The 101,601-nt window shown below is 49.5% G+C and carries 102 protein-coding genes, 2 tRNA genes, 1 rRNA gene, 1 pseudogene and 2 riboswitches (1 of these 108 cut by a window edge); of the genes and pseudogenes, 35 read left to right on the forward strand and 71 right to left on the reverse strand.

Annotated features, from left to right (window positions below; all coding sequences use genetic code 11):
* The 6 genes from KB235_RS14455 to KB235_RS14480 all read right to left on the reverse strand — a co-directional run.
* A protein-coding gene (locus KB235_RS14455; RefSeq protein ID WP_276514409.1) for an NCS2 family permease crosses the window boundary here: on the reverse strand, window positions 1-753 show its 5' portion. The gene continues 606 nt to the left of window position 1, outside the view; the window shows 753 of its 1,359 coding nt (coding positions 1-753); it begins with the start codon at window positions 751-753; its stop codon lies beyond the left edge, outside the window.
* An 86-nt stretch (window positions 754-839) separates the two neighbouring features.
* Window positions 840-941: riboswitch (purine riboswitch) on the reverse strand.
* A 106-nt stretch (window positions 942-1,047) separates the two neighbouring features.
* A complete protein-coding gene (gene guaA / locus KB235_RS14460; RefSeq protein WP_211780989.1) occupies window positions 1,048-2,586 on the reverse strand; it encodes a glutamine-hydrolyzing GMP synthase in 1,539 nt (512 codons plus the stop codon).
* 100 nt (window positions 2,587-2,686) lie between these two features.
* Window positions 2,687-2,786: riboswitch (purine riboswitch) on the reverse strand.
* A gap of 41 nt (window positions 2,787-2,827) precedes the next feature.
* Window positions 2,828-4,921 carry a transglutaminase domain-containing protein gene (locus KB235_RS14465; RefSeq protein ID WP_211779979.1) on the reverse strand — a complete coding sequence of 698 codons (2,094 nt, stop codon included), beginning with the start codon at window positions 4,919-4,921 and terminating at the stop codon, window positions 2,828-2,830.
* Window positions 4,918-5,985, reverse strand: coding sequence for a DUF58 domain-containing protein (locus KB235_RS14470; RefSeq protein ID WP_034807095.1), 1,068 nt, complete (start codon window positions 5,983-5,985; stop codon window positions 4,918-4,920). The genes KB235_RS14465 and KB235_RS14470 overlap by 4 nt, the downstream gene beginning before the upstream one ends.
* Window positions 5,982-6,935, reverse strand: coding sequence for an AAA family ATPase (locus tag KB235_RS14475; RefSeq protein ID WP_211779980.1), 954 nt, complete (start codon window positions 6,933-6,935; stop codon window positions 5,982-5,984). The genes KB235_RS14470 and KB235_RS14475 overlap by 4 nt, the downstream gene beginning before the upstream one ends.
* Before the next feature lie 172 nt (window positions 6,936-7,107).
* Window positions 7,108-7,713 carry a flavin reductase family protein gene (locus tag KB235_RS14480; RefSeq protein WP_034814633.1) on the reverse strand — a complete coding sequence of 202 codons (606 nt, stop codon included), beginning with the start codon at window positions 7,711-7,713 and terminating at the stop codon, window positions 7,108-7,110.
* Window positions 7,714-8,041: 328 nt separating this feature from the next.
* Here KB235_RS14480 and KB235_RS14485 point away from each other — a divergent pair, with 328 nt between their 5' ends.
* Window positions 8,042-9,814, forward strand: coding sequence for an ATP-binding protein (locus KB235_RS14485; protein ID WP_246514255.1), 1,773 nt, complete (start codon window positions 8,042-8,044; stop codon window positions 9,812-9,814).
* Window positions 9,815-10,014: 200 nt separating this feature from the next.
* The gene (locus tag KB235_RS14490; RefSeq protein WP_034807099.1) at window positions 10,015-10,335 is read left to right on the forward strand and encodes a hypothetical protein; all 321 of its coding nucleotides are present in this window, start codon (window positions 10,015-10,017) and stop codon (window positions 10,333-10,335) included.
* Between the two features lie 59 nt (window positions 10,336-10,394).
* On the opposite strand, the gene KB235_RS14495 is transcribed toward KB235_RS14490, so the two are convergent.
* Entirely contained in the window at window positions 10,395-11,657 is a 1,263-nt protein-coding gene (locus KB235_RS14495; protein WP_211779981.1) for a tetratricopeptide repeat protein, read from the reverse strand.
* Between the two features lie 270 nt (window positions 11,658-11,927).
* Here KB235_RS14495 and KB235_RS14500 point away from each other — a divergent pair, with 270 nt between their 5' ends.
* From KB235_RS14500 to KB235_RS14510, 3 genes are all read left to right on the forward strand, one after another.
* Window positions 11,928-12,605 carry a hypothetical protein gene (locus KB235_RS14500; protein ID WP_211779982.1) on the forward strand — a complete coding sequence of 226 codons (678 nt, stop codon included), beginning with the start codon at window positions 11,928-11,930 and terminating at the stop codon, window positions 12,603-12,605.
* A gap of 60 nt (window positions 12,606-12,665) precedes the next feature.
* The gene (locus KB235_RS14505) at window positions 12,666-12,917 is read left to right on the forward strand and encodes a hypothetical protein (RefSeq protein ID WP_211779983.1); all 252 of its coding nucleotides are present in this window, start codon (window positions 12,666-12,668) and stop codon (window positions 12,915-12,917) included.
* Between the two features lie 178 nt (window positions 12,918-13,095).
* The gene (locus KB235_RS14510) at window positions 13,096-14,418 is read left to right on the forward strand and encodes an N-acetylmuramoyl-L-alanine amidase family protein (protein ID WP_246514257.1); all 1,323 of its coding nucleotides are present in this window, start codon (window positions 13,096-13,098) and stop codon (window positions 14,416-14,418) included.
* Window positions 14,419-14,434: 16 nt separating this feature from the next.
* Here the strand turns inward: KB235_RS14510 and KB235_RS14515 are convergent, their stop codons facing one another.
* Complete coding sequence (locus KB235_RS14515) at window positions 14,435-14,953, reverse strand: GNAT family N-acetyltransferase (protein WP_211779985.1); 519 nt, start codon at window positions 14,951-14,953, stop codon at window positions 14,435-14,437.
* 202 nt (window positions 14,954-15,155) lie between these two features.
* Between KB235_RS14515 and KB235_RS14520 the strand changes: the two genes are divergently transcribed.
* Entirely contained in the window at window positions 15,156-17,507 is a 2,352-nt protein-coding gene (locus KB235_RS14520; protein WP_211779986.1) for a bifunctional diguanylate cyclase/phosphodiesterase, read from the forward strand.
* 77 nt (window positions 17,508-17,584) lie between these two features.
* On the opposite strand, the gene KB235_RS14525 is transcribed toward KB235_RS14520, so the two are convergent.
* Window positions 17,585-17,992, reverse strand: a complete 408-nt coding sequence (locus KB235_RS14525) for a mannitol dehydrogenase family protein (RefSeq protein WP_246514259.1) — start codon at window positions 17,990-17,992, stop codon at window positions 17,585-17,587.
* Window positions 17,993-18,432: 440 nt separating this feature from the next.
* Window positions 18,433-19,044: a mannitol dehydrogenase family protein gene (locus tag KB235_RS14530; RefSeq protein ID WP_246514260.1), complete on the reverse strand. Its 612-nt coding sequence runs from the start codon at window positions 19,042-19,044 to the stop codon at window positions 18,433-18,435.
* Between the two features lie 324 nt (window positions 19,045-19,368).
* Between KB235_RS14530 and KB235_RS14535 the strand changes: the two genes are divergently transcribed.
* Complete coding sequence (locus KB235_RS14535; protein ID WP_034807116.1) at window positions 19,369-19,704, forward strand: hypothetical protein; 336 nt, start codon at window positions 19,369-19,371, stop codon at window positions 19,702-19,704.
* Window positions 19,705-19,717: 13 nt separating this feature from the next.
* On the opposite strand, the gene KB235_RS14540 is transcribed toward KB235_RS14535, so the two are convergent.
* Genes KB235_RS14540 through KB235_RS14550 form a run of 3 tightly spaced genes read right to left on the reverse strand, consistent with a single transcriptional unit; the run spans window position 19,718 to window position 21,107 of the window.
* Complete coding sequence (locus KB235_RS14540; protein WP_211779987.1) at window positions 19,718-20,188, reverse strand: hypothetical protein; 471 nt, start codon at window positions 20,186-20,188, stop codon at window positions 19,718-19,720.
* Entirely contained in the window at window positions 20,181-20,675 is a 495-nt protein-coding gene (locus tag KB235_RS14545) for a hypothetical protein (protein ID WP_211779988.1), read from the reverse strand. Before KB235_RS14545 ends, KB235_RS14540 begins: the two co-directional genes overlap by 8 nt.
* The gene (locus KB235_RS14550) at window positions 20,676-21,107 is read right to left on the reverse strand and encodes a hypothetical protein (protein ID WP_211779989.1); all 432 of its coding nucleotides are present in this window, start codon (window positions 21,105-21,107) and stop codon (window positions 20,676-20,678) included.
* A gap of 212 nt (window positions 21,108-21,319) precedes the next feature.
* Here KB235_RS14550 and KB235_RS14555 point away from each other — a divergent pair, with 212 nt between their 5' ends.
* From KB235_RS14555 to KB235_RS14570, 3 genes are all read left to right on the forward strand, one after another.
* A complete protein-coding gene (locus tag KB235_RS14555) occupies window positions 21,320-22,030 on the forward strand; it encodes a GntR family transcriptional regulator (protein ID WP_211779990.1) in 711 nt (236 codons plus the stop codon).
* Between the two features lie 200 nt (window positions 22,031-22,230).
* On the forward strand, window positions 22,231-23,043 hold the full coding sequence (locus KB235_RS14565; RefSeq protein WP_276514434.1) for a PTS transporter subunit EIIC: 813 nt from the start codon (window positions 22,231-22,233) through the stop codon (window positions 23,041-23,043).
* Between the two features lie 338 nt (window positions 23,044-23,381).
* Window positions 23,382-23,564, forward strand: a complete 183-nt coding sequence (locus tag KB235_RS14570) for a hypothetical protein (protein WP_211779991.1) — start codon at window positions 23,382-23,384, stop codon at window positions 23,562-23,564.
* 48 nt (window positions 23,565-23,612) lie between these two features.
* Here the strand turns inward: KB235_RS14570 and KB235_RS14575 are convergent, their stop codons facing one another.
* The 5 genes from KB235_RS14575 to KB235_RS14595 form a co-directional block, all read right to left on the reverse strand.
* On the reverse strand, window positions 23,613-24,074 hold the full coding sequence (locus KB235_RS14575) for a WapI family immunity protein (protein WP_211779992.1): 462 nt from the start codon (window positions 24,072-24,074) through the stop codon (window positions 23,613-23,615).
* Window positions 24,074-24,577 carry a hypothetical protein gene (locus tag KB235_RS14580; RefSeq protein ID WP_211779993.1) on the reverse strand — a complete coding sequence of 168 codons (504 nt, stop codon included), beginning with the start codon at window positions 24,575-24,577 and terminating at the stop codon, window positions 24,074-24,076. Before KB235_RS14580 ends, KB235_RS14575 begins: the two co-directional genes overlap by 1 nt.
* Window positions 24,578-24,669: 92 nt before the next feature.
* A complete protein-coding gene (locus tag KB235_RS14585; RefSeq protein ID WP_246514425.1) occupies window positions 24,670-25,575 on the reverse strand; it encodes an ABC transporter substrate-binding protein in 906 nt (301 codons plus the stop codon).
* Between the two features lie 227 nt (window positions 25,576-25,802).
* Complete coding sequence (locus KB235_RS14590) at window positions 25,803-26,816, reverse strand: LacI family DNA-binding transcriptional regulator (RefSeq protein WP_211779994.1); 1,014 nt, start codon at window positions 26,814-26,816, stop codon at window positions 25,803-25,805.
* Window positions 26,817-26,962: 146 nt separating this feature from the next.
* A complete protein-coding gene (locus tag KB235_RS14595) occupies window positions 26,963-27,835 on the reverse strand; it encodes a TetR/AcrR family transcriptional regulator (RefSeq protein ID WP_131472853.1) in 873 nt (290 codons plus the stop codon).
* Window positions 27,836-27,989: 154 nt separating this feature from the next.
* Here KB235_RS14595 and KB235_RS14600 point away from each other — a divergent pair, with 154 nt between their 5' ends.
* Window positions 27,990-29,483, forward strand: coding sequence for an MDR family MFS transporter (locus tag KB235_RS14600; RefSeq protein ID WP_211779995.1), 1,494 nt, complete (start codon window positions 27,990-27,992; stop codon window positions 29,481-29,483).
* 43 nt (window positions 29,484-29,526) lie between these two features.
* Here KB235_RS14600 and KB235_RS14605 read toward each other — a convergent pair whose 3' ends face one another.
* Window positions 29,527-30,171 (reverse strand): plasmid pRiA4b ORF-3 family protein, encoded by a 645-nt coding sequence (locus KB235_RS14605; RefSeq protein WP_034807873.1) that lies wholly within the window; start codon window positions 30,169-30,171, stop codon window positions 29,527-29,529.
* A 185-nt stretch (window positions 30,172-30,356) separates the two neighbouring features.
* Between KB235_RS14605 and KB235_RS14610 the strand changes: the two genes are divergently transcribed.
* Complete coding sequence (locus KB235_RS14610) at window positions 30,357-30,974, forward strand: glucosaminidase domain-containing protein (RefSeq protein WP_211779996.1); 618 nt, start codon at window positions 30,357-30,359, stop codon at window positions 30,972-30,974.
* A gap of 149 nt (window positions 30,975-31,123) precedes the next feature.
* Here KB235_RS14610 and KB235_RS14615 read toward each other — a convergent pair whose 3' ends face one another.
* The gene (locus KB235_RS14615; protein ID WP_211779997.1) at window positions 31,124-32,215 is read right to left on the reverse strand and encodes a HAMP domain-containing sensor histidine kinase; all 1,092 of its coding nucleotides are present in this window, start codon (window positions 32,213-32,215) and stop codon (window positions 31,124-31,126) included.
* Window positions 32,155-32,882, reverse strand: a pseudogene (locus KB235_RS14620) (response regulator transcription factor). Before KB235_RS14620 ends, KB235_RS14615 begins: the two are co-directional and overlap by 61 nt.
* A 243-nt stretch (window positions 32,883-33,125) precedes the next feature.
* Between KB235_RS14620 and KB235_RS14625 the strand changes: the two are divergent.
* Window positions 33,126-33,590: a DedA family protein gene (locus tag KB235_RS14625; protein ID WP_211779998.1), complete on the forward strand. Its 465-nt coding sequence runs from the start codon at window positions 33,126-33,128 to the stop codon at window positions 33,588-33,590.
* Window position 33,591: 1 nt separating this feature from the next.
* On the opposite strand, the gene KB235_RS14630 is transcribed toward KB235_RS14625, so the two are convergent.
* Together KB235_RS14630 and KB235_RS14635 are read right to left on the reverse strand one after the other, a co-directional pair.
* Entirely contained in the window at window positions 33,592-34,605 is a 1,014-nt protein-coding gene (locus KB235_RS14630; protein WP_211779999.1) for an ABC transporter permease, read from the reverse strand.
* Window positions 34,598-35,326: an ABC transporter ATP-binding protein gene (locus KB235_RS14635; RefSeq protein ID WP_211780000.1), complete on the reverse strand. Its 729-nt coding sequence runs from the start codon at window positions 35,324-35,326 to the stop codon at window positions 34,598-34,600. The genes KB235_RS14630 and KB235_RS14635 overlap by 8 nt, the downstream gene beginning before the upstream one ends.
* Before the next feature lie 172 nt (window positions 35,327-35,498).
* Between KB235_RS14635 and KB235_RS14640 the strand changes: the two genes are divergently transcribed.
* The 4 genes from KB235_RS14640 (at window position 35,499) to KB235_RS14655 (ending at window position 39,328) form a co-directional block, all read left to right on the forward strand.
* Window positions 35,499-36,101: a TetR/AcrR family transcriptional regulator gene (locus tag KB235_RS14640; RefSeq protein ID WP_114166598.1), complete on the forward strand. Its 603-nt coding sequence runs from the start codon at window positions 35,499-35,501 to the stop codon at window positions 36,099-36,101.
* Between the two features lie 123 nt (window positions 36,102-36,224).
* Complete coding sequence (locus KB235_RS14645) at window positions 36,225-37,727, forward strand: phytoene desaturase family protein (RefSeq protein ID WP_211780001.1); 1,503 nt, start codon at window positions 36,225-36,227, stop codon at window positions 37,725-37,727.
* Between the two features lie 137 nt (window positions 37,728-37,864).
* A complete protein-coding gene (locus tag KB235_RS14650; protein ID WP_211780002.1) occupies window positions 37,865-38,590 on the forward strand; it encodes a hypothetical protein in 726 nt (241 codons plus the stop codon).
* Window positions 38,591-38,599: 9 nt separating this feature from the next.
* Window positions 38,600-39,328 carry an AAA family ATPase gene (locus KB235_RS14655; RefSeq protein ID WP_211780003.1) on the forward strand — a complete coding sequence of 243 codons (729 nt, stop codon included), beginning with the start codon at window positions 38,600-38,602 and terminating at the stop codon, window positions 39,326-39,328.
* Between the two features lie 245 nt (window positions 39,329-39,573).
* On the opposite strand, the gene KB235_RS14660 is transcribed toward KB235_RS14655, so the two are convergent.
* From KB235_RS14660 to KB235_RS14725, 14 genes are all read right to left on the reverse strand, one after another.
* On the reverse strand, window positions 39,574-40,059 hold the full coding sequence (locus KB235_RS14660; protein WP_211780004.1) for a hypothetical protein: 486 nt from the start codon (window positions 40,057-40,059) through the stop codon (window positions 39,574-39,576).
* Window positions 40,060-40,074: 15 nt separating this feature from the next.
* On the reverse strand, window positions 40,075-40,554 hold the full coding sequence (locus tag KB235_RS14665; RefSeq protein ID WP_211780005.1) for a hypothetical protein: 480 nt from the start codon (window positions 40,552-40,554) through the stop codon (window positions 40,075-40,077).
* A 57-nt stretch (window positions 40,555-40,611) separates the two neighbouring features.
* Window positions 40,612-41,406 carry an SMI1/KNR4 family protein gene (locus tag KB235_RS14670; RefSeq protein WP_211780006.1) on the reverse strand — a complete coding sequence of 265 codons (795 nt, stop codon included), beginning with the start codon at window positions 41,404-41,406 and terminating at the stop codon, window positions 40,612-40,614.
* Window positions 41,406-41,885, reverse strand: a complete 480-nt coding sequence (locus KB235_RS14675) for a hypothetical protein (RefSeq protein WP_211780007.1) — start codon at window positions 41,883-41,885, stop codon at window positions 41,406-41,408. The genes KB235_RS14670 and KB235_RS14675 overlap by 1 nt, the downstream gene beginning before the upstream one ends.
* Window positions 41,885-42,376 carry a hypothetical protein gene (locus KB235_RS14680; RefSeq protein ID WP_211780008.1) on the reverse strand — a complete coding sequence of 164 codons (492 nt, stop codon included), beginning with the start codon at window positions 42,374-42,376 and terminating at the stop codon, window positions 41,885-41,887. Before KB235_RS14680 ends, KB235_RS14675 begins: the two co-directional genes overlap by 1 nt.
* Before the next feature lie 278 nt (window positions 42,377-42,654).
* Entirely contained in the window at window positions 42,655-43,128 is a 474-nt protein-coding gene (locus KB235_RS14685) for a DMT family transporter (RefSeq protein WP_211780009.1), read from the reverse strand.
* A gap of 12 nt (window positions 43,129-43,140) precedes the next feature.
* Window positions 43,141-43,809 carry a Crp/Fnr family transcriptional regulator gene (locus KB235_RS14690; RefSeq protein ID WP_211780010.1) on the reverse strand — a complete coding sequence of 223 codons (669 nt, stop codon included), beginning with the start codon at window positions 43,807-43,809 and terminating at the stop codon, window positions 43,141-43,143.
* Window positions 43,810-43,815: 6 nt separating this feature from the next.
* Window positions 43,816-44,241 (reverse strand): DMT family transporter, encoded by a 426-nt coding sequence (locus KB235_RS14695; RefSeq protein WP_211780011.1) that lies wholly within the window; start codon window positions 44,239-44,241, stop codon window positions 43,816-43,818.
* A gap of 15 nt (window positions 44,242-44,256) precedes the next feature.
* Window positions 44,257-45,183, reverse strand: coding sequence for a DMT family transporter (locus KB235_RS14700; protein ID WP_246514264.1), 927 nt, complete (start codon window positions 45,181-45,183; stop codon window positions 44,257-44,259).
* A gap of 123 nt (window positions 45,184-45,306) precedes the next feature.
* The gene (locus KB235_RS14705; protein WP_211780012.1) at window positions 45,307-45,789 is read right to left on the reverse strand and encodes a hypothetical protein; all 483 of its coding nucleotides are present in this window, start codon (window positions 45,787-45,789) and stop codon (window positions 45,307-45,309) included.
* 2 nt (window positions 45,790-45,791) lie between these two features.
* Window positions 45,792-46,247, reverse strand: coding sequence for a hypothetical protein (locus KB235_RS14710; RefSeq protein ID WP_211780013.1), 456 nt, complete (start codon window positions 46,245-46,247; stop codon window positions 45,792-45,794).
* Window positions 46,248-46,264: 17 nt separating this feature from the next.
* Window positions 46,265-46,747, reverse strand: coding sequence for a hypothetical protein (locus KB235_RS14715; RefSeq protein ID WP_211780014.1), 483 nt, complete (start codon window positions 46,745-46,747; stop codon window positions 46,265-46,267).
* 11 nt (window positions 46,748-46,758) lie between these two features.
* The gene (locus KB235_RS14720; protein WP_211780015.1) at window positions 46,759-47,220 is read right to left on the reverse strand and encodes a hypothetical protein; all 462 of its coding nucleotides are present in this window, start codon (window positions 47,218-47,220) and stop codon (window positions 46,759-46,761) included.
* An 11-nt stretch (window positions 47,221-47,231) separates the two neighbouring features.
* On the reverse strand, window positions 47,232-47,687 hold the full coding sequence (locus KB235_RS14725) for a hypothetical protein (RefSeq protein ID WP_211780016.1): 456 nt from the start codon (window positions 47,685-47,687) through the stop codon (window positions 47,232-47,234).
* 160 nt (window positions 47,688-47,847) lie between these two features.
* Here KB235_RS14725 and KB235_RS14730 point away from each other — a divergent pair, with 160 nt between their 5' ends.
* Together KB235_RS14730 and KB235_RS14735 are read left to right on the forward strand one after the other, a co-directional pair.
* Window positions 47,848-49,053 carry an MFS transporter gene (locus KB235_RS14730; RefSeq protein ID WP_211780017.1) on the forward strand — a complete coding sequence of 402 codons (1,206 nt, stop codon included), beginning with the start codon at window positions 47,848-47,850 and terminating at the stop codon, window positions 49,051-49,053.
* A gap of 14 nt (window positions 49,054-49,067) precedes the next feature.
* The gene (locus KB235_RS14735; protein WP_246514266.1) at window positions 49,068-49,499 is read left to right on the forward strand and encodes a MarR family winged helix-turn-helix transcriptional regulator; all 432 of its coding nucleotides are present in this window, start codon (window positions 49,068-49,070) and stop codon (window positions 49,497-49,499) included.
* A 43-nt stretch (window positions 49,500-49,542) separates the two neighbouring features.
* Here KB235_RS14735 and KB235_RS15785 read toward each other — a convergent pair whose 3' ends face one another.
* The 4 genes from KB235_RS15785 to KB235_RS14755 form a co-directional block, all read right to left on the reverse strand.
* Window positions 49,543-49,887 (reverse strand): FAD-dependent oxidoreductase, encoded by a 345-nt coding sequence (locus tag KB235_RS15785; RefSeq protein WP_211780992.1) that lies wholly within the window; start codon window positions 49,885-49,887, stop codon window positions 49,543-49,545.
* Window positions 49,815-50,579, reverse strand: a complete 765-nt coding sequence (locus KB235_RS14745) for a flavin monoamine oxidase family protein (protein ID WP_211780019.1) — start codon at window positions 50,577-50,579, stop codon at window positions 49,815-49,817. The genes KB235_RS15785 and KB235_RS14745 overlap by 73 nt, the downstream gene beginning before the upstream one ends.
* On the reverse strand, window positions 50,576-51,115 hold the full coding sequence (locus KB235_RS14750) for a DUF3841 domain-containing protein (RefSeq protein ID WP_211780020.1): 540 nt from the start codon (window positions 51,113-51,115) through the stop codon (window positions 50,576-50,578). The genes KB235_RS14745 and KB235_RS14750 overlap by 4 nt, the downstream gene beginning before the upstream one ends.
* A 181-nt stretch (window positions 51,116-51,296) precedes the next feature.
* Window positions 51,297-52,196, reverse strand: a complete 900-nt coding sequence (locus tag KB235_RS14755) for a DUF5655 domain-containing protein (RefSeq protein WP_211780021.1) — start codon at window positions 52,194-52,196, stop codon at window positions 51,297-51,299.
* A gap of 403 nt (window positions 52,197-52,599) precedes the next feature.
* Here KB235_RS14755 and KB235_RS14760 point away from each other — a divergent pair, with 403 nt between their 5' ends.
* The 4 genes from KB235_RS14760 to KB235_RS14775 all read left to right on the forward strand — a co-directional run bounded on the left by KB235_RS14760 (window position 52,600) and on the right by KB235_RS14775 (window position 65,325).
* On the forward strand, window positions 52,600-56,778 hold the full coding sequence (locus tag KB235_RS14760) for an AAA domain-containing protein (protein WP_211780022.1): 4,179 nt from the start codon (window positions 52,600-52,602) through the stop codon (window positions 56,776-56,778).
* Between the two features lie 91 nt (window positions 56,779-56,869).
* Complete coding sequence (locus tag KB235_RS14765; protein WP_211780023.1) at window positions 56,870-57,478, forward strand: hypothetical protein; 609 nt, start codon at window positions 56,870-56,872, stop codon at window positions 57,476-57,478.
* Between the two features lie 129 nt (window positions 57,479-57,607).
* Window positions 57,608-60,667: a hypothetical protein gene (locus KB235_RS14770; protein ID WP_211780024.1), complete on the forward strand. Its 3,060-nt coding sequence runs from the start codon at window positions 57,608-57,610 to the stop codon at window positions 60,665-60,667.
* Window positions 60,664-65,325 (forward strand): DEAD/DEAH box helicase, encoded by a 4,662-nt coding sequence (locus KB235_RS14775; RefSeq protein WP_211780025.1) that lies wholly within the window; start codon window positions 60,664-60,666, stop codon window positions 65,323-65,325. The genes KB235_RS14770 and KB235_RS14775 overlap by 4 nt, the downstream gene beginning before the upstream one ends.
* A 56-nt stretch (window positions 65,326-65,381) precedes the next feature.
* Here KB235_RS14775 and KB235_RS14780 read toward each other — a convergent pair whose 3' ends face one another.
* The 3 genes from KB235_RS14780 to KB235_RS14790 are packed head-to-tail and all read right to left on the reverse strand — an operon-like array spanning window position 65,382 to window position 71,370.
* Window positions 65,382-68,564: a type I restriction endonuclease subunit R gene (locus tag KB235_RS14780; RefSeq protein ID WP_420842156.1), complete on the reverse strand. Its 3,183-nt coding sequence runs from the start codon at window positions 68,562-68,564 to the stop codon at window positions 65,382-65,384.
* Between the two features lie 9 nt (window positions 68,565-68,573).
* Window positions 68,574-69,788: a restriction endonuclease subunit S gene (locus KB235_RS14785; RefSeq protein WP_211780027.1), complete on the reverse strand. Its 1,215-nt coding sequence runs from the start codon at window positions 69,786-69,788 to the stop codon at window positions 68,574-68,576.
* Window positions 69,775-71,370, reverse strand: a complete 1,596-nt coding sequence (locus tag KB235_RS14790; RefSeq protein ID WP_211780028.1) for a type I restriction-modification system subunit M — start codon at window positions 71,368-71,370, stop codon at window positions 69,775-69,777. The genes KB235_RS14785 and KB235_RS14790 overlap by 14 nt, the downstream gene beginning before the upstream one ends.
* 559 nt (window positions 71,371-71,929) lie before the next feature.
* Here KB235_RS14790 and KB235_RS14795 point away from each other — a divergent pair.
* Window positions 71,930-72,214: a hypothetical protein gene (locus KB235_RS14795; RefSeq protein WP_211780029.1), complete on the forward strand. Its 285-nt coding sequence runs from the start codon at window positions 71,930-71,932 to the stop codon at window positions 72,212-72,214.
* A 106-nt stretch (window positions 72,215-72,320) separates the two neighbouring features.
* On the opposite strand, the gene KB235_RS14800 is transcribed toward KB235_RS14795, so the two are convergent.
* The 4 genes from KB235_RS14800 to KB235_RS14815 are packed head-to-tail and all read right to left on the reverse strand — an operon-like array spanning window position 72,321 to window position 80,333.
* Window positions 72,321-73,619 carry a TIGR02679 family protein gene (locus KB235_RS14800; protein WP_211780030.1) on the reverse strand — a complete coding sequence of 433 codons (1,299 nt, stop codon included), beginning with the start codon at window positions 73,617-73,619 and terminating at the stop codon, window positions 72,321-72,323.
* Entirely contained in the window at window positions 73,616-77,710 is a 4,095-nt protein-coding gene (locus KB235_RS14805; protein WP_211780031.1) for a TIGR02680 family protein, read from the reverse strand. The genes KB235_RS14800 and KB235_RS14805 overlap by 4 nt, the downstream gene beginning before the upstream one ends.
* Complete coding sequence (locus KB235_RS14810; RefSeq protein ID WP_114166711.1) at window positions 77,707-78,861, reverse strand: TIGR02678 family protein; 1,155 nt, start codon at window positions 78,859-78,861, stop codon at window positions 77,707-77,709. Before KB235_RS14810 ends, KB235_RS14805 begins: the two co-directional genes overlap by 4 nt.
* Window positions 78,858-80,333 (reverse strand): TIGR02677 family protein, encoded by a 1,476-nt coding sequence (locus KB235_RS14815; protein WP_211780032.1) that lies wholly within the window; start codon window positions 80,331-80,333, stop codon window positions 78,858-78,860. Before KB235_RS14815 ends, KB235_RS14810 begins: the two co-directional genes overlap by 4 nt.
* 199 nt (window positions 80,334-80,532) lie before the next feature.
* On the opposite strand from KB235_RS14815, the gene KB235_RS14820 reads away from it, so the two are divergent.
* Window positions 80,533-80,847 carry a hypothetical protein gene (locus KB235_RS14820; protein ID WP_131472790.1) on the forward strand — a complete coding sequence of 105 codons (315 nt, stop codon included), beginning with the start codon at window positions 80,533-80,535 and terminating at the stop codon, window positions 80,845-80,847.
* A gap of 1 nt (window position 80,848) precedes the next feature.
* Window positions 80,849-81,196: a type II toxin-antitoxin system RelE family toxin gene (locus KB235_RS14825; protein ID WP_051622581.1), complete on the forward strand. Its 348-nt coding sequence runs from the start codon at window positions 80,849-80,851 to the stop codon at window positions 81,194-81,196.
* A gap of 108 nt (window positions 81,197-81,304) precedes the next feature.
* Here KB235_RS14825 and KB235_RS14830 read toward each other — a convergent pair whose 3' ends face one another.
* From KB235_RS14830 to groES, 3 genes are all read right to left on the reverse strand, one after another.
* Window positions 81,305-82,264, reverse strand: coding sequence for a helix-turn-helix domain-containing protein (locus KB235_RS14830; protein WP_211780033.1), 960 nt, complete (start codon window positions 82,262-82,264; stop codon window positions 81,305-81,307).
* 128 nt (window positions 82,265-82,392) lie between these two features.
* Entirely contained in the window at window positions 82,393-84,033 is a 1,641-nt protein-coding gene (gene groL / locus KB235_RS14835; RefSeq protein ID WP_211780034.1) for a chaperonin GroEL, read from the reverse strand.
* A 43-nt stretch (window positions 84,034-84,076) separates the two neighbouring features.
* Window positions 84,077-84,361 carry a co-chaperone GroES gene (groES, locus tag KB235_RS14840; RefSeq protein WP_021065365.1) on the reverse strand — a complete coding sequence of 95 codons (285 nt, stop codon included), beginning with the start codon at window positions 84,359-84,361 and terminating at the stop codon, window positions 84,077-84,079.
* A 214-nt stretch (window positions 84,362-84,575) separates the two neighbouring features.
* Between groES and KB235_RS14845 the strand changes: the two genes are divergently transcribed.
* Window positions 84,576-85,271 (forward strand): CPBP family intramembrane glutamic endopeptidase, encoded by a 696-nt coding sequence (locus tag KB235_RS14845; RefSeq protein WP_031199772.1) that lies wholly within the window; start codon window positions 84,576-84,578, stop codon window positions 85,269-85,271.
* A 16-nt stretch (window positions 85,272-85,287) separates the two neighbouring features.
* The gene (locus KB235_RS14850; RefSeq protein ID WP_021065367.1) at window positions 85,288-85,497 is read left to right on the forward strand and encodes a YdiK family protein; all 210 of its coding nucleotides are present in this window, start codon (window positions 85,288-85,290) and stop codon (window positions 85,495-85,497) included.
* Window positions 85,498-85,537: 40 nt separating this feature from the next.
* On the opposite strand, the gene KB235_RS14855 is transcribed toward KB235_RS14850, so the two are convergent.
* Window positions 85,538-85,927 carry a hypothetical protein gene (locus KB235_RS14855; RefSeq protein ID WP_211780035.1) on the reverse strand — a complete coding sequence of 130 codons (390 nt, stop codon included), beginning with the start codon at window positions 85,925-85,927 and terminating at the stop codon, window positions 85,538-85,540.
* A complete protein-coding gene (locus tag KB235_RS14860) occupies window positions 85,920-86,294 on the reverse strand; it encodes a hypothetical protein (protein ID WP_211780036.1) in 375 nt (124 codons plus the stop codon). The genes KB235_RS14855 and KB235_RS14860 overlap by 8 nt, the downstream gene beginning before the upstream one ends.
* Window positions 86,295-86,403: 109 nt before the next feature.
* Here KB235_RS14860 and KB235_RS14865 point away from each other — a divergent pair, with 109 nt between their 5' ends.
* Window positions 86,404-86,682, forward strand: coding sequence for a putative periplasmic lipoprotein (locus tag KB235_RS14865; RefSeq protein WP_051690277.1), 279 nt, complete (start codon window positions 86,404-86,406; stop codon window positions 86,680-86,682).
* 24 nt (window positions 86,683-86,706) lie between these two features.
* On the opposite strand, the gene KB235_RS14870 is transcribed toward KB235_RS14865, so the two are convergent.
* Window positions 86,707-86,865 (reverse strand): hypothetical protein, encoded by a 159-nt coding sequence (locus KB235_RS14870; RefSeq protein ID WP_211780037.1) that lies wholly within the window; start codon window positions 86,863-86,865, stop codon window positions 86,707-86,709.
* A gap of 117 nt (window positions 86,866-86,982) precedes the next feature.
* On the opposite strand from KB235_RS14870, the gene KB235_RS14875 reads away from it, so the two are divergent.
* Window positions 86,983-87,318, forward strand: a complete 336-nt coding sequence (locus KB235_RS14875; RefSeq protein ID WP_152545862.1) for a TM2 domain-containing protein — start codon at window positions 86,983-86,985, stop codon at window positions 87,316-87,318.
* A gap of 37 nt (window positions 87,319-87,355) precedes the next feature.
* On the opposite strand, the gene KB235_RS14880 is transcribed toward KB235_RS14875, so the two are convergent.
* Together KB235_RS14880 and KB235_RS14885 are read right to left on the reverse strand one after the other, a co-directional pair.
* Window positions 87,356-87,940, reverse strand: coding sequence for an NADPH-dependent F420 reductase (locus KB235_RS14880; protein ID WP_034815547.1), 585 nt, complete (start codon window positions 87,938-87,940; stop codon window positions 87,356-87,358).
* A gap of 13 nt (window positions 87,941-87,953) precedes the next feature.
* Window positions 87,954-88,427, reverse strand: coding sequence for a hypothetical protein (locus KB235_RS14885; protein ID WP_024372066.1), 474 nt, complete (start codon window positions 88,425-88,427; stop codon window positions 87,954-87,956).
* Between the two features lie 150 nt (window positions 88,428-88,577).
* Between KB235_RS14885 and KB235_RS14890 the strand changes: the two genes are divergently transcribed.
* Entirely contained in the window at window positions 88,578-88,760 is a 183-nt protein-coding gene (locus KB235_RS14890) for a PspC domain-containing protein (RefSeq protein ID WP_058765577.1), read from the forward strand.
* Window positions 88,761-88,793: 33 nt separating this feature from the next.
* On the opposite strand, the gene KB235_RS14895 is transcribed toward KB235_RS14890, so the two are convergent.
* The 5 genes from KB235_RS14895 to KB235_RS14915 all read right to left on the reverse strand — a co-directional run bounded on the left by KB235_RS14895 (window position 88,794) and on the right by KB235_RS14915 (window position 92,378).
* Window positions 88,794-90,140, reverse strand: a complete 1,347-nt coding sequence (locus KB235_RS14895) for an FAD-dependent oxidoreductase (protein WP_211780038.1) — start codon at window positions 90,138-90,140, stop codon at window positions 88,794-88,796.
* Window positions 90,141-90,326: 186 nt separating this feature from the next.
* Window positions 90,327-90,614, reverse strand: coding sequence for a YesK family protein (locus KB235_RS14900; protein WP_211780039.1), 288 nt, complete (start codon window positions 90,612-90,614; stop codon window positions 90,327-90,329).
* A gap of 98 nt (window positions 90,615-90,712) precedes the next feature.
* Window positions 90,713-91,501, reverse strand: a complete 789-nt coding sequence (gene tatC / locus KB235_RS14905) for a twin-arginine translocase subunit TatC (protein WP_034815845.1) — start codon at window positions 91,499-91,501, stop codon at window positions 90,713-90,715.
* Window positions 91,502-91,503: 2 nt separating this feature from the next.
* Window positions 91,504-91,722: a twin-arginine translocase TatA/TatE family subunit gene (gene tatA, locus KB235_RS14910; protein WP_276514410.1), complete on the reverse strand. Its 219-nt coding sequence runs from the start codon at window positions 91,720-91,722 to the stop codon at window positions 91,504-91,506.
* The gene (locus KB235_RS14915) at window positions 91,722-92,378 is read right to left on the reverse strand and encodes a redox-sensing transcriptional repressor Rex (RefSeq protein WP_029596207.1); all 657 of its coding nucleotides are present in this window, start codon (window positions 92,376-92,378) and stop codon (window positions 91,722-91,724) included. The genes tatA and KB235_RS14915 overlap by 1 nt, the downstream gene beginning before the upstream one ends.
* Window positions 92,379-92,527: 149 nt before the next feature.
* Between KB235_RS14915 and KB235_RS14920 the strand changes: the two genes are divergently transcribed.
* Both KB235_RS14920 and KB235_RS14925 read left to right on the forward strand, forming a co-directional pair.
* Window positions 92,528-94,429, forward strand: a complete 1,902-nt coding sequence (locus KB235_RS14920; RefSeq protein ID WP_211780040.1) for an ABC-F family ATP-binding cassette domain-containing protein — start codon at window positions 92,528-92,530, stop codon at window positions 94,427-94,429.
* Window positions 94,426-94,833 (forward strand): hypothetical protein, encoded by a 408-nt coding sequence (locus KB235_RS14925; protein WP_034815839.1) that lies wholly within the window; start codon window positions 94,426-94,428, stop codon window positions 94,831-94,833. The genes KB235_RS14920 and KB235_RS14925 overlap by 4 nt, the downstream gene beginning before the upstream one ends.
* A 45-nt stretch (window positions 94,834-94,878) precedes the next feature.
* Here the strand turns inward: KB235_RS14925 and KB235_RS14930 are convergent, their stop codons facing one another.
* The 7 genes from KB235_RS14930 to KB235_RS14960 all read right to left on the reverse strand — a co-directional run bounded on the left by KB235_RS14930 (window position 94,879) and on the right by KB235_RS14960 (window position 98,319).
* Entirely contained in the window at window positions 94,879-95,445 is a 567-nt protein-coding gene (locus KB235_RS14930) for a hypothetical protein (protein WP_211780041.1), read from the reverse strand.
* 14 nt (window positions 95,446-95,459) lie between these two features.
* Window positions 95,460-96,482, reverse strand: coding sequence for a tRNA (adenosine(37)-N6)-threonylcarbamoyltransferase complex transferase subunit TsaD (gene tsaD / locus KB235_RS14935; protein WP_211780042.1), 1,023 nt, complete (start codon window positions 96,480-96,482; stop codon window positions 95,460-95,462).
* Window positions 96,479-96,940: a ribosomal protein S18-alanine N-acetyltransferase gene (gene rimI / locus KB235_RS14940; RefSeq protein WP_211780043.1), complete on the reverse strand. Its 462-nt coding sequence runs from the start codon at window positions 96,938-96,940 to the stop codon at window positions 96,479-96,481. Before rimI ends, tsaD begins: the two co-directional genes overlap by 4 nt.
* Complete coding sequence (tsaB, locus tag KB235_RS14945) at window positions 96,933-97,589, reverse strand: tRNA (adenosine(37)-N6)-threonylcarbamoyltransferase complex dimerization subunit type 1 TsaB (RefSeq protein ID WP_211780044.1); 657 nt, start codon at window positions 97,587-97,589, stop codon at window positions 96,933-96,935. Before tsaB ends, rimI begins: the two co-directional genes overlap by 8 nt.
* Window positions 97,586-98,035 carry a tRNA (adenosine(37)-N6)-threonylcarbamoyltransferase complex ATPase subunit type 1 TsaE gene (tsaE, locus tag KB235_RS14950; protein ID WP_211780045.1) on the reverse strand — a complete coding sequence of 150 codons (450 nt, stop codon included), beginning with the start codon at window positions 98,033-98,035 and terminating at the stop codon, window positions 97,586-97,588. The genes tsaB and tsaE overlap by 4 nt, the downstream gene beginning before the upstream one ends.
* A gap of 105 nt (window positions 98,036-98,140) precedes the next feature.
* Window positions 98,141-98,217: transfer RNA gene (locus KB235_RS14955), tRNA-Met, on the reverse strand.
* A 25-nt stretch (window positions 98,218-98,242) separates the two neighbouring features.
* A tRNA-Met gene (locus KB235_RS14960) sits at window positions 98,243-98,319 on the reverse strand.
* Window positions 98,320-98,458: 139 nt separating this feature from the next.
* On the opposite strand from KB235_RS14960, the gene KB235_RS14965 reads away from it, so the two are divergent.
* Complete coding sequence (locus tag KB235_RS14965; RefSeq protein ID WP_211780046.1) at window positions 98,459-99,241, forward strand: sporulation protein; 783 nt, start codon at window positions 98,459-98,461, stop codon at window positions 99,239-99,241.
* On the opposite strand, the gene KB235_RS14970 is transcribed toward KB235_RS14965, so the two are convergent.
* Complete coding sequence (locus KB235_RS14970) at window positions 99,236-99,868, reverse strand: uridine kinase family protein (protein ID WP_211780047.1); 633 nt, start codon at window positions 99,866-99,868, stop codon at window positions 99,236-99,238. The two genes, KB235_RS14965 and KB235_RS14970, sit on opposite strands and share 6 nt — an antisense overlap.
* Before the next feature lie 51 nt (window positions 99,869-99,919).
* Between KB235_RS14970 and KB235_RS14975 the strand changes: the two genes are divergently transcribed.
* Entirely contained in the window at window positions 99,920-100,297 is a 378-nt protein-coding gene (locus tag KB235_RS14975) for an HIT family protein (protein WP_034817416.1), read from the forward strand.
* 10 nt (window positions 100,298-100,307) lie between these two features.
* On the opposite strand, the gene KB235_RS14980 is transcribed toward KB235_RS14975, so the two are convergent.
* The gene (locus tag KB235_RS14980) at window positions 100,308-101,246 is read right to left on the reverse strand and encodes a hypothetical protein (RefSeq protein ID WP_211780048.1); all 939 of its coding nucleotides are present in this window, start codon (window positions 101,244-101,246) and stop codon (window positions 100,308-100,310) included.
* A gap of 136 nt (window positions 101,247-101,382) precedes the next feature.
* Window positions 101,383-101,498 (reverse strand): 5S ribosomal RNA (gene rrf, locus KB235_RS14985).
* Between the last annotated feature and the right edge of the window lie 103 nt (window positions 101,499-101,601).

Consider the following 101,601-nt stretch of genomic DNA (forward strand, 5'->3'; position numbering starts at 1 on the left):
GATGAACGCTTGACCGAACGTCGAAGACATGCTCGGCGGCATTGAGACGACATCTGAGATAGCCGTCGGTGTCGGAACGAGGTTGAAAATCATCCCGACAATCGCCGTTAAGAGCATCCCGATGAAAATACCGCCTTTAATGTTACGGACCATCAAGAGCGCCGTGACCACAAGACCAAACACAGCTAAGAGTGTCGTCCCTGTGCCGAGTGCACCGAGCCCGACGACAGTCGCTTCATTCGAAACGACGATTCCTGCATTTTTGAGGCCGATGAATGCGATGAAGAATCCGATACCGGCTGCGACCGCCATTTTGAGCGGGGCGGGAATCGCATTGACGATCGTTTCGCGAATCCCTGAAAGCGTCAAGACGATGAAGAAGAGTCCTGAGACGAGGACACCCGAGAGTGCGGTCTGCCATGGGATGCCCATCCCAATGACAACACTGTATGCGAAGAAGGCGTTGAGCCCCATTCCCGGTGCAATCGCAATCGGATAGTTCGCGAATAGACCCATCATCACAGACCCGACTAAAGCGACGAGGCCTGTCGCGACAAAGATGGCACCTGTATCCATACCCGCTGCCCCGAGGATGTTCGGGTTGACGAACAAAATGTACGCCATAGCAAGGAATGTCGTGAATCCTGCGACGAGTTCCGTTTTGACGTTCGTTCCCAGTTCATTCAAGTGGAAGTAGCGTTCAATCCGGCTTTCTGGTTGTTGCGTTGGTTCTTGCTTGAGCTGTGTGCTCATTGGTTTTCCTCCTTGGCTCGCCGTAAACGAGAAAAGGTCCCCGGCAAATGACCGAGGACCCCACGCGAAACATACGGGGACAGACGTCCCCATCTATGTCTCGCCGTAGTGAAATCATTTAAGGTGATTTCGTAGAGACTCTCGGGCCATATTCCCGACATTATACGGCAAATTTAATTTGAATTGTTCGGATATAATAAGAACGTTTCTATCGTACCAGCGTCATTCGTGCATGTCAACACAAATAACGGATTTTAACGTTTTATTAATCCTTAATGTTCGGTTTTAGAATAATTACTCCCACTCGATTGTCGCAGGTGGCTTCGATGTGATGTCATACAGCACGCGGTTCACGTGGCTGACCTCATTGACGATACGGACCGAAATTTTCTCGAGCACGTCCCAAGGAATACGTGCCCAGTCCGATGTCATCCCATCGATTGACGTGACGGCACGGACGCCGACCGCATAGTCGTACGTACGCTCATCACCCATGACCCCGACTGAACGGATTGGTGTAAGGACAGTGAAATACTGCCAGATGTCACGCTCGAGTCCAGCATTTTTCACTTCTTCACGAAGGATAGCGTCTGACTCGCGAACGATTTCAAGCTTCTCTTCCGTGATTTCACCGAGGACGCGAATCCCAAGACCCGGTCCTGGGAACGGTTGGCGCCAGACGATGTAGTCTGGAAGGCCAAGTTCAGTACCGAGTTCACGCACTTCATCTTTAAAGAGCGTGTTGAGCGGCTCGATGAGTGTGAAGTTCATGTCTTCCGGAAGGCCACCGACGTTATGGTGCGACTTGATCGTCTGCGCCGTGTCTGTTCCGCTCTCGATGATGTCCGTATATAGCGTCCCTTGGGCAAGGAAGTCCATATCGACGAGTTTAGACGCTTCTTCGTCAAACACGTAAATGAACTCGTTGCCGATGATTTTCCGTTTTTGTTCCGGGTCAGAGACACCAGCGAGCTTCGCCATGAAGCGGTCGCGCGCATCGATTTTAATGACTTTCATGTTAAAGCCGTCCGCGAACGTCTTCATGACACTGTCCGCTTCGTTTTTACGGAGCAGACCGTGGTCGACGAACATACATGTCAACTGATCGCCAATCGCACGATGAACGAGCGCCGCGACGACCGATGAGTCGACACCTCCAGACAAGGCACAGAGCACTTGCTTGTTCCCGACGATTTCACGAATCTTCTCGACTTCGATGTCGATGAAGTTCTCCATCGACCATTCGCCTTTTGCACCACACACTTCGTAAATGAAGTTTTTCAAAATTTCATTGCCGTGCTCTGAGTGACGAACTTCTGGGTGGTATTGAACCCCGTACATCTTTAACTCGTCGTTCTTAATTGAAGCAACCGGGCAAGATGGGTTCGTTCCATCCACGACAAATCCTTCTGGCGCTTCCATGACGAGGTCGCCGTGGCTCATCCAGACGGTATGCTCGACCGGGAGCCCTGTATAGAGCGCCGAGGCTTCCGGTGTCGAGAAGAGTGTTGCTTTGCCGTACTCACGGTGCATCGCCCGCTCGACACGTCCACCAAAGTGGTGCGTCATGAGCTGCATGCCATAGCAAATCCCGAAAATCGGGATTCCGAGTTCGAAAATCTCTGGATCGCAACGATATGCGCCTTCCGCGTATACGCTGTTCGGGCCACCTGAGAAGATAATCCCGACTGGGGCGAGCTCACGAATTTCTGCAGCGGTCATCTTGTGCGAATGAAGCTCACTGTATACACCAAGGTCACGCACACGTCGCGTGATCAGTTGGTTGTATTGTCCTCCAAAGTCGAGCACCAAAATCATCTCTTGTTCCAACATCTTCACAAAACCTCCACCTTTCTGCCTTCATCTCAAAAAAAAGGACGAGCCTCTCCCACGGAATCACCAAACCGAAGAAGAAGCACGCCCAATTCTTTGTATACGAAACGTGCTCCTTCATAGTCGGTCCATTACGGTGGTCCGGTAGAGACTCTCGCGCCAATTCACGAGTATATACGAAGGAATGCATTGTTCAATTATCTAACTAATGCGTCTATCTTACTGTATGCGCCTTGTCACTTCAACTCATAATTCGACGAATCATGATTTTCCAATATTCTTTATATTTCGAATTCGGTGGTTGATCCGCATACACCGTCTGTTCAAACAAACGAGTCAAGCGAGTCATTTCTTCGGATTCATAGTAGGCGTCGACTTCCTTCGCAAGTTCGGACGGCGTCCGACCGTCAACCTTGAATCCCGCTGCTCGCAGTCGTTTCATCAAGTAGCGTTGCATCGCGACGAGTGACGACTCGCTAAGTGGACGGCGCATCCACCACTCGACCATGACAGCCCGTTCGACCGCTTTCCGGTTCCAGACGAGTAAGGCAACCGCGAAGACGATCAGTACCCAGCCCCATACCGGGATGCGACGTGCTTCTTCCGGAAGCTCGCCCGTTGCGACATCGTCAATCGCGATATCTTCTTGCGGGCGGTTCGTCGGTTCGTTATCGTTGTTGGCTTGTGGATCGTTCGCGACAGGGTCCGAACCCGTGTCCGTTTCCGTCTCGACTTGAAGCAAGTTGGCGTCCGAAAAACTAATCGTCGCTTCGAGCGGGACCCAGCCCGCGCCTTCGACAAAGTATTCAATCCATGAGTGGGCGTGGCGGTTCCGGACCGTATACTCGGTCTCCCCTTGAATCACCCCACGCGCATCGCCCATCGTAAAGCCTTTCACCCAGCGCGTCGGTACGCCATTTGCCCGGAGCAAGACAGCAGCCGATGTCGAGAAGTTGTCGCAATATCCGAGTTGCGTGTCGAACAAGAACTGATCGACGTAGTCCGTGTCACCTTCCGGAATGGCGACGTCTTCCGTGTTATATTCGAACGCACCGTTTCGGAAGTACGCTTGAACGGCTTGCGCTTGCTCGAAAGGCGTCTCACTGTCGGCCGTGATGTCCGTTGCCAAGTCGCGGACGCGGTCTGGGAGCGAATCCGGTAGTTGGAGGTACGCTTGTTGTTCTTCATCCGTCAACGTCGTCACCGGTTCATTTAAATTGAGCTGGTCTTCCGTGAACGACGGGACGCTATAACGCAACTGAATCGTCCGCGGCGTTGCCTGATTGTCGTTGTCGAACACGATTTTTCCGGAAGGTCGGATGTGAACCGTCTCGTTCGGGAATTGTTGTTCGATGTCTCCGACACGGAACTCAGTCCCGCTCTCGGTCTCGACTGCTTGCGGATACTCTCCGCCATACGGGACGAACGTCTCGCGCCGGTCGAAGCGAAGCAACGCCTGTTCCGGCGTCGTGTCGACGTCCGGGTCGACGAGCTGCCCACGATTGAAATTCGAATCGAGGACGGGGGATTCCACCCAGCCTTTGCCGGTATAAATTTCTTTCGCCTCAATCCGCCAATAGCGGGCCGGGACACCGCGTGTAATGAAGACGATGCCGTCATCTTGTTCGAACGGACCACCGAGTTGTTCATCATTCACACCATATCCGACACGACCTGTGCCCGACTGGCCTTCATTGACGGCGTTTTGGAAACTTGTCGTGATGCGGTCGGACCAATCGCCGTCAAGCGTCGGCGAGACACTCGCGAGCGCCAAGATGACGGTGGCGAGCAAGGCGATGCTCACGTAGCGGACGAGCGATTTGCTCGGCCGTTTCGCAAGATCCGTAACAAATAAGAGGAAGAGCGACGCCAAAATCGCGAGAACGATTTGTCCTTCGCCATCATATAGCGTCCACGTGTCGAAGTAGGCCATCAAGCCGAGCGTCGAGACGATCATCCCGAGGACAAATCCATAACTCGGATACGTCCGTCCGACGAGAATGGCGAACAGTACCCCAATGAGCGCCATCGCCGAGAAGAAAATCGCCTCTTCCGGCAACGCTCCGCTGAGCACACCGCTCAAATCTTCGAGCCACAGTCCGAACCAATCGAAGAGACTGCCGTGATAGACGTACAAGACGGCAAGAAAGTTGAAGAAGACGACTCCGATCAGGCCGTACCAAGACAAAAGACTCGCAAACATCGGGACGAGTAATAAGAAGTAGAACGGCCACGTCACGTCGAACGTCGTGCTACCGACAATCGGCTCGACCCAAAACGACAACAAATAGGCGGCGAGCGCCGTGTAAACGATCCGTTTGATCCATGCGGTCATGTCGTCACCTCGTTTGCTGTATAGAGGTGGTAGCTACCTTGTGTCTCATGCATGAGTTCGCGCACCCATTTCGTTTCGAACGGGCTGATCAAGATGAGATTACCGGACTGCTGCGGCAAGTTCCGTTTTACGCGTTCGACGAGACGCCCTTCCGCTTCCGGCGTCGCCGTCAACAAGTAATGACCAACGTCGGCGCTTTGGTCCGGCAGGTGGAACAAGCGAACTTGCTCTTCAATCACATAAAGTTCAAACGGCAAGTTCTTTCGTTCGAGCTGTCGGATCGCCCCGACGAGGAGCGACAGCGAGCGTTCGAACGCTTCTTCGTGACCGGCAGATGCGGACGGGACGAAAACAAGGGATAGTTTTTTCTCTTGCTCTTGGTCGAACGTCTTCGTCATCAAGTTATCGCGCCTAGCGGACGCCTTCCAATCGATGCGACCGATGCGGTCCCCCGCTGCGTATTCGCGCACCCCACTCGTCGTGTTCGCGACTTCTGTATACGTCCGCGTCCGACGATACTGTTCGCCGCGGCCGCCGACGTGTTCGTCGCGTGGCAAATCAAACGGCAGTTCGGCCGGAGAGACTTCGACGACCGTCTCGAGCCGGAGCGTCCGGGTCCGGTCGAACAAACCGAACACGTCCCGCACGTGCAACTTCGTCCGGTCGAACACGTGAATGCCGCGCTTGATGTGGGCAATTTCATAATGGACCGTCTCTTTCCGGCGGAAGAAGCGGTCGACCGAGGTGATGATCGGTTCCGTTTCATCCGTCAAACGCTCGGGCGGCTGTTCTTCTAATGTGACGATGCCGACGAGGAACGGGTATTTCCGTTCGATTTGGAGCTCGACGTCCATCGTTTGTCCGGAGACGAGACGTTTCGTCGTGACACGGCGCCAGACGTTCGCGGCAGTGACGGGATAAATCATGAACAGCGTCCAGTAGACGGTCAGGACGAGAAATGACCACCAGAGCGTCGAGGCGACGATGCTGCCTTCGATGCGCGCGAACGCGTACAAGCCGAATGCCGCCGCCCAAACGAGGAACAGCTTCATCCAGTTTTTCATCCTTCTTTAACCTCACGATCCATCGGGACCGGCATCTCGTCGAGCCATCCTTTAATGAGTTGCTCGGCCGTCCGTCCTTTGTAACGGGCTTCGGCCGTCAACAACACCCGGTGTCCGAGGACGCTCGAGGCGAGCGCTTTGACGTCGTCGGGTAAGACGAAATCGCGGCCATGGATATAGGCCCATGCCTGAGACGCCTTCATGAGCGCAAGCGTCGCCCGTGGACTGCCACCGAGGTACGTGTTCGGATCATTCCGTGATTCATGGACCAACCGAACGATATACTGTTTGACGGCACTCGAGACGTGAACGTTTCGCACTTCCCGTTGCATCTGCTCAACTTCCTGTTTCGTGACGACGCTCTGTAAGGCATCGAGCGGTTCAGTTTTTTCGAAGCGCGTCAAAAGGGATAACTCTTCATTGAAGGACGGATATCCCATCTCGATTTTAAGCAGGAACCGGTCAAGCTGGGCTTCCGGGAGCGGATACGTCCCTTCATGCTCAATCGGATTTTGCGTCGCCATGACGAAAAACGGAGATGGCAAAATCTTCACTTCCCCGTCCACCGTCACACTCCGCTCCGCCATCGCTTCAAGCAGCGCCGACTGGGTCTTCGGCGACGTCCGGTTGATTTCATCGGCCAAGACGATGTTGCCCATGAGCGGCCCCGGTCGATACTCGAACTCTTTTGTCTTTTGGTTATACATCGAGATCCCCGTCAAATCAGAAGGCAACATGTCCGGGGTAAACTGGACACGTTTGAACTCGAGGTCGATGGCACGGCTGAACGTACGGACGAGCATCGTCTTCCCGACGCCCGGGACATCCTCTAGCAAGACGTGCCCCCCGGCGAGCAGTGCCGTCAGGCTTTTCGCGATGACATCCTCCTTTCCGACGATTACCGTTTCGATGGCTTGAATGATAGATTGAACAGCTGGACGATAGGACATGGCCGACTCCCCTTTTTTCTCTTGTACACTACAGTAATATAATTGAATGTTCTGACTTTATTGTGACACATCCGGCTAGTGGATTGAAAGAAATACAACGCCCCAATCGGCTATTCTTTCTTTACCCGAAAAAAGGCGCCCGACCTCGTCATGAGGCGGACGCATGGACCATTTATTTCGGACGTTCGATTTCGAACGTCTTGCCGAGTTCGGCGTAGAAGTTTCCGGCTAAGCGGCTGACCGGCGCCAATTTCGCCGCATCGATTCGCCCTGCTTCGTATAACGCGTTGTCGATATGAAAACGGACGACGCGGGCAACTAGTAAGTCGGCCGTCACCACGCCCTCGTGTTCAATCGGGACGTGATGGTGCAGGACACATTCCATTCTGATTTTCGCTTCGTTCACGCCTGGCGTCGCGATGACATCACTCGATGCAAGGGTGAACGACGTGCGGTCGAGTTCACTTTCGTCCGGACCGAGCGACGCGGCCGTCTCATTGACGAGGTTCACGTTCGTCTCGTCGACGATATGGATGACCAACTCTTCGGTCGCGACCGCGTTGCGCGCCGTGTCTTTCATCACGCCGTCTTTTCGCTGAATCGAGACTGAGACGAGCGGTGGGTGTGACGCGACGATATTGAAATAGCTGAACGGGGCCGCGTTCACAATCTCGCCGTTCCGAGTCGTGACGAAAGCGATGGGACGGGGGATGACGCTGCCGATTAAAAATTTATACGTATCTCGTTCAGTCAAGGCTAGTGGGTCGATAGAGAGCATAAGGCACCTCATTTCAAATTAGTTTCTTCTTTTAAGCTAGTCCCCGCTCCCCGTCCCTGTCAAACGAAAGCACATCGGAATGTGTAGCTTTCTAAAAATCGGGGTATATCGCTCTAGATAATGTTAATCGAGAAGACAGAGATTCTTGTATAGATTGGATGAGCAGTTCAGTTTTCATGGAAGGAATCCTTTTGTATATTTCGAGTTAGAGATAAATGATTTGGAGATGGTTTTTGGGATAAGGAAGGAAGTAGAGCGTATTATGGGCAAGTGGATTGAACAATTGAACAGTCGCCAAATTCTTAGCATCCTTTATGGAGTATGTATCATGAGTCTCGTCTTAACAGCGACCGGGGCATGGTTTGTCCGAGACAACAACGTTTCCCCTAGCGAGCTTTTGACACTGCGCTGGATTTGGATGGCCGGGTTAGTCATGTTTATTAGCGCAATCTTATTGATTGGGCGGCCTCTGATTAATCGAATGGCTTCGCAAAATGAACGCATGCGCGCTAAACACGAAGAGTTAGAACATGTGCTTCAGGCGTCGAAGCAGAACGAGACGAAACTACAGTATCGGAACGAACTGATTGAGGTGTTGGCTTCAAAAGAGTCACTCTTCGATTACTCATCGGTCATCGAAAAGATCGTCCTGTTGACCTCGGCCGAGTTCGGGGCGCTTCTCCTCGTCAAAGACGGTGAAATCAGTTCGGTCGTGCCAAAAGAGATGACCGAAGAGCAGCAGGAAAGTTTGAAGACGAAGTCGCTTCTACTGAAACGAGTGATGATTTCAAAGTTGCCGGCTGCGACTTCAAAGAAAGTCGCCGATGATTTGCATGAGTATCCGTACTATATTTATGAGACGGTCCTCCCTGTCATGGACCCGTCTGACGACAAGATGATCGGGTGCTTGTACCTCGCACGTTACGATGAACAGTTCGATGCGAGTGAAAAGTCAGAGTTGAACGCCTTCGCGAACCAGCTCGCCATTTCGTTGTTGCGGATGCGTCTGTACCGTCAGATGCAACAAGACCGAAAAGAGACGGCACAATTGATCAATTCCGTGCGCGAAGCGATTCTCTACCTGAACTATGAAGAAGAATCGGTCGTCGGAAACCGCGCCTTCATCCGGATGTTCGATGACTTACAATTTGATTATCAAGGCTATGAGGAATTAGCTGACGTCAAAATCGATATCGAACAGTTGGCCGAACGTGTCGACCAACGTGACCACTTCATCAGCTATGTCGAGCACGTCTTCGACCGCAAACCACCAGAAGAAGGACTTTCAATCTCCCTTGACCAAGGCGACTGCTTCCTACAAGTGTATGCCGAGAGCATCTATCGCGACGGCAAGCTACACGGGACGATGCTCGTCTTACGTGACGTGACGGCGGAGACAGAAATCGACCGCATGAAGTCCGAGCTCGTCTCGACCGTGTCCCATGAATTGCGGACCCCGCTCTCGTCCATTTACGGATTCACGGAGTTGATGCTCGAGCGTGACTTGAAAGAGAGCCGTCGCGAGCTGTACTTGAAGACGATTCATGACGAGGCGAAACGACTCTCGTTCCTCGTCAGCGATTTCCTCGACCTTCAAAAGATGGAGGCCGGAAAGCAGACGTTCGAATGGGGACGGGTCGACTTATATGAACTCGCCCGTGACAGCATCGGTTTCTATCAAGAGACGACGGACGCTCACCACATTCATCTCGATGCCGATTCGACGCAAGACTTCACAATCGAGGCCGACCTCGAGGGCATGCGTCAATTGCTCGGCAATCTGCTGAGTAACGCCGTCAAGTATTCACCGGATGGCGGTAACGTCCTCGTCTCGCTCGAGCGGCTTGAAGGCCAAGTCGTCATGAAAGTCCGGGATAATGGGATCGGGATTCCGTCCTCAGCGTTACCGAACTTGTTCGGTAAATTCTATCGGGTCGATAACTCAGATCGCCGCAAAATCGGCGGGACTGGCCTCGGTCTTGCGATTTGTAAAGAGATCGCGAAAGCCCACGACGGACATCTGCATGTCGAATCCATCTACGGGGAAGGCAGCACGTTTATTTGTGAACTACCGACTTCAAAAGAAGTCGTCCATCAGTGAGCGCGACCGGGACCACCCCGGTCGTGTTTTTTCAACTAGTTGCACTTTTATGAAGGTTTTTTTGACATAATCTAGAAAAAGACAAGTATTAGCGCAAAGCGGGAATGCGATGGTGACCTATGTGATTATTCTCCTACGCCACCGCCCGAAAAACCGCTATACTAAACAGGAAGAGATCGATACGATTGGAGGTCATGACGATGGACCATCGCGACCCACCGACGTTCTCAGAACTAGGTGACTTTAAACAATGGGGACGTTTCGACGTGACCGTTCCGTTGGCAGGCGGACAAACCGAATTTCAAGCTGCGGTGACGACAGTGCGGAAGCATATCCCACTCCGTCTTGGTGGCTTCTATATTATCGCGAACGAGGATGGGATTTTGCACAGCGGTTCCCATGACTCGAACTTGCAAAAGCATATCATCCACCTCTTGCAACAAGTCCATAACGGCCATGTCGAAATCGAGGCACTCCAAAAAGAACCGTATTGGACCGTCCATTACTTCACTACCCCTTGAGAGACGATTCAGGCGTCTCTTTTTTTTGCGTACAAAAAAACGCCTCGTAAGGAAGCGTTTCATTCAGACTGAGACATAATGGAAATAACCTTTTCGTAGTACTCAGTAGCAAGTTTATATTTACCGTTTTCACGAAGCTCTTTTGCAAGCCATAATGCATATTTTTTTGTGTACATGTATTCATCATGTGTTTCAAAATAGTTGACCGCTTTCTTTAAGCTTTCAATTAAATTTGGTATATTTTTTTCCTTAAAGTGATTTTGATAAATATCAAAATGCCGGTTAAATTCTTCTACTTCATTTTCATTCTCCATCAATTCATACCCTACTGATAACCAGTGTAATACCCCCTCTTCATTTTCTTGATTCGAGTTAACCTCAATTAACGAAAGTACACTATATAACTTACTTCTGATATCAATTTTGTATTCAAAACTTTCAATGAAATATTGTAAAGCTTTATCCTGATCACCGAGCAGAGAATAAATTTCCCCCATATTGTTATAAAGCATGCCATAGTAATTTTTTAAATCAGTAGCACTAATAACTTTTATTGCTTTTTGATAGTGTGATAAGGCATCAGAATATCTTTTTCGACGTTTATATGAAAGTCCAATAATTAAATGACATTCTACTATACGTTCCAAACAGAAATTTTCTTGAAAATAGGTTAGCGCAAATTTAACATTTTCTAAAGCCTGAATATTATCAGTAAACTTATAGTACAATCCGCCCATAATATAACGCATATCCGCAATTTCCCAGTCAGGTAGCCCCGACCCAGGCAAGAGTTCATTCAACTTCTCCACTAAATCAAAAGCTAGTTGTTTTTCATTTTTTTGAAACATTTGTAGCGCTTTAATTAACGTATATCTTAAATCATCATCTCTACTTAATTGATCTTCAATCCAACTTACTTCCGTAATATATTTTGCATCTCCACCAGGCATTATACCGAATCTTGCTAAAGTCAACATGAGAGTCACGTAAAGCGTTTTAGATTGTTTTACAGCAGGGTGTTCAATAAACTTTAGAATATCTTTTCGTTTTGCATTGTCATTTCTATTAAGTATTGCTTCTTTTAAAATGTTCCGAATATCTTCCTTAACTTTATCTACTTGATTACTAAAATCAAAATACAAAGGTACTTGCAACTCTAACCTCTCAAAAATTAGCTCTAATACTTCTTCACTAGGGGAGGTTTGATTATTCTCAATTTTACTTAAATAAGATACAGAACAAATTCCTCTAGCAAGAACTGTCTGTTTCATATTTTTTCGCATTCGCTCTACTTTTATTAGGTTCCCATAATTATATTCCATTTCAAGTAGTAGCTCCTTAGTCCTAATTAAAGGCTTTTTTTAATAGTCCCTTTTTAAAATCCGTTGTGGATTCAGGAAATAAAACGTGAATTCTTAATTTAAAATAGCCTTTGTCCCAAAACTTTCCCAACTTATAAAGACTCATTAGCTAATAAATACATGATAGAATTTAACTAATCATTAGGATGTACGTTAACCCTTGATTGGGTAAAAAGATTCAAAAAGATATTAAATAGCTAGGCTTTAACTTCATGGAGGTGAATCAAGCAAATGGGCAAATTAAACTTTTTGCTAGCAGAAGACTATATTAAGCCAAAAATCTATTTCCAATCTAAACAATCATTAATGTTTAAGAATGTTTATACCTCAAATGATTTAAACCAATTTGAGGGACTAGACAATTTGACCCAAGTGTTGAATTCTCCAAAAGGGTTTATATTAAATGCTTTTCAAATTGATTATTATCAAACACTTCCTAAACTGATCGCTAAAGCTTTAAAGGAGAATCGATCATTTAAAAAAATCTACATTCTTGGTCCAGAACTATCTCTTTCTATTTTAAAGCGCAGTTCGACAACCGTCTACGAGAAACATTTTCACGAATTTGGATACATCAATGTGGAACAAGAGCAAGAAAATGTAATGAATCAGTGCTTTAAACTATTAAAAGAAGGGCATATATTGTATATTTTACCTGAAGCCTCAATTTGTTGGCACCCAGAACCCTTGCAACAATTTGAAAACAAATTCCCCCTTTTATGTAGCACATTACTCAGTCAAGAAACAAATGTTCCAATCCTTTCTTCTACTACAAAAGAAGACTCAGAAAAAGTGATATTATTTGCACCAAACATGCCGCAACAGTATGTAGGTGATTTAGAGTCACGTATTGAACAACAATCGGAGTCAATCTATTCTTTGTTAGATTCTCCACTTTCTGACTTTTGAGTTTCCACACACTAGGGATCACAGCTTAATCACATAAATATATTTTAGGAGGAACTTATTATGAAAAAAGTAACAGGTTTATTGTTTATTGCAGCAGCATTCTTTTTATTAGGCAGCTCATTTAAACCTCTCGCAGAAGAAGCTCCACGTATCACAAAAATCGAAACACCTATCATCAAGTATGCTGAGGAAGCTCCACGTATTACTAAAGTCAACGCTCCTAGCATCAAATTTGCTGAGGAAGCTCCACGTATCACTCAAGCAGTAGATTTAAATAAACCTTTTTCTGAAGAACTTCCACGCTTAATTTAAAAATTAAGAGACGCCCTCAAGCGTCTCTTTTTTATACCTACTATTTTAAAAAAAGATAAATAAATTACATATTAACCTCCATTTTTTTCATGTTTCCTTATATAATAACGAGGACAAGATGACGATTACATTTCGTCGTTGTCTCGTACATGATGCAGAAAAAAGGAGCGGATCCCGATTGAATACACCGAAACCATCTTGGCCTCTTAAACTACTCATTAGCTCATCCCTCGTCCTTACCGGGACGGCAGTCGTTCCGTTCAGCCTCTCCTCAACCGGATTAGACACGGGTCGTGTCGAGGCAGCCTCTACATACACCACGACGGCTAACTTGAACCTTCGAAAAAGTGCTTCGACTTCTGGGACGATCCTTTTGACGATCCCTTCAGGACGAAGCGTCACGTATCGCGGTACATACGGTTCTTGGTATAAAGTCTCTTACGGCGGACAGACCGGTTACGTCTCGGCGCAATACGTGAAAGTGTCGACCTCGTCCACAATGACGACGACTTCAACGAAAACCTATACGACAACAGTCAACTTGAACCTACGAAAGAGTGCCTCGCCGACCGGGACCATCCTTTTGACAATCCCATCTGGGCGTAACGTCACGTACCTCGGCACGTACGGCTCTTGGTATAAAGTGTCCTACGGCGGACAGACCGGCTACGTCTCGGCACAATACGTGAAAGTGTCTACCTCTACCACAACGACAACTGCTAAAACGTACGTCACGACGGTCAACTTGAATTTACGTAAGAGTGCCTCGTCGACCGGGACCATCCTTTTGACGATCCCTTCAGGACGAAGCGTCACGTACCTCGGCACGTACGGCTCTTGGTATAAAGTGTCCTACGGTGGACAGACTGGTTACGTCTCATCCCAATACTTAAAGGCGAGCACAACGACGACGAACACATCGACCGGTTCCGGCCGAACAATCGTCATCGATGCCGGGCATGGCGGATACGACCCTGGCGCCGTCTACGGGTCAGTCCAAGAGAAAGTATTGACACTCGACATCGCCAAGCGCCTTGCGAGCACGTTGTCCGGCACCTACAACTACAACGTCCGAATGACGCGTTCAACCGATACTTATTTGTCGCTCGCGAACCGTGTCTCCTTGACGAAGTCGTATAACGGCAGCGCGTTTGTCAGCCTACATGCGAACTCTTCTACAAATGCGTCCTATCACGGTCACGAAGTACTCGTGCCGACGACCGAGAGCTATACGACGAACCCATACGTATCGGCGAGCCGCAACTTGGGCGCTTCGATCAACCGTGAGCTCGGCGCCCGAATCCCGACCATTCGAAATCGAGGCGTCAAATATCAGAACGTCTACGTCGTCGGGAAGAACAGCGTCCCTTCGACACTCGTTGAGTACGGCTTTATGACAAATCAGAACGACCGCGCCCATTTGACGAGTACGACGTATCGTCAACGGATGGCCGAAGCGACGGCGTCCGGGATTCATCAATTCATGCGTTCTACCTATTAATCAAACTAAGACCTGGCTATTTCCAGCCAGGTCTTTTCATAATCTTCCATATTTTATGCGGGGCGCCCGGTCCCCAGTAATGATCGAGTGACATCACCGGCGGTCCGAGCCGTTTTTCCCAATAGTCTTGTGATGACGGGAAACCAGCATCTAAGTAAAACGTCGCATCCTCCCCAAGCGTTGCCATCACTTCTGAAAGTAAGAACGAACCGACACCTTGCCGTTGCTGATCCGGGGCGACATAAACGCAGCCGATTTCGACCGCTCCTGGCTCCACGTCCAGATGGGCCGTGATAATCTCGTTTGGAGGCAATACCGCCGCCGTCCCGACGATTTTCCCTTCTCGTTCGACCACGAACACGTCGACGGCGTCATCATCGAAACTATCTTGAATCGTCGTATTCAGACGGGCGACTTCTTCCTCTAACAAGTCAGCGTCCTCGAACTGTTCGCGACGAATCAAGTCGCTCAAACTTTCCATGAACAGTCGCTGGAGCGGTTTCACATCGTTCGGTGTAATCGGGCGAAAGTCCACGGCCACCCCTTCTTTCCATTTCGCATTTTTTAGTCTTTACCCGCCGTTTCGTAGCAGGTAACGCGCGACCGATCAAATCTAGACAACGCAAAAACGTTCAGCCTTGAAAATAGTTCTCTAAATTGAAGCATAATGATAGGTAGACTCCTATTTCCCGAGTATAATAAATTATCAAATACAATTATATCCTAGCGAGGTACTTATGGACCCAGTCGTCGAACACTCAATGAGTCACAATCTGTTTCTTGTTGTTTTATCTTATATGATTGCCGCCGTCTCTGCCTACGCCGCCATCGAATTGGCACGTCGAGTCAACTCGACGAACCGCACCGCACAAAACATGTGGATTTTAGCGGGTGGGGCAACGCTTGGACTCGGCATATGGGCGATGCATTTCATCGCCATGTTGGCGCACGAAGGCTTGCGCCCTGTCACGTATTCGATGCCGCTCGTGTTTCTGTCGGTCGTCATCGCTATGGCCGGCTGTATCCTTGGCTTCCTGATTGTCTCGCGGCACACGACCCGACCCGCCCTTATCGGTGCAGGACTGTTGATGGGGATCAGTATCGCGAGCATGCATTACGTCGGGATGGCCGCCATTCAAGGTGTGACGATTGCGTATCACACCGGGCTCGCTTTGTTGTCGCTTGCCATCGCAATCACAGCCTCACTCGGCGCCCTGTGGATCGGCTTCTTCTCCAAATATGCGAAGGAGAAGATTCACATGGAGCTAAAAATATTCTTCTCCCTATTGATGGGCGTCGCCATCTTCGGGATGCATTACGTCGGGATGCTGTCAGCCTCGTTCACGTTCTTGACGGGCACCCCGGCTGCAATCGGCATCGAACCGTCGCTGTTGGCATGGCTCGTCACCGGCATTACGACCTTACTGTTCGCCATTTTCTTCTTGTCGCTCACACTCGACCGGCATTTACGAAGACGTGAATTGATTCAAGCGACGATTCTCGATTCGACGACGGACGCGGTCGTGACGACGACGAAAGATGGCGTGATTCAATATGCGAACACCGCGTTCTATCGGTTGTTCGACCGGACCGAGGATCAGTTTTTCCAAGACTATCACGCGGCGCTGTCGATTCAACAACCGTTCTACGAAGCACGTCGGCTTGAAATGGGCGAGTCGACGATTGAAGTGACGGCCTATCCGCTCCAAGGTGAGCGGATGGATCAAATCCTTTGGTTCTTGCGTGACGTCTCGGAGACGATTGCCTCACAGCGGCTCGTCGAACACATGGCGTATCACGACGCGTTGACTGATTTGCCGAACCGCCACAAGCTTGAACGGATTCTCGCCGAACATATCCGGATTGAAGACCCCGTCGCCTGTCTATACATCGACATCGACCGGTGGCGTTTCATGAGCGATATGCTCGGGCATCACGGTTCAGATCAGTTGGCGCTCCAAATCGCGGACCGGCTGCAACATACGATCCACCCGGACGACATTTTGACGCGTGTCGGCTCATCCGAGTTCATCATCCTACTGTTTGACAAGCGGAGCACGCTCGCGAAACAGAAGGCGGAGAAGTGCATCAAAGCCATCTCTCAGCCGTTTGATATCGACGGGACGACCGTCGAACTGACGATGAGCGCCGGGATTAGCCACTTTCCGAAAGACACGACCTCAGCGGATGAGCTCGTGCAATACGCCCGTCTCGCCGTCCATGAATCGAAACGGACCGGCAAGAACCAAATCAAGGAGTTCGAAGAAGAGTCGAGACAACAGATTTTACGCACCGTCGAGATTGAAAAGGCGCTGGCTCAAGCGCTCGACCGTTCTGAGTTCTCGCTCGTCTATCAACCAAAAGTTTCACTCACCCAAAACCGGCTTGAAGGGGTCGAGGCGCTCTTGCGGTGGCATCACCCTGTCCTCGGCCACGTCGGACCGGATGAGTTCATCCCGATCGCGGAAAATACCGGCCTGATTCACCAAATCGGCACGTGGGTGTTGCGCGAATCATGTCTCGCCTGGGTCCGGTGGCAAAAGACCGGGGTGAAACCGTTCACGCTATCTGTTAACGTCTCCCCGCTCCAGTTCGCCCGGGAAGACTTCGTCGACACGCTCCAAGCCACACTCGACGCGACAGGGATGGACCCGATGTTCCTCGAGCTCGAGGTGACCGAATCATCGATGCTGTCGTATGAACAATCGACGCGCGAGAAACTTGCCCAGTTGCATCAGTTCGGCATCATGATCTCACTCGACGATTTCGGGACCGGATATTCGTCATTCCGTCAGCTCCGTGAGTTGCCGGTTCAAGTGCTCAAGATTGACCGCTCGTTCATCGTCAATCTGTTCACCGACCGTAACCAAGAAGCGATCGTCCGCTCGATGATTCAACTCGGCCACAACCTCGGCATGAAAGTACTCATGGAAGGCGTCGAGACGTCAGACCAGCTCGAATGGTTATTGAACGAGCAGTGCGACTACGTCCAAGGCTATTACTTCAGCCGCCCGCTCCGGGAAAAAGAGGTCGTCAAGCACGTCAAATCTGTCACGACGTACATCGAATTCGGCAAGACCCGCGCTTAACTAGACTGCAGCCCGTCGCTGCAGTCTTTTTGTATGCAAAAAATTCTCCCATGCCGCTCGGGCATAGGAGAATCAAGTTACGACACGCGCGCTTTTTCCTGCTCGCGAATCAAGTGATATTGTTCGAGGATAAGCTTCGTCAGCGTGTCCGTTTCACTCAACCCGAGGTACTTCTCAATCGTCGACAAGATGCCTGACTCTTCAATCGACAAGTAAAGTTCAGAAGATTCTGAATCCTCAGGGTTGTAATAGTTCAAGGCTGCGGCGATCCCGTAGGCGAGTTCATTCGGTTCGATCCCGTTGTCGACGAGCTCTCGTGCCGGTTTGACGAGCCGGTCACTCGGTCCGAGCTTACGAATCGGAGAACGGGCGACGCGTGAAATTTCATCTTTTAATTTCGGATTTTCGAAACGTTTGATGATTTTCTGAATGTACCGGCTATGTTCTTTCGCTTCGAAGCCGTACTTTTCAATTGACACTCCCACGATTGAAACCGTGGGATTCTGAAGTGCTTGTGCGAGCGCAGTCCATTTCTGTTTTGCTCAAGCCTTCAGATGAGGGTGTGCCATCACCCCTCCTGAGACAGACCATATAGGTTCTCAGGCTGATGGACTGTTACCATCCACCACAGGTCGTTGCAGGTGTGTCCACCTGATGTTTTAGCGTCTTTTACGTGACGACAGGCATCGTTTTACCGGTCACATGTTTTCGTGACCGAACCGGATACGATTCTCAAGGTGCGATGGACACGGGCGTTTTAGAGACTTGTACTTGTCTATGGAATATATATACCCGAATGTCGGATGTTCTTCACATCCGAAAGGTGCGATGGACACGGGCGTTTTAGAGACTTGTACTTGTCTATGGAATATATATACCCGAATGTCGGATGTTCTTCACATCCGAACTCACTTTCATCCCATGCTTAAAGGCGGGCTATGCCCGGTATGGGCTTTCCCGTTCGTAAAATCTGTAATAGCCAACCTGTCTCATACAACGCACCTTGAACGACTTGGCGGACGCGACGATCCTTGAGCGCTTCGTCAATCGTTCCTTTTTCAAACAATGAGCCGATATATGACGCGATCGCATGTCCTGTGTTGACCGTGAACAACTTCCGCTCGATATATGGACCAATCTCGTCGACCCACGTCACACCGTGAAGCGGGGGCCGCGCGTCCAATCCTTGCGTCTCGATCACCCATTCATAGAACGTCTCAACTTCGACGAAGAGCGGGTCCTCGTGTTGTTGCAATGGGACGATGCGATCGACAGCCGCGTTCGGGAACGACGCATGGGCCGTCCCGATTCCACCCGACGCCTCGATTGCTTGTTTGAGCGAGGCGCTGCCGCCAATCATGTTCTCACAGGCGATGACGTATACAGGCGCCTCCGTCTCGCGGTCACGGAGTCCTTCACTGATGAGCGACGCGACTTTTGGAAGCAACGTCGGTCCGACCGCCGTCGTGACAAGATCGGCCTCGGCAATGAGCGCAATGACACGCTCCGGGTCTTTCAAACTGTTGACGCCGCTCACCCGGGCGTTTTACTGAAAGACTCTTAGCCGTGACAGGCGGCTAGAAAGCATCCGCCGAAACTTCGATCACCTTCATCCTCGTCAACTCCGCAAAGTTCTGGCGCTTTTCAATCCGATCCAGCCGTTTCTCCAGATACCCTTACATACTAACGGTTCTCCCTCGACACGAATAGCATTTTTCTCACACCGTCCTCCGATACTTTTTTATCGTTCATGTAAAAGTCACCACTTTCACTAAAAAGCGACTTTTTTTGAACAGGCTTGTCCCGGCGGGCTCGTTCGGGCATGATGGAAGTATCAATTAGATGGAGTGGAGGAATGGCTATGAATATCGGTTTTCTCGTCATCGGCATCATCTTATCGACGCTCTCGAAATGGTTGCAAGTTCAAGGGAATGACGAGCTCGGGGATTTGCTCGTGTTCCCGGCCGCCTTCTTCCTCGGTTTGGCACTTGTGACGAGCTTTCCATTCTTCAAAGACTGGTGGCGCGAACCGTCCAGCCGTCCGAGAGCCCTCCGATTCGCAAGCCTCGTCGCCGCAGGAATTTTATCGTTCCAACTGTTCGCCTGGCTCGTCTTCGGTCAAGGTGAGTGGCTCGGCGCACTGTTCTTGCTACCATTCTTTGCTTGTGTATACTTCATCATCCGGACGTTCAAATAAAATGGGGCAGCGCTCAGGCGCTCCCCCATTTTCGTTCTTCATTCAATTCAGCTTCAGAGACGTAGTTGTCATCGAGACTAGCCATATAGCGCTCGTACCACTTCCCAATCGGAACCGCAAAGAGGAACGAGACCACCCCAATCAGGAAGAACGTTTGGAGTGACATGAGCTTCGTGAGTGCAGCGTAGACCCACAGTAAAACGAGTGGGTACATGAGTAATCCGCTCATCGAACCGAAGTGGATGAGGCGTCTTGCCTCGCGAGAGACCAGGTACTTCTTTTTAATCGTCTCACGTCGCCAAGCTTTATAGAAATCAGGCAGGCCCGCCACCGCGCCGATGAAGAAGACCGTCACCGTGGAAAGCCAATCATACTCGACTAAGACGAACATGATCATGACACCGACAAAAGACAAGAGAACGACGGATGTCTTTTTCGCGCTGTCGAACGCCGTCAGTTCACGCATCTGACTTCGCTTATTCATGATACTCACGCGCTTCCCGAATCAACTTCAAATCCTTGTCGGTCAAATAGCGATCGTCATGCGTTTGAATGATGCGGTCGAGCCACTTGCCGATGAACGAGGCGCCCCAGAAAAAGGCTTGCGACAACAGGAAGGCCTGGAACGATTGCGGTTGCGGCGTCTGATTGAAGACGACGTAGCCGAAATAGCCGATGGCGGCAAAACCGATGAACATCGCCGTATAACGTAACGACAACAGCCTGCGCGCCTTTTTGTTCTTAACGAACCGTAGCCACAAGTTAAACTTGGCGACTTCGATGCCAATCAATAGGAAGCAAAAACCGAAAATCGTTGCCATGATTGCGCCTGTTGACAGGTCTCGGTAAGAGGCGAATGTCAACATCCCGATGATGACCGTCACAGTGAGAATGCCGATCGTCCAACCCGTGAACGTTTGAAAGCGTAGCAGCGTATCGATTTGTCGTTTTGAATGCGGGGATAATTCCATTTAGCTCATCCTTTCAATCAGTTGTTCATAGGTCGGCATGTCCGGCTCTACTGCCTGTAGTTTCTTTGTAATGAGACGGTCGCGGTACGAGTCCGTGAATCGCATGACAGCGAAGAGGACACCGATCAACAATCCGATGCTATGGTCGAGGACCAGCGCCGTCATCGATACCGCCAATAAGAGCGCCTCTAGCCATGTCATCGCATATTGGATGCGGAGCCACTTGATGGCCAAGGGATTCGTTGCGACGTGACGCATGATGCGATACTCATTTGTCCCCATGAAGATGAGAAAGATGGCGAGTAGCCACATTAAAGGAATCAACCACATCCATTCGGCGAACAATGCATACAGAAAGGCAGCGAGGTAGATAATCAGTGCCGGGACCCCGTACCGTCGAATCTTGATCACTTGTCTAACGTCGCGTTGCATCTGCTCCCCCCTCTCCCTTTCATATTTTCCATTTCTTCCTTAGTATACGAAAACAAATTCGCTCCCGTTTCAAATTTACTAAATATTCCTTCAATAATCGTTCGACGTTTTTCAACAAATGGCGAATGATTATCCGCCACCCGAACCTATTTTCTGATATACTGATAGCGTATTCATACCTACAAATTTTGTTGCGAAAGGTGCAGAAAATCATGGGTCCAAAGTATAAGCAAGTCGCTGAACAGATTGAGACGGATATTATGAATCACGTCTATCAACATACGAACAAGCTCCTCACCGAGGAGGAATACGCCACGAAATACGGCGTCAGCCGCAACACGATCCGAAAAGCGATCGAGATTCTTGTCAATAAAGGCTACGTCTATCAAGTGCAAGGGAGCGGTGTCTTCGTCCGTGACCATTATATGAGCGATTATGTGAACCTCGAGAAGTTGCAAGGTCTCACGAGTGACTTCAGTGGACGGAAAGTCGAGACGTGCGTCCTAGATTTCGAATTGACGACAGCGAACGATGAAATGGCCGAGCGGATGAAGTGTGATATCGGCACACCCGTCTATTACGTCAAACGCCTTCGTCTCGTCGATGACCATCCGTTCTCGGTCGAGGATTCGTATTTCCGGAAAGACCTTGTCGTCTATCTCGATCGGAACATCACCGAGAAGTCGATTTACAACTACTTCCGCAACGACCAAAAACTCGCCATTGGTTTCGCCGATCGTGTCATTTACGCCGACTTTTTGAACGCAGAAGATGCCAAACTACTCGGGTTGAACGAAAACGATCCGGCCCTCCTCGTCGACAACACCGTCTATTTGACGAACGGTCAAATCTTCGACGTATCGCGCTCGACACATCATTTCCGCCATGTGAAGATGCTCAAAGTCTCAAACATCAAGTCCTAAACGCGCTCGAGAGATTGTTCTCGTGTGCGTTTTTTTATGTTCGCATTTCGGGCAAAAGAAAGGGTTTACATGTAAGCGGTATCGTACTACTATCATCTTGTATAATTTGTACCTATGAATTTTGGTTATCCATATAAAAAAGGAGAGATAATATTGTTTCTGAAACAATTGAAATTACTCCCGAAGATATCTTCGGTTTAATCGCCCTTTCAGGCGACGCGAAAGCAAGCTACCATCATGCGATGCTGTTGATGCAAGAAGGCAAAGCAGAAGAAGCGGCTGAAGCGGTCAAAGCTGGTGACGCGACATTAAAAGAAGCACACGCCATCCAGACGAAATTCGTCACACTCGAGGCACAAGGGAAAACGGCTACGGTCGGAGTCCTCATGGTGCTCATGTCAGTCATGTGGTGGTGTGGAATTCACGGTACTGCCATCCTCATGGGGATTATGGGACCACTCCTTACAGCAAACGCGCTTCAAAACCAAGCACTCCTCGACGCGGGTGAAACACTCGTTGCCGGTGAGAATGCGAAAATCGTTACGATTCAGTTCCTCGATGTCTTCACGAAGCTCGGTGGATCAGAAATCACAATCGGTTTCATCATCGCGACACTCATCGTCGCCCGTTCGGCTCACTTGAAGCAACTCGGTAAGCTCTCGCTTGCACCAAGTCTCTTCAACATCAACGAGCCGGTCATCTTCTGGATGCCAATCGTGTTCAACCCGATCATGTTCGTACCCTTTGTCATCGTACCTGCAATCGCATCGTTCATGGTGTACTTCTCAATCCTTTGGGGCTGGGTCGACCCGTTCAACGCACTTCAAGTGCCGTGGACGACACCACCGATCATCTCTGGTTTCTTAATCGGCGGATGGCGTGCAGCGCTCTTGCAGATCGTTACGATCGCGATGGCCGTAGCCGTCTACCTCCCGTTCGTTCGCATGCAAGACCGCGTCTCGTACGGTGAAGAGTTGAAAGCACAAGAAGAATCAGACAAAGCATCAGCCTAAACAAAACAGACAGCCCTTCTCAGCGATGAGAAGGGCTGTTATATTTAGGGAAACAAGTAATAATGTGGATGGTCCTCAAACATTGTCCGCTCAGTCGCCACGACTTAGAAATGAGGAAAGATCTCTATGACAAGAAAAAATATGCAATGGATCGCGTTTGCTATCGCTATTTTGCCTATGTTCGCTCTAGCGATGGCTATGATTGTCGGATTTCAGTTATCAAGAGAAGACACGAGAACTATCTTGTCTATAGCTTACGGGCTATCGGTGGCCCTACTCTTGATTTCTCTTCTTCTACCTAAGATAGTTACTAACAAATAGATAAGGAGTAACTGGATATGAAAAACTACACCCCTAGCTTCATGATCTTATCGAGTGCAGCGCTCACCTTCGGGCTTGGGTTCAAATCCATCGTCCCGTATGCGATGTTGATCGGCATCGGGCTACATATGATTTTTCTTCTATGTGCCGCCTACTCGTTAGGCAAGTACCGGGCCAATAAATCACAACTCGATTCGTAACGCCATGACACTTACTGTCACGGCGTTTTTTTCATCTGTTTCATCTTATTACAAATCACTCTCACGTTCCCGGATCGGAAATTCAGCTGCGATGTCCCGCAAGCCTTTTAGGAAGCGTTCCACGTTCGCTACAGAGGTTTCAAAGTTAATATCAAGTTCTTCCACCTCGTCCCCGAGCGGGTGCTCCAGATGGCCTCGCACGTCCACTTCGTCCCCATCCGCGTCCCGTCTCGTCACCGTCAAGCGGATATACGGTTCTGTCGGTTCGAACTCAACTTGTTGCATGTCACCGGCAACGAACGACTCGAATACCGGTATGTAGTGTGCGACGAGCAAACTGTCGAGCATGATGTCATCGAACGTGATGCGATGGTCCGGCGTATGGAGCCCGACCCAATTCCGATGCCACGCCGCATCATGGATGTCATCGGCGTCAGGATAGGCATACGCATAGCTCTCGATCGTCACATCAATCGTTTCGTCGCGCGACATCAGTTTCGTGATTGCCATTACTTTTCTTCCTTCCGCAACGAATATCCGTCAATTTCCAAGAGACGCATCCGTTTCTGATCGACGGCCGCATGGATGATAACCGTCACGCCTGGATTGAGTTCCATCATCTTCTTGATTTTCGTCAAGTCGTCGCCTTTGATCTCGACCGGCAAGACGAACTCGCCTTCCTTCAAGTGAATGAACTTGATTTTTCCTTTCTCGTCATAGCCTGTAACTTCGTACGTCGCATATTCACGTTTCATCAACATCTCCCCTTCTTCCGAATCAATCTCCACACCGAGATCACAAATTTCCCGTTCCCGTTCAATCCGTTTGTCCCGTTCCATCAGTCCTCTCACGCCTAAAAAAGAAGAGAACAACACAATAAAGATCATGAGGACATTCGAATAGACAAACCCATAGAGCAAACCGTACATGAACCAGCACAGCAACGACATCATCATAAGCGTGGTCGTCTTACCCTGTTCCCGCTCTTGATCCGTTCTATGGTGTGACGCCATCATCCGTCCTCCTCTCCATACTTCATACGTTCCCCGCTTGAATCGGTTCCACACAAAAAATCCACCCCTGTAGCGGCAGGGATGGATCCAGCTTACGCCTCGACGCTATCCGCGTGTTTGGCTTTCTGGTCCGCGATGACGCCTGCGTACCATTTCGCGCTGTCTTTCAAGACGCTGTGAAGACCCCATGTCGGGAGGACGTAAGAGAAGACTTGTGTCTCTGTCTCTTTGCCGCCTTCTTTAACTTTGATCGGCTTCGACATCCCTTCGAACCAAGATGGTGACCATTCTGGAGCGAGTGCCGTGTATTGTTTCTCACGAAGCTCCTTCGCGTAGTCCATGTAGTTGATCTTGTCTTCTGTCAAGACGAGTTCGTTCTTGTCGTTTACCCATGCTTCTGGGTTCGCGCCTTGTGAGAACCAACGAATCGCGCCTTCGTCCGGGAACATTTTGTAGCCTTTTTGCTTCATCTTCTCTGCAACTTCGAAGACGCCGTCCATCGAGCTCATCATGTTGCCGATTTCAGCCGGATCGTCCGTACCGAGCACTTCTTTCGCTAAGCTACGTTTGTAGTAGACGCCACCTGGTGTCGTTTGCCACGAAAGCGCGCGCACGTTGCCATCTTTATCTTTCCCGAGGTCGAAGACGTAAGGGATGTAATCGTCTGAGATATCGTCGACGTTATAAGGCTCGTCTGAAAGGTTTTCCCAGTATCCTGCGTCAACCCATTGCTTGAGGAACGCGATTTCTCCTGTGAAGACGTCCGGTGCCCCAACGCCGCTTTCAAGTGCCGGCTTAAGTTTTGTCGGATAGTTCGCGATTGGAACGATTGTCAATTCAACCTTAACGCCGTTCTTCTCTTCGTATGTTTTGATTGGCTCTTTAAGCTCGTCCGTGAACGACCAAACTTTAAGTACGTCGTCTTTGCCGCCTGTCGCTTCTGAAGATCCTTCGTCGTTTGAGCACGCGCCTAAGACGCCGACTGATAGTGCTCCGATTGAGAGTAAGCTAACTAATTTTTTCGCATGAGTGAACCGTCCTTTATAAGTAGTTTTTAGAAAGCGTTTTCAAGAAGAGGTAATAATTCATTGAAAGCGCTTTCTAAAATAACTAAATAAAATATCGAAAGCGGTTTTGATTCGAGGTAAATGATTTTCGAAATCGCTCTCTCCTCTCCATTCCGCTGAAGCGAACAAAGCGACTTCGAAACATCATCGTGACTTCTTTACTTTATAATCGGTGCGCATGACGCCCGTTCAATCAAGCGGACTGGGATGACGCGTCGTTCCGTGCGTCGTTCTTTGGCCGTCATCTGTTCAATCAACAGCTCGGCCGCCGCTTCCCCGATTTCGTCCGTATCTTGACGAATCGTTGTCAGCTTCGGAGTGATGTACTTGATCATCTCGATATCGTCGTAACCGATGATCGAGATGTCTTCTGGCACCCGGAGGCCATGTTTATGAACGGCTTCGATCGCGCCGATGGCCATTTGATCGCCTGCGACGAAGACTGCTGTCGGCGGTGCCGGCAGTTGTAATAACTTCTCCATCGCCTGCTTGCCTTCTTCGACCGAGAAGAACCCGGCGTTGACCAAGTAACCTGGTTGAATCGGTAAGTCGAGTGCGTGCATCGCAAGCTCATACCCTTTCACCCGGGCCGCACCGGCGTCAATCGACGAATCTCCGGCGATATGCGCGATATGGCGATGTCCTAACTCGTACAAGTAGTTCACAGCCATGCGGGCACCTTCCGTGTTGTCCGAATAGACGACGCTACAGTTGGCGCTGTCCATATCGACCACGACGATCGGGATATCGCTTTGCATGAGCTCTTGCACTTGCTCGTCCATCCGGTCCGAACAAATAACGACGATACCGTCGACTGCTCGATGTTTGAAATGTTCGAGATAACTCATGTCACGGTTGCGAAGGTTTCGAGAGGCGAAGATTAAATCGTAGCCGTGTTCCTCGGTCGCGTGACGGAAACTTTCAATGATGCCGTTAAAAAATGGATGTTTCATTCCGACTTCGTTCGCTTCTGAGAACATGACTCCGATCGCCCACGATTTTTTCGTCGATAACGACTGTGCGTGTGCGTTCGGCAGATAATCCATCTCAGCCGCTGCTTGTAATATTTTGGCTCTCGTCTTTTCGCTGACGTCCTTATAGTTGTTCAACGCTTTGGAGACCGTCGTAATCGAAAAGCCGGTTTTTTTAGCTAAATCATAAATCGTGCCCATGTCATTCTCCTCTTCCCGAAAGCGCTTTCGGCAATCTGATTGTAGCGCATGAATTTGTAGGAATCAATTCTTTTTCGTGGAATATTTTGAGATTTGTTTTCGTACCGTGTTTCTTCTATATTAACGGATAAAATCACTTTTTGTCGTTAGTGTGTCCGCGTGTATAACCAAACGAGGTTCGTGAACTTTTGAACTTCCGTCTCTCCCGTCTCACCTTTGAACAAACGTTGGAACGGTTTCAGCAATTGTTCAAGGACGATTTTCCGGAGCCGGTCTTGATGGAGCTCGTACGTGATTGCTTCGAACAAATCGGCTTGTTCCTCGGTCATCTTCACGTGCTCATGGATGCGCGCCGCCATCCCAATCAACTCATCTTTCGTGACGAGGTTCTTATCCGTCGTCCCCCGCATTTGATCGACAGTGACCGGGTTCAAGATATGTTCTCCGGTGTCGACCATACGCGCCGCCATCAACTCGACGTAGGCGTACAAATTACGAATCAATCGCTGAATCGAGTAGGCCGTGTTCGTGATGCGAAGTGTGAACAGGATATGTTGCAACATCCCGTTGAAGAGCACTGTCAACTCGACCGAATACGGGCGAATCTCTTCCCCGATAATTTCCGTCAGGCGCATGGCGAGCCACTCGATCTCATAGACGCGGTGTTGTAGGACGAGCTTTTTCAATTCAGGCTCATTCGCTGACATAATCGACTCGAACAAGGCGTGGAGGTTCCGCTCCTCGTTCAATTGAATGAGAATCGAAATCTGCTCGATAAAGACGTCCTTGTCGCGCTTGTCACGTCCCATCTGCATCTCAATGCGGCGTTGTCCAGCGTCATAGCGCAAGTTCTCGAGAATGTTGGCGACACAGTCCGTCTTCGAGGCGAAGTAGTTATAGAACGTGCCTTTTGAGATGTTGGCCCGTTCGATGATTTCTTGGACCGACGTCTGCTGCACTCCGTTCTCAATGAACAAAGCCATCGCGACGTCAGCAACTTTTCGTTTCTTATCTTTCATATATTGATTGCTCCGTTCTGTCTGGTTTCTGGCTTAAGTATACCATTTTGAACCGACAGTACAAAATGGTTGATTTATTTGTACGCCGGGTATAAAATCACTACATCGACACTTACTAGTATATAACTATTCAGAACATAAAGGAGCAATTCGTATGAAACCAGAATTCCAAAAGAAACCGCCGTATCTCATGCTCGCGGTCCTCTTTGTCGGGGCGTTCATCGCTTTCTTGAACAACTCTTTACTTAACGTCGCGCTCCCATCTATCATGGTCGATTTGGAGATAGCCGACTACTCGACCGTCCAATGGCTCGCGACCGGCTTCATGCTCGTGACGGGCGTGCTCGTTCCAGCATCGGCCTACTTGATCACCCGATTCTCGAACCGTGGTCTCTTCATCACGTCGATGGCGATTTTTGCGCTCGGGACGGCCATCGCCGCCTTCTCTCCGAACTTCGGTGTCTTACTCGCCGGTCGGATGATTCAAGCGGTCGGTGCCTCGACGATGGGACCGCTCTTGATGAACGTCATGCTTGTCAGTTTCCCGCGTGAAAAACGCGGAACGGCGATGGGGATTTTCGGTCTCGTCATGATTTCAGCACCAGCGATCGGACCTACGCTTTCAGGTTACATCGTCGAATACTACGACTGGCGCGTCTTGTTCGAGATGATTCTCCCGCTCGCCCTCATCGGTCTCGGTCTCGCCATTTGGAAAGCTGAGAACGTCATGGTCCAAAATAAAGAGCAATCGCTCGACTATTTGTCACTCGTCTTATCGACGCTCGGATTTGGTGGCGTCTTGTACGGTGTCAGCTCGGCGAGTTCAGACGGCTGGGATAACCCAATCGTCTTGACGACGATGATCGTCGGGTTCGTCGCGTTGATCGCCTTCGTCATCCGTCAGCTCAACATGGAGAAACCGCTCCTCGACTTACGGGCATACAAATACCCGATGTTCGCGCTTGCTTCGATTATCGCAATCGTCAACGCCGTCGCCATGTTCTCCGGGATGATTTTGACACCGGCCTACGTCCAAAGCGTCCGTGGCATCTCGCCGCTCGACTCGGGGCTCATGTTGCTACCAGGTGCCATCATCATGGGGATTATGTCCCCAATCACAGGGAAACTGTTCGATAAGTTTGGACCGAAGTTGCTTTCAATCACAGGTCTCACCATCACCGCAATCTCAACGTACATGCTTGCCAACGTCCAACTCGACTCGACGTATGCGTACATCGTGACGACGTATACGCTCCGCATGTTCGGGATGTCGATGGTCATGATGCCGATTTTAACTAACGGTCTTAATCAGTTGCCAACGCATCTCAACCCGCACGGGACTGCCATCAACAACACTGCCCAACAAGTGTCGGGTGCGATCGGTACGGCCATCCTTATCACCGTCATGAACTCGGTGACACGGACCGAAGCCGAATCGCTCATGACCGGCTTCGACCCAGCGACACTCACCGAGAGTGCGATGGGTGCGTTGACACAACAAGCGTTGCTGTCAGGGATCCAGTATTCGTTCTACGTCGCTCTTGGGATGAACATTTTGGCGCTCATCTTAGCATTCTTTGTGAAACGGGTCGATGTTAAGAAATTCGACTTTAAAGAAGATGCAGAAGAGCTCAAAAAAGCGAATTAACACAACAAGCCGTCCTATTTGATTAGGACGGCTTGTTTCTGTCTTATTTCATTCGCTTCACTGTCACATACTCTTGTAACAGGAAATTGATTTTATTGACTTGATACGGTTGTACATCCTTTGACGCTTCCACATACTCCTCGTGTTGCGGATGAGATGTATCGTTTAAGATGTCTTGAATCATCTGATTCCCAGCCATTCCTCCGACATCTTCAAACGGCGTCTCTCCTTCCCACTCTGTCACCATCGGATATGGATACGGGTAGTTGTCGACGACTTGTTCAAGCGTTAGTTGATGTTGCCACTCCTCGCCATAGTCGTACGTATAGTAGAGTGTTTGATGAGACTCGATAACACTCGGAAGCTTCACGTTTTTCATATCCCGAACCGTCACTTGTTTGAAGCGTTCTAATAGGCCCTTTTCAAAATCACTCAGTTTTGACTGTTCCTTCAAATGTGCGAGGCGACTTTTGTGTTCATACACTTCCTCAGGGTTTAACACGAACCGGAGCGTCGGCTTTCGTAAATCATCTTCGAACTTCGCCAAGTGTGAGTCGTCCCACCACATCACGATTTGAATGGCATCATGAAGTCGTTTGAAGTTCGTCTCGGCCGGGATGATAAAGCGGCGCCATACGGGGGTCGGGCTGTCCAATAGTTTTATTTGAAATTGATATGCTTTAAACATAGATTATGATCCTCCTAGTTTCGTTTTGGCCGTTTCACTTGAACGTGACAAGCCGACAACCGATTCGCCCATTTTTTGTTCATGTAAATTGGATTTTATTCCCTCTTCCTGAAAATGAAGCAACCAATCTGATTATTATATGGTATTATTTGTATAGTTTGTTGAATCGAATCGGAGGCCTCTTGATGAAAAACATACTTGTCTGCTGTATCACCTGTCTCATGATTATAACTTCGTCCTTCACCTTTACAATATCAGTTGAAGCCGCAACAAAGAAAGAGAATCGTGCTATTATGGGAACGTCGGCATTAAAACCGCAACAAATGGCAGATTACGTGAAAACGAAAAACCCTAAGAATGTGCGTCTTCATGGCACGACGGTTGAAGAACTCGCTAAACTGTTCATCATTCTAGGTGCCCAAGAAGGCGTCCGCGGAGACGTCGCGTTTGCACAAGCTTTGAAAGAAACCGGCTACTTTCGCTACGGCGGAGACGTGCTTCCGAAGCAGCATAACTATTCAGGAATCGGCACGACCGGTAAAGGTGTCAAAGGTCATTTCTTCCGTTCCCCGCATCAAGGAGTGCTGGCTCAGATTCAACACCTGAAAGCCTATGCCTCAAAAGATAACTTGAATTCGACGCGCGTCGACCCGCGTTTTCATTACGTAAAACGGGGATCGGCGACGACATGGCCTGCCCTTCATCGCAAGTGGGCGATGCAACCTTCAGGCAATTACGGCAACGAGATTCTCTTTATTTATAAAGAGATGGGACAGACAAAACTCCGCGTCGCCAAAAAATGAACGAACTATAATGACTTACAGGGGTGAAAGATAGTGACTTGCCATCAAGTACGGATGTATAGCGGGCTCGCGCTTCTCGTTGCGGGCATCGCTTTACTCCTCAAACGCTAATAAGCATCCGAGCAAATGCTCGGATGCTTATTTTAGTCTCACTTGATGAAAAAACATGCTTCAAAACAAATCCGGTCTTCTCCTGAAGCATACGCTGTCAACGTGCCGTCGTGTAAAATCATGATTTGACGGGCAATCGACAGCCCGAGCCCGTCCCCTGGTGTCTCGCCACGTGATGCGTCCACCCGATACGTCCGGTCAAACAAATGGTCAATCGACGCAATCGTCCGGGGTGTCGTCTCATTACACAGTCGCCATAAGACATGCTCGTCTCGTTCAACGAGTTTCAGTTCAATCAGTCCATCCGGTGCCGCATATTTCAATGCGTTCGACATCAAGTTCTGAAAGACGCGAATCAGTTGGTCTTGATCAGCTTCGACGTATAAGTCAGGCTGTACATTGACCGACACACGATAGCCTGCCTCTTCAAACAATGGACCCATCTCGTGGACGAGCTGTGTCGTCAACAGACTGATGTTCATTCGCTGTTTCGAGAGCGTCACTTGTGACGAATACAACCGGTTCACGTCCATCAACTGATCGAGCAATCGTTCGAGTTGTGCCGTTTTCTCATTCAACACATTGAAATGACTCCGTTCGACGTCCGTCATGACGCGTTCGCTTTCAAGCAATTGCAGATAGCCGCGAATACTCGTCAGCGGTGTCCGTAAGTCGTGGGACAGGTTCGAGAACAGCTGATTTCGTTCCTCTTCATGGGCCCGTTCCCGCTCAAACAATTCTTTTAATTGAGCGGACATTTGCGTGACATTCCTTGCGAGGGATGCAAGTTCGTCCTGGCCTTTCAAGTCCACGGTTCGATCAAGATCCCCGTTCGCAATCTGTTTAATCTCATCTGATAAATATGTGATTTTTCGTAGCGTGGTTCGCATCATCAATGAAAAACCGATCACAAAAATGATAATCGTAATAAACGTCACGCTCAGAAATGCCAGATTGGACGTCAATGGTTCCGGCGTGGTTTCATTTTGAATATAATACATACTGATCGAGTAGCCCATAATTAAAAACGCGATCGTCGCGATGAGTGCATTGATTAAGATGATTCCAATCAACTTGACGAGTAATCGGTCCCACTGTCGCTGTCTAATAACCGGTAACCCGCGCCCCAAACCGTCTTGATATACGACGGTTTTCGTGGTGTGTCTTCAATCTTTTCTCGAATTTTAGTGATATGCACCATCACCGTATTATCGACCTCCAACGCATCTTCGCCCCACACGGCCTCATAAATCTGTTCGACCGTCAGCACTTGATTCGGATGTCGCATGAAATAGGCAAGAATATCAAATTCTTTCGGCGTGAGACGAATCAGCGTCTCGCCTTTTTGACATTGTCTCGTCTGCACATCGAGCGTCAACTCTTGAAACATGAGTTTTCCAGACTGGGTCGCTTGATGTGCCCCATAGTCACGGTAGCGTCGGAGCAACGACTTGACCCGAAGCGTCACTTCGAGCGGATTGAACGGCTTTTTCATATAATCATCCGCTCCGAAAGAAATCCCTTGCATCAAATCCAAGTCACTCGTTTTAGCCGTTAGCATCAAAATCGGCATGAACTGTGTCTTCCGAATTTCGATACATGCGGAAATGCCGTCCATGATGGGCATCATCCAGTCTAAAACGAGCAAGTCGATCGGTTCATGCGCGACGACGTCGAGCACTTCTTGGCCCGTCTTCGCAAACCGAAGTACATATCCTTCATTTTTTAATAAATTGCGAGCAGCTCGCGAATGGCCTCGTCGTCATCCGCAATCAAAATGGTTGGTTGTGACCGCATGTTCTTCTTCCTTGCCTGAATACGCGTTACACGTATGTTTATGAACGACCTCATCAGTCGTCTCGGTCAAACCTAGCGTAGCATCTTTTTTCTGATTCTGTTCAGTCCACCTGTCTATTGATTATGAGTACAGCGCGGGGATGACAACGATTTCTGTGGGACTTCTTAAGATTTCTTAAGATGACGCTAAAAACTCCTTACGTTTGTCAGGGGATACTAGACAAAGGTAAGGAGTGAACGAATATGGAATTATTGACGCAATACGTGATGCTCGCCGTCGGCATCATGTTTACCCCACTATCAGACGACGTATTAATGATTACCCATCTGACCGTCACGCCTTCTGGTTGGGCGCTCTTCTTCACGACGTGGGTCGTCTTCACGCTCGCGTTCAGCTGGTTTTATCTTGTCGGTCGCGGCCTGCATCACGTGATTCCATCTTCTACGCGTAATTCCCGTTATTTGAATCGGGCGCAGTCACTCTATGAGAAATATGGGTCACGGATTGTCCTCATCTCTTATTTCATTCCCGGCTTGCGCCATCCCCTCCATTACGTGGCCGGTTTCACATCGCTCAAGTTTCGGACGTATGCGCTCTATAACGCCATCTCGGCTTTTCTTTACACCGGGGCCTGGTTCATCGTAATTCGCTTTGCCGGACAGATACCAGCATTTAAACAGTTCCAAGATTGGGTGCTCGCTTTATGACTCAATGCCCCCGATACTTCCCGAGCGCTCGCATGTTGAGCAAGTAGAGTACCCCGGCATAGACAACCAAACCGAGAACGTAGACCCAGATGCCAGAGAAGCCGCTGCCGTACACCATCACTTCTTTAATCGCGGTCGCCCCGTAAAAGATCGGCATGATATAGCTCAAGTTGCCAAGTCCGTATGGAATCAAGTCGAGCGGGATTAACCCTGAAAAAAACACTTGCGGAATGATCGTGAACGGGATCATTTGGACTACTTGAAGCTCAGAACGAGCGAACACTGAAATCGTCGCACCGAACAAGACAGCCGTCCCCGCCATTAAAATCATCACGAGAAATACCCAGCCGATATTGCCGAGCGAGGTCAGACCGAGCACGTAAATCGTATACAGAACGATGAGGACGGACTGAACGACCGCAAATACGCCGTAGCCGAGCGTATACCCTAAGATGACCTGTCCACGTTTGATCGGTGTCATCAGGAGACGTTCGAGCGTGCCACCGCTCCGCTCTTTGACGAGCGCCATCGCGGACAGGATGAAGACGAAGAAGAACGAGAACAGTGACAAGAACACATAGCCGAACGAGTCGAACGTCGATTGTCCTTCTTCCCCATATACATAGTTCATCTCGATATCAGCCGCCGGATTCAATGCCGACAACGCCGCTTGAATCTCCCGTACCGCCTTCGAAGATTTCGTCGACGGTTCCCGGAGTGTGATCGTCGTTCCTTCCTGCGTCGCTTCAAAAATCGCATCGACGTCTTTATTGTCTTCCAAATAATCGAACGGGCCGTCGACCGTGTCCAACCTGACATCGAGCGTCTCGGCTTCAAACGCTTCGACGAGTTGCGTTTGCGCGTTGTCATCGAGCACGACGACCGGCACGTAATCCGAGTCCCCGAGGAGAAAGTAAACGAGTGTCAAAATGAGGAGCGGTGCGATCAAAATCAAGGCGACACTCCGTTTATCGTTGAGCGTCTGAAAGATGACGCGCTTCGCCAAGTTACGCATGATCCGTCCCTCCTTCACGACCAGCGATGAGGAACAGTTCCTCGACGCGACCGTTCTCCGTTTGGTCTAACAGATGCGGCACGGTGTCGTAAGCGATCAAGCGTCCGTTATAGATGAGCGCGGCCCGGTCACACTCGAGCACCTCATCCATGACGTGCGTCGAGACGATGATGGTCGTCCCGCTCTCACGAATCATCTGGAACTGACTCCAAATCTGACGGCGTAAAATCGGATCGATCCCGACCGTCGGCTCGTCTAAAAACAAGACGTCCGGTTGATGGAGGATGGCGATCGCGAGCGACAGCCGTTTTTTCATCCCGCCCGAGAAATTTCGGACGAGTTTTTTGCGGTCGTCCGTCAAATCGACGAGCGTGAGCACTTCCTTGATGCGTTGCTGCAATGTCGTCTTGCCGAGCTTATAAATCGAGCCAAAAAACTCCAAGTTCGCCTCGGCCGATAAGTCATCGTACAGCCCGTCGTTTTGCGGCATGAAGCCGATGTTGTGGAGCATGTGCATGTTCGGCATGACCGTCTCCCCGATTCGAACCGAACCTTTATCTGCGGCTAAAGCGCCGATCATCAGCCGGATGAGCGTCGTCTTCCCCGAACCGGACGGACCGAGCAGGCAACAGATGTCCCCTGAGTTGATGGTAAAGCCGACGTGGTCGATGGCCAATTGGTCACCGAACGATTTACTGATGTCGTTCAGTTGAATATCCATAACGATTCTCCTTTTCGATGCTCGATTCATGTACACTTGACTAATAGACACCGTGTTGGTTTATAGACTCAGTATAGGCCCCCGTCGACAGCCCAACAATCGGCAAGATCGGCCAGCGTGTCGGTTATCAGACAGTTTCCAATCATGTGTTGGATAAAGGAGAAAATTTCAGATGGGACATGTTGATTTGCGCATCATACGAACGAAACAATTGATCAAGACGGCTTTTTTAGACTTGATTGACGAGCATGGGTTCGAGTCCGTCACGGTGAAAGCCATCACCGAACGGGCCGGCATCAATCGCGGGACGTTTTATAGTCATTATGTGGATAAATTCGACTTGATGGAGAAGTTGATTGAAGTGATTTTTCACGAGGCCGAACGCAAACTGGTCAAACAGATTCCGCGCGTCTTCGGTGACCAGCGCGGACCGGCCGCTCATGAGCTGCTCGTCCCGTTCATCCGTTTCATCGAAGACAATAAGATTTTGATGAAACCACTCCTTGGACCGAACGGCGACCCTCAGTTTCAAGCCCGGCTCCGGTCGTACATGCATGCGGCGCTGTTCCATCGTTCCCCGACGGTCTTATTCGACGCGACGAAGGCGCTCGTGCCGGCCGATTATTTAGTGTCTTACATCTCATCGGCCCATATGGGTGTCATTTACGAATGGCTCTATAGCGACCGTCCCGACACGGCCGAGGACATTGCCCGCATCATCTATACGATCACGTTCGAAGGGCCGCTCGTCGCAGGTGGCCTCCGTGCACATTGAAACTTTTACCGTTCCCTCCTGTACGTTAATATTTGGATAAAATACTTCTCAAATGGGTATGTATACGGAGAAGAATGTCTTCGGTTCATAAAAATTAACTGGCGAAAGAAGGGCGGCTCGTCTATGCAAAACGTGAACAAGTCTGTGATTGTGATTGGTGGAGGGCTCGGGGGAATTTCAGCAGCCATCTCACTTGCGCAAAAAGGATATGATGTCTCCTTATATGAAAAGAACGATCATATCGGCGGGAAAGTGAATCGGCTCGAACAGGATGGGTTCGGCTTCGATCTCGGTCCCTCGATTTTAACGATGCCGCAGATTTTCGAGAAGCTGTTCGCGGGCAGCGGCAAACGGATGGAAGACTATGTACCAATCAAACGGCTCGACCTCGAGTGGCGTTCGTTCTTCCCTGACGGCACGGTGCTCGATCTCTATCATGATTTGGACAAGATGGAGCGCGCCAACCCGACGCTGTCGCGAAAAGACATGCATGAGTATCGCGAACTGTTAAGATATGCCGAGCGGATTTACAACACGACGGAGAAGGCATACTTGAAAGAAGGGTTCGAATCGCCGCGCGAAGCGGTCGCCAAGAACGGTCTTTTCTCGACGTTGTTCGGCTTCGATTTGACGTCGACGATGTACGACGGGATTGCCAAACGAATCAGCAACCCACATTTGCGGACGATGCTGTCGTATTACGTGAAATATGTCGGCTCATCCCCGTACAGCGCGCCGGCCGTCCTCAACATGATGATTTACATGCAGCACGCGCAAGGCTGCTGGTACGTCGAAGGCGGCACGCACAAACTCGCTGAAGGATTGACACGTCTCGCGGAAGAGACCGGTGTGAAGCTCCATACCGGTCAAGGCGTCGTCCGGGCGCATACGTTGAACGGTCAACTGACGGCGATTGAACTCGAGGACGGACGGCTCCGTTCGGCCGACTATTTCGTCTCCAACATGGAAGTCATCCCGTTCTATCAAAAGATGGTCGAGGCGGATGAACAATTCGTCGACAAGCTCGTTGAAAAATATGAGCCGGCCAGTTCTGGTTTCGTGCTCCACCTCGGGGTGAACAAAGAGTACCCGGCGCTCGGCCACCACAACTTCTTCTTCTCGGAGAACTTGCATGAACAGATGGACAAGATTTTCGAGCAGCATCAGTTGCCGGACGACCCGACGATTTACTTGGTGAACGTCAATAAGACCGACCCGACACAAGCACCGGCCGGGCACGAGAACATCAAAATTTTGCCGCACATCCCGTACATCCAAGACGAGCCGTTTACTCCTGAACAGTACGCCGCATTCGAAGAGCGAGTCCTCGATAAGCTCGAGCGGATGGGCTTGGACGGCCTGCGGGAACATACGGTGACGCGCGACGTCTGGACGCCGCATGATATCGAGCGCACGTACGGCTCGGACCGGGGCGCGATTTATGGGACCGTCGCTGATAAGAAACAGAACGGCGGCTTCAAGCACAAGAAGCAGAGCGAGCTGTACGACAACCTCTACTTCGTCGGCGGCACGGTCAATCCCGGGGGCGGCATGCCGATGGTGACATTGAGCGGCCAGCAAGTGAGTGATAAGATCGCGAAGCGTGACGGGGTCGTCATGAGCTGAATAAGGGAAGAGTTCTCATTCATACGACTGAATGGGAGCTCTTTTTTTGCATCCGCCTCAAACTTGAAACTTTTTACAATTCCTTTCCGTATACTGCATAAAGGTATAGAACACTGACAACATATCGGGAGGAAGCCATGCATCAAATTACGAGTTTTTTCTTTATGTACGCAAAAGTCGTCGTCACCGATAAGATTCCATTCATCTGGACACTCGGGATCCCACTCATTATCGCCTTGACGCAGTCGTTTTCAGATATCCGCCAAGCGACGACAGCGGAATACTACCCAGGACTCTCTTATTTCTGGGTGTATATTATTCTTGCTACATATGTGAACGGTGTCGGTATAGAACTCGCTCGCATGCGCGAATATGGACTGATGAAAACGTACGTGATGATTTCCGGGAACAAACTGACGTATGTCATCGCCGTCATCTTAGCACAGCTATTATTCGCCTCCATCAGCCTGCTTTTATTCACAACGGTCGTCACACTCGTACACGGGTTCTTCTCGTTCAAGTTGATTGCAACGTCTCTACTCGTATTGATTGGGAGTATCCCGTTCGCGGTTGCTAGTGTCGCCATCACGGCACTTCCAGTGAAAGTATCGAGTCTCGGGACGTTCGCGAACATTCTGATGTTTCCGCTCTTTTTATTGGCAATCAACTCACCTTATCAATGGTTCAGCTTCCTCAACCCGTTCTACGCGCTCCATGAATTCGCGCTCGGATTGCTGCACCTGACGACTCAAGTCGAACTCTCGTTTGGAGTATGGGCGACATTCCTTTCCGTACTCGGTTACTTCATCATCGGTGCGATTGCGTTGAAACGCTTCAGTCTCGTCTCACTCATCACACGCTAGGAGGAACTTATGCACATTCAACAGTTGTCATATTGTTATCCGAAAGCCAAACGTCCCGTGCTCGACGACGTCTCGTTCACGCTTCACCCTAATAAGATCAACGTCTTAATCGGCTTGAACGGTGCCGGGAAGACGACGCTATTCGACTGCATGACCGGCGCACTCCCGGTCGATCATACGTCGCTGTCGCTCGTCCCCTCGACCGACATGCTCTATTTGACGCAAAACATTCTATACTACAACGAACTGATCGGAAAAGACCTCGCCTACTTTATCGGACGGTTGTCCAAACGTCCCGATTTCAAAAAACTCGAGTCGTATGTGAACGGACTCTCGACCTCTCGAGAGCAAGAGCTGTTCGAACACTTATGGAAGATGAAACTCGGGAAAATGTCTGTCGGGGAGCGGAAGTGGTTGTTCGTGACGTTGCTCGCTTCGGTCAAGCGCTCCCTCTATCTATTCGACGAACCGACGAGCGGGGTCGACCCGGCATCGCGGATCCACATCATGCGGCGGTTGCACCGTCTCGTCCAAGACGGACGGACGTGCCTCATCTCGACGCATCAGCTACATGACCTCTCACAATTTGACGCACATGTCATCTTCATCCACGCGGGACGTGTGTTATACGAAGGCGACTTCCAAGACTGGTTGCGCGCCTCCGAGACGACCGATCCGGACGAGGCGTTCGTCGCGATGGTCGAAGGAACGATGAATGATGTGGCGGTGAATCGATGACCGACTCATTTTGGGAACGACACCGCTTCAAATTCTATACGATTGGCATGGTCATCTGCGGGATATTGGTGGGCATGTTTTCATAAGAAGAAGCATCTGACACGACGTCAGATGCTTCTTTTAGTTGCCTGAACTCGATTTTCCGATAATCAGCTTCAATACAAGAATGACTCCGCCTAACATGACAGCAAAGGTTCCAAGCGACCAGAGCATGTCAAACACTCGTAGATCCATCGTCTTCCTCCTTATTTGAGCTGACGTTTCGCTTCATCGCGATGCGCCGTCCGCAGCTCATGGTTCGTCACGTGCTCCGGGTCAATCAACTCGATTTTCCGGTTCACCCATACTGACAAGAAGATGAATGGGATGAACAAAGCGAGTAACATGATCGCGAAGACGACGAGTGACCCTTCAATCGCCCAAACGATGGCGATGAAGATCCCAAGCAAGAGGACGTTCGCGAGCACGATGCCAAACTCGAGTCGCACGAACTTTTGATAGCGCGCGTCGTCATTGAAGGTGAGCAGCAACTTCATGCGGTGCCACGCCCGATAGAGGCTCGGCAATTGCGTCGCCATGATGATGATGGCGAATGTCGCGAGGGTGATGTCTTGCGTAAAGATGAAGTAAAAGGCGATCCCTAAAATTGCGAACGTGAGCAAGAGCGCCGTCCGGTTCACCTTTCGGTCGTTCTCGACCATTTGTTTCAGCCGTTCATGTTTATTAACCATAGTTAGGTACTCCCATCATGATGACTTTCGTTTTTCGCGCTCGAGTTGCGCCTTGCCGAGCTCCGTCGCGGTCACATGCTCCGGGTCAATCGTTTTCAACTCACGGTCGATGCGAATCCCAAGCGTCAAGAACGTGATCAGACCGACGATAACGACGATGACGAGCGTGAGTAGCGTGATCCACCCGAGCATCGAGCTAGCAATCAACAATAAAAGAAACACGATGTTCCCGACGGACAAGCCAAACTCGGACCGTACTTTTTGTTGGTAGCGAGCATCGTCGTTGAAGGTGAGCAACACCTTCATCCGATGCCACCCTTTATACAGCACAGGTAGCTGTCCAACCAAGATGATTGGCAACAGCAAGAGGACGTCTGTCACCCAAAAATACACGATGAATAGTGCTAGGAAGCCGAGCATCGGATACCACGTATGTTTTTGTCGCTTCTGGTCGTTCTCAAGCATCCGTTCTAGCCTTACGGTATGATCAACCATCCAATCCCCCTTATCAAACCTCATTACCTTCTTTTACGAAAGAATCGAAGAAAAGTTTCACTCGAACGGAATGTCATGCTCGACGATATATTTTGTCTCCTCGTAACTTTGTTTACTGAACGAGTCGTCGTTCTGCCGGAGTGCCTCAAAAAAGGCTTCGAGTGATACGTCATCTTGAAGATTCCGCATAAGAATCAAATGTTGGATTGTATTGATTGCCGTGACTTGGAGTGTCTCATCTTTCATCCACGTCAGTAATTCCGCGACAAGCTCATCTGCGCCAAGCATGTCGACTCCATTCAACCACGTGTTTGCACCCTGCGCCTTTTCAAGCTTATCTGCGCTATATAGTTGGCGTCGAGCATAATCGATCAACATTTCACCTTCAGCGAGTCCGGTGAACGGCTCAAAATCAACCGTCATGAGCGCTTCACTAAATTGACTGAACGAATCGAACAAGACATCGATCTCTTCCGTATCCGTATCGATATAGGCAATCTTAGGCGTCGTTCCTTCACGATAATCGAACGCGAGAAAAAAATGTCCGTCACCGGCGAAGGCAATCAAGCGCTCGTCCTCGACACCCCATTCGGTTAACAAGGCTTTCGATTCAATTAACCCATTATGTAACCCGACCCCCGAAATCGAATCGACGAGGGCGATGTCCTCTTGTCCGTTCCAGATGATCGGCAAGTCCCGTTGCTCGATATAACCTCCGTTTTGAGTGCGAAGCGCATCGAGATAATCGTCCGGCAGCTTCACCCCGAGCCGCGTCTCCACTTCCTTCAACACTTCTTCCGTTAATGTGGGCAACCGATTTGGGTCGTCCGGTGTATCGTTCCAAATGATCATTAGTTCCCTGCTTTCTTCAATCGTCTGTATTGGCGAATATCTTGATTCGTCACATGCGCTGGGTCAATCTTTTTGAGTCGCTCATTCACCCACCATTCAAAATAAAGACAAGGCAAGACGATTAGCGTACCAAACAATGAATACGTGACGTGTTGAAAATTTTGAATGACTGTACCCCAAATAAATATAGCGAGCCCGATGACCGTCATGAAAATGATTAGAAAGTTGATTCGAACATATCGGCGATACAGCTCATCCGAACTAAAGCGAAGCAATAGCTTCATCCGCAACCAGCCCCATAAGATCAGTGATGCGTAAATGACCAAAAAGGCTGCGAACACTTGCATGTTCGTTAAAGTGTAACGACTATGGAGATAAAACGAGATCAAGATGATGATGGCGACCAGGAGACCGAATAAACGAATCGAGACTTGTTCAAACCGCATCAATTGAAGCAAGCGACTTTTATGCTCAACCATCATTCATTTTCCCATTTCTGCTTCAAGCGCTCCCGTTTCGTAAAGCCAAGCAAGCTATCCGCGACATGCTCATGATCGATCCGAAGCAAGCGGGTATCAAGCCATGTCTCAACCACTAACATGCCTGCAATCAACATCGCCGACAGTCCACTGAATACCGGCAATGCGAAGTATCCGGATACATACCCAAACATCAGACCAAGCATACCCCATAACATCGCAATCACGATGACGCCTTTCGCCTGAATCAATCGTTGGTAGGAGCGATGCTCATTGAATGTCAAAAGTGTACGTGTCTTCTGCCACGTGACAAAACTGAGCGGGACAGCCGTCATCATCAAAAAGGAGAAGACTGCAAGCATTGGCAATGATGCATTGGTATAAATCCACCACCCCAGTCCTAGTCCAGCCGTGGTTGCCCATAACAAATTAAATACACCTTTTTTCGGGCGCTTCTGTAACTGCTCGATTCGTTCTTCTCGTGTCATCATCATTTGTTCCTCCTTGAAACCAATTCGGACCGTTTACCGTACATAGGAGTAGCATACCAATAATTAGGAGGTATTTCGATGGATATTCTCATTTTAGCTATCCTACTCGGCATCGTCGGCTGCATTGTGACCCGTTCTTATACCATCTACCCATCATCGTTTAGGGACCGCTCCCCCGTTCAGGCCCAGACCTCGCTCACAATAAAATGCCCGCATTGCCAAACCATCGTCAAACGGCAGGAACACGGGCAAACTTGTTCAACTTGTCGAAAATCCTTTTAGACGACTTGCTTTGCTTTTTGGTGGGCCGTCTCTTTCTTCCCACTCAACTGAAACAACAGTACCCCGCCGACGATCAACACGATGCCAAGCGCTGTCTTCCACGTGAGCGGGATCGCTTCGAGACCGAACCAGCCGAGCGTGTCCCATAGGAGCGCGAACAAGATTTGCGACACCATGACGATCGAGATGGCGTGGCTCGGCCCGAGCTGTTGGACGCCTTGCGTCACGCTCATGACGACACCGACCCCGATGATGCCGCTGAACCAGTACCACGTCTCCATCCCCGTGACAGTGAACAGACCCAATCCTTCACTAATCAATCCGACGAGCAGTGACGCCAAGAAGCCGAGGGCGAGCACGAGCGTCGTCGTCGCCCACGCACCGACCTGTTCTTTCACTTTGGCGTTAAACGTATTTTGCACACAGACGAGCATGCCGCCCATGACCGCGAGCATCATTCCAAGTGCCATGCTGTGTCCTCCTCATTCATAAATACTCTCCCCAGCAACGGCAATCAACCCGGAGCGATCCATGATTGCAATCGATCGACGATCCCGTTCAATCAATCCCTGCTCGACGAACCGCTTGAGCGTCCGGTTGACGTGGCGATAGCTCGTCCCAATCAAGTCGGCGATGTCGGTCAACTCATCGACGGTCGACCCGAGCGTCGTCTCTTCCGGTGTCATCGACAATAGATAACTCGCGAGTCGCACATCGACCGGATAGAACAAGTTGAAACTCATCGACTGCGACTTCATCTCGAACTTCTTCGTGATTCCTTCAAGCAGATAATGCAGCCACGTCACGTCGTCTTGGGCGTGACGCGCGACATCTTCGAAACGAACGACGAGCATCTCGACCGGCGTGACCGCCTCGACCGTGTTCAAGAACGGCGTGCGGCGAACGTATTCGATGTCGCCAATCAAGTCGAGCGGATGTTTGAACGACAAGACGAGCCGTTTCCCGGCCGCCGACGTGTGGGCCACCCGAATCTTTCCACTGACTAGAAAGTGGAGCTGCTCGGCCTCAGCGCCTTGGATACAAATCGCCTCTCCCGGTGCGTAACGGACGAGTTTGAGATGGGGACGGACGGCTAAAGGGAGCACCTCATTTAGTCCATATTGCTTCATGTAACGGTCAATCTGTTCCATCGTACGTCATCCTTTCAATACGAGAATCCCGACAATCATCATCACGACTCCGAGCAGTTGCGTCCGGTTCAAGTCCCGGCGCAACATCCCGAACCAACCGCGCCAGTCGATGACGAGCGCGAGGGCAAGCTGGGCAATCAAGAACAATGAGATGGTGAGGGTAACGCCGAGCTCATGCACGGCCGTCATATTGCTGAACAAGATGAACGCGGCGAACGCACCGCCTGACAAATAGAGCGGCTCGACGCGACGCATGTGGACGTATGTTCGGTCGCGGACGAGAAGCATGATCATGAGCGCGACAAGGAAACCTGTCAATTGCGTCAACGTCGCAGCTTGCCACGTCCCGATACTTGAACTGATGCGAGCGTTGGCGACGCTCTGTAGCGTCAAAAAGAAGCCGCCACTGATGGCGAACAGTACTCCGCGCATGTTGTCTTTCCTCCCTTACGATAAACGGATTAGCATGATCCCGATGACCATGACGAGTAAACTGACGAGTTGAATCCCAGTGACCGGGTTCTTGGCGGCACCAAACCAACCGAAGCGGTCGATGAGCAGGCTCCCACACAGCAAGCCGACAATGACGATGACGACGGCGATGCCAGTGCCGACCATCGGCACGATTAAGACGTTCCCGCCGATGAACAGTGCCCCGATGATACCGCCGAGCCAAATCCACCACGGCTGACCGCGTAGCCCGCGCCATTCGACGCTCGGGCGTATCAAGACTAAAATGAACAACAACAGAACGATTCCGACGACAAACGAGACGAGCGCCCCTTTCAAGGCCGATTCGAGCACTGTTCCTAAATAGCCGTTGATGGCAGTCTGTGTCGCGCTCATCATCCCGGTCGCAATCCCGACGAGGCGCCAAGCGTTCAAATTTTTGCTTCCTGTCTGTAACGAGACGACGAGTTTGCCGCGACGACGGTTAATCCAGTCCGTGAGCGCGACCGTCCCGACGACCCCAAGCAACACGAACAAAGCCCCGAGTACACGCCACGGCGTGAGGACGTTGACGGTTGAATGGAACCAGCCGAAGTGGTCAATCAAGAGTCCCATCAAAATCTGTCCGAAAATCGGCATGATGACGGTCTGGACGCTGCCGAGCCTCGGGAACAAGAGGATGTTCCCCGTTAAAAAGATGACCCCAAACAAACCGCCCGACCAGATCCAGAGCGGTTCGGTACGAAAAAGCGATGAGTCGATACCGAATGACTGACCGGTGAGGAGTAACGTAATTGATAAAAACGTTAGCCCCACGGCGAACGACAGAAACGATGCGACGAACGGTGACCCGAGAATCGAACGCAGCCGGGAGTTCGCGCTCGTCTGTATCGGCAACAAAATGCCGATGACGAGTCCAATCACAATGGCTAATATAGTCTCTTCCTCGATTCTCTCTATATACTGTGTACGTGTTAAGCTTACTCCTCACACACTTTAGCATAAAGGACCGATGTCCTGAAATGTGAAAAAGACGAGTTCCGACTATCAGGAACTCGTCTTTTGGTGTGTACGGCGCTCCGTTTTCGCTTCGTCGAACATCCGATTCGTGACGTGATGTTGATCAAATGTCAGAACGATTCGGTTGACCATGTATGAAAACAGTAACCCGCCAATCGTCCCAGTCCCCAACATGACCAGGAGTGGCCAAACCGTGAGAAGGTCGGTGTGATGGGCAGCGAGCAGACAGATAAACAGCAAAAAAATGAACCATTCGACGATGAAATCACTGTAAATCCAACGTCGATAGCGAGAATCCGAATTAAATGTCAGCAACACTTTCGTCTTGCACCACGCGACACATAATTGCGGCAAATACACTGCAAATAGGATGAGCGGTAAGTAAATCGATGTCTGATACGAGATGAACGCGACAGCGATTAAGCTGAAGAAAAGTCCCCAGTAGCGCCAGTGCCACGTCGCATCCTCATGCGCGAATAATCGCTCGATTCGTTCTTGTTTCGTCAGCATGTTCATTTCAACCCATTCGCCGTTGCCAATTCAGAGCGGACCGGTTGAGCTGTATCCGCGCTTTGGACAGTTTCATTGAAGCGTTTATACAGAAGGGATAGCAGGACGGCAACCCCAATGATGAGAACCCAAGTCCACAAAGGGGCCATCAGTTTATAACTCGCCACACTACCGACGATAAAGGCGTACCATCTGCTTAAAATCCGATAGACATTCCGCGTCGCCACTCGTGCGCCGTTTTCATCCGATAGACGAGCGAACGCCTCTCCTTCTTTCAGCAAATATACGATTGAACCGCTGGCGAACAAACCCATCAACACTAAGCCAACCCACCAAATTTGATCCGCGAGCAACGTGACAAACAATAGTCCAGGGACAGGAGCGAATAGCATGTCTCGCCGCCGCTTCTTTTGCTCACGGTATCGGTTCATTTCGTCAATCCGTTGTTGTTTCGTCATACGATTCCATTCCTTTTCTAATCATTGATTCTGTCAAGTCGACGCTTCAGCTTCTCACGATTGGCTTTAGCCAGCATGTTTGACGTGACGTGTTCCGGGTCGAGTTTGAGCAGTTTTCGATCCATCCACAGCGGCAACAACACAGACGGTGGTGCCCCGATGACCATCGCCCACATTAACACGTCCGGATGAATCTGCCCCGTCAAAAACAGGGTGATGAGACTGAACAACGTGAGGAAGGTAGCTACCAAGATAAAGAATTGTCCTTTCACGAGACGCCGATATGTCCAGTCGTCATTGAACCGAAGATACAGGACGGTCTGTTTCCATTCGAAAAACAGTGTCGGCACAAGACTGGCCACCGCAATCATGCCAGAATACGTCGTGTGCATCATGAAATAAAGCGCGCTCACAAAGATGACGACACTGCTTCCAATCATGAAACGACGATACGTCGTGTAGATTTGTAACAATGCCTCAGTCCGGGCTTCTCGATCCATCTCATCCCTCCTCAGTCTCTGACGTTGTCGAGCCGTATCTCACGAAGCATCGGATGCTCCGGATCGATGTTCATCAACCGCTCGTCTTGCTTTCGGATCAAACGATACCCGACATAGATGACACCGACCGCTACACCTAATATCCACGCGTATGTCCACCCTAGCTTAAGCGTCAGGGCAAACGACAAAAGGAACAGGACGAACAGCGCAAAGACGAATCCGTTCCGACGGACGATCATCGTTTTGGCTTCCTCTTGCTCGGTCAACTCGGTCTCGAGTCGGTTCGCCTTGAAGAAGATTCCACCTAATAGCAACAGACAGACGAGTACGCCGGCCACGTACCAACCATTCCATGAATCCGATTGAATCAATCCGACGAGACAAAACACCATTGGAAACGTGAGCAGACTTTGAAGAACGACCGTCTTTATATTCGTTTTATATATCAGATTGATGCGTTGTTGCTTGGTCATTAAATCCCCCCTTAAAAGCTTTCCCGTTTGACGTCGCGACGCCTCGGTTGTTGGGGATCAATCCGCTTTACTTTCTCATCAAGTAACCGCTCGACAATCACCAGCGCTAACGCTGTAAAGGAGAAGATGAAGAATGGGACCCAACTGATTGTTTCGAGCTTCATGAGCAACGGGAAAAACAAACAGATAAAGACGACCATCATGTAGTCGAACACATATTGGATATGGATGACCTGCTTCGCTCGAATGTGGTCTGTGAAACTGCTCATGAATCGATTTTCTCGTCCAATCATCACGCCGTATATCAGCAACGATGCAATCATCAAACTGCCGTACAAGATTGACCGTGTCTCGGTTTGTAAAAAGAAGAAGAGCAATACGCCCACTGGGATCGCAAAACCAAGTCGTACAAGAAGCCATTTTCGGTTGCCTGTAATCATTTCTTTCAAACGCTGGTGTTTGTTCATCTTGTTCACCTCTTATCTCACTATACGATTCCACCAGAAAAAAGTTCCGTTTTTTTACAATTGTTTTGTAATTGCCTACTCGCTTGACGGGAAAGTCACTACGCCTTATAGTTTAGTTAACTTAACTTTATTAAAAGGTAGAAAGATTGAGGTTTTCTTTATGAATTTGCTACAAAATCCACGCTTCATATTCACCTGGTTATCCGGGATGACGCTCACGCTCGGCTTCTCGATTTTCTTCTTGAGCGTATCGTGGCTCACGATCGATGTGCTGAAGCAACCGGCCCTCCTCGGGATTATCATGACCGCCGTCTCGTTGCCGCGTGTCGTGATGATGGTATTCGGCGGCGTGTTCGCCGACCGATTCCAAAAAAGTCGCCTCTTGTTTTTGACGAACCTCGGGCAAGGTCTTCTCATGGTCGCAGTCGTGGCACTACATCTTGCGGACGCGTATTCGGTGTCCGCCTTGATCATGATTTCCATCGTGTTCGGACTCCTCGACGGCATGTCCTATCCGGCGTTGTCTTCCCTGATCCCGTCGCTCGTCAAACAAGAAGAGCTGCAGCGTGCCAACTCGCTCTTCCAAGGGACGCTCGAGCTCATGTTCGTGTTCGGCCCGTTCCTCGCCGGAGCGTTACTGACATGGGGCGGCTTCGGGCTCAGCTTCGGGACGGCGGCCGTCTTGATTTTCATCGCAGCTATCTTGATTATGCCGCGCTTGATTCGTGACTCGATTCCCCTCGCCCGTGCGATGTCGCTCGGCGATGTCATCTTCGACTTGAAAGAAGGCATCCGTTACGTCTCGAGCACACCGATTTTACGAAGCGGGACGCTGTCGATCGCCATCGTCAATTTGTTCGTCATGGGACCGCTCATCATGAGCATCCCGATTCTCGTCGGTGAACGAGGCGGCAACGCGTTTGATTTGAGTCTGATTGAAGGTGGACTTGCCGTCGGGACGTTCGTGGCTAGTTTTCTCGTCCTGTTGTTCCGCTCGGTCCATCGTGGACGCTTCGTCTTCCGCGTCCTATTTTTGACGATCGGGGCCTTCTTCCTCTATACACAAGCGCAGTCTATCACGCTTCTCGCCTTGGCTGCGGCCGCGAGCGGATTTATGTTGATGCTCGTCTACTTGCCGGCAGTCACACTCATGCAGGAACATAGCGACCAGGACAAGATTGGTCGTGTCATGAGCATCATGGCGCTCGCCGCGTCCGGTCTCGAACCGATCGCATTCGCCGTCTTGTCCATACTCGTCGCGCTCGCCGTGCCGATTCAAACGTTACTCATCACGTTTGGTATAATCGGGTTGGCGCTTAGTGCCCTCTTATTCGCACGGAGCCAGACGTTCCGTGACACGCGATGAAAGGAGAACAATCATTGAACGACACACGCAAACAGCAAGTCATCGAGATGTACCGTCAAATCGACGAGCTCGACTTGTTGTTCACCAAATACTTTACCGAGTTGAACGAATTCGAACTCAGTTACCAGCAAGAACAGATGCTACTCTTGTTCAGACGACAAGACACGTGGACGACGACGGAGATTTCCACGAAGATGAGCATCTCGAAAAGTGCGGTCAGCCAAGTGCTGAAAGTGCTCGAGCAACGCGGCTTCGTCCAAAAAGAGAAGAATCCAGACAACTTGCGAGAAAGCTTCATCCGCCTCGGTCCGATCGGTATGGAATATTCGAAACAAATCGATGCGATTGAAGAACGGCTCGCCGAAGAGATGTTCTCCGTGCTCGAAGACGACGAGATGACGATGATCAATCGCTCACTCGCGCTGATGATCAAGAAGTTCAAATGAAAAATGCGTATCGTCCCTGACTCGGGAGGATACGCATTTTTGGTTAGAGTTGCTCGACGACACGTTCCGCTGAACGGAGCGCGCCTTCGATATGACCGCCGAACAAGGAGTCCGTCTCCGTCCCGGCGAGTGAGAGCCTTCCTTCCCAGGCTGGGTCGAACGCGATTGGCTGATAGACAGGGAAATCGGTCAATGGCTCCCCGTCTTGAACTGTGGCCGTATGCCGGTCACTCGACCAATCGACGTATAAGACGTCTCGCGGCTGTCTCGCCTCTTCCCCGAACAGGCGGACAAGTTGATCGATGACGCGACGATTCAGCTCGTCCCGGTCGAGTACCGAGCGTTCGGGGCAGCAGACAACCGGAAGAAGCCGAATAACGCGGCCAATCTGCCCGGTTGTGAGGCGTCATGAATCTCCTGCAACACCCCGGCCCAGCTCATGCCTTGACCGGATAGCCCCTTCTCTCGCCAAAACGGGCGGTCGTACACGGCGAGTACTTTCGCCTGCCCGGCCATCCAGGTCGGCGTGTTTGCCAGCTTCGCCTTCGTCGTTTCAGACAGTTCCGGGTAAAACGAGATGCGGGAGACGAGCCGGGGTGGGATGGCTAGGATAACGTGAGTGAACGTTTGGGGCGATCCTGTTTCGAGTTCGATGGAGACCGCGTCTTCAGTCTGTTGAATCGAGGTGACGGTCGACTCGAGTTGAATCGTGCCGGCGGGCAAAGTTGCTGCCAGCGCCGTCGTCAAACTAGCCATGCCCCCGACGAGTCGCATCGATGGAACAATATGACCTGGCGGGAGCGTATGGCGTTCGATGAAACCGAACTGGCGCTCGAGCATCAAATCCCCGGTCGTGTGTTGAGAGAACGTCGGGAGACCGAGTCGTTCGATCAGTTGCGTGATCGTCGTCTCCGTCTCTGGCCAATACCAGGTTGGGCCGAGGTCGAACCCGTCATGGCTCAACACACGTCCCCCGATACGGTCACGCGCCTCGAACACGGTGACGTCATAGCCTTTTTCAGCGAGGAGCGACGCGGCATATAACCCGCTCACGCCAGCTCCGATGATGGCGATGTTCATAGTGCTGATCCTTCCTCGACAAACGTCGTCACTTCAAGTACTTGCCCGAGATCAACCCGGTCGACGAGATAGTGATATTTTGTGTTCGTCTCCGGGTACTCTTCGACAATCGCTTCGCACCAGTCGCGGTCGAACATCTTCTCCCACGATTTTTTTAACTCTTCTTCGCTTTCGGCTTCCCGGTCTTCAAACGAGAGGAAATACCGATTCAAGGCGAACGTCCAGTAAACGGCCTCGACTTCGAGCACATGTGCGTCCGACAGCTCGACCGTTAATACGACACCCGGTTCTCCAGGTTCCAAGTAACCGCCTCGCGCGACGTCTGGCCGTGTTTGGCTCAACCAAACCGGATAGTTCCCTTGAAGCGATACCTCCGTCCGCTGCTCATATTGTTCTGCAAGCCAGTCATAGGCTGGCCGATGATAAGCGTAGTCCTCGTCTTGAAAAATGCCGTAGGCCGGATCACCAAACAAGTAACCGCGTTCGTTCGCCGTTTCCCATGCACCCGCATGTTGATATGTATAGTAAATTGCCATAGGTATGCTCCTTTTTTTCGTTACTACGTCTAGCATAACTGACCCGCCGTTTCTTTATCCATTGTGGGAATCGTTTGGGTTTGCTTCGAAATTCACTGAGATGATTGAACGGACGATGTATAAATGAGCAGGCTCCTACTAGGTCAAAAAGAACCCCATCCATCCGATGGAGTTCACATAATTAATTCGCTTCATAGCTTTTCTCGATGTAAGGCTTCGCTTTTTCAAAGTCTGCATTAGAATATAAGACAATTTCTAAATCTCCGGTTCCGTAGTGTCCGATTCCTCGCATATCGCGCGTAAAGCCACGTTCAAGTGTTACCGTATCCGGGTCTACTTTCACATACATCAAAATCTTTTGCGTGCTCGGATGAAATTCGACACAGGCGAAGTTTTTAATACGCTTATATGCAATATAGTGCTTCGTCACATTTTCCTGCACATCATCACCGAGTGCCATGAGATACGAGACGAGACCATCAAATAAGTCCTTCGATTCTACCGTCGCTTGTTTCAAGTAGTCACTGACCGTCTTACTTGTTACGGAGAACTCCGATGAAGTCGTGACAGGCTTCGCTGTTGTCGCATTGACGAGATCTAGTAGCAACAGATCATTCTCGTAATATTTGTATTGGTACAATTCAATATTACGATTGATTTGTTTAACAGCGTGCTCATCATACTTCGTGAAGCCACCTGCGATACAGACGAGACGCGGATTACTCCAATCAATCGTATCGGACACCTCTTTTCCATAATGCTTCAAAATGGATAGTTCGAACTCTGCTTGGTGGTCGAGTAACCAATCCAAATAAAACAATCCTTGGTTAATCACATTTTCGTTTGTCGATCGCTTGTATTCAATAATGACAGGCGAGTTATTTTCATCTAACCCAAGCGTATCAATCCGCCCCCCGTGTGTACGACCCGTGCTGTACTCCGAAGCAACAAAACGAATACCGAGCAACTGCTCTAAATTTTTCTCGAACAATTGTTGTAGCGATTTTTCAATCGTCATTGATTGACCGTATAATTCTTCCGTACCCTGTTCACTTATTTGAAATAGTTTAAGGTCTCCCATTGTATTCTCCTTTATGAATCTATTAACAATGAATATTCCTCTTTCGTACGAGCAACGACTTCATGTAACGCCTTCATTTTAGACGAGATTCAATGACCGTACAGAAATGATCAAGTCGTTGCTGTTCACTTTCTAAAACTTCTTTCATACCTTGCACCCCTACATCATTTTATATCCTCATTTTACCAAATTATGTTCTTGTACACTGTCCTACATTTTAAGTAATAGGTAAATTTTATAACTCAACTTAGATTTAACTTATGCTAGTAATATTTTTATCTCCCTTTCTCCGGTAGTGGACGCTATAATGTTAATTGATTCCTAAATAGACGGGAAACATTCCCTATGTTTGGAATGAGACGACTGTCACATCATCGTTTACGAAAGAAAGAAGGATTTAACCATGAACGCAACAACCCAACAAAAGACAGCTGATTTATTTAAGTTTTTAGCGGCTGTCAAACGGATGGATATTCGTACTGAAACTAATACAAAAAGCTATGAACTTCTTTTATCTCCCGAGGCGTCAACGTATCCGAACGTTCGCGTCACCCAAGAAGAGGAGCTCTCCATCGAAGTTCATTTTCTCGCACCATTCGCAGAGAAGCGCCCAAGTCTTCCACGAGAGTTGTACGCCTACGTTCTCCAAGAAGGCGAAACGTATAAACGGACAGAATTGTTTCCTGAAAAACTCGACGCGACGTTCAATGACTTTTTAACCTCGATTGAAACGTGGGAACAAGAGAAAAAAGCACACGAGTCTGCTCGAAAATTATACGACACGATGTATCGGACGATGCAACTTCTCTCGACCGAGAGCGATACATATGAACTTGTCTATTCATTCGGGATGTTGCACTGGCCGAATGACAAAATTGAACGGCCGTTGTTCACACGAGCAGCCGTACTCGAGTTCGATCAAGAGAAGAGTCTGTTCCGCATCGAAGCGTCAGCCATACCGACGAAACTCGAACTTGATATGCTCGACCGTGACCATGTTTGGATGTCATCTGAACTATCCCGATACGAAGTCGATTTTAAAGAAGAGCTCACTTTCGACTTCAAACCGTGGGTCGAAACTGAATTACAAGAGCAGTCCGAGCGTGTATTGAAGCTGTTGAATGACGACCACGCCTATGGCGAAATCGCAACCGTCTATGCAATGCCCGGCATGCGCTTATACGTTCGCAAGAAGTCTGCCCATGCGTGGGTCGAAGAACATGAGAACTTGGCCACGTTGATCGAAAACGGTCTATCACCTTCACCTGCCTTGCAACAGTTTTTGACGTCGAACGACGAAGAAATCCACGCGCTTGACGCGCTTGATCGTGACACGTGGAAGCCGGTCGGTGAAGAGATTCTTTTCCCGCTTCCATATAATGAAGAACAAAAACGCATTTTAAGTCAATTGAGTAACCATGCCGGTGTCGTCGTACAAGGACCCCCTGGCACCGGGAAGAGTCACACGATTTCAAACTTGATTTCGCACTTGCTTGCACACGGAAAGCGCGTCCTCGTCACCAGTGAAAAGGAACATGCGTTGAACGTCTTGCGTGATAAACTTCCGGCCCAAATTCGCCAGCTCGCGGTATCCGTCCTTGGATCAGATTCAAAGACGACAAAGCAGACGGAAAGTTCACTCCAAGAGATTGCCTCGTACTTGAATCGCACGACCGCTTCGGAATTAGAGAAGACAGGAACACAAAAGCAACAAAAGTTGTATGAGACACGTGAAGAGATTGCCCGTCTGCGTCGGAAAATGATTGAGCAGGCCGCTAGCGAGCATACAGTGATTCCATACCTCGATGAGACGCGTTCACCGACCGATTGGGCGAAATGGACGAGCGAACAAAAAGTCACGATGCAGCTTCCGCTCCCCGTATTGACAGACACTTGTCCGCTGACGGCTGATGAATTGGCGGACTTCTATCAACTCATGGCAGAGCGGGAAACGCTCAACCAAGGACCGAATGTGACGACCTATCCAGCGACGACAACGCTTCCGTCCCTTGAAACGTTCTTAGCCGAAAGCGGTCGTTACGAAAAACTCGCCGCTCTCGAACAGACGCAGGCCGCTGCGTCATGGTTACAGGAAAAATCGACGTCACTTCGTCAACAGACACGAGACCATATTCAGACGTTGCTCGAGTCATTTGATCGTCAACCCGAGTGGCTACGTGAACGGTACAGCTACTGGTCCACCCATCGAAGCGATGAAGTGCAATGTGAAGAAGACTGTCAGACGTTTGAACGCGACGTCAAAGCACTCGAGTCGTTGGAGCGTAAACTCGCCGTCCACGACATCGAATTGCCGTCTACTTTACCGAATGATGTCTGGACGCTCGCTGACGAACTCGGTCCAGTTTTAGACGAAGGAAAGACCGACGGATTTTTCTTCAAACTGACAAAACGTAAAAAATATGCCGTCTTACTCGATGAAACCAAAATTGACGGGAAGGCTCCGCAATCGAGTGCCGACCTTCAACTGTTGAAACAATTCGATGAATTGAAGTCATCGTTGACGACATTATCACGTCGTTTCAAATACGCGTGTGAACACTTTGAGCTCGAGTTAGAGACGCCTGAATTTTCGTCTTATCGGACGGCGCTTCATGCGCTCCGTGAATGGAAAGCTGTCTTTGTGACGTACAACGAGTCATTGGCTCCGACTTTCCGTCTGTACGACGAACGGTTCCGCTATGAGAAAGCTTGGTTGACGCAAGCGAAACAAGAGCTAGATGCCTCGCTGGCGCTCGACGAGATGAAGGAGCTACAGACCATCCAGACGTCTTATCTCTCACTCGTCCATGATACGCACATCCATCCAGCGGCGTTACGTCTCAAACAAGCGGTGCAATCTTGGGATGCCGGACGTTACACACAGTCCATTGAAGAGTTGGCATTACTCGAACAACAAAACACAAAAGCGACACGCCTAAAAGAACTAACAGAGCGCTTCAAACAAGTCGCGCCAGGTTGGTTGAACGCGTTTTACGACGGGACTGCTCCGACGCTTCAACTTCAGACGTTCGAACTCGATTGGAAAGTAGCCCGTGTCTTGACGCTGCTCGAAGCACTGAGCGACGACGATTATCGGGAGAAGATGAAACGATTGGAGAAAGAGGAAGGAAAAGCGACAGCGGACTTGTGTGCGACATATGCGTGGAAAGAGCAGCTGACGCGGATGACACCATCGAAACAAGAACGCTTGAACAGTTGGGCGAAGTTGATTCGCCAAATCGGGAAAGGCACCGGGAAACATGCGGCTCGTCATAAACGGGAAGCCGCCCGTCAAATGGCTGCGGCCCAAGACGCAATCCCAGTTTGGATCATGCCGGTGAACCGCGTGCTCGAATCGTTCAAAGAAATCGACGAGCTGTTCGACGTCATCATCTTCGACGAGAGCTCACAAAGCACGATGGATGCCATCTCGCTCTTGTCGCGTGCTCGAAAAGCCATCATCGTCGGGGATGACCGCCAAATCAGTCCAACGACTTTCCAAGACCAAAATGCGATTCAAGAGAAGAAAAAGACATACTTCGGAAACGACACGACGATGACGTTATTCGATGGCTCATCGAGTCTATACGACCTCGCCTCGGTCAAGTTCAGTGCGACGGTCGGGCTCCGTGAACACTTCCGTTGTGTACCGGAGATCATCGGCTTCAGCAACGCCCATGTGTACGAAGGTCGGATCGTCCCACTCCGACTCCCGCAACGTGCCGAACGGTTGACGCCGGCGGTGCAGAGCGTCTTTGTCGAGGATGGGAACGTCGCCGAGACGACGAAAGACAAGTTCAACGTCCCGGAAGCGAAAGCGCTCGTCGCTCACTTGAAGCAGTTGATTGACGACCCACGCTACGCGAAGCGGACGTTCGGGGTCATCTCGCTCCTCGGGAAAGCCCAGACCGATCAAATCGAGCGGATGGCGACCGACTTGATCGGCATCGACAAGCTGATTGAGCACAACGTCCGCTTCGGTGACGCCTATACGTTCCAAGGTGATGAGCGTGACGTCATGTTGCTGTCACTCGTCGTCGCACCGAACCGCCGTTTTGCCGCACTCACGAAAGAGACCGACAGTCAGCGCTTCAACGTCGCGGCGAGTCGGGCTCGGGATCAGATGATTTTGTTCCATTCTGTGACGTTGCAAGACATCGGCAACCAAAACTGCATGCGCTATAAACTCGTCAACTACTGCCAGAATCCGCTCGGTGATCAAGAATCGTTCGAAGCGGTCCAGCACTTGTTCGACTCTCCCTTTGAAGAAGAAGTATATAAGCGTTTGACGAACCGCGGCTATCTCGTTCGTCCGCAAGTTCAAGTGAATGGCTATCGCATCGACCTCGTCGTCGAAGGCGAATCGAACCGCCTTGCTGTCGAATGTGATGGTGAGCGTTGGCATGGTCCTGACGTATACGAGCAAGATATGTTCCGTCAAAAAGTACTAGAACGCGCCGGTTGGACATTCTGGCGCGTTCGTGGTCGCCATTTCTACCGCGATGCGGAGCAAGCGATGGAGCCGTTATGGACGTTGCTTGATGAGATGGGGATTGAGCCGATACGATTAAACAGTAAATAAGTTCGTGCTTAGTAGATGACCGTTCGAGAGAGCGGTCATCGTTTTACATAATTTCGAGGTCTTCATGTCATACATACGGAGAAGAATACTTATGAAAAAACAGCATGTACAAATGCTAATCGTGTTATTGCTTGTTGTCGGTATCAGCGCAATCGTCGTTTTCAACTTAACTAAATCGGTATCTTTAGTGCTCGAACCTAATACTGAAATCACGGCTAATGAAGAACAATCCAATGTACAGAATTCCTCTTCCGATACGACTGTGACTATGGATGAGCAGAGTGACGTGACGATCACGGATGAGGAGTCTTTGCGTACATTTGCTCAAAATCTAGGAGTCTCCTTAAAAGATATCGTGTCAGTTGATTTCAGTTCAGGAGAATATAGCTGGGCTAATGGATATGATGAGTCTATGCTTTCCTATTACGATGTAATGATTAACACAAATTTACGAACGAAAAGTGAATTAGCAGACTATATCAATGCAGTAGCCCGCGGAAACTATCGAATCGAAATCTTTCGAGTTAAGCTCCTTGAAAAAGAAGGATACTCACTCGTCGATTGGGATGAAAATAAACGAACGTTCACATACCTCTCAGGCCATTCCCGCTACTCAGTCGCAGAATTATACTACGATGAATTCCCTGAAAAAAGACAAAGTGATAGTGACTCTTACTATCTGAAAAATGCCTTAAATTGATTTTAGTGAGCCCAGTTCTTTTAAATAAGAAACGGGCTTTTTTATTTACAATAAAGGGAATATTCATACAAATATAGAAGTTAAAATTAAAAACAACCGTTTGATTTTTGGGGAAAGGAGAATGAGATAATGTCCGAGTTCAATGCATCTCTTAAAGAAAAAGAATGGTCAATTTATTGGAAAGAACATGATTTGCATTTTGTCCATGAACTTCCGCTCAAAAACGAAGAGATTACAGCGGTTCAAGATTGGTTAAAACATCAAATGACTCATCAGCACCATTCCTCTGCCGCTCTTGTTACAGAGCGTCTTTGGCGGCTCTATCCACTCACCTGCTTGATCGGTACGTCCATGGTTGCGCTGCATCAAGAAGACCGAGGATTTTGGACACTGTTTAGCGACTATTACTCAGTCAGTATCAACTTTGTCGGCTATTGGAAAACCACAATGCATCAAGCGTTAATACATCGACATATATTTACTGCAGTAGACGGTAACTTAAAATATTATTTAACCGCTTTGATTCATTCAGGTATCACTTCTGTGTATGCGCTTGAGAATATCTATAACCATTTTATAAGCCATGTGATTGAAGATCGAAGACAGCTTCCAAGTGCAATCAAACAAGTCACACAGAATGAATGGCCCTGGAACGAACAGCTAAATAAGCCCGTAAAACTATACATTGAACAGAGTATCAACAATCCAGAACCCTTATTGCGTCTTAAAGAGTTCTTTATGGAACAACGAAAAATTCAATCGTTCCCACCTTTTATGCGTAACAATCTGCAAATCATACAAGCCATCGTGAAGAAAGACCAACAGCGGCGCTCCCGTCGGCAATTCATCTTTTGGGACGAGCTCGCATCCCGTCCTCGCATTAAGCTTCCTAAGATTTATCGAGAAGATGCCAAGTCAGCTTATTGGCGAATTGGTGACACTACGGTCCAGTGTAGCCGCGAAATGTTGCCACACGCCATTCGATTCCATCCGCATGATTCAATCGTAGATTTTTCTCCTCATATTACTACGGCTTGCATCACGATTGACGGAGAAGATGAGGTTTATGAATTACCCTCTACTTATCCTATGGTCTTTAAACAGAAAGAGCAGAGTGAACAATGGGAGCTGCTTCGAGGAAAATATGTGACTCCAGGGACAGAAATAATTATCGTTAAACCAAGCAGTTACTCTACAAACGACTCCTATCATCCTATCTCAAATCCGAAGTGGCATGAATATGAGTACAAAAAATTACAACTGAATGAAGACGTTGAACTTTATTTCCATACTCCGGATCAAACGATTTATCGACAACTCGTCACATCACCACGCGCTGAAGTAACAATTGACACCCGACCGCTCTTTTATTCCGACCGAAGCCATTACACCGATTTTCCTTCTCTAAGATTTCACGACCTAGATATTCATGACTTGCTTCATTGGAAAGTAGAAGTAAAAGACAATGTGTTTGGGTTAGAAGATTTCAATGGTGCATTTCGTCAAGATGAAGATGATGTATTGCTCGATATACGAGCTCTTAAGCTCCATCGAAATTTACTCGAAGACGTTACGCTGAAACTTCGAAACACTGAACGAAATGACACCTACAAATTTCATTTCACTCTATTACCACAAGACTTCTCTTACAAGATGAGTCAAAGTTCAATCCAATTCGAATCAAAACATTTGCAACGCGTACGCGTTGATCAAAAATCATATGCACCTCATCAACAGAAAGTAACGATTCCACTCCATGAGGTGAATGACTCCGTTTCGTTAACGTTAACGATTGCAGGTCACCCATTGTACACTACATCTTTTAGCAAGACGTTTTACGAATATGAAATCATCTCTTCCGAAGGCCGACACCAAACGTTTACACAAGAGGAGATACAGTCAATTCTGATTCGGGTGACGACTCGCTTTCAATCCGCTGAATCAATCCATGCGCATTTGATTGTTAGAAATCAAATGCAGGAGGAACATGTTCCTATCCCATTAAAACGAAATCGAATATCAAATTTGGTCTCTCTTTCAATTTGTCAGCATGTCATCAATCGTTTTCAATCTGGACAAATTACGTTAAGTATAAATGGCCAGACAGAATTGATTGGCCATTTTACCGATGAGCTCCATTCGCTCCTATCTATGGACGAATCGTATACGGTTCATTTATCACATCCGCTACCGTATGAGATTAGTTTTAAAATCTTTCACCCCTACTCCTTAGAAAACGAACCTCATATCTTTACATTCGAACGAGGCAAAACCTATAAATTGCTTCATCCATTTCCTGATTCTCGAGTCATTTTAAATGGCATGAAACAAGAGGAGTCAAGTTGGTTCGATGATGACACAGAAATCCTATTTCCGAAGCTAATTCAAAAACTAGATCATATCGAAGTTTATCTGTTTATCGATTCACTAGATGAGACGACTTGGGGAACGTTCATCGATAAGTTAAACCAATATGGGGCTGCTTATTTACGAGCGCTCGAATCAGTTGCTAATCCATTACTCATTGAAAAGGTACTTCTCTCTCCTGATTTGATTGAAATCTTACTCACTCGGTTTGACGCAGAGAGAGTCTCTTGGGAACGCTGGGTTACGCTATTCGGTGTGTATTTATGGAAATATGAACACCAAAAACGTTTTTACGAAAAGGCCGGAATTCACCCTCTCATCCATTCCGAATTTGGTCACCTTCAAACATTTTCAGCTTTAAATCCTGCGAATCGTCAACAGTTGCGACAGCAATTTAGACTAGTTCGGCCACAAGACGCACACCCTCTAGAATATGACGTTCTTGACAGTTGTAATCGATATCTAGCAGACGAATTTTACCAAAATCCAACTCAATTAATGGGCTACAAACAAGATGCCCAAACTCAGTTAAGTTGGATTGAGTCTAAACTGGCTGAACGACAAAAAGAAATTCCACTTCGTGTCCAAGAGTTGTTGTCAAAACGAACGTTCCCACCAAAAATTGAATTAAATCAATATCCCACTTTCTTATATGTTTCTGCACAGACGAAACTCCTGGCACTAGGCACAAAGCCAAATTTAAGTGTTAAAGGAAAGTTGAAAATCTATAAACGGCTCAATCAAATTCCCGCATTGTCGATTAAAGATGTATGTCATAACAGTTATCATTTCGTCACAGCATGGGAGGACAAGCAGCTATGAGTATTCACCCGATTCAAGCAACCGCTCGTCTGCAAGACAGATACATGGACTACCTGACTTCTTATTTTAAGATCAACGATGGCGACCTCAATCAGCAATTTATTGACGGTTTAAGACACGACAAACAGTTTTTAAAAGGACCTTATCTTGAAGCAACACTCCCTTACAAGCCAGGTCGACAAATCACTGATTTAGTAGATGACGGGACCGTCCATCCCGACATTACCCGCTTTCTTCCGGGTGAGGACAACTTTCGTCTATATCTCCATCAGGAACGAGCGATTCGAACCGCAAAAAACGGTCATTCTTTTGTCGTCGCGACCGGAACGGGTTCGGGTAAAACAGAAAGTTTTATTCTTCCGATTTTCAACCACCTTCTAACACAACATGATAACGGACAGTTAAACGATGGTGTGAGAGCATTGTTACTCTATCCAATGAACGCCCTTGCCAACGATCAGCTCGACCGCCTACGTGAATTGTTAAAGGATACCCCAGATATCACGTTTGGTCGATTTACTGGGGAAACGATTGAGAAAACGCAAGATGCTCGGAAATCATTCTATAGTCAACATGGCAAAAACCCGTTGCCGAACGAGCGCTTGTCTCGAGAAGAAATCCGTCGCAATCCGCCCCATATCCTGTTAACGAACTATGCCATGCTTGAGTATTTAATGATGCGTCCTGAAGATAATGCTTTGTTTTCTGGGCACTATCGAGACCATTGGCGCTTTGTCGTACTCGATGAAGCTCATACGTATGATGGCGCGACTGGAGCTGAAGTCGCTATGTTGCTTCGACGTCTCCGGACCGAAGTAGAGCAGCAGTCACCCCTTCAATTCATCGCCACCTCAGCTACACTCGGCTCTTCTGAACAAGCCAAACGAGATGTGATGTCGTTTGCTGAAAAGTTGTTTGGTCAGCCTTTCAGTTTAGAATCGGGGCAGTTGATTACATCCGAACGCATTGATTATGATGAATTATACACAGCAGTTGAACTACCTGATCCGTCCGTTTATACCTATTTGAAACGTTGTTATGAACAGGACGAGTCTCCTCACATTACCGAATACAACTACCTTAAATCATATGAAGGTTTTCCTAAATCTCTAATTTACGAGTTATTGGCACACGATCGGCGTTTGCATCGTTTACGCAGAAATTTGAGCGATGTGCACTTACTATCTGATTTGGCAAATGACATCTTCCCAGACGAATCTCACGAGCAGGCGCTTGAGTATTTGATTCAATTGATTGACGTGGCTACGTTAGTAAAAGATGATACTCGTCCGAAGTTACTACCAGCTAAGTATCATACGTTCTTCCGCGCGTTAGAGGGGGCATATTTAGAGTTCTATCCAACAAGAAAGTTGCATCTGTTCCCAAAACAACAGTCTGAAGATGGTCATCCGATTTATGAAATTGGCGTTTGTCGACGGTGCGGAGAAATACATGGTTACGGTCACTCGCCTCACGCCGGTCACATTCATTCAAAGAGCAGTAATGGCGATGCCCCGAATGTGTTGTTCCGCCTGTCTACAGACGAAAAATTGATTACTTCTGATTTAGAGGACGAAGAAGAGACGAAGGTTTCTATTAAAGAGTGGTGCCCTAGTTGTGGAGCTACTAAATTCCCGGGAGAGCAACATGAACCTTGTGACTGCCATGTGTCCTTACAAAAGGTTCAAACTATCAATCTACAAGAAGAAAAACTAATCTGTTTATCTTGCGGTCTTACCTCTCTTCGAACCGATGCGATTCGACCATTTTACACCGGAGCAGATGGTGTAACTTCCGCTCTGGCTGCTCAACTGTATCAAGAATTGGTCATTGGCAATCCGAAACGTCAAGAAAATCAGAAACAGATACAAGATAGCTGGTTTGATGACGAAGAAGCAGAGAATACAGAAGAACAACTCATGTACGAAAAACAGAACTTAATCGTCTTTTCGGATTCCAGACAAGATGCCGCTTTCTTTGCACCGTTTTTAGATCGCACGTACCGAAATTACTTGTGGCGCTCTTATTTTTGGCGTGCCATCGAAAATCGCGAAGGGCTGATTTCGATTGAAGAGTGGAAAAATATCGTCATTAATCTCCCGGGATCTCGTGCAATTCATCGGTTTGAAGAACTAGACGTTGAGCAAGAAGTGAAGTTACGTTTATTCCGAGAATTCATCTTAAGTGACGATGACTTTTCGCTCGAAAATCTTGGCATGATTGGATTTGAATTATCTCTTCCACCTGACAAGAAAGCCAGACTAGAACAGTTAATCAATCAAAAATTTGCAATCAAACACGAACACGCCTGGGCCTTTTTAATGATAGTCTTCTATTATTTGCGCTTGCAGGCCATCGTGAGCATTTCTAAAGATTTGAATCGTAAGCATATAATTCTTGCGCCTAAACAATATGAATATGGGATTGTAGCGACAGGCGGACGTCCTACGAACTATGTAAAAAACTTTGTCCCCGAACGAACAAACGTCTTTCTACAACTGTTTGAACGCTACTACTCAAAATATGGAGTTCCATATACTACCGAGGACGTAAAGCGCAAACTGAATGTTTTTTTCACAAAGCTGCTCACAGACCCGTCATCTCCGCTTAATGATCTGTTTGATCACTTACCGCCTGAACACAATCGGTCAGAGCTTTGGTCGCTACAAGCTTCACATTTCAAAGCATATCGACCTCAAACCGTGTATGAATGCTCGCTTTGTAAGACGGTCCATACACATGATGCTGGGATTTGTAAGACACGTAACTGTGATGGTCAGTTAAACGAAGTGCGCGTGGAAGAGCTAGAACGGGGACAACATTATCGAGAGATGTATCGTGACTTACTTCCAATCGATATGGTAGTAAAAGAACATACGGCCCAACTCTCCAATAAACTTGGTCAACAATATCAAAATGAGTTTATTCGTCGTGAAATCAATGTACTATCCTGTTCAACGACGTTTGAGATGGGCATCGACGTCGGAAGTTTAGAGTCCGTGTTTATGCGAAACGTTCCGCCGAAAACAAGTAACTATATTCAACGGGCCGGGCGGGCCGGACGAAGTTCTTCCGCCGCTGCTTTTGCGTTAACGTTCGCCCAGAAAAAATCACATGACCTTACTTACTTTGAAAACCCAAAGGACATGATTGCGGGTAACGTCAAAGCACCGATCTTTTCATTAGAAAATGAAAAAATCATTCGCCGTCATATTCACGCTACTGCTTTGGCTCTGTTCTTTAAAGAGCGTCGTGAATTTTATGGCAACTGCCAGACGTTTTATCGTTTCAACGAGTCTTCTGAGAAAGGACCTGAACAGTTCATTCAATGGTTAGACTCACATCCAGCTCACTTAAAGCAACAGCTCTTCTCCATCGTCCCGAGTTCGCTCTATTCCATTTTTGGGTTGGAAGATTGGCGTTGGATTGAAATTGTAAAAGATGAAGATGAAGCATTTTATACTGCGGCACTCCAATATGAAACTGACTTAAAGAGTTTAATGGACATCCATGCTGAGAAAACGAAAGACTTAGGGTTAGGCGATACGTATGCCAAAATGATTAAAACGCTTAAAGACGATTCTCTAATCGGCTATCTATCAAGTAAAGGATTCTTACCGAAGTACGGCTTCCCAGTCGATACGGTCGAAATGAAGCTCATGGATAAATCAAATCGCTCTAACTTGAGACTTCAACGGGATTTGAAATTAGCCGTATCGGAATATGCGCCTGGCAGTAAGTTAGTCGCGAACGGCATGTTGATTGAATCAACTGGATTAAAATTGATTGATGGAAAACAATTGCCGCTTCACCACTACACTTACTGTAAGAGCTGCAACAAGTACACGTATGTCGGAAAGTATGGCGTTAATGATGAAACCGAAATCCCTTGCGACAAATGCAAGGACCCTTTAAGAGTTAAATACTATGCGATTCCGAAGTTCGGTTTCTATGGAAAAGCGAAAGAATTGAGCACCGAACGCCGGCCAGACAAAGCGTATGGCTCACGTGTCTTTTTCGCAGATCACACTGAGGAATCAATCCAGCCTTTACACGTCGAAGGCAATGGCTACGAACTAGATTACCTATATTCTCACTATGGGAACCTATCCATCGTCAACGACAACAAAGGGCAGCAATATTTTGTGTGCGAATCATGCGGATCACATGTGGACCATAAACGCCCTCACACGTCTCCACTAGGACATAAGTGCTCCTCTAAAAAGCGACTCACCGTTCGAAATGCCCCAATCTCACTAGGGCATCAATTTACGACGGATATTTTGCGGATGAGTTTCAACTTCAATAACGGTAGCTTTCTATACGAATCAAACCAAGCCCATTCCCTCTTGTACGCATTGATTCGCTCAGCGAGTTATGTGCTTCAAATTAGTGAAGACAGCTTAGGTGGCGTCATTCATTACGTGTCTGCCACGGGTACGTATGATTTGATTCTATACGATGACGTTCCGGGTGGTGCCGGCTTCGTCCGTGCTGTCAGTGAACGATTGCCTGAAATTATGGAGCACGTGAAAGACAGTATTCAACATTGTATGTGTGATGCGGATACAAGTTGTTATACTTGCTTGCGTTCATATCGCAACCAGTACTTGCACGATCAGTTGAAACGACATTACGTTATGGATTTGTTCGCATGAAAAAATGGTGTGTCTGCTTTTACGTGGACACACCATTTTCACGTTCTTTTATCACGTCACTTCAATTCTTGCCCGAGTGGAATGACGACCTCATCCAACAAAGTCCGCCACTGGCGCTTCAATTCAGGCCCATATTTTAACTTCATCGCACCTGGATTCGCTTCTTTATAACTCGCGAAATCATTGTTGCTGATGATGCCGCCTATGTTCGGGATCGGGTCGGCCCCAATGTGATATTGAACGGCTGAAGCATGCAATTCATCTTCTTCAACAAACCACGTCTTCGCAAAATCTGAAATTGCTGTTTCATAAGAATGCGTGAAGAAACTGCGTTTGACCGCAAAGATGTTCTCTTCTTGAATTTCTCCCGTATCAATCGCATTCAAAATCGAACGATACACGTCTTTGACGACTTCAGGTTTGTTCAACTTTTGAAGGGCCTTCTCAATCTCCGAGCGGATGTCTTCATTGTTAGCAGAGTAGTCTCCGAGTAATTTGTCGATATAACGTGAATCAACATCATATAAAATCGCCGAGTGTTCGCCATAAAATTCTAAGTCGGAGTAGTCAGGAACCTCTCCTTCACCTCCATAATCGACAGGATCCTCTGCAACCAACGAACCTTTCACCGTGTTGTAGATAGCCGTATACTCTTCCAACGTTTTCACTTTATCAGGCAGGGCATTCGATTTCTCCATATCATCGTTGTAGTCGTCGTATGTGACGAGGGCTCCAAATGCATTGTTCAGTTCTTGATACGCCTTCACGAAATCGATGCGTTCATCAATCGGGGAATGTTCGTCGATATCATCCGGTCGAGCCGTAATGGCTTGAAGCGCTTTATGCGCTTTATTGAACCGTTTCTTCGACTCCTCGTACGTCGGATAGACGAGACTGGTGTCGTCGTTCTCGTTCGAATAAAGTCGGGTCGCATCCTGGACGTTCTTCTCCATGAGGGCCGGCTTCCGGAACGTGACGATCAACCCTTTCGTCTTGTCCGGATACGTCCGGTTCGTCCGGGAGAACGCCTGGATCAGGTTCGCATAGCTCAGGTTCCGGTCGACGAAGAGCGTCTGGATGGTCGGCGCATCGAAGCCGGTGAGTAGTCGGTCGACGACGATGACGAGGTCGATTTGGTTCCCGAACTCCTTGAACTCCGCTTTCTTGCGCGCGAGACGGTTGTTGATGTCCCCGTTATAGCGCTCGATGTCCTCGATCGACCACGCCGTTCCGTAGTACGCATTATAGTCGCGGATGACCTGTCTCATCTCGTCCTCGACCTGTTTCGAGTTGTCCTCGTTCTCCTGCATCGAGTACGTGATGGCGATGCGGGGAAAATCCAGGTCCTCGATGGTGCGTCCCTTACGGATCGGGTGTCCTACGAACTCGTTCGTCATCCAGTCCGGGTCCTGCTTCATCGCCTGGATGGCCTGATAATACCGTTTCGCCATCGCGATCGAGCTCGTGGTCAAAATTGCCGACTTCTGTGGACGACCGTTCTTGAAGTCGAACTTCGTGTAGGCGTTGTCCGGGCGGAACATCTTATGGATGACCTTTTGAATATGCTCATCCCGCTCGTACAGGTCGTTCGGGATATGCTTCTCCTTCTCCATCGCTCCCATCTGATCGATGAGCTCGTTCAACTCGTTGTCGGAAAGGCCGGCATGCCTCTCGTCCTGACGTAGGATGCTGAAGATGCGGTTGTTCAGCGAGGTTGGTTCGATCGTGTCCTCATGCTCGACCTGGAAGCCGAGCACGGCCCCGTCCTCGAGTGCGTTCTTAATCGTGTACGAATGAAGCAACTCCCCATATTGGTCACGGGTTGTACGGGCGAGCTGTCCTTGCGCCTGCTTCTTGTTCTCATTGAAGATCGGCGTCCCGGTGAAGCCAAACCAGGTCGAGTTCTGGAAGAAGCCTTTGATGGCCTCCATCCCTTCCGAACTAAGCGCCCGGTGACACTCATCGACGACGAAGACGATATGTTGCCCGATGAGTTTTTGGAAGCGGTGTGTGCCCTTCTCTTCTTCCTGCTTCTGTGCAATTCGAAGTGCCGCCTCGAGCTTCTGTCGTGTCGTGATGATGACCGTGTTCGAGTTCGTATCGGACAGGAGCGTCTCGCTCAACTTCTTCGAACTCGACGTCCCGACAATCAGACTGTTGGCCGTGGCGTTCCCCGACGAGATGCCGGTGTTGAACTCCGAGGCGAACTTCGTGAACTCGCTCGTCGTCTGGCTGTCGAGGTCCTTCCGGTCGATCAACATGATGGTCCGGTCGACCCCGGGTTTTCGTGCGAGGAGTTTCGTCGAGACGAAGCTCGTCAAGGTCTTCCCGGACCCGGTCGCGTGCCAGACGAACCCTGACTCATGTCGCGCCGCCGACGCAAAAAGTGCCTCGATGGCATGGATTTGATACGGATGCAGGACCATGAGCGCCTTGTTGTCCTGGTCCTCGCTGACGATTGTGTAATTCGCGATCAAGCGGTGCGCGTCCGGGATGTTCAACATCTGTTTCACGAACTCGTACAGGTTGTCGACTTTTCGGTTCTCGGTCGTACGCCAGCTGAAGACGAACTTCCGATGCATGTCCCTTGGGAGCGCGTTCGCGAAATAGCGCGTCGTCTGTTCGTTCGAGATGACGAACAACTGGAGCGTCGAGAAGATATTGTTGCGGAACAGTCCTTCTTCCGCGTACTTCTTGATTTGGTTGTGCGCCTGATAGATCCCGTCCTTCGCTGTCACCTTCTTCAATTCGACCTGGACGATTGGGAGGCCGTTGATGAGGAGCGTCACATCGAAACGACGGTTACGCCCGTCCTCGTCCACCTTCTGCTTGGCAATCTGATGGACGACCTCATACGTCGAGATACCGCCCCCGATGTCACGGTTCGAGTAGAGGATGAGGGACATCGAACCGAGCGAGGCATCCTCCCGCTCGATGGTGATACGGGCGATGCCGTTCTCCCCTTTCAACCAGCGTGCCGCGTCGAACGGCGTCTGCGTCTTCGAGAGGAGCTCCATCTTGATGGTGTCGAACTCTTTGTCCGTAATCGGATGCTCCCCAATCTCTGATAGGTTGTTGCGCGTGATCTTGTGACGGAGGTTGTCCCAGAGGTCCGCCTCCGATTTTAAGTCCGGTCGATAGTTCCATTGGTTGTGCCCTTCCCCGAGCACCTCGATCAGTCGATGTTCGACTGCGAGCTCATCACTATGTGTCGTCTTCACCACGATTCCCCTTTTCATCTCATTGGATTATACGAACATCTTTTGTAAGAAGCCCTTCTTCGTTTGCTTTAAAGCTTGCAGTTCTTTTTCTTTCAACTCGATGACTTCCTCCAGTTGCCCAAAGAACTTACTAATTTTGATTTGTTCTTCTATTTCCGGGAAAAGAAGATGAACTTTTTTGATTTCAGCGTTCTGCAAGTGAACTACTGATTTTCCTTGAGCAAGCTTACTCAATTCTCGTTGTACTTTCCCGTTAGATAGAGCTAATGCTAAAAATATTGGTTCGACTCTATTTCCTGGGCGGATGATGTTCAAATCTCCACCAATGATTATACCAGGCACAGTAATAGCAGAGGCTCGAGCAATATCTTCCGAAGACTCACCAGAAGCAGGAACGACTACCTCACTCCCGGTACTAATGACTGATTTTTCTTTCCCAATCACATAACTAGATACGTTTGAAATTATAGACTTATAATTCGTGTATAGCTGACCGTATAGAAAAATGGGAGTACCTTCAGTGATTAAATCTCCTTTTGAGTACCCACTACCCTTCGAGAAATCAGCCAAGTTTGCTAGCTTTTCTTCATTCCATTTCTCAGTGAACCCATTAAAACGAAACTCAGGCACAGATTCCCCGTTTTGTGGAAACATCTTTTGCAAGAAACCTTGTTTCGTTTGTTTAAGAGCGTCAAGTTCTCGCTGATGAAGAGCAATTGTCTCGTCTAAGCTTTTAAAAAATGAGCCGATTTTTCTCTGTTCTTCTATTGACGGAACTAAAACATCAATTTTTTTTAGCTTACTTAACGATAATACTTTTTGTCCCGTACCCTCTGCCTGCAAAAAAACTTGTTTTTTAGTAGTAGTGTTTAAAGTGATTAGGAAAAAGTCACTATCACCTTCTATAATTTTAAAAACGGGGTAAAAATAGCTAATAATTCCTTTATCCAAAATTTCATTTCGATTAAATTTGAACACCCCGTTGTCAGATCTAGATCTATAGGTAAAATATCCTTTAGGTAAAACATGGTATCCTATGTTATTTTCAGTTGTAACCTGTCTGTTTGAAAAATAAGTCGATTGAAGAACAATCCCAAAATGCTGAGAGGACGTTAATACGGGATATTGATTTTCGCTAGTTGTTTTTTCAATATAATCTTCAATATAGTGCCCAACCTTATCTACAGCCCAGTCATGGTAATATGAATGGAATCGAATTTCAGGTGATTTATTTCTTTTCATAATTAAGTACCTCTAGTGCCCCTTGAATCCATTCCTCTTCTTTTTCATCATATTGAAGCGACGAAATCATCTCGAACAGACTCGCTTCCAGCTCTGCTTTCTTCTCACGAACCACTTTTAACTCACTCCCAACTGCTGCTAAATCGATTTGTTCTTCCTCTTCAAATGTATCAACATACCTCGGAATATTAAGATTGAATTCATTCTCTTGGATTTCATCGAAACTAGCGACATAGGCATATTTTTCAACAGTCTCTCGATTTTTATACGTCTCAATGATTCGATTGATGTGTTCGGTTGAAAGTTTGTTTTGATTTTTCCCTTTAACGAAGTCTTTGCTTGCATCGATAAAGAGTACATCGCGTGTCTCGCGATTCTTCTTCAAGATGACGACTGTCGTCGGAATTGAAGTACCAAAGAACATGTTTCCTGGTAACCCGATGACCGCGTCGATACTTCCATCTTCCAACAGCTTCTTACGAATGACACCTTCTGCTGCTCCTCGGAACAGGATCCCGTGAGGCAAGACGATCGCCATCGTCCCCGAATCTTTCAAGTGATAGAAACCATGAAGGAGGAAGGCGAAGTCTGCTTTCGTCTTCGGTGCCAACTTACCGTATCGGTTAAAACGTGAATCATCGAGGAATGTGTCGTCTGCTGACCATTTTGCCGAGTACGGTGGGTTCATGAGGACCGAGTCGAACGTATATGGCTCATCTGTAGGCCAGTCCTTGTTCAACGTGTCCCCGTTCCGTAGGCGCATGTCCTCACTGTCGACACCATGAAGGATCAAGTTCATCTTCGCCAAGTTGAACGTCGTCGTGTTCAACTCTTGGCCATGATACTTCACGCTGTCCGGATAGTTGAGATAGTTCCGAACGTTCAACATGAGCGACCCAGAACCCATCGTCGGGTCGAAGACACTGAAGAGTTTCTTGTCTTCTTGGCCGATTGTGACGATGCGTGCCATCATATCCGATACCTCGTGCGGTGTATAGAACTCGCCCGCCTTCTTCCCGGCCTCTGAAGCGAATTGGCTGATCAAGAATTCATATGCGTCTCCGATGACATCCCCACCATGACCGACGAGGTCGACATGTGCCAATTTCTTCAATACTTCCGTGATGGTGATGTTCCGCTGTTGATCATCCGAGCCGAGTTTCTTCGACTTCAAGTCCACATCATCGAACAGACCGTTAAACTGCTCATATTTTGATGCCAAATCGACGAACGCTTTGTTGAGGTCATTTAATTGGAAGATGTTTTGCTGCGCATGGTCGGCCAAAACATTGAAAAGATATTCTGGCGCGATGTCGTAACCGAGCGTGTCGACCAATGTCTCGGTCAAGTCATCCTTGATTTCATCGTCCGACATCAGCTCTATGTAAAGTTCTGTTTGCTTCTTCTGCGTATCATATTCCTCTAACGAGGCATCCGCGCTCACGACCACCTTTTCCAAGAGTTTGTCTGAGAGATACTTATAGAAGATGAGGCCTAACAAGTAGTTCTTATATTCCGAGGCGTCCATTTTGCTGCGAAGGTTGTCCGCCGCGCTGAACAGTTTTTGATTCAATGCTGACATGTTTATTTCTCCTGTCTGATATTCGAAGTTTCGCGATGAAAAATTATTCCACACTAAGAATTATAGCGGTTTTGATTAGTTTTCGAAAGTGACACTCTGCCCATTATTTTCCACGTCTGTATCGTCCATATATTTTTAAGGTCATATATTGACGTACATGATGGAATGATTGAATCGTTTCGCTATTATTGACATGTACCTGCCCAATTTAATATATTCGGAGTAATCAACTAGTAGGCTGAATTGAACAGCCAACAACGGTCTCTTGCCTTTCGGTAAGAGACCGTTTATTTGATGCTGTCTATATTTGAATTATGGTACGATGTCATGCACTTGACCCTTGAATATTTCGACACCACTACATCAAGCTTGCTTACCACATTCAATGTAGATTTCTTACCAGAATATAAACCTATTCCCCCTAAACCTTAACAAATATTAACCCTGGTCATTTTTATTACACGCCTCATTCTCATTCTTTTTCTAAAATTAACTTAAAGATGTGATTGAATTTTCACTTTCAATCAAGTGAATTCATTTGGAGAAGGGATGAGATATTATGAATACCGATCAGGAGATTACAGAGTGGTCGTATTGGAAAGCTGTTGTGCGTTATGGACATGTAGGAAAAGGAAAAGAAATTAGTGTAGCAAGATATCTAGTGATGCCTGGCGGTTCGACTACGGTCGACGTGATGGCAGTCATCGCTGAAATGCCTGGGACGAAAAAACGTTCCGTCGGTTCAATTCGAAAAATTGACCACCTAGAATATCTCGAAGGTCTTCGCGCAGAGAATGAGAACTTTTTCCTGCAACGACTTTTCGATGGAAGACAAGCTCAGTAATGTTACAAATGATAAGCCACCTAAACATTTCAACTATGAGATGAATAGGTGGCTTGAAATTTTATTTGATGCCCGAAAACGAATAGAGTCTTTTATCAAACGTCCGTCATTCCGGGTTCAGTTCACACAAATCTGTCCCTTCTATTTTTAGTTGAACCACCATTTTCTCTATCAACGCTTCCTGATATCCCGCTCTCCCTTGCCGTTTCATCTCTTCCATGACGTCTTGTAACTGAATATCCGTCACCCGTCCTAGCTTCACCAATCGTTCTGCTGACAACTCAACATTCGGCTCAGACGCCACATAACTCTCTAAATCCATGCACCAGTAATCTAGTTTATCCCCGTAACGTTCTTTCAACCGTGCTGCCATCTGCAAACCTTCCGGGTCAAAGTCTCCGGCATACTTCAACCGACAATCTGATGCGACGAGCGCGTCTAGTAAGCGATACGCCGCGAGTTTGAACTGACCGTGTGTACAGACGAGCGGTGCATCTGGCACGTCATCGAGTAAGCTCGAGAACACCCCGGAATTCTCGACAATCCATACGGTGTCTCCTTGGCTCGGTCTCACACGGTCCACGTTCAACAGCTCCCGCATCGGCACGTTTAAGACGCTATGCATCACTGCCGCCCCACGCCACATCGGATGCTCTGTCCCCTCATGTTCCGCCGTCATATTCGCACATGTCACAAAATTGGTAATATCGTCCCGTAACAACTTAAATTCCAACAACAAGTCGTTCACCCGCTCCGTGTCGCTCGGTGGTGGGCCACCTTGCCCACGTTTGACGTGCAGTGCGTGAATCAACAGTCGCCCTAACTCGTTCGTCCGGTCGAACGCATGTGGATTGCCAAGGATGCGCTGCCCAAATACCGGCAGCCGCTCATAATCGAGCGGCAACCGTTCCATCGCTTGCGCCAGTTGCTCGCAAGACACGTCAAAGTTATCCGTCTCAACCATCCGATTGATCCAGTGCGTGTCCACCGTGCGTTGTTGCAAATAGATGAACCAATACGTGAGACTCGGGTACGTCAATGCGAGTTCACGAAAACGCTCCGCTCGCTGTCCTTCCATTTGGGCAAGCGCTTCTTGTTTCGTCACAAGCGCTTCTCCGAAATACGCCTCGAGCAACTCGAGCAACGTCACGCCTTCAAACTTGGTCGTCTGCAGTTTCTTCTCGAACGCTCGAAGTGTCACCGTCTTCTTCAACCGGATCGTTTCGACGTCTTCTCCGAAGAAGCGGGCAATTGCTTCAAGTTCATCATGTTTAAATGATTGAATCGAAACCGATCCACCAACTTTTCCGAGCGAGGCATACTTCTTCCGGAACTGCTCAAACAGACGTGAGAAACCTATCGACGCTTTGAAGTAGCGTACGGCTTCGTTGACCGACGGCTTCATAACAATGTCTCTTCTCTCGCATGTCGCTTCTCCCCGTCCCATACGTAATGAAGTACGGTGACATAGTCCGCGTTTTTCGGACGCAACAGCTCACAAATCGACAGCGACGAAATCGTATCGTAATCGCCCCACAGAATTTGTGAGTTCATGATGTAGTCAAAGCCGAGCTGTTCAACAATCTCGAACATCTCACGGATGTTGTTCTCATCGACCCCGGCGAACGCCTCGTCGAGCGAAATGATATACGGCGCTGTATCAGCCGCCTCTTGATAACGCGAGTAACACGCTGTGAAGAGAGGGATGTACATCGCCATCGCTTTCTCCCCACCGCTGAACTTAAAGAAGTTGTTATTTGTTAGTTCACGCTTCGGTTCATTCGTCCGCTCGAAGTACAAGACGAACGAGAACCATTTCCGATAATCGAGCACTTCACGAAGCACTTGCAGAAGCGTCTGTCCGTCCCCGTCTTCTTTGATCATCTGCTTCGCTTTACTCAATTTCGACCGGAAGTGGGTCGTGATCCGTTCGAAGTCCTCGTCTTTCAACAGCTTCGCGTCTTGTTTCAAGATGTGGACCAAGTCTTTCGTATCGAGTTCTTCCTCACTCTCTGCCGTACGTGGTCGCCATTTGATCGAGAACGTAAGGCCTGACGACGTGTTCCGACTCTCCATCAACGCATTCATTTTCTCAGTCCATTGTTCGGCGCGGCGAATACGAGAGCGGAGCTTCGTTCCGACCGATTTAAAGAGGATCTCTTCATACAGCTCTTTATCGCTCTCATTCAAAATGCTCTCTTGCCGCGCGAATTCCTCCTCGACCGTTCGTTTGACCGCTTGCGGGCTCGCCTGCTGGCCACGTAGGTCGAGCGAGATGATGCGCCGCGTCGTCTTCTGTTGCCACATCTCGACTTCTCGTCTGAAGCGGTCGTCGATACTCTGCATCCATGCTTCAAGCGGCAGTTCATCGGTGAAGTTTCGCATCCGATATTCCATCAAATCATTTTGTTGGTCGATGAAAGCTTTGGATAAAAGTTCGTCAGCTTTGGATGCGCTACTCGTAAGTCGTTTCCCATACACCGCTTCAATCGTTTGGGACAACACTTCAGGATCATCTCCGTCCACGTCGAGTGAGACGACACCTCGTTTCCACTCCGCTTTGAGCGCCATTTCCCATGCTTGCCGCATCTGTTTTGACAGCGTATGGCTATGACTCTTAGCGTCTAGCTTGGTCGCATCCGCCTCAAGTTGTGTTTCTCGAGTCGTGACGAGCTTCCACGATCTACTCAATTCAGACTCAATTCTTGCCAACTCCGCTTGAACAGCTTGACTTTGTTGATGGATGTCGTCAGCGTCCTCTTGTTTCAGCTGTTCTTCAATTTTCGCGATATTTTTTCGAACTCGTTCCATCCCGTCCTCGAGTTCGTTCAGTGCACCCATCAGTTCGAGGATGTCCTCTTCTGCTTCCTCAATACTCGTTTCAATCGTTACGAGTCGTTTGTTCGACGCGACCGCATTGTCGTGCTCCCGATGCGTCTCGAGTAATAAATCTTTATAATTCACCATCGCCCGCTTCGCTTGCTCAAACGCGGCTTGCGTCTTTTCTAGTTCAAACGGCTCAGCTAGCGTGTATACCTCACGCTTCAACACGTTGAAGCGCTCACTCGTCTGTTTCAACAGCTCTTCAATCTGACGGCAACGTCGCTCCAGGCTCTCAATCTCAAACCTGACCTTTTGAATCTCTTGGTGGCTCATCCGGAGATCGCGGTCGGAAGGAAACACGTTCCATGCCGCGTCGGCTAACTCGATCTGTTGGCGCAACTCCGCTTGCTCACCACGTAACGTCACGCGCTCGAGTTGAAGTTGTTCAATCTCATACGTCAACTGCTCAATCTTCTCGTCACGATAACGTTTCCGGGCAACGCGTCCGAGGAAACGGACGTGCTCGACCGGCACCGCATGTCCTTTCAATTGACCGAGTCGATACGTACCGTCTTCTCGGATCGACGTCTCACTGTCGCCAATAAGAACGCTACGGAGGACGTCATCGATTCGGTCTGAAGCAATCCCCGTATCCCCCGGGCTCGGCTTCAAATAATCGGCTAACGTGTGTGCCATCATCTGCGGTGCCGGTAACAGGACTCGGTCGTATGTGACATCCGTCTCGGTGATGAGGGCGTCTAGCATCCCGTTATCAATCAACGCCGCTTCAATCCGTTTTTGAATGTCTACATCCACCCCGTCCACGAACTCGACGAGCGCATATAACGGCGCGAAGACGACTCCGTCGGCCCGCATCTGGTCACGGGCTGCTTTCGTCATCGGATCGATGGTTGGTTCGGGGTCGGTCTTCGCTCTCCATTCAGAAAGCGTCGTCTCGACGTCCTGAATATTCGCATCGATCACGCGTTCCGCCGCTTTCTTCGCGGCAACTTTTTCACGCAGGCGGTTCTGGTAACGGACCACATGTGGTTGAACGAGACGCAACACATCCTCATACGTCGACGGATCATAATCGTTTCGAAGCGTGCGCTCGATGTGCCCGACTGTCTCTCCTTCGATGTCAAACTCGGGATGCTCATTGGTCCACCGATATACGTCTGCGAGATGACGCTCGAGATCTTGCTCGAACGTCTTCTTCCAATCATTCTGTTCGTGCTTTCTCTGGTCGCGTACTTGTTGCTCGTCGGCGAGTTGCTTGCTTTCCGTTTGGAGCTTCTGCTTCGTCTCTTCGAGCGCCCGCATCCCTTCCGCTACTTTGCCGAGGCGATCCGTATGTTCGACCACTTCTTGTTTCCACGTCAGGAAGTCGAAGTCATGATTTAAGCGTCGATAGTCGGAGACGTTCAACTCATGACGGTCGAACGCCGCCTGTTCCGCGTCGTACTCCATATCCTCGATCAGGTTATCAATCGTTTGGAGTGTTGTGCGATAGCTTAGCTGTTCTTTGTCTTTCTCTTGGTTCGCAACAAAGATTCTGCGAGCAGTCTTCGTTCGACGTTCCTCTTGGCGTTGATGATTGCCCGTGATTCTCAGTAACGCTTCCTTTTCATTTTCCAACTCTTTTGCTAAGTTCCAAACTTTATGGGACGCCAAGCGTTGCCTTTGACGCTCTGCCGTCGCTTTGTCTTGTTCAAGCTCTTGAATGGAACGCTTCAACGTATCGATTTCACGCATCCTCGAGGCTTGGAGTTCACGTAAATCCTCAAGCTCTTGCGCTTCCGTCGTCTCTCGTTCAGTCGCCATCCGGTACTCGACGGCGAGGTCGGCCACATGACGCTCATTGTACGCATCGTACGTGCGGCTCAACTTCTGAAGTGCGATGAGCTCACGCTCGAGCTGCTCGAGTTGTTGCTTCGTCTGATCCATCTGTTCGATCGTGTCGGACAAGTGGCGTAAGTCATCATCTGACAATGGCGGAAGCGCCGCCTCGAGAATCTCGTAGATGACGGTCGGCCTGAAGTCTTTCGACAGTTTCGGGCTCCGCAACTGGATGAGCAACTTGATTAACTCTTCATAGGCATCGATTGACTCGAAGCCAAAGACGTGTTTGTTGACGAGCTGCATATACTCGCCTTGCGTCGTCACGACTTTTCCCCCATCCCCGATGACCCGTTCGAGCTCGACCCGTGAGTACGGGATCTTACTCGTCTGTGTCCCTTGGCGGTCGAGTTTATACAACTCGATGTCGATGTTAATACGACGCTTGTCCGTGATGACGAATCCCCAGAACTTGAGGGGCTTCCCACGTTTCGCTTGAAGCCCAATCCCGGTCGTCACATATTGATTCGTCTCGGCCTTCTTGTATTCGATGAACAAATAGCCTGTCCGCTCTTCCCGGTCGACGACTTCTTTCTCGCCGAGTAAATAGTCTTCCATCTTGCGCGCTCTCGAACCGAACGGGTCGAGCCGGTCCGGTGACTTCTTCCCGTCAAGTAACACGGGCAGGAAGCTCTGCATCGTCACGGATTTCCCTGATCCGTTACTCCCTCGAAGCAACAGCTTCCCATCCGAGAAATCGAACGTCTCTTCTGTGTAATACCAAAAATTAAGCAAGCCTGCCCGATTCATTTGCCAGCGATTCTGCGCCCTCATTTCGCCAACTCCTCTTCAAATTTTTCTGGATAAACCCCAATGGTGCGACCGAACCCCGACTGGATGACAAGGATCCCTGAATCGGTCTCCACGTATCCGAACTCCCATTCACGTAGGAGCGAGACGAGTTCTAGCGCCACTTTTTTCGGGGTGTCTTCTCGATATTGTTTTGGCCAGCCGGGGCCCCATTTAAGCTGGACCGCCTCGACGATTCGCTCGAATTCGGGCAACGTGACCCGAATCTCCCCCATCTCGTTGACAGGCAGTTCAAGTTTCCGAAGATGACTTGCCACATGCAAGGCGACGCCCGTGATTCCTTTTTGATTCGGGAACAACGTGTAGCGCTGTTTTTGATCAGGAAGGACGAGCATGGCCGCATTTTTGAACACTTCTAACCGGAACGGCGTGAACTTCTCGAACTCATCTCCGAGCCGGTTCCTGAAGTTACGGATATAGGCGAAATCCAGGTCATCTTTGGACTCCCGGTACACGATTGGCGAGAACATGAGCTTGCGATACACACGTTTTCGGCGCTCATCTTCTTTTTGACGGCTCCACTCGCTCGTCAAGATGTCTTGAATCGTCTCGTAGTTGAATAAGTCCTCTGGGTAAGACCGCATGAAATAGCGGGCATGGACGCTCACTTCGTACAACACTTCTTCCGTCTCACTCATCGCGAACGAGTCGACGTCCCCGTCGACCGCACGAATCAACTTCAGCTCATCGAGTTGTTTGAGCGCACGGACGAGCGATTTGCGATGACGGTAGTTCGTCCAATCGAGCGGCAAGTCGCCCGGGTACATCTCTTGGATGTCTTCCGTGATATGGGACAGCAAGAACTGCTCATCGACCGACTTGCTCTCTGTAAACGCGAGCGCACAACAAAAAATCGCGTAGTCCATCGGTTCGGTGAACGCTTGGATGCCCATCCATGGCTTCGGGTCGACCGGGAGCTTCTCGAGTTTGATGAAATGTTGATGGACGATCAAATCGAAGCCGAATTTCTCTGTCACGTAACGTTTCAACTGATGTTCACGTTCACGGATTTTTTGGTAGACGGGCGGTTGCTCCGCTCGTAATACCCAAAACTGTTCAAATAGAATCCCGAGCGCCTCCTGCATCCGTTCATCTACTTTTGTTTCTGTACTCATGAACTCATCTCCTCGTCGATAAAGTGATACTCCACGTTCGGCATCTCGAGTGAGCCATCGGTCGCCCGTAAGATGACACGTTCTTCCTCGAGCGTCACCCGTACGCGGCGGCCATACTCCGTTTTGATGACCCGGTCCTCCCGTACCATCGCTTTACCGAGCCACGACAGTAACAGCTTTCGCACGTGCGGCTCGATGACCGGGAGCGCCTTAATCGAGATGACGCCTGCTTCGATGTATCGTTCGATCGCTTCTTTCTCTTCTTCGAGTTGTTTCAAATGAAGTCGGCGCATCTCCGCAATCTTGTCAGATCGGTCGATGATGGCCCCGGCTTTCGTCGATTCTTTAAATTTCGTCGTTCGTGGTTTCGTCTCGTGCTCGATCGGTGCCTCGTCCCACACGTCGACGTACATGTCGTCGGTCGGAACGTGGTCCCCGTAAAGGTGACGCGTATGGAACACGCCGAACACGACCGATGACAGTTCATGGGCCGTTTCGATCGTCTCCATCCCATCGAACCACTTTGCCAAATGCTCGTAATCACGGCGCCGGCTCCGAAATTGTTGATGCCGTTCGCTCATGCGTTGAACGATGCGGGTGATGCGGCGGATAGCCTCGTTCGTCCGTTCTTGCAGACGTTCAAACTCGCTCTCGCCGTGCGTCGTCCCGAGAAACCATGCTCTCAAGTTACGCCACTTTTCGACTAAGTCGGTCATCGGGTCCATGTCGTCTTCTTCGAATCGGAACGCCTGATGCTGATGCCGGACAACTTGTTGAAAGAACGGTTCGAGCCGCTTCGTCGTGAGCGACGTCAGCAAGTCCTGAATCTGCATCGCCGTCCGCTGCAGCGCGATGATGAAGTCGCGCAAATACGTCGTGAAGCGATCTTTATAGACGAGGAACGCTTCCGTCTTCATCTTATCGACGATTTTCTCACTATGAATATAGGCGATATAGTCCGACGTGTTCTGCGTGATTTGACGGAAATAGAGCATCGCATCTTCCCAAAGCTGGGCACATTCGGCATCGGGCTTTCCGTTTGCCTGAGCGATCGCGTCAAGGACGTGATAGAGCCGCTCGAACTGTGTCTTCTCGAGTGAGCCGCCGAAACTGTCGCCGAGTTGCTCGAGTTGAATCATCATCCGCTCAAACTCGACCGTGTACGGCGTACATTGGTAGCGGAAACTTTTCTTTTTGTATTCTTCAATCGTCTTCGCCTTCCGGTGCTCTTGACTGGCAATCAAGTTGCCCCATTTGACGAGCGACTCTAAATCCTGATGCAACCCGTCCATCGTGTATTCTTGAAATTCTGTATATTGCTTCAAGTACGCATAAATCTCTTCCGGATATAAAAATTCACACATCCGTTCATGCTGGATGTAGAAGTAACGTAAAATCGGACGATAGCTCCACGCCTTCTCCGCCGTCAAATACGTCGCTTCTTTGATTTTCTTTTGCAGCCCTGGTTGCATACGGTTGCCCCTCTCTATGTTCTCCATGATTAAGCATAATACAGATTAGAGAAAGCGGAAATAGAGCATTCCTGTTTTTGGAAGGTGTTGAACAATTTTATAGCAGGTGACTTATTAATCATTTAATTAAACGATTAATAATACGATTTTCATGGTATAGTATATGTAAAGTAAAACGTTGTGAAGGAGGTGCAAGAAGATGGGAACACTAAAAGAAAAATCTGCTGTCTCATTGACAGCAGATCAAATCATTCCAACGACAACTGTGGCCCGGTCTTTTAAAAAAGTTCGTGAAAAAGCACAAGCTGTCCCTCTGTTCGTGACAAATGCACAAGGAGAAATTGATACTGTGCTCGTTGGATTTAACCAATTTGAAGAAATGACTGAATTGATTCATCAACAAGCTGCTCTTCTTGAAGAACTAGAACTACTCTCTCGTTTAAATGACGCCACTCAACATTCAGATGAGTTTGTGGATGCAGACGACGTATTCAAGGAATTAGGCATCGAATAATATGTTCAAAGTCGAATTTCATAGAAAAGCCGTCAAAGAACTCAAAAAACTAGATGCGCAGATTATCCGGATCATTAAACAGGACATCGATAAAAAATTGAAAATCGACCCCATTGGTTATGGGGAACCGCTCCGTGGTAAATTAACTGGATGTTATAAATTAAAGTACAAATCTATGAACCTTCGTCTCGTTTATACCGTCAAACAAGATCAGTTGACGATTATGCAAATTACAGAAGAAGATGAACTTGAAGGTGTTGTTCGTATTTTGTCCATCGGGGAACGCACACGAGAAAAAGTATATAAAGAAGCAGAACTTCGAAAAGCCCAAGAAGAATCCGACATGTGATTCTTCTTGGGCTTGTTTATAAGATGCCCGAGAAAATAACATCACAGGCAGCACCACCAATTAGAACGTAGTGGTCTTCATACTCCTGGAAATATTGTTTGAACGTTTCTAACTCTTCCATCCTTGAAACACCTTTTCCATTAATCGCTCGATTTCAATTCCAATCCGAGGATCTTCTTTCTCATAATCAGACAACGATAAAATGATAGATAAAGGATCCATGTGTCGCCCTTCATTTAACTCTAAGCGATATTTCACAACTTGCACTATACACGCAGGATCTTCATCGGACCGGACCGTCTTCATTTCCTTCACTCGAAGTGCTTTTTCTTCTTCACGTGTGATCGCATAAATTGGATAGTCCGGTCCGTTTAACATCGTATACTCACTGAATGCGGATAAACCACCTGTCATGAGTCTATTGGGTTGAATCTTTTTCTCTAATCGATAGTCACGGACCACCGGGTTAAACAAGTACGGATAAAGGGTGTTCCAAAACGTGTGTGTGTCTTCTTTTTTTAAAAAAACGCGTTCTTTACCATCTCGATATACAAGTGATGAATCAATTCCCTCTAACTCATCAAATATACGTGAAACCGTCATCTTAGAGACACTTAACTGAATTGCCACTTCAGCTAGAGTCAGTCTTGTCCAATTCTTATAAATACTGAGCAAGATAAAACGTTGAGTTTGAAGTGAAACCTTCGTCACTTCCGGTAATTCACGGAGCTGAGACTTGTGAAGTAGGATGCCCATAAACGGCATATAAATCTGTTCCTCATTCAGAATAAAAGGAATCCCTTTCGCTGTCATTTGGTTCATTTTATACGTAGACAACGTGTTAAAACCAAAAACAACAGGTGTATTCGTCATTTTGCTCAATTTTTTAAAATGTTTTTCAAGTGTTATGACACTCACATTCGTTTGAGGAAGTGCAAACAAAATAGATTGACCCTGAATGATCCATTGACGAAACTTATACGCATTGTTTATTGAAAGAGGCAATTGCAACTGCTTCTCTGTTTCTTTTACGTCGACATGCATCGTTTCTTCGACATAAGATTTCATCGATAAATCCTCCTTAACATACTTTTTTTAATCATAATATAATTTATGTTAAGGTTTAAAAATTCATGTTAAAGAAAAAACCATCCACCAGCTTTCGCTGATGAATGGTTTCTAATTGAGCGTATGACTTACATCATTCCGCCCATTCCACCCATACCACCCATGTCAGGCATGCCGCCGCCAGCGCCTGCTGGTTCTGGCTTGTCTGCGATGACCGCTTCCGTTGTGAGGAACATGGCTGATACTGATGCTGCGTTTTGAAGCGCTGAGCGCGTCACTTTCGCCGGATCGACGATACCGTGTGCGATCATGTCGACGTACTCGCCAGTCGCGGCGTTGTAGCCAATGCCGACCGATTCGTTCTTGAGCTTCTCGACGATGACCGACCCTTCTTCACCCGCGTTTTCCGCGATTTGACGGACCGGTGCTTCGAGGGCACGAAGGACGAGTTTCACACCTGTCGCTTCATCCGCTGTCACTTCAGAAAGAAGTGCACGAACGGCTGGGATGACGTTAATGAACGCCGTACCACCACCTGCGACGATCCCTTCTTCGACCGCTGCACGTGTCGCGTTGAGCGCGTCTTCGATGCGGAGCTTACGTTCTTTAAGTTCCGTCTCTGTCGCTGCGCCGACTTTGACGACGGCTACGCCGCCTGCAAGTTTCGCGAGACGCTCTTGGAGTTTTTCACGGTCGAAGTCAGATGATGTCTCTTCGATTTGGTTGCGAATCGTTTGAACGCGTGCTTTGATTGCCGCTTCGTCCCCAGCACCTTCGACGATTGTTGTCGTGTCTTTCGTGACGACAACTTTCGATGCGCGTCCGAGCTGTTGAAGCGTTGCCGACTTGAGCTCGAGGCCGAGGTCTTCAGTGATGACTTGGCCGCCTGTGAGCGTCGCGAGGTCTTCGAGCATCGCTTTACGACGATCGCCGAATCCTGGTGCCTTGACTGCGACCGCGTTGAACGTACCGCGGAGCTTGTTCAAGACGAGTGTCGCGAGCGCATCGCCTTCGATGTCTTCCGCAACGATGAGGATTGGTTTCCCTTGTTGTACGACTTGCTCAAGCACTGGGATAATTTCTTGGATGTTCGAGATTTTCTTATCGGTGATCAAGATGAACGGGTTGTCGAGCACCGCTTCCATCTTATCTGAGTCTGAGATCATGTATGGTGACAAGTAACCACGGTCGAACTGCATCCCTTCGACGACGTCAAGTTCTGTCGTGAAGCCGCGTGATTCTTCAATCGTGATGACGCCATCGTTGCCGACACGCTCCATCGCTTCAGCGATCAACTCGCCGACTTCTTCGTCCGCTGCCGAGATGGCCGCGACTTGGGCGATCGCTTCTTTCGACTCGATTGGTTTCGAGATCTCTTTTAGCTCTTCGAGTGAACGACGAACTGCTTTGTCGATTCCTTTACGAAGAATCATCGGGTTTGCGCCCGCTGTCACGTTTTTGAGACCTTCACGAATCATCGCTTGAGCGAGGACTGTCGCTGTTGTCGTACCGTCCCCTGCGACTTCGTTCGTCTTCGAGGCGACTTCAGCAACGAGCTTCGCGCCCATGTTTTCGAAGTGGTCTTCGAGTTCGATTTCTTTCGCGATCGTCACGCCGTCATTCGTGATGAGCGGTGATCCGAACTTTTTCTCAAGGACAACGTTACGTCCTTTCGGTCCGATTGTTACTTTTACCGCGTCAGCGAGTGCGTCGACACCGCGAAGCATCGCATGACGTGCATCTTCTGAGAATTTGATTTCTTTTGCCATTGTTCATTTCCCCCTAAACAAGATTTTTGAAAAATGGTGAGTCTTAGCCTACGATTGCGAGAATGTCGCTCTCTCGAACGATTAAGTATTCTTTGCCTTCATGCTTCACTTCGGTACCCGCGTACTTCGAGTAGATGACCAAATCATTTTCTTTGACGTCGAGCGCGATCCGCTCACCTTGGTCCGTGACGCGGCCTGTACCGACTGCGAGGACGCGTCCTTGTTGCGGCTTCTCTTTCGCCGTGTCAGGAAGCACGATGCCTCCGATCGTCTTTTCTTCTTTCTCCACGACTTCGATGATGACGCGATCGCCTAGTGGTTTTAACATAGAAAAAACCTCCTCCGAATATGAATGATGTATCGTTGAATCGTAAGTTTTAGCACTCATCAAAAAGGAGTGCTAACACTGATTAGTGTAGTATGAGACGCCTAAAATTGCAAGAGGGGAACATCGGAAAATTGCTCTCACTCGCGGTCAAGAGACCTTATTTGTTACAATGGTGAAAAGGAACGTTGACTCTTAGGAATAAGGACGTGTTGAATTGGCTACACTAAACTCAAACCAATCGATAAATACCCGTTTTTCGATGGCGCCTAACATTCGGATTCGGCATATCATCCCGATTCTGCTGTATGCGTTTGTTCAGTTCTTTCCGGTATTGATTAGCGGAGTGCGTCCGGAATGGATCACGCCGACGGCAACCGGGCTCTGGTTCGCCATCGGATTCAGCTTGACGATCATCATCTCGGTCGTCTTGCTGTGGCCCGACTTGAAGCTATATAAGCAGCAAGGCATCCAGTCGAATCTGAACGACACGGTCAAATGGATCGGGCTCGGGATCCTCATGCAGTACGGGCTCGTCATCGTCGCCAACTTGATTGAGACGTGGATCTCCGGTGACGTCATGGGCTCCCAGAACACCGAGCAAATCGCGGACATCGTCCGTCTCGTCCCGGTCATGACGCTCTCGGTCGTCTTGCTCGGACCAATCATGGAAGAGATTCTCTTCCGTCATATCTTATTCGGGAACTTGAGCGCCCGCTTCGGGTTCTGGATCGCGTTCGCGGTCAGCTCGCTCTTGTTCGCGCTCATCCACGGGGACAACAAGATACTCGTTTACGTGGCGATGAGCTTCGCCTTCACGGTCGCTTACGCTAAGACGCGTCGCTTGATCGTACCGATCGCGATTCACGCGTTTAACAACGCGCTCGTCATGGTCGTATTATTCTTAATGTAGAAATGAGGTGGCATTGATGCCGCGACACTTAAAAGTTATGTTTTTGTTCAGTCTCTCGTTCGGGATTCTGTTCACCGTCCTCGCCTACTACTCGGTGCAGGAGTACGGCTTCAGCTTCTGGACGTACTTCATCATCGCCGTAGCCGCGTATGACTTCTTCAAGGTGTATCAGATTTTGACACTCGCTCGAAAAGCGAAAAAAGAAAAGACCGATAAATCGGCATAAAAACATCCCAAGCGACGGTGTCGCTTGGGATTTTCTATAGTCATATTTCCTTGGATGGATTCATCAGATCGTTTCGATAGACGTCTCGCATGAGTAAGCCACCAATCGTCAATCCCCGATACAAGAACAAGCCACCGAGCGCGACGAACACGGTTTCAGCAGTCGGAAGGGTTCGCAGGTCGAATAAAAGCCCGACAATTAAGACGAGCAGGAAAGACAAGACGACGAACGACACCGTCTTCTCGTTCAGTTCGTTCATGATGCTCGTTTTCGACTCGTCCGAAAGTCGCTTCACTTGTTGACTGTAATAGGAATAGACGGTGATCCCGAGACCCGTTACCGCAACGAGCGCGTATTGTTCGAGCCAAAAGTCGAGTCCAATCAGCGCCAGCCACATCACGAGTAATCCTTTGAATACGTTCTTATTCATCTTTCGCCTCCTGCTCGTACACATGGAGCTCATTCATCAAAAACAGCCCTTTTGTTGCAAACAAATAGGTCAGTGCGGTCAAGGCAAGGTCCTGAGTCGGGATCGTCACTAGCGTCGCACCAAAACCGATCAAGTACATCACCACGAACACGAGAACGGCGACGAGCCACGTCTTCTCACTCGAACGCCAAAGTAGACGTTCTTTGACCGAGGCCGCGTACTCTCCCGCTTTTAGACGTTGCCACCGATAATACAACACACTCGCGATGAGAAACAACAGACCCGCGGACACACCAAAAACAGTGCCCGCAATCACTAACCCGATTCCAATCGCAAAGGCCAACTTCCGTCCATTCACTTGCCCCACCCCCTCTCACTCCCTATAAGAAGAAGCCGTCGACAAGTTTCGTTCGCTTTGAAAGCAAAATCACCATACGTTATAGTTGATAGATAAACTATCAAAAAGGGGTATTATGATGAAGAAGTCTATATTCGCCATCCTCGCCTCCGTCTTTCTCGTCGCCTGCTCGGACGCCGACACGTTGGCCACATACGAAGAGTATGGCGTGCTCGCGGAGACGATCGAAATCGCGAACTATGAACCGAAAGTCGAGACGGACAACGATGGCAACCGCGTCATTTTGTTCTATGAAGGTGAGCGCCCTGTTTATAAGAGCGTGTATGTCAAAAAAGAGCGCCACCTAAAAGTCATCTCTACGAATGACGAGGCGATGCTCTATAACGATTCTCTCTAGACTCCCCCGTGTATGGGGAGTTTTCTATAACACGATGAACCCGACCGTCAGTAGGCCGTATATGAAACCGAGCACGATGACGCTGATGGCGATCGTTTTATACTGCGGGTACTTATGTAAGACGACCGCTCCCGCGATGACGTGGATGAACGCGACGATGAACGTCAAAATGGCAAAGCCCATAGCTGTCTCCTTCTCTGACCCATCATTTTTAGAAAATCATGGAAAAAGATACTGTTTCAATTTATAATGAAGCACGAACTCATTTTATCAAACTTCATGCGAAAGAAGGGACTTATCTTGAATTATTCTCGAATGGATTTGACCACCCAAGAGATGCAACTCGTCAACAGCGAGGTCGAGAAACGCAAACGCAACCTCGTCGTCGCCTACTTGCTCTGGTTCTTCCTCGGGGCGTTCGGTGCCCACCGTTTTTATTTTGGGAAAATTGGCTCAGGCGTCGCCATGCTCCTCATCGTCGTCTTGACGCTCGGGCTCGGTGCAATCATCTCAGGTATCTGGGCACTCGTCGATGCTTTCCTCATGCCGGGTTGGCAACGGACTGACATCGACCGCATCGAACGGGAAACGATTGAACTCCTGCAAACGCGAAACGACCGTTATACGGGCTTTTAAAACGACCGGGACGAAGATTCGTCCTGGTCGCTTTTGGTTAAAAACTATTCTCTTTCAAGTAGAATGCAAAGTTCCGATGCTTCCGTTCCTTCGTCGCGTAATGAATCCATAGCCACGCGAGCGACTCGAGCTCACGCGCCAGCTTCAAGTGTCTGAGCGTATGGGCGTCAAAGCCGATTTTCGCAGCGAGGTCTTGCACGGCCCGGACCGACTCCTGCTCGTCGCCGGCGATGAACATCATCGACTTGTTCGGATTCTCGAGGTTCTCGACACCCGTCTGGTTGAACGCCTTGACGATACGGACGTGCGGGGCGAGTTCTTGCAGATGCTCGGCCCCAGATTTCCCTTCCGGCCGCTCGATGGCGTCAAACTCTTTAGCGATTGGATTCGTCACGTCGATGACGATTTTGTCGTCCAAGTCACGTAGCGATTGAATCAAGTCGACCGCGGCCGCGAACGGCGTCGTCAACAATAAAACCTGCGCATTCGACGCCACGTCTTGGAGCGACATCGTCCCCTCGCGCTCCGAGCGCGTCCCATACAACACTTCATATCCGACGTCCTCGAACTTGCGTCCGAGCGTCCGACCGACTTTACCGGCTCCTAATATCCCAATCTTCATATACAACTCCCCTTCACAGTTCTTCGTCTGTCCGTGTCACCGTGCCACCGAGTTCGGCGGCGAGCCCATCGAGCACCGAATGATCAAACTCCTCCCCGATACCCATCACACCCGTCTGTCCCGGCTCGATGTTGCCGACCGTCCGTTTGAACGTCTCTTGAATGCTTTGGACGTGCTTCAAATCTTTCGTCCCGCCAATGAGTCCGCCCGTGAGCGTCCCGAACAAGATCCCGAACGGTCCTCCGAGAATCCCGACGGCCATTCCAATCAAGGCACCTTTCGTCGACTTGTTCGTCGGTGTCAGTTGGACGGCATCTTCGAACGAGAACGCCCCATTGTCTTCACGCTTGATGACGACGAGCTGTTCGAACCCGATCAGCCCTTCGGCGTGATACTTCTTCAACTTACTGAACGCTTGATACGAGACCGACTCCTCTGGAAACGTGAACGTGACGATGTGGTACGACTGCTTTTCCTTCTTCGCCATATCGGCTCCTCCTTTGACAGGACCAGGTGACACATACTTTCTCTTACCCTTCCCCGGCTTCAGACGAAAAAAAACCTGTGACAATCGTACACGGCCAGCAGGTTTACATGGTAAAATTTACATAAAATATGTGAGATAGGAGCCACGCCTATGCAACGTCCGCTTCGAAAATCTGCCACGAACCGCTCACTCTCGGGTGTCTGTGGCGGCATCGCTGAATACTTTGACTTGTCTCCGCTCGGTGTACGTCTGCTCTTTTTAATCGTGCCGGGGAACGTCCTCATCTACATGATTCTCGCCAACTCGATGAAGGACGCTCCACGCTACCTATAAAAAAAACTCGGGAGCCGTGGCTCCCGAGTTTTTTTAGGCGTTCACTTTGTCTGTCATCGCCGCGAGCGCTCCACTATTGATGAAGTGCCACGGTTTGTTGTAGTGCGGTTGGAAGAAGAAGTCGACGTAAGCGAGCTCTTCGACCGTCATCTCATTTTGAATTGCGAGTGAGAGTGTGTTCACCGCTTGTGTCATGTCCGCTTTCGAGAGTACTTGTCCACCGACGACGCGGTGCGTGCCGACTTCATAGACGAGCTTGAACTGAACGTTTTCTGCTGTCGGCATGAACTCAGGACGATACGCGTCCTCGACGACGACACTCTCGACGTCAAGACCGAATAGACCGGCCGCTTCTTCCGTGAGACCTGACGAGGCGATATTCCAATCGTAAAGACGAAGACCCGACGTCCCTTGTGTCCCTTGATAGCGGACGCGTGGCGTGACGAGGTTTTCTGCGACGAGTGTCCCCATGCGGACGGCGTTCGTGGCGAGTGGGATATAGGCATGTGTGCGTGCTGGGTTGTAATAGACGGCACAGCTGTCCCCTGCTGCGAACACGTCCGGGTTGCTCGTGCGCATATATTCGTCGACGATGATGGCGCCGTTGCCAAGCATGTCGACTTGGCCTTCGAGGAGGCCCGTGTTCGGACGAAAACCGACACAGAGGATGACGAGATCGGCCTCGAACTCACCTTTATCCGTCACGACGTGTGTGACGTTCCCATCTGTCCCACGGAACGCTTCGACCGTCTGGCCGAGCTCGAGGTCGATGCCGCGTGACGTCATGTCCGCCTCGAGTTGGTCCGTGAACGACTTGTCGAGGTACTTGTTCAAGATGCGGTCGGCGCTATCAATGAACGTGACGTGTTTCCCGTATACTTCGAACGCCTCGACGAGCTCGACACCGATATAACCGGCGCCGATGACGGCGATCTTCGTCGCATCCGTCGCCCGCTCGATGATGCGCTGGGCGTGGGCGTAGTTTTTACAAAGCTCGATGCCGTCCATCTCGATGCCTGGGAGTGTCGGGACGATCGGCCATGAACCCGTCGTGACGATCAAACGATCGAACGTGTCATAGACGTCTTCGCCCGTGTCGAGATTTTTCACATGGACCGTCTTCGCTTCGGTGTCGATGTTCAACACGTCGTGCTTCATGCGCATCGTTGCGCCGAGTTCTTCGAGCTCACGTGGCGAAGAGTAAAACAGTTCTTCGGCCCGTTGGACGACCCCACCGACGTGGAGCGCAATCCCACACGAGAGGAAGCTGACGTTGTCGTTCCGCTCGTAGACGGTGATGTCGAGATTGTCGTGCTTGGCGAGTAAGCCTTTGACGGCTGCTGTTCCTGCGTGTGTACATCCGATGACTGCGATTTTCATATGGTAGTCTCTCCTTTGAGTGGTTGGCAAGTTTAGTTATGTGATAAATATCACATTTGATTTCTAAACTTAGTGTACTATTTCACAAGGATGTTTGACAATAAGTTTGCTCAATTATTCACGTAATTATGTCAAAAGTTTGAACGTCACTCGTGACACGAAAAAACCATCCCTTTTACAGGATGGTCAAGAGGATAGGCGCCGCTGTTTGAGCCAAAGATAGATGGCGACGCCGATATAAAGGATGAGCCCGAAGGCGTATAGACTAAATCCGACTAAGCTCCACCCCATCCCGTCCCAGCCTCGGATGAAGACGAGACCAATCAAGAACAGTGTATAGCCGATTCCCCCGAGAAAGAGCGGAAACGTCAGTCTTCGCTTACGTGACGACCGTAAAAAATGAAGTGCGCAGATAAGTAAAGCCGTCGTCAAGACGCCGACTGCGATGAGCGCATCCCCGTAATATTCCCACATGACCTGTCCTCCCTGAATCGTTGATGGTCTCCTTATCTTACCACGGTGACGTCACACTTACTCGTTCAAAAAAAGCATCGCGTCCAAGAACGCGATGCTCACTTCTCATTCATCTGTTTCATCAAATCCATCTGCTCTTTCACTTGCGCTTCCTTTTCTCGTCTGAGCACACCACGATACGTGACGCGTGAGATGGACAAACTAATCTCGTACAAGAAGAACAGCGGTAGCGACACCATGAGGTGCGACGTCAAGTCAGGTGGCGTGATGAACGCCGCGATGACGAACAACGCGAAGTAGGCGTACTTCCGAATCTTTGATAAGAAAGACGGCGTCACGACCCCGATGCGTGTCAAGAACATCGTCACGACCGGCAGTTGGAACAAGAGGCCGAACGGGATCGTGAGTTGCAAGAGGAACGTGAAGTAGTTCGACGCCCCGATGATTTGCGTCAGCCCGAGGTCTTGCCCGAGGTTCGTCGAGATGTCGAGGACGAGCGGGAACAACCAATAGTAGGCGAACGCGAGACCGACGAGGAACAAGATGAAGATGATTGGGATATAGGCGAGCGTCCCTCTCCGCTCGTTCGGATGCAGACCAGGTGCGACAAACGCCCACAGTTGATACAGTAGAAACGGACTGGCTGCGACGAGACCGATGACGAGCGCCAAATTCAAATAAATCATGAGCGGGTCCGCGACCCCAAAGGCGTTCAGCTCTAGTCCTCGTTCGACGAGGTCCGCCTGTAGATAGGCGAGCACGTATTTGACACTCGGCAAAGCGGCCAAAAAGAAGGCAAAGACGACAAATGCCGACAGCATCAGTCGTCTCCGCAGCTCTGTCAAGTGGTCGGACAGCGCCCGCTCTTGATCAGGTTGATGGTTCATGATTACTGCTCTTTCTTCTCAGAATCTTTCTTGTCTTTTTCATCATGTTCATTCATCATGCCGTTTGTGGCATTTTTGAATTCACGGAGCGTCTGTCCGGCCGCACGGCCGAACTCAGGCAACTTCTTCGGCCCGAAGATGATGAGCGCGATAATCGCGATAATGAAGAGACTTGCTCCCCCCGGAATCCCGACGACGAGTGACGATGCTAGTAATTCCATTATTGATGGACCCCCTCAGCAGATGGATAGTGTTGCATAAAGTAAATGAGCGATTGGAGTTCGATCGACAAGTCGATATGATGGACGCGGACCGTGTCCGGCACCGTAAGTCGAGCCGGCGTGAAGTTCAAAATCCCTTTGATGCCAAAGCGGACCAAGTCATCGGCGACCGGCTGCGCATAGGCGGACGGGACCGTGAGGATGGCGACATCGATTTTGTTTTGCTTCATGATCTGTTCCATCTCATCGACGTGATGAATCGGGACACCGGACATCGTCGTGCCGACTTTTGTCTCGTCTGCATCGAACCCGACGACGATATGTGTGTTATTGTTTTTAAGGAAGTTATAGTTGACGAAAGCTGTCCCGAGATGACCGACCCCGACCAAGGCGACGTTCGTGATTTCGTCCTGGTTCAATGTCTTTCGGAAAAAGTCTAACAGATACTGTACGTTATAGCCATATCCCTTTTTCCCGAGCGCACCGAAGTACGAAAAGTCGCGGCGAATCGTCGCCGAATCGACCTTGACCGCCTCACTCAGTTCGGCAGAAGAGACACGTTGTTTGCCTGATGAATGCAGGCTTTGGATAAACCGATAATATAGTGGCAACCGTTTGGCTGTCGCTTGCGGAATCTTTGGTTCGTTTTGACTCAACGGAAAGAGCCTCCTTTTTACGACACGTTACACACGAATCTGATTTCATACACCTTGATTGTAAACGAATTCACATGACCACTCAATGAATATACCTGAAAAGACTAAAAAATACAGTATACTAAATACAGAGAAAGGGGTTTTTTCACTTGATCCTATTGCAAGTCAACAACTTATCGAAATCATTCGGCGTCGAGCCGATTTTAGAGAACGTCAAACTCGAGATTCAAGAAGGTGAACGTGTCGCCCTCGTCGGCCGGAACGGCGCCGGCAAGTCGACGCTCCTCAAAGTCATCGCCGGGGAATATAACTACGACTCAGGCGACATCATGAAGCCAAAAGACGTCACAATCGGCTACCTCGCCCAAGACTCCGGGCTAGAATCGAGCGAGACGATCTGGAACGAAATGCTCACCGTCTTCACCGATTTAATCGAGCAAGAACAAACGCTCCGACGGATGGAGCAAGACATGGGCAGTGAACGCATCTTGAACGATGCGGACGCCTATGAACGGCTCCTCGCCGCGTATGACGAGGAACAACATACGTTCAAGGATCGCGGCGGCTATCAATATGAAGCGACGATTCGCTCGGTGCTACACGGGATGCGGTTCTATCCGGACGACTTCGACCGTCAAATCGACACGCTCTCGGGTGGGCAACGAACGCGTCTCGCCTTGGCGAAGATGCTCCTCCAGAGCCCGGACCTCCTCATCTTGGACGAGCCGACGAACCACTTGGACATCGAGACGCTCGCGTGGCTCGAGAAGTACTTGAGCGGCTATAAAGGGGCCGTCCTCATCGTCTCCCACGACCGCTACTTCCTCGACCGCGTCGTCTCGGTCGTCTATGAGCTGTCACGCCACCGGAGCCGTCGCTTCGTTGGGAACTATACGAAGTACCTCGAACAGAAAGCTGCTCTCTATGAACAAGAGAAGAAGCAGTTCGAGTCGCAACAAGAAGAAATCGCCAAGATGCAAGACTTCATCCAACGTAACATCGCCCGGGCGACGACGACGAAGCGTGCCCAGAGCGTCCGGAAGCGACTCGAGAAGGTCGACCGGATGGACGCACCGGACGGCGACGAACGCAGCGCCGTCCTCTCGTTCACGATTAAGCGCCAGAGCGGGAATGATGTGTTGAGCGGGAGCGACCTCGCCATCGGCTATGAGGAACCAATCGCTCAAAACCTGCGCTTCCAGCTGCAGCGCGGCGAATCGGTCGCCCTCGTCGGCCCGAACGGGGTCGGCAAGTCGACGCTTTTGAAAGTGTTGACGAAACAACAGCCGGCGCTCACCGGCGACATCCGTTACGGGACCGGCGTCGAAATCGGCTACTACGACCAGGAGCAACAGAATCTGTCTGATAAGAACCGCGTCATCGACGAGATTTGGAACGACTGGCCGCTCATGCGCGAGCAAGACGTACGGAGCCTGCTCGGCCAGTTCCTCTTCAGTGGGGACGACGTCATGAAACGTGTCCACGAACTGTCCGGCGGCGAACGGGCCCGCTTGACGCTCGCGAAGCTGAAGCTCGAACAACCGAACTTGCTCATCTTAGATGAGCCGACGAACCACTTGGACCTCGACTCGAAGATGATTCTCGAGAACGCGCTCCTCGACTATCCCGGCACGATCCTGTTCGTCTCGCACGACCGGTACTTCATCGACCGGCTCGCCACGCGGGTCCTCGAGATCACGCCGAACGGGATCGACGAGTACCTCGGTGATTACTCGTACTACGTCGAGAAGAAAGAAGAACTCGAAGAACTGGCCCGGCTCGCACGCGTTGAGACGAAACAAGTCGTCGTCAAAAAGCAACGGGCCGACAAGGAACAACAACGTGAGGAGCGTCGAATAAAACAGCGCATCGAAGAGATCGAGCTCACGATTGAACAGCACGAGGCGCGCCTCGAAGAGATTGAACAGCTCCTTTGCGAGCCGGACGTCTTCAACGACTTCGCGCGGGCACAGGAGCTATCGAGCGAGTCCGATGCGACGAAAGAGTCAATCACGGCACTGTATGTGGAATGGGAGGAGCTCCATTCATGATGCGGTCCCGTGCGCTGCGGATCGACTGGTTGCATGCGTTTTTGACCGGTCTCGCCTTCATCGTGCCGACCGGGACTGAATTCGTGTCCGAGCTCATCCGTGGAGAATCGACGATCGTCCCGACAATCGTGTTTTACTTCTTGCCCGTCGTCATCGGCTTCATCATCCAGACGTGGAGCGGCATCTTCATCAGTCTCCTGAGTGGATTGCTCATGAGCACGCTCTTCATCCGCCTCGTCGTCTGGCCGGTCGACGTGACGGTGCATAGCTTTTATGCACCCGGGTCGGTCTGGTTCCACTTCTATCAAACGACACTGTTCATGTGGGTGCTCGCGCTCCTCGTCTTCATCGTGAGCCGCGTGAATATGTGGTATAAACAGAAAAAACATCGTCCAGAAGCATGAAAAAGGGAAGCGTTCTCCTCGAATGGAGTCCGCTTCCCTTTTTGTTTAGAAATAACGCAGTGGCAAGAAGCCACGTGTGTGGAAGTCAAGTTTCATCCCGTCTTCGGTGATAAAGAAGACGTACTCGTTTGTGTCGACGTCACGGACGAACACTTTATAAAACGTTATCTCTTCTTCCCGGCTCGTCACGTAGCGTGCTTCATGGGTCGAGATGACTTGGGCGAACAGCTGTTGCTCATCGAACTCGGCGATGAGCGATTCGAACTGCGCCGCCTCTTCCTCGGTCGCCTCGCGTCCTGGGAAGATTTCATAGTAAGCGTCGCTCGCCTTCGGTTGAATCCCTAAGTTGCGATCGACGACGAGGACGCTCTCGATGTCTTGGTCGTCCATGTTCTTATACCCATACAGCGCTTCGACGAGCGTGTTCTCGCCCGTGACCCGGCTGATGCCTTTAAGCGATTCGGCCCCGGTGAGCGAACGCACACGCGTCGCTTCCGGCACGATTTCTTCTTGATAGGCGATATTGTAGGCGCGGATAATCTCTCGTACTTGCAAAAACGTCGCGACGACGAGCAGTACGACGAGCCCGCCAATGATGATGCGTTTCGTCATGTCTCTATTTCCCCCTAGACTGTCATGCTCTCTTCTAAGGATAACCCAGGAACCGCATTCATCGCTAGTGTATCGCGCTTCCCGCGCACATACGCGTGATGTCCCGCGACCCCGATCATGCCGGCGTTATCCCCACAAAGCGCGAGCGGCGGGATGACGAGGCGGATGCCTTCTTGGTCAGCCGCTGCCTGTAGCGCGGCCCGCAGGCCACGGTTGGCCGCGACACCGCCGGCAACGAGGAGTTGTTTCGCACCTTTCTCGTTCACAGCGCGAATCGCTTTCTCGACGAGCACTTCGACGACACTCGCCTGGAAGCTTGCCGCCAAGTTTTCTGGAATAATCGTCTCGCCTCGCTGCTCGGCGTTATGCACGGCATTGATGACGGATGACTTCAGCCCGCTGAAACTAAAATCGAAGCTGCCCGGCTCGAGTCGGACGCGCGGGAACTTGTACGTATCTTCCCCGTTCGCCGCGAGCCGATCGATGGCCGGTCCGCCCGGATAAGGGAGGCTCAGCGTTCGCGCAACTTTATCGTACGCCTCACCGGCCGCATCGTCACGCGTCTCACCGATAACTTCGAAGACACCATGTTCTGGCATATAGACGAGTTCAGTATGACCGCCTGAGACGACGAGACAGACGAGCGGGAAATCCATTTCTTCGACGAGGTCATTCGCGTAAATATGCCCGGCGATATGATGCACCCCGATGAGCGGTTTGTTGTGGGCGAACGCGAGCGCTTTAGCGGCACTGATGCCGACGAGGAGCGCTCCGACGAGTCCAGGACCTTGCGTGACCGCGACGGCGTCGACGTCTTGCATCGTCACACCGGCTTCATTGAGGGCATCGTCGATGACGTACGTGATTCGCTCGACGTGATGGCGCGAGGCAACCTCGGGCACGACGCCGCCGAACCGTTTATGGCTTTCAATCTGTGACGAGACGACGTTTGATAAGAGTGTCTTGCCGTCCTTCACGAGGGCGACCGACGTCTCATCACAACTCGACTCGATCGCCAAGATGAGTGATGTGTTCATTCGGTTTCACTTCCTAACTTCGCCCAGTAAATCAAGGCGTCTTCATTGTTGTCTTGATAGTAGCGTTTGCGACGACCGGCGCACTCGAAGCCGAACTGCTCGTACAGCTTCTGAGCGCCGACGTTCGAGACACGCACCTCGAGCGTGAGCGCGGCGAGCGATTGCGCACGGGCGTACGTGACGAGCGCGTGAAGTAGCTGGTTTCCGACACCCTGTCCCCGATATTCCGGTAAGACGGCGATGTTCGTGATGTGTCCCTCGTCAACGATTTTCCATACCCCGGCAAAGCCGATGACACGACGATCATGAACGGCGACGAAATAGATGGCTTGCTCGTTTCGAAGCATCTCATTCATGAACGCTTCTTTCGTCCACGGAATCGCGAACGAGGCTTCTTCAACGGCCGTCACTTCTTCGACGTCAAGCCACGTCATGCGGCGGATGGTGATGTCAGCCATGATTTTGTCCCTCGAGCCATTTCGCCTCCGCCTCAGCGAGACGCAAATATTCCGGCTCAAACGCGTGGACGTCCGATGTCTCTTCTCCGAGTGTAACGAGATCGCTCGCGCGTCCATAGCAGTGGGCGGCTGGCGCTTCTTGATAGGAATAGTTTGCCAAGACGTCACGGAACGGTTCGACGTCACCGACGACGACGAACGCCCCTTCCATATGTGTCTCGAGCCATGTCTCAACGGACGCATGGGCGTCCGGAGTTAGCGGCTCATTATGCTGGTAATGTCCGATATAGGCGTTTCCGCGTCGTGCGTCGATGAGCGACACGACCGGGAGATCCGTGTTTGGTGCCGCCGCCATGAGGCGAAGTGCCGAGACACCGACGAGCGGGATTTGGAGCGTATAGGCGAGCGTCTTCGCCGTCGTCACCCCGATGCGAATGCCTGTGTACGAGCCCGGTCCAGTCGTGACGATGACGCGCTCAAGTTCAGCCGGTGTCCATTTGACGACTGCCATGAGCTGCTCAATCATCGGCATGAGCGTGACGGCGTGGTTCTTCGATACCATGACCGTTGCCTCGGCTTGAATCGTGCCATTTTCACTGAGCGCGACTGACAGTCGTGTCGTCGCTGTATCAATCATCAACTGTTTCATGCGAGCACCTCCTGGACGATTGTCTCGTACTTCTGTCCGACCGGTGCAAACGTCAGCCGTCGTTCTTCATCCCCAACACGCTCAATGGTGATGGCGAGCCGTTCAGTCGGAAGCGACGACTCGATCAAGTTCGACCATTCGACGATGGCGACACCGTCCCCGTTGATGTATTCTTCAAGACCGATGTCGTCCCCGGTGTCCTCGAGACGGTAGACGTCCATATGGTAGAGCGGTAAGCGCCCTTGGTATTGCTTCATGATCGTGAACGTCGGGCTGTTGACGTTCCGTTTCACGCCGAGCCCTTTACCGAACCCTTGTGTGAACGTCGTCTTGCCGGCACCAAGGTCCCCGTTCAATGTTATGACCGTTCCGGCCGTGACCAGTGTGGCAAGTTTTTCCGCCACCGCTTGCGTCTCAGCCGCGGAATGGGTAATCAATGTATACATGAATGTTTCTCCTTTAGTGGTTGTCGCGATACGTACTCATTGTACACTCCATTTTAGACAAAAAAAAACACGAAACGTTATCGTTTCGCTATCTCATTTAAAAATTGGTTGCGGGGGCTGGATTTGAACCAACGACCTTCGGGTTATGAGCCCGACGAGCTACCAGACTGCTCCACCCCGCGACGACGTATGAAATTAAATAAAAATTGGTTGCGGGGGCCGGATTTGAACCGACGACCTTCGGGTTATGAGCCCGACGAGCTACCAGACTGCTCCACCCCGCGATGGTTTGAATTGTTTCGACATCCTCTATAATAAGTGAAGTAGTTATATAATGCAACCTTTTTCTTCATGTTTTTTCAGAATTGGAATCGGGAACATTTATAAGAGTGCAATTTATAAAAGAAAAGGAGCGCGACCGTCATGTCGAAATGGGGCAATCGCTTTAAAAAATGGTTCTTTTCCGAGCTCGATGCGTCCGTCTATTTCCATACTGTCCCGTTCATCCCGAACGAGACCGTCCACGGCACGTTACGTGTCGCGAACACGACGACACACGTCGTCCGACTAAAAGAGTTGACGCTCAATTTCCTGACGACGTTCAAAGACATCACGCTCGAAGGAAACGAGTTCAATCGTGAAGCCGACATTCAAGAAGTACCGATTGCCTTGTCAACCGTCCTCGAACCGGGTGACGAAGAACATATCCCTTTCACGTTCGATTTGACGATGTACGCCCCTTCGACTGCCGGTGCGCCTTACAGTGTCGAAGCGACCGTTTGGGACACCGATGGGAAACGGGTCTGGTTCGATGTCATCGAGAAAGTCGAAGTCGAGCCGCTCCCTGCCTTAAAACGTTTACTTGAGGCGACTGAGCACGCTGGTCTCGAGCTCATGTTCACCCGTAACGTGATCGACCCGATTGGCGAAGAGCGGCCGTATCCGTTTGTCGAGAAGTATGGCTTTAAGCCGATCGGCGACTGGGCTGACGAGTTCGAGGTCGTTAAATCATTTTGGCGCATCGATGAAGATGGGGTCGACGTCTATTATTGGCTCGATAATATCGAGAAACAACGAACGCTCGATTCCATCGCCAACGATGTCACGATGCGCCATCGCTCGCTCACGTGGGAACAGCTCGAACGTGAGCAAGACAGACTCGGCCTCGGCATCCAAGAGACGTTACGCAGCCACCGTTCTTCATGAGCGGTGGTTTTCAATCGTCCATACATCGTTACTCGTCGAGACGATTGTTTGAAACTTCTCGCGCTGCGGATGCATGAACAGGTCGTATTGGAGCCGACGCTCGTCGTGTGACGCCTTTAAATACGCCAGGTCCATTCCCCGTTGTTGCACGTCGCGTACAGAACGTCGCGCAAACTCAGTGTCGCTATCGGTATATAGATAAACCGATACATCCCACCAATCCGATCCAAGGAACGCGACGCTCATGCCTTCGATGATCGTGATCCGTTTTGCCGGATCAATCCACGTTCGTTCAAGGTATGGGACGTCAATCGTGAAGAAACCGATGCCTTCACGTACCATGCGGACGTCACGCTCTAGCGATAATAGATGGTGTGCGGACGGATGACAGGCCGTCATCTTATAGTGATGCGCCTGTCCATCGACCGTGTAATCGAGCATGGCACTCTTTCGTAACATCGAGTCCGTGATATATGGGTCGGTATTGATGTAGTTCACGTCCCCGAGGCGCTCACGTAGCGCATCTGCGAATATCGTCTTCCCAGCACCCCCGTGTCCTGAGATAGCGATAATCGTGCGCTCCTCTCGTTCGGCCTGGGTAACTATCCTATCAATCAATTCATTCATAATGCTCCCCCTTTTGGTACACTTCATATAGAAAGGAAGTGTACCAAGTCTATGTCAACTTGTCCATTTTGTCATCCACAGCTAGATCCGTCCCAGACGATTGTCGCCGAGAATGAGACATGCTACTTCTTGATGCACGAACGTGAACAAGACGTGCTTGTCGGCTCTGGCGTCATCGTCCCGAAACAGCATCGCGCAACAACGTTCGAGCTTACACCTTTAGAGTGGAACGATACATATGCGTTACTTCACGAAGCGAAGTCATTCCTCGAGGAGACGTATGGTCCTGACGGTTATACGCTTGGCTGGAATGTCGGAACGGCATCAAACCAGACCGTGCCACATGCGCACCTACACGTCATCCCTCGTTACGCCAACGGACCGCACGCCGGGAAAGGGTTACGCCATTGGTTAAAGCGACCTGAATAAGTGAAGCAGCTCATCGCATGACGATGAGCTGCTTTCGTTTGTTTTCAGTCTCCTCACGTCGCCGTTCTAAACGTTCGACTTGTCGCATCATGCGTTCGATGAGTTTTTCGATTTCACGATCGAGGCTATTCACCTTATCAAGTGACTCATTAATTCGTCCATGCATCGTCCATTCGGAGAAGATGTCATCGAGGAAATAGTCCGCGAACTGAATGAGCGATCCACGTTCAATGTGTAAGCCGCTGACGACTTCTTTCACGTCATCGAGTTCCCGCGAGAAGCGTTCAAGCGCGGATTGAAGTTCATGCATCGTTCGTTCAGAGGCGTCAATGGCATCATGTTTCATCGCTGTCGCAATCAACCCGCCGCCGAAGAACGTGTCATACGTCGACCACCCTTTCGCGCTGTCGAGATGTTTAAGCGTCTTCGCGATCGCTGCACGAGCCGACCGTCCTGCAACAATGGCTTCATTGTATTCAATTAACGCCTCACTCGTATCTGCCTGTTCGTTTGTGAGACGATACAACGTTTCTCTAACGTCGGGATCTTGTTTTAGCCGGGCTTCTTTCGCTTCCAAAAATCGTTCCCATTCCGTATCGATGTCTCTATACATTTCAAACGTCTCACGAAGATCGCGGCGTTCGAGCTCCAACTCATCAATCATCTTCTCATGTTCTCGTAACTTCAGTTCGGCCCGGGCTGCCTCTTCCAATTCAATTGTTTTTTGTTCATTGAATGTCCCGCGAAACTTTCGCCACGTATTAACGAGCGAGAACGACTCTAAATCATACACGTCACGCTGTTCTTTCGTGAAGGAGTTTAGCAGTTGCTTTCGCACCGTTTCATGTTCGGCAATTTGTTTATCAAGTGTTTTCAACTTGCGAGCGAGTCGATCTCGTTCAGAGAGACGCTGTTGCAAATCAAGTTGTTGTTGATGAAAATCGGTCATGTTAGGTTCTCCTTTCGCTTGCTTTGAGGCCTTCGTTCTATCGGTCTCTTATCTGTACGAAAGAATGTCTCGAAAGTTTCAGTCTAAACGACAAAAAAAGGACGATCGAGCATTTGCTCAATCGTCCTTTGCGCTGGCCTAGCAACGTCCTATCCTCACAGGGGGAAACCCCCAACTACTTTCGGCGCTGAAGTACTTAACTTCCGTGTTCGGCATGGGAACGGGTGTGACCACTTCGCTATCGCCACTAGACAATTATTATATTAGCATATAGTTTACATTACGTCAACTGCCTAAATAAGTTACATAAGAAAAACGACCGAGCGGATGCTCGATCGTCTCATGTTGCCTGGCA

This window comes from Exiguobacterium alkaliphilum, assembly GCF_018138125.1.
GTDB lineage: Bacteria > Bacillota > Bacilli > Exiguobacteriales > Exiguobacteriaceae > Exiguobacterium > Exiguobacterium alkaliphilum.

Bases quoted from the DNA above. Each gene is read 5' to 3' on its own strand.
- guaA (WP_211780989.1), bottom strand. From the start codon at position 2,586: ATGTTGGAACAAGAGATGATTTTGGTGCTCGACTTTGGAGGACAATAC.
- KB235_RS14465 (WP_211779979.1), bottom strand. From the start codon at position 4,921: ATGACCGCATGGATCAAACGGATCGTTTACACGGCGCTCGCCGCCTAT.
- KB235_RS14470 (WP_034807095.1), bottom strand. From the start codon at position 5,985: ATGAAAAACTGGATGAAGCTGTTCCTCGTTTGGGCGGCGGCATTCGGC.
- KB235_RS14475 (WP_211779980.1), bottom strand. From the start codon at position 6,935: ATGTCCTATCGTCCAGCTGTTCAATCTATCATTCAAGCCATCGAAACG.
- KB235_RS14480 (WP_034814633.1), bottom strand. From the start codon at position 7,713: ATGCTCTCTATCGACCCACTAGCCTTGACTGAACGAGATACGTATAAA.
- KB235_RS14485 (WP_246514255.1), top strand. From the start codon at position 8,042: ATGAGTCTCGTCTTAACAGCGACCGGGGCATGGTTTGTCCGAGACAAC.
- KB235_RS14490 (WP_034807099.1), top strand. From the start codon at position 10,015: ATGGACCATCGCGACCCACCGACGTTCTCAGAACTAGGTGACTTTAAA.
- KB235_RS14495 (WP_211779981.1), bottom strand. From the start codon at position 11,657: ATGGAATATAATTATGGGAACCTAATAAAAGTAGAGCGAATGCGAAAA.
- KB235_RS14500 (WP_211779982.1), top strand. From the start codon at position 11,928: ATGGGCAAATTAAACTTTTTGCTAGCAGAAGACTATATTAAGCCAAAA.
- KB235_RS14505 (WP_211779983.1), top strand. From the start codon at position 12,666: ATGAAAAAAGTAACAGGTTTATTGTTTATTGCAGCAGCATTCTTTTTA.
- KB235_RS14520 (WP_211779986.1), top strand. From the start codon at position 15,156: ATGGACCCAGTCGTCGAACACTCAATGAGTCACAATCTGTTTCTTGTT.
- KB235_RS14535 (WP_034807116.1), top strand. From the start codon at position 19,369: ATGAATATCGGTTTTCTCGTCATCGGCATCATCTTATCGACGCTCTCG.
- KB235_RS14540 (WP_211779987.1), bottom strand. From the start codon at position 20,188: ATGAATAAGCGAAGTCAGATGCGTGAACTGACGGCGTTCGACAGCGCG.
- KB235_RS14545 (WP_211779988.1), bottom strand. From the start codon at position 20,675: ATGGAATTATCCCCGCATTCAAAACGACAAATCGATACGCTGCTACGC.
- KB235_RS14550 (WP_211779989.1), bottom strand. From the start codon at position 21,107: ATGCAACGCGACGTTAGACAAGTGATCAAGATTCGACGGTACGGGGTC.
- KB235_RS14555 (WP_211779990.1), top strand. From the start codon at position 21,320: ATGGGTCCAAAGTATAAGCAAGTCGCTGAACAGATTGAGACGGATATT.
- KB235_RS14570 (WP_211779991.1), top strand. From the start codon at position 23,382: ATGAAAAACTACACCCCTAGCTTCATGATCTTATCGAGTGCAGCGCTC.
- KB235_RS14575 (WP_211779992.1), bottom strand. From the start codon at position 24,074: ATGGCAATCACGAAACTGATGTCGCGCGACGAAACGATTGATGTGACG.
- KB235_RS14580 (WP_211779993.1), bottom strand. From the start codon at position 24,577: ATGGCGTCACACCATAGAACGGATCAAGAGCGGGAACAGGGTAAGACG.
- KB235_RS14590 (WP_211779994.1), bottom strand. From the start codon at position 26,816: ATGGGCACGATTTATGATTTAGCTAAAAAAACCGGCTTTTCGATTACG.
- KB235_RS14595 (WP_131472853.1), bottom strand. From the start codon at position 27,835: ATGAAAGATAAGAAACGAAAAGTTGCTGACGTCGCGATGGCTTTGTTC.
- KB235_RS14600 (WP_211779995.1), top strand. From the start codon at position 27,990: ATGAAACCAGAATTCCAAAAGAAACCGCCGTATCTCATGCTCGCGGTC.
- KB235_RS14605 (WP_034807873.1), bottom strand. From the start codon at position 30,171: ATGTTTAAAGCATATCAATTTCAAATAAAACTATTGGACAGCCCGACC.
- KB235_RS14610 (WP_211779996.1), top strand. From the start codon at position 30,357: ATGAAAAACATACTTGTCTGCTGTATCACCTGTCTCATGATTATAACT.
- KB235_RS14625 (WP_211779998.1), top strand. From the start codon at position 33,126: ATGGAATTATTGACGCAATACGTGATGCTCGCCGTCGGCATCATGTTT.
- KB235_RS14630 (WP_211779999.1), bottom strand. From the start codon at position 34,605: ATGCGTAACTTGGCGAAGCGCGTCATCTTTCAGACGCTCAACGATAAA.
- KB235_RS14635 (WP_211780000.1), bottom strand. From the start codon at position 35,326: ATGGATATTCAACTGAACGACATCAGTAAATCGTTCGGTGACCAATTG.
- KB235_RS14640 (WP_114166598.1), top strand. From the start codon at position 35,499: ATGGGACATGTTGATTTGCGCATCATACGAACGAAACAATTGATCAAG.
- KB235_RS14645 (WP_211780001.1), top strand. From the start codon at position 36,225: ATGCAAAACGTGAACAAGTCTGTGATTGTGATTGGTGGAGGGCTCGGG.
- KB235_RS14650 (WP_211780002.1), top strand. From the start codon at position 37,865: ATGCATCAAATTACGAGTTTTTTCTTTATGTACGCAAAAGTCGTCGTC.
- KB235_RS14655 (WP_211780003.1), top strand. From the start codon at position 38,600: ATGCACATTCAACAGTTGTCATATTGTTATCCGAAAGCCAAACGTCCC.
- KB235_RS14660 (WP_211780004.1), bottom strand. From the start codon at position 40,059: ATGGTTAATAAACATGAACGGCTGAAACAAATGGTCGAGAACGACCGA.
- KB235_RS14665 (WP_211780005.1), bottom strand. From the start codon at position 40,554: ATGGTTGATCATACCGTAAGGCTAGAACGGATGCTTGAGAACGACCAG.
- KB235_RS14670 (WP_211780006.1), bottom strand. From the start codon at position 41,406: ATGATCATTTGGAACGATACACCGGACGACCCAAATCGGTTGCCCACA.
- KB235_RS14675 (WP_211780007.1), bottom strand. From the start codon at position 41,885: ATGGTTGAGCATAAAAGTCGCTTGCTTCAATTGATGCGGTTTGAACAA.
- KB235_RS14680 (WP_211780008.1), bottom strand. From the start codon at position 42,376: ATGATGACACGAGAAGAACGAATCGAGCAGTTACAGAAGCGCCCGAAA.
- KB235_RS14685 (WP_211780009.1), bottom strand. From the start codon at position 43,128: ATGGCACTTGGAATGATGCTCGCGGTCATGGGCGGCATGCTCGTCTGT.
- KB235_RS14690 (WP_211780010.1), bottom strand. From the start codon at position 43,809: ATGGAACAGATTGACCGTTACATGAAGCAATATGGACTAAATGAGGTG.
- KB235_RS14695 (WP_211780011.1), bottom strand. From the start codon at position 44,241: ATGCGCGGAGTACTGTTCGCCATCAGTGGCGGCTTCTTTTTGACGCTA.
- KB235_RS14705 (WP_211780012.1), bottom strand. From the start codon at position 45,789: ATGCTGACGAAACAAGAACGAATCGAGCGATTATTCGCGCATGAGGAT.
- KB235_RS14710 (WP_211780013.1), bottom strand. From the start codon at position 46,247: ATGACGAAACAACAACGGATTGACGAAATGAACCGATACCGTGAGCAA.
- KB235_RS14715 (WP_211780014.1), bottom strand. From the start codon at position 46,747: ATGGATCGAGAAGCCCGGACTGAGGCATTGTTACAAATCTACACGACG.
- KB235_RS14720 (WP_211780015.1), bottom strand. From the start codon at position 47,220: ATGACCAAGCAACAACGCATCAATCTGATATATAAAACGAATATAAAG.
- KB235_RS14725 (WP_211780016.1), bottom strand. From the start codon at position 47,687: ATGAACAAACACCAGCGTTTGAAAGAAATGATTACAGGCAACCGAAAA.
- KB235_RS14730 (WP_211780017.1), top strand. From the start codon at position 47,848: ATGAATTTGCTACAAAATCCACGCTTCATATTCACCTGGTTATCCGGG.
- KB235_RS14745 (WP_211780019.1), bottom strand. From the start codon at position 50,579: ATGAACATCGCCATCATCGGAGCTGGCGTGAGCGGGTTATATGCCGCG.
- KB235_RS14750 (WP_211780020.1), bottom strand. From the start codon at position 51,115: ATGGCAATTTACTATACATATCAACATGCGGGTGCATGGGAAACGGCG.
- KB235_RS14755 (WP_211780021.1), bottom strand. From the start codon at position 52,196: ATGGGAGACCTTAAACTATTTCAAATAAGTGAACAGGGTACGGAAGAA.
- KB235_RS14760 (WP_211780022.1), top strand. From the start codon at position 52,600: ATGAACGCAACAACCCAACAAAAGACAGCTGATTTATTTAAGTTTTTA.
- KB235_RS14765 (WP_211780023.1), top strand. From the start codon at position 56,870: ATGAAAAAACAGCATGTACAAATGCTAATCGTGTTATTGCTTGTTGTC.
- KB235_RS14770 (WP_211780024.1), top strand. From the start codon at position 57,608: ATGTCCGAGTTCAATGCATCTCTTAAAGAAAAAGAATGGTCAATTTAT.
- KB235_RS14775 (WP_211780025.1), top strand. From the start codon at position 60,664: ATGAGTATTCACCCGATTCAAGCAACCGCTCGTCTGCAAGACAGATAC.
- KB235_RS14780 (WP_420842156.1), bottom strand. From the start codon at position 68,564: ATGAAAAGGGGAATCGTGGTGAAGACGACACATAGTGATGAGCTCGCA.
- KB235_RS14785 (WP_211780027.1), bottom strand. From the start codon at position 69,788: ATGAAAAGAAATAAATCACCTGAAATTCGATTCCATTCATATTACCAT.
- KB235_RS14790 (WP_211780028.1), bottom strand. From the start codon at position 71,370: ATGTCAGCATTGAATCAAAAACTGTTCAGCGCGGCGGACAACCTTCGC.
- KB235_RS14795 (WP_211780029.1), top strand. From the start codon at position 71,930: ATGAATACCGATCAGGAGATTACAGAGTGGTCGTATTGGAAAGCTGTT.
- KB235_RS14800 (WP_211780030.1), bottom strand. From the start codon at position 73,619: ATGAAGCCGTCGGTCAACGAAGCCGTACGCTACTTCAAAGCGTCGATA.
- KB235_RS14805 (WP_211780031.1), bottom strand. From the start codon at position 77,710: ATGAGGGCGCAGAATCGCTGGCAAATGAATCGGGCAGGCTTGCTTAAT.
- KB235_RS14810 (WP_114166711.1), bottom strand. From the start codon at position 78,861: ATGAGTACAGAAACAAAAGTAGATGAACGGATGCAGGAGGCGCTCGGG.
- KB235_RS14815 (WP_211780032.1), bottom strand. From the start codon at position 80,333: ATGCAACCAGGGCTGCAAAAGAAAATCAAAGAAGCGACGTATTTGACG.
- KB235_RS14820 (WP_131472790.1), top strand. From the start codon at position 80,533: ATGGGAACACTAAAAGAAAAATCTGCTGTCTCATTGACAGCAGATCAA.
- KB235_RS14825 (WP_051622581.1), top strand. From the start codon at position 80,849: ATGTTCAAAGTCGAATTTCATAGAAAAGCCGTCAAAGAACTCAAAAAA.
- KB235_RS14830 (WP_211780033.1), bottom strand. From the start codon at position 82,264: ATGAAATCTTATGTCGAAGAAACGATGCATGTCGACGTAAAAGAAACA.
- groL (WP_211780034.1), bottom strand. From the start codon at position 84,033: ATGGCAAAAGAAATCAAATTCTCAGAAGATGCACGTCATGCGATGCTT.
- groES (WP_021065365.1), bottom strand. From the start codon at position 84,361: ATGTTAAAACCACTAGGCGATCGCGTCATCATCGAAGTCGTGGAGAAA.
- KB235_RS14850 (WP_021065367.1), top strand. From the start codon at position 85,288: ATGCCGCGACACTTAAAAGTTATGTTTTTGTTCAGTCTCTCGTTCGGG.
- KB235_RS14855 (WP_211780035.1), bottom strand. From the start codon at position 85,927: ATGAATAAGAACGTATTCAAAGGATTACTCGTGATGTGGCTGGCGCTG.
- KB235_RS14865 (WP_051690277.1), top strand. From the start codon at position 86,404: ATGAAGAAGTCTATATTCGCCATCCTCGCCTCCGTCTTTCTCGTCGCC.
- KB235_RS14870 (WP_211780037.1), bottom strand. From the start codon at position 86,865: ATGGGCTTTGCCATTTTGACGTTCATCGTCGCGTTCATCCACGTCATC.
- KB235_RS14880 (WP_034815547.1), bottom strand. From the start codon at position 87,940: ATGAAGATTGGGATATTAGGAGCCGGTAAAGTCGGTCGGACGCTCGGA.
- KB235_RS14885 (WP_024372066.1), bottom strand. From the start codon at position 88,427: ATGGCGAAGAAGGAAAAGCAGTCGTACCACATCGTCACGTTCACGTTT.
- KB235_RS14890 (WP_058765577.1), top strand. From the start codon at position 88,578: ATGCAACGTCCGCTTCGAAAATCTGCCACGAACCGCTCACTCTCGGGT.
- KB235_RS14895 (WP_211780038.1), bottom strand. From the start codon at position 90,140: ATGAAAATCGCAGTCATCGGATGTACACACGCAGGAACAGCAGCCGTC.
- KB235_RS14900 (WP_211780039.1), bottom strand. From the start codon at position 90,614: ATGTGGGAATATTACGGGGATGCGCTCATCGCAGTCGGCGTCTTGACG.
- tatC (WP_034815845.1), bottom strand. From the start codon at position 91,501: ATGAACCATCAACCTGATCAAGAGCGGGCGCTGTCCGACCACTTGACA.
- tatA (WP_276514410.1), bottom strand. From the start codon at position 91,722: ATGGAATTACTAGCATCGTCACTCGTCGTCGGGATTCCGGGGGGAGCA.
- KB235_RS14925 (WP_034815839.1), top strand. From the start codon at position 94,426: ATGATGCGGTCCCGTGCGCTGCGGATCGACTGGTTGCATGCGTTTTTG.
- KB235_RS14930 (WP_211780041.1), bottom strand. From the start codon at position 95,445: ATGACGAAACGCATCATCATTGGCGGGCTCGTCGTACTGCTCGTCGTC.
- tsaD (WP_211780042.1), bottom strand. From the start codon at position 96,482: ATGAACACATCACTCATCTTGGCGATCGAGTCGAGTTGTGATGAGACG.
- rimI (WP_211780043.1), bottom strand. From the start codon at position 96,940: ATGGCTGACATCACCATCCGCCGCATGACGTGGCTTGACGTCGAAGAA.
- tsaB (WP_211780044.1), bottom strand. From the start codon at position 97,589: ATGAAACAGTTGATGATTGATACAGCGACGACACGACTGTCAGTCGCG.
- tsaE (WP_211780045.1), bottom strand. From the start codon at position 98,035: ATGTATACATTGATTACCCATTCCGCGGCTGAGACGCAAGCGGTGGCG.
- KB235_RS14965 (WP_211780046.1), top strand. From the start codon at position 98,459: ATGTCGAAATGGGGCAATCGCTTTAAAAAATGGTTCTTTTCCGAGCTC.
- KB235_RS14970 (WP_211780047.1), bottom strand. From the start codon at position 99,868: ATGAATGAATTGATTGATAGGATAGTTACCCAGGCCGAACGAGAGGAG.
- KB235_RS14975 (WP_034817416.1), top strand. From the start codon at position 99,920: ATGTCAACTTGTCCATTTTGTCATCCACAGCTAGATCCGTCCCAGACG.
- KB235_RS14980 (WP_211780048.1), bottom strand. From the start codon at position 101,246: ATGACCGATTTTCATCAACAACAACTTGATTTGCAACAGCGTCTCTCT.